Annotated in this window: 96 protein-coding genes and 1 riboswitch (2 of these 97 cut by a window edge); of the genes, 37 read left to right on the top strand and 59 right to left on the bottom strand. The window is 46.6% G+C overall.

Features of this window, described 5'->3' with window-relative positions:
- Positions 1-2,273, bottom strand: the beginning of a protein-coding gene (locus NOM90_RS15220; protein ID WP_255943155.1) for a non-ribosomal peptide synthetase. The gene continues 4,507 nt to the left of window position 1, outside the view; 2,273 of the gene's 6,780 nt are visible here — the first part of the coding sequence; the start codon lies at positions 2,271-2,273; its stop codon lies beyond the left edge, outside the window.
- Between the two features lie 33 nt (positions 2,274-2,306).
- Positions 2,307-3,206 (bottom strand): 4'-phosphopantetheinyl transferase family protein, encoded by a 900-nt coding sequence (locus NOM90_RS15225; protein ID WP_370866626.1) that lies wholly within the window; start codon positions 3,204-3,206, stop codon positions 2,307-2,309.
- Positions 3,207-3,331: 125 nt separating this feature from the next.
- Between NOM90_RS15225 and NOM90_RS15230 the strand changes: the two genes are divergently transcribed.
- From NOM90_RS15230 to NOM90_RS15275, 10 genes are all read left to right on the top strand, one after another.
- On the top strand, positions 3,332-4,270 hold the full coding sequence (locus tag NOM90_RS15230; protein ID WP_255943568.1) for a DNA-binding transcriptional repressor DeoR: 939 nt from the start codon (positions 3,332-3,334) through the stop codon (positions 4,268-4,270).
- Positions 4,271-4,366: 96 nt separating this feature from the next.
- Positions 4,367-4,458, top strand: a riboswitch (cyclic di-GMP riboswitch).
- A gap of 43 nt (positions 4,459-4,501) precedes the next feature.
- Entirely contained in the window at positions 4,502-5,497 is a 996-nt protein-coding gene (locus tag NOM90_RS15235) for a hypothetical protein (protein WP_255943157.1), read from the top strand.
- A gap of 202 nt (positions 5,498-5,699) precedes the next feature.
- Complete coding sequence (deoC, locus tag NOM90_RS15240; RefSeq protein WP_255943158.1) at positions 5,700-6,365, top strand: deoxyribose-phosphate aldolase; 666 nt, start codon at positions 5,700-5,702, stop codon at positions 6,363-6,365.
- A 24-nt stretch (positions 6,366-6,389) separates the two neighbouring features.
- Entirely contained in the window at positions 6,390-6,797 is a 408-nt protein-coding gene (locus tag NOM90_RS15245; protein WP_255943159.1) for a cytidine deaminase, read from the top strand.
- Positions 6,798-6,973: 176 nt separating this feature from the next.
- Complete coding sequence (locus NOM90_RS15250) at positions 6,974-8,164, top strand: NupC/NupG family nucleoside CNT transporter (protein ID WP_255943160.1); 1,191 nt, start codon at positions 6,974-6,976, stop codon at positions 8,162-8,164.
- A gap of 74 nt (positions 8,165-8,238) precedes the next feature.
- Positions 8,239-9,420 (top strand): phosphopentomutase, encoded by a 1,182-nt coding sequence (gene deoB / locus NOM90_RS15255; RefSeq protein WP_255943161.1) that lies wholly within the window; start codon positions 8,239-8,241, stop codon positions 9,418-9,420.
- A 241-nt stretch (positions 9,421-9,661) separates the two neighbouring features.
- Positions 9,662-10,369, top strand: a complete 708-nt coding sequence (deoD, locus tag NOM90_RS15260) for a purine-nucleoside phosphorylase (RefSeq protein WP_255943162.1) — start codon at positions 9,662-9,664, stop codon at positions 10,367-10,369.
- Positions 10,370-10,409: 40 nt separating this feature from the next.
- Positions 10,410-11,711 carry a pyrimidine-nucleoside phosphorylase gene (locus NOM90_RS15265; RefSeq protein WP_255943163.1) on the top strand — a complete coding sequence of 434 codons (1,302 nt, stop codon included), beginning with the start codon at positions 10,410-10,412 and terminating at the stop codon, positions 11,709-11,711.
- Positions 11,712-11,885: 174 nt separating this feature from the next.
- Complete coding sequence (locus NOM90_RS15270) at positions 11,886-13,712, top strand: HSP90 family protein (protein WP_255943164.1); 1,827 nt, start codon at positions 11,886-11,888, stop codon at positions 13,710-13,712.
- 6 nt (positions 13,713-13,718) lie between these two features.
- The gene (locus NOM90_RS15275; protein WP_255943165.1) at positions 13,719-14,792 is read left to right on the top strand and encodes a hypothetical protein; all 1,074 of its coding nucleotides are present in this window, start codon (positions 13,719-13,721) and stop codon (positions 14,790-14,792) included.
- Positions 14,793-15,191: 399 nt separating this feature from the next.
- Here NOM90_RS15275 and NOM90_RS15280 read toward each other — a convergent pair whose 3' ends face one another.
- Complete coding sequence (locus tag NOM90_RS15280; RefSeq protein WP_255943166.1) at positions 15,192-15,833, bottom strand: peptidylprolyl isomerase PrsA family protein; 642 nt, start codon at positions 15,831-15,833, stop codon at positions 15,192-15,194.
- Between the two features lie 84 nt (positions 15,834-15,917).
- Entirely contained in the window at positions 15,918-17,081 is a 1,164-nt protein-coding gene (locus tag NOM90_RS15285) for a hypothetical protein (protein WP_255943167.1), read from the bottom strand.
- Between the two features lie 944 nt (positions 17,082-18,025).
- On the opposite strand from NOM90_RS15285, the gene NOM90_RS15290 reads away from it, so the two are divergent.
- Positions 18,026-18,691 (top strand): S-layer homology domain-containing protein, encoded by a 666-nt coding sequence (locus tag NOM90_RS15290; protein WP_255943168.1) that lies wholly within the window; start codon positions 18,026-18,028, stop codon positions 18,689-18,691.
- A 295-nt stretch (positions 18,692-18,986) separates the two neighbouring features.
- On the opposite strand, the gene NOM90_RS15295 is transcribed toward NOM90_RS15290, so the two are convergent.
- From NOM90_RS15295 to NOM90_RS15315, 5 genes are all read right to left on the bottom strand, one after another.
- Positions 18,987-19,595 carry a PepSY domain-containing protein gene (locus tag NOM90_RS15295; RefSeq protein WP_255943169.1) on the bottom strand — a complete coding sequence of 203 codons (609 nt, stop codon included), beginning with the start codon at positions 19,593-19,595 and terminating at the stop codon, positions 18,987-18,989.
- 119 nt (positions 19,596-19,714) lie between these two features.
- Entirely contained in the window at positions 19,715-20,527 is an 813-nt protein-coding gene (locus tag NOM90_RS15300) for a PepSY domain-containing protein (RefSeq protein ID WP_255943170.1), read from the bottom strand.
- Positions 20,524-21,894 (bottom strand): sensor histidine kinase, encoded by a 1,371-nt coding sequence (locus tag NOM90_RS15305; RefSeq protein WP_255943171.1) that lies wholly within the window; start codon positions 21,892-21,894, stop codon positions 20,524-20,526. The genes NOM90_RS15300 and NOM90_RS15305 overlap by 4 nt, the downstream gene beginning before the upstream one ends.
- A gap of 1 nt (position 21,895) precedes the next feature.
- Positions 21,896-22,606 carry a response regulator transcription factor gene (locus NOM90_RS15310; protein ID WP_255943172.1) on the bottom strand — a complete coding sequence of 237 codons (711 nt, stop codon included), beginning with the start codon at positions 22,604-22,606 and terminating at the stop codon, positions 21,896-21,898.
- Positions 22,607-22,790: 184 nt separating this feature from the next.
- On the bottom strand, positions 22,791-23,222 hold the full coding sequence (locus NOM90_RS15315; RefSeq protein WP_255943173.1) for a DUF6526 family protein: 432 nt from the start codon (positions 23,220-23,222) through the stop codon (positions 22,791-22,793).
- Between the two features lie 169 nt (positions 23,223-23,391).
- Between NOM90_RS15315 and NOM90_RS15320 the strand changes: the two genes are divergently transcribed.
- The 3 genes from NOM90_RS15320 to NOM90_RS15330 all read left to right on the top strand — a co-directional run bounded on the left by NOM90_RS15320 (position 23,392) and on the right by NOM90_RS15330 (position 26,043).
- On the top strand, positions 23,392-24,393 hold the full coding sequence (locus NOM90_RS15320) for an ABC transporter substrate-binding protein (RefSeq protein WP_255943174.1): 1,002 nt from the start codon (positions 23,392-23,394) through the stop codon (positions 24,391-24,393).
- Between the two features lie 180 nt (positions 24,394-24,573).
- The gene (locus NOM90_RS15325) at positions 24,574-25,293 is read left to right on the top strand and encodes a DUF554 domain-containing protein (RefSeq protein ID WP_255943175.1); all 720 of its coding nucleotides are present in this window, start codon (positions 24,574-24,576) and stop codon (positions 25,291-25,293) included.
- 18 nt (positions 25,294-25,311) lie between these two features.
- A complete protein-coding gene (locus NOM90_RS15330; protein ID WP_255943176.1) occupies positions 25,312-26,043 on the top strand; it encodes a metallophosphoesterase family protein in 732 nt (243 codons plus the stop codon).
- Positions 26,044-26,119: 76 nt separating this feature from the next.
- Here NOM90_RS15330 and NOM90_RS15335 read toward each other — a convergent pair whose 3' ends face one another.
- The 3 genes from NOM90_RS15335 to NOM90_RS15345 all read right to left on the bottom strand — a co-directional run bounded on the left by NOM90_RS15335 (position 26,120) and on the right by NOM90_RS15345 (position 28,235).
- The gene (locus NOM90_RS15335) at positions 26,120-26,503 is read right to left on the bottom strand and encodes a hypothetical protein (RefSeq protein ID WP_255943177.1); all 384 of its coding nucleotides are present in this window, start codon (positions 26,501-26,503) and stop codon (positions 26,120-26,122) included.
- A gap of 113 nt (positions 26,504-26,616) precedes the next feature.
- A complete protein-coding gene (locus NOM90_RS15340) occupies positions 26,617-26,883 on the bottom strand; it encodes a hypothetical protein (RefSeq protein WP_255943186.1) in 267 nt (88 codons plus the stop codon).
- A gap of 26 nt (positions 26,884-26,909) precedes the next feature.
- A complete protein-coding gene (locus NOM90_RS15345; RefSeq protein ID WP_255943188.1) occupies positions 26,910-28,235 on the bottom strand; it encodes a VWA domain-containing protein in 1,326 nt (441 codons plus the stop codon).
- Between the two features lie 181 nt (positions 28,236-28,416).
- Here NOM90_RS15345 and NOM90_RS15350 point away from each other — a divergent pair, with 181 nt between their 5' ends.
- From NOM90_RS15350 to NOM90_RS15360, 3 genes are all read left to right on the top strand, one after another.
- Positions 28,417-29,169 carry a ZIP family metal transporter gene (locus NOM90_RS15350; RefSeq protein WP_255943190.1) on the top strand — a complete coding sequence of 251 codons (753 nt, stop codon included), beginning with the start codon at positions 28,417-28,419 and terminating at the stop codon, positions 29,167-29,169.
- Between the two features lie 198 nt (positions 29,170-29,367).
- Complete coding sequence (locus tag NOM90_RS15355; protein WP_255943192.1) at positions 29,368-29,874, top strand: winged helix-turn-helix domain-containing protein; 507 nt, start codon at positions 29,368-29,370, stop codon at positions 29,872-29,874.
- Positions 29,875-29,876: 2 nt separating this feature from the next.
- Entirely contained in the window at positions 29,877-31,184 is a 1,308-nt protein-coding gene (locus NOM90_RS15360; RefSeq protein ID WP_255943193.1) for an MFS transporter, read from the top strand.
- 59 nt (positions 31,185-31,243) lie between these two features.
- On the opposite strand, the gene NOM90_RS15365 is transcribed toward NOM90_RS15360, so the two are convergent.
- The 5 genes from NOM90_RS15365 to NOM90_RS15385 all read right to left on the bottom strand — a co-directional run bounded on the left by NOM90_RS15365 (position 31,244) and on the right by NOM90_RS15385 (position 35,970).
- Positions 31,244-32,005: an ABC transporter permease gene (locus tag NOM90_RS15365; protein WP_255943195.1), complete on the bottom strand. Its 762-nt coding sequence runs from the start codon at positions 32,003-32,005 to the stop codon at positions 31,244-31,246.
- The gene (locus tag NOM90_RS15370; RefSeq protein ID WP_255943196.1) at positions 32,002-32,727 is read right to left on the bottom strand and encodes an ABC transporter ATP-binding protein; all 726 of its coding nucleotides are present in this window, start codon (positions 32,725-32,727) and stop codon (positions 32,002-32,004) included. The genes NOM90_RS15365 and NOM90_RS15370 overlap by 4 nt, the downstream gene beginning before the upstream one ends.
- A gap of 22 nt (positions 32,728-32,749) precedes the next feature.
- Positions 32,750-33,649 carry a hypothetical protein gene (locus NOM90_RS15375; protein ID WP_255943198.1) on the bottom strand — a complete coding sequence of 300 codons (900 nt, stop codon included), beginning with the start codon at positions 33,647-33,649 and terminating at the stop codon, positions 32,750-32,752.
- Between the two features lie 122 nt (positions 33,650-33,771).
- On the bottom strand, positions 33,772-34,476 hold the full coding sequence (locus tag NOM90_RS15380) for a response regulator transcription factor (protein WP_255943200.1): 705 nt from the start codon (positions 34,474-34,476) through the stop codon (positions 33,772-33,774).
- A 3-nt stretch (positions 34,477-34,479) separates the two neighbouring features.
- On the bottom strand, positions 34,480-35,970 hold the full coding sequence (locus NOM90_RS15385) for a sensor histidine kinase (protein ID WP_255943202.1): 1,491 nt from the start codon (positions 35,968-35,970) through the stop codon (positions 34,480-34,482).
- Positions 35,971-36,177: 207 nt separating this feature from the next.
- On the opposite strand from NOM90_RS15385, the gene NOM90_RS15390 reads away from it, so the two are divergent.
- Positions 36,178-36,732 carry an SMI1/KNR4 family protein gene (locus NOM90_RS15390; protein ID WP_255943204.1) on the top strand — a complete coding sequence of 185 codons (555 nt, stop codon included), beginning with the start codon at positions 36,178-36,180 and terminating at the stop codon, positions 36,730-36,732.
- Positions 36,733-36,850: 118 nt separating this feature from the next.
- Here NOM90_RS15390 and NOM90_RS15395 read toward each other — a convergent pair whose 3' ends face one another.
- From NOM90_RS15395 to NOM90_RS15405, 3 genes are all read right to left on the bottom strand, one after another.
- On the bottom strand, positions 36,851-38,341 hold the full coding sequence (locus NOM90_RS15395) for an MFS transporter (RefSeq protein WP_255943206.1): 1,491 nt from the start codon (positions 38,339-38,341) through the stop codon (positions 36,851-36,853).
- 105 nt (positions 38,342-38,446) lie between these two features.
- Positions 38,447-39,655 (bottom strand): enoyl-ACP reductase FabV, encoded by a 1,209-nt coding sequence (fabV, locus tag NOM90_RS15400; protein ID WP_255943207.1) that lies wholly within the window; start codon positions 39,653-39,655, stop codon positions 38,447-38,449.
- 188 nt (positions 39,656-39,843) lie between these two features.
- On the bottom strand, positions 39,844-41,217 hold the full coding sequence (locus NOM90_RS15405) for a methyl-accepting chemotaxis protein (RefSeq protein WP_255943208.1): 1,374 nt from the start codon (positions 41,215-41,217) through the stop codon (positions 39,844-39,846).
- 299 nt (positions 41,218-41,516) lie between these two features.
- Between NOM90_RS15405 and NOM90_RS15410 the strand changes: the two genes are divergently transcribed.
- Positions 41,517-42,707 (top strand): M20 metallopeptidase family protein, encoded by a 1,191-nt coding sequence (locus NOM90_RS15410; protein ID WP_255943210.1) that lies wholly within the window; start codon positions 41,517-41,519, stop codon positions 42,705-42,707.
- 118 nt (positions 42,708-42,825) lie between these two features.
- Here the strand turns inward: NOM90_RS15410 and NOM90_RS15415 are convergent, their stop codons facing one another.
- Both NOM90_RS15415 and NOM90_RS15420 read right to left on the bottom strand, forming a co-directional pair.
- A complete protein-coding gene (locus tag NOM90_RS15415) occupies positions 42,826-44,445 on the bottom strand; it encodes an ORC-CDC6 family AAA ATPase (protein ID WP_255943211.1) in 1,620 nt (539 codons plus the stop codon).
- Positions 44,446-44,471: 26 nt separating this feature from the next.
- Positions 44,472-45,158, bottom strand: a complete 687-nt coding sequence (locus tag NOM90_RS15420; protein WP_255943212.1) for a hypothetical protein — start codon at positions 45,156-45,158, stop codon at positions 44,472-44,474.
- Positions 45,159-45,312: 154 nt separating this feature from the next.
- Here NOM90_RS15420 and NOM90_RS15425 point away from each other — a divergent pair, with 154 nt between their 5' ends.
- The gene (locus NOM90_RS15425) at positions 45,313-46,548 is read left to right on the top strand and encodes an MFS transporter (RefSeq protein WP_255943213.1); all 1,236 of its coding nucleotides are present in this window, start codon (positions 45,313-45,315) and stop codon (positions 46,546-46,548) included.
- Positions 46,549-46,566: 18 nt separating this feature from the next.
- Positions 46,567-47,451: a hypothetical protein gene (locus tag NOM90_RS15430; RefSeq protein ID WP_255943214.1), complete on the top strand. Its 885-nt coding sequence runs from the start codon at positions 46,567-46,569 to the stop codon at positions 47,449-47,451.
- 77 nt (positions 47,452-47,528) lie between these two features.
- Here the strand turns inward: NOM90_RS15430 and NOM90_RS15435 are convergent, their stop codons facing one another.
- The 14 genes from NOM90_RS15435 to NOM90_RS15500 form a co-directional block, all read right to left on the bottom strand.
- On the bottom strand, positions 47,529-48,836 hold the full coding sequence (locus NOM90_RS15435) for an amino acid permease (protein WP_255943569.1): 1,308 nt from the start codon (positions 48,834-48,836) through the stop codon (positions 47,529-47,531).
- A gap of 211 nt (positions 48,837-49,047) precedes the next feature.
- Positions 49,048-49,605 (bottom strand): SUKH-4 family immunity protein, encoded by a 558-nt coding sequence (locus NOM90_RS15440; RefSeq protein WP_255943215.1) that lies wholly within the window; start codon positions 49,603-49,605, stop codon positions 49,048-49,050.
- Between the two features lie 48 nt (positions 49,606-49,653).
- The gene (locus NOM90_RS15445; RefSeq protein ID WP_255943216.1) at positions 49,654-50,175 is read right to left on the bottom strand and encodes a hypothetical protein; all 522 of its coding nucleotides are present in this window, start codon (positions 50,173-50,175) and stop codon (positions 49,654-49,656) included.
- 129 nt (positions 50,176-50,304) lie between these two features.
- Positions 50,305-51,165 (bottom strand): prolipoprotein diacylglyceryl transferase, encoded by an 861-nt coding sequence (locus NOM90_RS15450; RefSeq protein WP_255943217.1) that lies wholly within the window; start codon positions 51,163-51,165, stop codon positions 50,305-50,307.
- 245 nt (positions 51,166-51,410) lie between these two features.
- Complete coding sequence (locus NOM90_RS15455) at positions 51,411-54,728, bottom strand: beta-galactosidase (RefSeq protein ID WP_255943218.1); 3,318 nt, start codon at positions 54,726-54,728, stop codon at positions 51,411-51,413.
- The gene (locus NOM90_RS15460) at positions 54,725-56,044 is read right to left on the bottom strand and encodes a glycoside hydrolase family 125 protein (RefSeq protein ID WP_255943219.1); all 1,320 of its coding nucleotides are present in this window, start codon (positions 56,042-56,044) and stop codon (positions 54,725-54,727) included. Before NOM90_RS15460 ends, NOM90_RS15455 begins: the two co-directional genes overlap by 4 nt.
- Before the next feature lie 25 nt (positions 56,045-56,069).
- Positions 56,070-59,180 carry an alpha-mannosidase gene (locus NOM90_RS15465; RefSeq protein ID WP_255943220.1) on the bottom strand — a complete coding sequence of 1,037 codons (3,111 nt, stop codon included), beginning with the start codon at positions 59,178-59,180 and terminating at the stop codon, positions 56,070-56,072.
- Positions 59,181-59,187: 7 nt separating this feature from the next.
- A complete protein-coding gene (locus NOM90_RS15470) occupies positions 59,188-61,491 on the bottom strand; it encodes a glycoside hydrolase family 3 N-terminal domain-containing protein (protein ID WP_370866633.1) in 2,304 nt (767 codons plus the stop codon).
- A 98-nt stretch (positions 61,492-61,589) separates the two neighbouring features.
- Positions 61,590-62,531, bottom strand: a complete 942-nt coding sequence (locus tag NOM90_RS15475) for a carbohydrate ABC transporter permease (RefSeq protein WP_255943221.1) — start codon at positions 62,529-62,531, stop codon at positions 61,590-61,592.
- A gap of 33 nt (positions 62,532-62,564) precedes the next feature.
- Positions 62,565-63,494, bottom strand: a complete 930-nt coding sequence (locus NOM90_RS15480) for an ABC transporter permease (protein WP_255943222.1) — start codon at positions 63,492-63,494, stop codon at positions 62,565-62,567.
- Positions 63,495-63,568: 74 nt separating this feature from the next.
- On the bottom strand, positions 63,569-65,050 hold the full coding sequence (locus tag NOM90_RS15485; protein WP_255943223.1) for an ABC transporter substrate-binding protein: 1,482 nt from the start codon (positions 65,048-65,050) through the stop codon (positions 63,569-63,571).
- Positions 65,051-65,251: 201 nt separating this feature from the next.
- Positions 65,252-66,772 (bottom strand): response regulator transcription factor, encoded by a 1,521-nt coding sequence (locus NOM90_RS15490; RefSeq protein ID WP_255943224.1) that lies wholly within the window; start codon positions 66,770-66,772, stop codon positions 65,252-65,254.
- Complete coding sequence (locus NOM90_RS15495) at positions 66,747-68,606, bottom strand: sensor histidine kinase (RefSeq protein ID WP_255943225.1); 1,860 nt, start codon at positions 68,604-68,606, stop codon at positions 66,747-66,749. Before NOM90_RS15495 ends, NOM90_RS15490 begins: the two co-directional genes overlap by 26 nt.
- Before the next feature lie 173 nt (positions 68,607-68,779).
- A complete protein-coding gene (locus NOM90_RS15500) occupies positions 68,780-69,538 on the bottom strand; it encodes an exodeoxyribonuclease III (protein WP_255943226.1) in 759 nt (252 codons plus the stop codon).
- A 239-nt stretch (positions 69,539-69,777) separates the two neighbouring features.
- On the opposite strand from NOM90_RS15500, the gene NOM90_RS15505 reads away from it, so the two are divergent.
- Positions 69,778-70,578, top strand: coding sequence for a hypothetical protein (locus NOM90_RS15505; protein WP_255943227.1), 801 nt, complete (start codon positions 69,778-69,780; stop codon positions 70,576-70,578).
- Positions 70,579-70,683: 105 nt separating this feature from the next.
- Here the strand turns inward: NOM90_RS15505 and NOM90_RS15510 are convergent, their stop codons facing one another.
- Positions 70,684-72,120: a glycoside hydrolase family 1 protein gene (locus NOM90_RS15510; RefSeq protein ID WP_255943228.1), complete on the bottom strand. Its 1,437-nt coding sequence runs from the start codon at positions 72,118-72,120 to the stop codon at positions 70,684-70,686.
- Between the two features lie 88 nt (positions 72,121-72,208).
- Between NOM90_RS15510 and NOM90_RS15515 the strand changes: the two genes are divergently transcribed.
- Together NOM90_RS15515 and NOM90_RS15520 are read left to right on the top strand one after the other, a co-directional pair.
- On the top strand, positions 72,209-73,150 hold the full coding sequence (locus NOM90_RS15515) for a helix-turn-helix transcriptional regulator (protein ID WP_255943229.1): 942 nt from the start codon (positions 72,209-72,211) through the stop codon (positions 73,148-73,150).
- Positions 73,151-73,225: 75 nt separating this feature from the next.
- Positions 73,226-74,002 (top strand): isocitrate lyase/PEP mutase family protein, encoded by a 777-nt coding sequence (locus tag NOM90_RS15520; RefSeq protein WP_255943230.1) that lies wholly within the window; start codon positions 73,226-73,228, stop codon positions 74,000-74,002.
- 69 nt (positions 74,003-74,071) lie between these two features.
- Here NOM90_RS15520 and NOM90_RS15525 read toward each other — a convergent pair whose 3' ends face one another.
- Positions 74,072-74,812: a copper amine oxidase N-terminal domain-containing protein gene (locus NOM90_RS15525; protein WP_255943231.1), complete on the bottom strand. Its 741-nt coding sequence runs from the start codon at positions 74,810-74,812 to the stop codon at positions 74,072-74,074.
- Positions 74,813-75,121: 309 nt separating this feature from the next.
- Between NOM90_RS15525 and NOM90_RS15530 the strand changes: the two genes are divergently transcribed.
- From NOM90_RS15530 to NOM90_RS15540, 3 genes are all read left to right on the top strand, one after another.
- Complete coding sequence (locus tag NOM90_RS15530; protein ID WP_255943232.1) at positions 75,122-76,537, top strand: N-acetylmuramoyl-L-alanine amidase family protein; 1,416 nt, start codon at positions 75,122-75,124, stop codon at positions 76,535-76,537.
- Positions 76,538-76,895: 358 nt separating this feature from the next.
- The gene (locus NOM90_RS15535; RefSeq protein WP_255943234.1) at positions 76,896-77,516 is read left to right on the top strand and encodes a bifunctional transcriptional activator/DNA repair enzyme AdaA; all 621 of its coding nucleotides are present in this window, start codon (positions 76,896-76,898) and stop codon (positions 77,514-77,516) included.
- Entirely contained in the window at positions 77,513-78,052 is a 540-nt protein-coding gene (locus NOM90_RS15540; RefSeq protein ID WP_255943236.1) for a methylated-DNA--[protein]-cysteine S-methyltransferase, read from the top strand. Before NOM90_RS15535 ends, NOM90_RS15540 begins: the two co-directional genes overlap by 4 nt.
- A 25-nt stretch (positions 78,053-78,077) precedes the next feature.
- Here NOM90_RS15540 and NOM90_RS15545 read toward each other — a convergent pair whose 3' ends face one another.
- Together NOM90_RS15545 and NOM90_RS15550 are read right to left on the bottom strand one after the other, a co-directional pair.
- The gene (locus NOM90_RS15545) at positions 78,078-79,349 is read right to left on the bottom strand and encodes a M20/M25/M40 family metallo-hydrolase (protein WP_370866628.1); all 1,272 of its coding nucleotides are present in this window, start codon (positions 79,347-79,349) and stop codon (positions 78,078-78,080) included.
- Between the two features lie 103 nt (positions 79,350-79,452).
- Positions 79,453-79,896, bottom strand: coding sequence for a hypothetical protein (locus NOM90_RS15550; RefSeq protein WP_255943238.1), 444 nt, complete (start codon positions 79,894-79,896; stop codon positions 79,453-79,455).
- 159 nt (positions 79,897-80,055) lie between these two features.
- On the opposite strand from NOM90_RS15550, the gene NOM90_RS15555 reads away from it, so the two are divergent.
- A complete protein-coding gene (locus tag NOM90_RS15555) occupies positions 80,056-80,793 on the top strand; it encodes a cyclase family protein (RefSeq protein WP_255943240.1) in 738 nt (245 codons plus the stop codon).
- 92 nt (positions 80,794-80,885) lie between these two features.
- Here NOM90_RS15555 and NOM90_RS15560 read toward each other — a convergent pair whose 3' ends face one another.
- Positions 80,886-81,578 carry an O-methyltransferase gene (locus NOM90_RS15560; RefSeq protein ID WP_255943242.1) on the bottom strand — a complete coding sequence of 231 codons (693 nt, stop codon included), beginning with the start codon at positions 81,576-81,578 and terminating at the stop codon, positions 80,886-80,888.
- 151 nt (positions 81,579-81,729) lie between these two features.
- Between NOM90_RS15560 and NOM90_RS15565 the strand changes: the two genes are divergently transcribed.
- From NOM90_RS15565 to NOM90_RS15575, 3 genes are all read left to right on the top strand, one after another.
- A complete protein-coding gene (locus tag NOM90_RS15565) occupies positions 81,730-82,632 on the top strand; it encodes a LysR family transcriptional regulator (RefSeq protein WP_255943244.1) in 903 nt (300 codons plus the stop codon).
- 168 nt (positions 82,633-82,800) lie between these two features.
- A complete protein-coding gene (locus NOM90_RS15570) occupies positions 82,801-83,769 on the top strand; it encodes an AAA family ATPase (protein WP_255943246.1) in 969 nt (322 codons plus the stop codon).
- 37 nt (positions 83,770-83,806) lie between these two features.
- Positions 83,807-84,439 carry an RNA ligase family protein gene (locus tag NOM90_RS15575; protein ID WP_255943249.1) on the top strand — a complete coding sequence of 211 codons (633 nt, stop codon included), beginning with the start codon at positions 83,807-83,809 and terminating at the stop codon, positions 84,437-84,439.
- Between the two features lie 90 nt (positions 84,440-84,529).
- Here the strand turns inward: NOM90_RS15575 and NOM90_RS15580 are convergent, their stop codons facing one another.
- The 8 genes from NOM90_RS15580 to NOM90_RS15615 all read right to left on the bottom strand — a co-directional run bounded on the left by NOM90_RS15580 (position 84,530) and on the right by NOM90_RS15615 (position 95,417).
- Positions 84,530-84,907, bottom strand: a complete 378-nt coding sequence (locus NOM90_RS15580) for a PilZ domain-containing protein (protein WP_255943250.1) — start codon at positions 84,905-84,907, stop codon at positions 84,530-84,532.
- Positions 84,908-85,083: 176 nt separating this feature from the next.
- Complete coding sequence (locus NOM90_RS15585) at positions 85,084-85,563, bottom strand: hypothetical protein (RefSeq protein WP_255943252.1); 480 nt, start codon at positions 85,561-85,563, stop codon at positions 85,084-85,086.
- A 156-nt stretch (positions 85,564-85,719) separates the two neighbouring features.
- On the bottom strand, positions 85,720-89,028 hold the full coding sequence (locus NOM90_RS15590; RefSeq protein WP_255943254.1) for a cadherin-like beta sandwich domain-containing protein: 3,309 nt from the start codon (positions 89,026-89,028) through the stop codon (positions 85,720-85,722).
- A gap of 138 nt (positions 89,029-89,166) precedes the next feature.
- Positions 89,167-90,336 (bottom strand): response regulator transcription factor, encoded by a 1,170-nt coding sequence (locus NOM90_RS15595; protein ID WP_255943256.1) that lies wholly within the window; start codon positions 90,334-90,336, stop codon positions 89,167-89,169.
- On the bottom strand, positions 90,333-92,135 hold the full coding sequence (locus NOM90_RS15600) for a cache domain-containing sensor histidine kinase (RefSeq protein ID WP_255943258.1): 1,803 nt from the start codon (positions 92,133-92,135) through the stop codon (positions 90,333-90,335). Before NOM90_RS15600 ends, NOM90_RS15595 begins: the two co-directional genes overlap by 4 nt.
- A gap of 9 nt (positions 92,136-92,144) precedes the next feature.
- Positions 92,145-93,026 carry a carbohydrate ABC transporter permease gene (locus NOM90_RS15605; protein WP_255943260.1) on the bottom strand — a complete coding sequence of 294 codons (882 nt, stop codon included), beginning with the start codon at positions 93,024-93,026 and terminating at the stop codon, positions 92,145-92,147.
- Between the two features lie 54 nt (positions 93,027-93,080).
- Positions 93,081-93,974 carry a carbohydrate ABC transporter permease gene (locus NOM90_RS15610; RefSeq protein WP_255943261.1) on the bottom strand — a complete coding sequence of 298 codons (894 nt, stop codon included), beginning with the start codon at positions 93,972-93,974 and terminating at the stop codon, positions 93,081-93,083.
- Positions 93,975-94,061: 87 nt separating this feature from the next.
- Complete coding sequence (locus NOM90_RS15615) at positions 94,062-95,417, bottom strand: extracellular solute-binding protein (RefSeq protein ID WP_255943262.1); 1,356 nt, start codon at positions 95,415-95,417, stop codon at positions 94,062-94,064.
- Positions 95,418-95,656: 239 nt separating this feature from the next.
- Between NOM90_RS15615 and NOM90_RS15620 the strand changes: the two genes are divergently transcribed.
- A complete protein-coding gene (locus NOM90_RS15620) occupies positions 95,657-96,286 on the top strand; it encodes a YfbR-like 5'-deoxynucleotidase (protein WP_255943263.1) in 630 nt (209 codons plus the stop codon).
- A gap of 61 nt (positions 96,287-96,347) precedes the next feature.
- Here NOM90_RS15620 and NOM90_RS15625 read toward each other — a convergent pair whose 3' ends face one another.
- Together NOM90_RS15625 and NOM90_RS15630 are read right to left on the bottom strand one after the other, a co-directional pair.
- Positions 96,348-97,079, bottom strand: a complete 732-nt coding sequence (locus NOM90_RS15625; RefSeq protein WP_255943264.1) for an MORN repeat-containing protein — start codon at positions 97,077-97,079, stop codon at positions 96,348-96,350.
- A gap of 66 nt (positions 97,080-97,145) precedes the next feature.
- Entirely contained in the window at positions 97,146-97,958 is an 813-nt protein-coding gene (locus tag NOM90_RS15630; RefSeq protein ID WP_255943265.1) for an alpha/beta fold hydrolase, read from the bottom strand.
- Between the two features lie 228 nt (positions 97,959-98,186).
- On the opposite strand from NOM90_RS15630, the gene NOM90_RS15635 reads away from it, so the two are divergent.
- A complete protein-coding gene (locus NOM90_RS15635) occupies positions 98,187-98,939 on the top strand; it encodes a TerC family protein (protein ID WP_255943267.1) in 753 nt (250 codons plus the stop codon).
- A gap of 89 nt (positions 98,940-99,028) precedes the next feature.
- On the opposite strand, the gene NOM90_RS15640 is transcribed toward NOM90_RS15635, so the two are convergent.
- The 3 genes from NOM90_RS15640 to NOM90_RS15650 form a co-directional block, all read right to left on the bottom strand.
- Positions 99,029-99,583, bottom strand: coding sequence for an NADPH-dependent FMN reductase (locus tag NOM90_RS15640; protein ID WP_255943268.1), 555 nt, complete (start codon positions 99,581-99,583; stop codon positions 99,029-99,031).
- 219 nt (positions 99,584-99,802) lie between these two features.
- Positions 99,803-101,470, bottom strand: coding sequence for a methyl-accepting chemotaxis protein (locus NOM90_RS15645; RefSeq protein WP_255943269.1), 1,668 nt, complete (start codon positions 101,468-101,470; stop codon positions 99,803-99,805).
- 20 nt (positions 101,471-101,490) lie between these two features.
- Positions 101,491-102,492, bottom strand: a complete 1,002-nt coding sequence (locus NOM90_RS15650) for a BMP family lipoprotein (protein ID WP_255943270.1) — start codon at positions 102,490-102,492, stop codon at positions 101,491-101,493.
- Between the two features lie 402 nt (positions 102,493-102,894).
- Between NOM90_RS15650 and NOM90_RS15655 the strand changes: the two genes are divergently transcribed.
- The 3 genes from NOM90_RS15655 to NOM90_RS15665 all read left to right on the top strand — a co-directional run bounded on the left by NOM90_RS15655 (position 102,895) and on the right by NOM90_RS15665 (position 110,103).
- Positions 102,895-103,701: an alpha/beta fold hydrolase gene (locus NOM90_RS15655; protein ID WP_255943574.1), complete on the top strand. Its 807-nt coding sequence runs from the start codon at positions 102,895-102,897 to the stop codon at positions 103,699-103,701.
- A gap of 29 nt (positions 103,702-103,730) precedes the next feature.
- On the top strand, positions 103,731-104,717 hold the full coding sequence (locus NOM90_RS15660; RefSeq protein WP_255943271.1) for a sensor domain-containing diguanylate cyclase: 987 nt from the start codon (positions 103,731-103,733) through the stop codon (positions 104,715-104,717).
- 322 nt (positions 104,718-105,039) lie between these two features.
- Positions 105,040-110,103, top strand: a complete 5,064-nt coding sequence (locus NOM90_RS15665) for a discoidin domain-containing protein (RefSeq protein ID WP_255943273.1) — start codon at positions 105,040-105,042, stop codon at positions 110,101-110,103.
- Positions 110,104-110,182: 79 nt separating this feature from the next.
- Here NOM90_RS15665 and NOM90_RS15670 read toward each other — a convergent pair whose 3' ends face one another.
- On the bottom strand, positions 110,183-111,010 hold the full coding sequence (locus NOM90_RS15670; protein ID WP_255943274.1) for an alpha/beta fold hydrolase: 828 nt from the start codon (positions 111,008-111,010) through the stop codon (positions 110,183-110,185).
- A 186-nt stretch (positions 111,011-111,196) separates the two neighbouring features.
- Between NOM90_RS15670 and NOM90_RS15675 the strand changes: the two genes are divergently transcribed.
- On the top strand, positions 111,197-112,156 hold the full coding sequence (locus NOM90_RS15675; RefSeq protein WP_255943276.1) for a hypothetical protein: 960 nt from the start codon (positions 111,197-111,199) through the stop codon (positions 112,154-112,156).
- Between the two features lie 84 nt (positions 112,157-112,240).
- Here the strand turns inward: NOM90_RS15675 and NOM90_RS15680 are convergent, their stop codons facing one another.
- The 4 genes from NOM90_RS15680 to NOM90_RS15695 all read right to left on the bottom strand — a co-directional run.
- A complete protein-coding gene (locus NOM90_RS15680; RefSeq protein WP_255943278.1) occupies positions 112,241-112,498 on the bottom strand; it encodes a hypothetical protein in 258 nt (85 codons plus the stop codon).
- Positions 112,499-112,726: 228 nt separating this feature from the next.
- Positions 112,727-113,269 (bottom strand): DUF1697 domain-containing protein, encoded by a 543-nt coding sequence (locus NOM90_RS15685; protein WP_255943279.1) that lies wholly within the window; start codon positions 113,267-113,269, stop codon positions 112,727-112,729.
- A gap of 171 nt (positions 113,270-113,440) precedes the next feature.
- Positions 113,441-114,373, bottom strand: a complete 933-nt coding sequence (rbsB, locus tag NOM90_RS15690; RefSeq protein ID WP_255943280.1) for a ribose ABC transporter substrate-binding protein RbsB — start codon at positions 114,371-114,373, stop codon at positions 113,441-113,443.
- Positions 114,374-114,394: 21 nt separating this feature from the next.
- Positions 114,395-115,343, bottom strand: the 3' portion of a protein-coding gene (locus tag NOM90_RS15695) for an ABC transporter permease (RefSeq protein WP_255943281.1). Its footprint extends 23 nt past the window's final position; the window shows 949 of its 972 coding nt (coding positions 24-972); its start codon lies off the right edge, out of view — the gene reads right to left on this strand; the stop codon is at positions 114,395-114,397.

Consider the following 115,343-nt stretch of genomic DNA (forward strand, 5'->3'; position numbering starts at 1 on the left):
GAATGACCTCCAATATCGAAAAACCGATCCGATACGCCAAATCGATCATGTCCCAGAACTTCGCTCCAGATCGTATAGAGTCGTTGCTGCCTATCATTTGACGGTTCTTCAACTTGCGTTGCGACTTGAACTTGCGGCTTGGGCAATGCGCGGCGATCAATCTTCCCATTCGCGTTAACCGGAAGTTGATCTAAGGTAACCCAGTAAGCGGGAATCATATAATCGGGCAGTGTAACCGAAAGTTCGTCTGTCCATTCGGCATAATCGCGAGAAATCGCAGACTGGATATAAGCGGTCAAAAACGCATCGCCGGATTCATCGTGAGACGCAACAACTACGCAGTCTTGAACATGTTCGTTTTCCAAAATACGCTGCTCGATCTCGCCGATCTCGATACGAAATCCTCGAATTTTCACTTGGTGGTCAAGACGACCGAGAAATTCAATCGTGCCGTCACGTTTCCAGCGTGCCAAATCGCCTGTACGATACATCCGAGCACCTTCTACGTAAGGATGCACGGTAAACTTTTCTTCGGTTAATTCCGGTCGATTGAGATAACCGCGAGCCAGACCGTCTCCAGCGACGCAGAGTTCACCTGCAACACCAATCGGCTGAAGATGTCCAAAAGTATCCAAGATCATAATTTGCGAACCGCGAATCGGTTTGCCAATCGGGATATTGTCTTCCATCTGCGTCACCAAATGAAAACTCGTTACAATCGTATTTTCGGTAGGGCCATAGCAATTGTACAAATCGTAAGAACGGGGAGTGAATGTTTTTAATTTATCTCCACCTGTTAACAAAATCCGCAGCGAATGGTTGTCGTATTCAAAAAATTGCTCGCACAATTGAGTCGGCAAAAAAGCAATCGTGATTTCGTTGACGTCAAAATACGTATTCAAGCCTTCCGGATCCAAGCGCAATTCTTCTGGAATCATATAGATCGCAGATCCAGACATCAAATACGGAAAGATCTCCCAGACTGACGCGTCAAATCCAAAGCCCGCATACTTGATACTTCGATCTTGAGGAGTAATCTCAAATTGCTGAATATGCCACTTCGCAAAATTCATCAGCGATCGGTGCTCGACTACGACGCCTTTTGGCTTTCCTGTAGACCCTGAAGTGTAGATCACATAAGCGGCTTCGTTCATATCACCAGGCATATATCGTTCAACCTGCTCGTCCCATTGACGATCGTTATCGATTCTGATCGAATGCCCTGTGTAATGACTAGGTGGTTCGATGTGCGGAGTCAACAGCAATAGCGGGGCTTGGCTATCTTCTAACATAAAACGGATACGCTCAGCTGGATATTCGGGATCAATAGGTAAATAAGCAGCCCCCGTCTTCAACACCGCCAAGATCGACAAGATCATTTCGGCGGATGGACGTGCAAGAATACCTACAACCTGCCCACTTCCTAGATTCATGCTGCGCAGCTCACTCGCCAAAATATCTGAACGACGATCCAATTCACCGTAACTCAGTGTACCCCCTTCATACACAACAGCATCTTGATCCGGTGCCAATGCGGCACGTTCTGAAATCCAGTGATGAACAGGCTTATTCATTTCAAAAGGTTTTCGTGCGCCGCTCCAGGCATGCAGCAATAGTTGCCGTTCCGATTCGCTCAATAAATCTTCTTCGCTGATTGACGAATCTGGCGCAGCCATCATCCGAATACAAATACTTTGCAAATGATTCAATACGGATTGGACAAATTCTTCGCTGAAGCTTGATTTACGGAAATACGCACACGCTTGAATCTGATCCGAACCGGAAAATTCGATAAACAAATCGCAAGACGAAGATTCCAAGATTTGCGCATCGACAGCCGATATATTCAAGCCGATTCCCGTATTATATGGACGTTCTACCTTGCCTGACGTATAGAGTCGAGCAAATTGTTCAGCTGTTGCTTGCATTTTTCTAGATTGCTTCAAGTTCTGAGTGATCGTTTGGATTCGAGTTCGGAATGTATCATGATGTTTGCCTTTGATTAAAACCGGAAACATTTGGACAGAATCAGACGTGTAAAAGACAAAAGCTTGTTCTTCGCTTCGCAAATAACGTTGCAACAAAACGGACCAAGCGGCAGATAAAATTTCACTGCGTAGATAAGTGGGATCGAGTAACGAGAATGGCTGATTCACTTGTCCGATTTCATTTGAAGGCGGCAAACTTTCTCCAGATAGATACGTTTTTTCCTCTACTGCTCGTAATGACTCTAACCATACAGAATTTGAAGTGTCTGTTAATTCAACATTCATCGTTTATCTTGTTCCCCTTCCCAATCTTGTCTATCAGGATACCCACATACGAAATTGCCGCATCAACTCGTGTAGATCGAGGATTGCGACTTGATTATTCCAATATTGTTCAGGTCTTCGGCAAAAAGAAAACGCATAGTGCTCGGATAAAGAACGCTGAAGTATATAGGATTCGACGATCCACGGTTTTAGATGGGATTGCCGAGCTTCAACCTCGAATTTCTGAGCCTCATCATCGATCTGCCTAGGACTAAAGGAAGATAACGGATATTGAGAATGCAGCCCGGTTCCTTCAGCCTTAAGCCAGCTCTCCAACATCGTCCATCGTTTATAAAAGCTCTCCATCTCTAGAGGCGCCAAGTCCGTCTTCACTCCAGAATGTTCATTCGATTCGATCCCTAGCAACAATTTGATCGTTGAAGCTTCCAGCGGCAAAATATGCTCGACATCAATCCCTACATCGGTAGGCGCTACCGCGCATACGACACAAGCTCCTGAACCGGATACGTTGAACTTCGGGGCTTCATCATGCGCCAGATAAGGCTTACCGTAAGCACTGCGCTGAAAAACAAGCTCGGAATAGTTCATTCCTGTATGTTCTCCAAGCACTACGGATGATAATAAATGGGCTACGGCTTTACGCTGACGATCTTCTTTTCGAACCAAACGAGAAATTCCAACTTGCGCCTCGGAAGAAAACAATGAAATCAGACTGAACCACTCTTTTTCTTCTATACATGTCGGCAAAAAAACAGCAGAAATGTCTATTGCTCCATCTCCTTTCTTGTCATACAGATGAACTAAAAACGCTATACTTTGCCACTTCCTTAAATATCCAAATCGTTCTTTGTCCCTATGATACCAAAAAAGCATGCCTACACAATATCGGCACATAAATCCGTAAATCGAATACTTTAAAGAAAATAGTATCATTATCCCCTTTAAATCCAAAATTTTGTTTATGAACCTTTGGATGGATACGTTTTCTCCGTGCAAAGCTTTGTTTAGACACGTATAATGAACCTTAAAAAATCAAGGGGACGACCATGACCGACAAAATTGATCTGGACAAACAACGCCTGAGCATCGAAGCCGCGCGGCTGTATTATTTGTCCGACTATAGTCAACAAGATATTGCGACTCGGCTCGGCGTATCACGTCCAACCGTGTCAAGACTGCTTCAATATGCGAAAGAAAACGGATTTGTACGGATCACGATCGCCGATCCGTTGGAAGACCTCGATGCGCTCGGCATCGCGTTGACACAAAAATTTGGTCTCCAAACGGCTCGGGTCTGTTATTCGCCACAAAATGAGTATCGAGAGATTCGCACAAGAGTAGCGACAGCCGCTGCCGAGTATTTGGAAGAAAATGTTCAAGACGGCGATATTATCGGCATTACATGGGGAACGACGATGTACGCGCTCGCTCTTGAGCTTCGGCATAAACCATTACGTGGGGTCGAGATTGTCCAACTCAAAGGTGGAGTCAGTCATTCGCAAGTTCCTACTTATGCGGCGGAAACTGCGAATTTATTCGCGGAAGCTTTCGGAACCGTTGCCAGGTATTTGCCGCTTCCTGTTATTTTCGACCGGATTGAACTGAAAAAGATGGTCGAAGAAGATCGGCATATTCAGCGAATTATCGAACTCGGTCGCCAAGCGAATATCGCGGTGTTTACGGTCGGAACCGTTGAGGAAGACGCGTTGTTATTCCGATTGGGGTATTTTGACGAGCAACAAAGACAACAACTTCAAGCCGTCGGTGCAGGCGATATTTGCTCGCGATTTTTTGACGATCGTGGACAGATTTGTAGCGAAGAAATCAACGACCGCACGGTAGGGATCGACTTATCCGAATTACGCCGCAAAGAACGATCAATTTTGGTCGCTGGAGGTCCTCGTAAGATTCGCGCAATTCGTGCAGCTTTGACCGGTCGATACGCCAATATTTTGATTACGGATCAATTTACTGCACTTTCCTTACTTGCTGATTAAATTTCACCGCCAAGCTGCCGATAAAAATATCGTGCAGCTTTTTTTATGGCGCTGCATCTTCCAAACAAACGATCTTATTCGTTTGTCTATTTCTTATCCTATACAGGGCAAATTCGTTGAAAAGCGAAGACGCAAAGCTACGGGCCTAACACCGTTCTCCGGACGGTCACGGTAGCCGGGTTGCCGATTTCGGACCTGATTTGCGGATGAATCGAAAGGTGAAGAAACATCATGAATACACGCCATACGTTTTCCCGCTGCCTTGTTTTCTGCTTACTTCTGGCTTGGACAACAAGTTCTTTCGGAACTTCTCATGCTCAAGCGCGTGAACAAGATCAGTTTTCGACTTGGGTATGGAATCCTTGGTCATTGCGGGCTTCATCCGACGATTTGCTCACTTTCGCGGTATCCAATAAAATTTCGACTTTATATCTACAGATTGATGCTGAGATGGAGATTTCCGATTACACTACGTTTATTCGCAAAGCTTCGGCAAAACAGATTCAAGTCTACGCGCTAGACGGCGCGCCGGCTTGGGCAACAGACCGCAGCTTGCCACAAGCTTTTGTAAATTGGTTATCGGCTTATCAAGCTTCAGCAAAAAAAGACGAAAAATTTGCGGGTATCCATATCGATGTCGAACCTTATCTGCTTCCTCAATGGGAAAGTGATCGAGAAGCTTTGCTGAGAAGTTGGAAAAGTTCGACTCAAATTATTCTTCAAGGTGCAAAAAGTCTGAGTTTGCGCGCAGAAGCGGATATTCCTTTTTGGTTCCATGAACATCAGATGCCTGATGAAAATCGAACACTCAGTTCATGGATGATCGATCGCTTCGACGGCGTTACGATCATGGCTTATCGCGATTCCGGTGCGCAAATTATTGAAGTTGCCAAAACGCAATTGGCGGAAGCGGAAAAGCTCGGCAAGCCTTTGCGGATTGCAGTCGAGACGAACCCTTCCAGCGAGACCCCTCAAGTTACCTTTTACGAAGAAGGTGCGCCTTTTTTGAACAGTCAACTTGAAACCGTTCGTCAAGCTCTTGGGAGCAGCCCGAGCTTTGCAGGTTTTGCGGTGCATGATTACGAGGGCTGGAAAAAATTGCAGAAAGCAAGCGTGGCAAAGTCTGTACAACCTTCGAAAAACCAAGCCTCTCAGACTGGCGCAGCTGTGAAATCGTCCAAAAAGATACGGACATCCCTTCCTAAAGCGACAGCTCGCAAAAAGTAAATTCAATAGCCTGAATTCTATGTTGACCGGAGCGACATAGAAATCAGGCTTTTTTCATGTGTTTTTTTACTTTTTGAGCTTTAAGTTATTGGGTTTGCAGCATGTGTGCGGTACACATGAACAAAATTTCAACATACATTTTGCATTTGTTCATACACATGTTATGATAGCAGTAATTCTACACTTGAAGGAGAGATTTACGATGAATCTTGCATCCATGATTGACCATACTTTATTGAAAGCTGACGCGACACAAGTCGAAGTCGAAAAGCTGATTGAAGAAGCCAAAATGTATACGTTCGCTTCGGTATGCGTGAACCCGACTTGGGTTGCTTTTGCTGCTGAACGACTGACAGGTACACCTGTAAAAGTCTGCACGGTAATCGGGTTCCCTCTTGGAGCATCCACTTCCGAAACCAAAGCGTTCGAGACTCGCGACGCGATTCAAAAAGGAGCTCACGAAATCGATATGGTTCTCAATATCGGCGCACTGAAAAGCGGCAACGTTGAGCAAGTTGAACGCGATGTACGCGCAGTTGTTGAAGCAGCGGCAGGCGAAGCTCTGGTTAAGGTGATCATCGAGACTTGTTTGCTGACTGACGAAGAAAAAGTATTGGCTTCCGAATTGTCGGTTCGCGCAGGTGCAGACTTCGTCAAAACTTCGACTGGATTCTCCACAGGCGGAGCTACAGTGGAAGACATCGCATTGATGCGTAAAACAGTAGGACCAACGGTTGGTGTTAAAGCTTCCGGCGGCGTGCGCAGCCGTGAAGATATGGAAAAGATGATTCAAGCAGGCGCTACGCGAATCGGAGCAAGCTCCGGCGTAAAAATTATGCAAGGCGAAAAATCGGATTCTTCATACTAATCTGGATGACCGGGAGGGCTTACAATGAGCCACGCTAAAAAGGAAGAATTGATCGCAGCCGCAATTGCAGCTCGCAACAGTGCTTACGTTCCGTATTCTCATTTTGAAGTCGGAGCTGCCTTATTCGCAGAAGGTAAAGTCTACTCTGGTTGCAATATTGAAAACGCGTCTTTTGGCTTAACGAATTGCGCAGAGCGCACAGCCATTTTCAAAGCGGCTTCCGAAGGGATTCGCCGGATTGAAGCGATCGCGGTCGTTGCCGATACCGAAGGCCCTGTCTCTCCATGCGGAGCTTGCCGTCAAGTGATCGCGGAGTTCGCGGACGAGCATACCGTCATTTATCTCACGAATCTTCACGGCAACACTGAAGAGTGGACGATGTCGACGCTGCTTCCGGGTTATTTCCAAGCCAAAGACATGGACAAAGCGTAATCGGCATTCCAATTTTTATCACGATATGAGCTTAATGGATATCCGAATAGTGGGAAGTCGTTTTTATACTAGCTTCTCCTCTATTCGATCCTTTTTGTTTGTTTTCTCCTTTTCAAACTATTTTTGTAAACGCTTCATCTTTCATCAAAAAATTATCGGTCAGGAGAGTTTTCTGTATGCACATTGTTATCGCTCTAATCGGTTTGGTCGTCGTCTTCGGGCTTGCTTTTCTTGCAAGCAACGGTCGCACCAAAATTCGTTATCGCCCGCTGATTGTCATGGTCGTTTTGCAAGCCGTACTTGCCTTTTTACTGCTTAATACCGTACTGGGTACTACATTGATTCGTATCTTTGCGACCACGTTCGAAACGCTGCTGGAATATGCAACCGAAGGTATCGGTTTTGTGTTCGGAGGCATCTTGCTGGAAAATAAAGCTTCGATCTTTTTCTTAAACGTATTGATGCCTATCGTGTTCATCTCCGCATTGATCGGGATCTTGCAGTATATCCGCGTATTGCCTTTTATCATCCGCTATATCGGGTTGGTACTGAGCAAAATCAACGGAATGGGCAAGCTGGAATCTTACAACGCAGTCGCTTCGGCGGTATTGGGTCAATCGGAAGTCTTTATTTCTGTCAAAAAACAAATCGGATTGCTGCCGGCTAACCGCCTGTACACGCTGTGCGCTTCGGCAATGTCTACCGTATCGATGTCGATCGTCGGCGCTTATATGGGACTGATTCCGCCAAAGTTTGTCGTTACAGCACTTGTCCTCAACTTGTTTGGCGGATTCATTATCGCTTCGATCATCAATCCGTACAAAGTCGAACCAAACGAAGATATTTTGGAAGTTCAAGAAGAAGAAAAACAATCGTTTTTCGAAATGCTCGGCGAATACATCATGGACGGATTTAAAGTCGCGATTATCGTGGCTGCGATGTTGATCGGTTTTGTCGCTTTGATTGCGATGTTGAACGGAATTTTCGCCGCGATCTTCGGGATTTCGTTCCAAGAGATGCTCGGCTACGTCTTCTCGCCTTTTGCTTTCATTATGGGTATTCCGTGGAACGAAGCGGTGACAGCAGGCGGCATTATGGCAACCAAGCTGATGACGAACGAATTCGCAGCGATGGTCAATCTGCAAACGTTGATCAACGCAGGTACGTTGAGCGATCGCACAATCGGGATTGTGTCTGTGTTCTTGGTCTCGTTTGCGAACTTCTCTTCGATTGGCATTATTGCCGGAGCAGTAAAAGGTTTGCATGAAAAACAAGGGAATGTCGTAGCTCGTTTTGGCTTAAAATTACTGTATGGCGCAACTCTAGTCAGTATGTTGTCCGCAATTATTGCAGGCTTATTTATTTAAACGCTATCTGAGTCGTGAAAAAGCGTTTAAAAAGGTGTAGAATAAGATTTTCTGATCTGAAAGGAGTTTCTACTATGTCTACATTTAAACGGATTCACTTGATCGTAATGGACTCGGTCGGAATCGGCGAAGCGCCGGATGCCGCAGAGTTCGATGATTTCGACGTCGATACGTTCGGTCATATCGCTCGCGAAATGGGCGGTCTGAACATGCCGAATATGGCGAAACTGGGATTATCCCATATCGAAGAAGTCCAAGGGGTCGCTAAAGTCGATCAACCTCTCGCTTACTACACTAAAATGCAAGAAGCTTCGCGCGGTAAAGACACGATGACCGGGCACTGGGAAATCATGGGGCTTTATATCGATACGCCGTTCCGCGTATTCCCAGACGGATTCCCCGATGAATTGATCCAGCGTATCGAAGAAAAAACGGGACGCAAAGTGATTGGCAACAAACCGGCAAGCGGTACGGAAATTCTGGATGAGCTAGGCGAAGAGCATATGAAGACCGGCGCACTGATTGTCTACACATCGGCTGACTCCGTGCTTCAAGTTGCCGCTCACGAAGATATCGTCCCGCTGAAAGAACTCTATGAAATTTGCGAGTTTTGCCGTGAGATCACGCTTGAAGATCCGTACATGCTCGGTCGCATCATCGCACGTCCATTCGTTGGCGAGCCGGGAGCGTTTAAGCGTACCGCAGGTCGCCATGACTATGCCCTTAAGCCTTTCGGTCGTACGACGATGAACGAACTGCAAGACGGCGGGCTTGATGTGATCGCGCTTGGCAAAATCGCGGATATCTACGACGGCGAAGGCGTAACCAAGTCCGTGCGTACCGTCTCGAATATGGACGGCATGGATAAATTGGTCGAAGAAATGAAGCAACCTTTCCACGGTCTTAGCTTCTTGAATCTGGTCGATTTCGATGCCCTGTTCGGACACCGCCGCGATCCGCAAGGTTACGGTCAAGCACTGGAAGAGTACGACGCTCGTTTGCCGGAAGTCTTTGAACAAATGACGGATGAAGATCTGCTGATCATCACCGCCGACCACGGTAACGACCCAACGTATCGCGGCACCGACCATACCCGTGAATACGTACCGCTGCTGATGTACTCGCCAAGCTTCAAAAACGGCGGCACTAAGCTTCCTGTGCGCAGCACATTCGCCGATATCGCAGCGACCGTCGCCGAAAACTTCGGCGTCAAAGCTCCGGAATACGGCACCAGTTTCTTGAGCGACCTTAAATAAGCAATTCGATCTTTGGATTTTAAGTTTTATCTTTTGATTTTTTCACACCCAAAAAACCAAAACACGAATAGTTTCTTCTATCTCCGCTCCGCCCAGTTCTAGCCCAGCGAAGAATAGGATGGAGTCGGAGAAACGAAGTGTTCGCATTTGAAAAATAACGGCGATCGCAGACCCATCCTATTCGCAGCGCCACCTATAACACCAACTTAACTCAACTCACCATAACGGAGGTTTTCAAACAATGAGTGTACACATCGAAGCTAAAGTCGGCGACATCGCCGAAACGATCCTGCTCCCAGGCGACCCGCTCCGCGCGAAATTCATCGCCGACACCTATCTCGAAGACGTGGTTCAATACAACCAAGTTCGCGGCATGCTCGGTTTCACAGGAACTTACAAAGGTCAACGCATCTCGGTTCAAGGTTCCGGTATGGGTATCCCTTCGTTCGCAATCTATGCCAACGAACTGATCAGCCAATACGGCGTGAAAAACTTGATCCGCGTCGGTACTTGCGGCGGTATGCAAGAAAGCGTTCGTGTCCGCGACGTCATCTTGGCACAAGCCGCTTGCACAGATTCCAGTATGAACCGTAACACGTTCCCTGGTTTCGACTTCGCTCCGATCGCAAGCTTCGGTCTGTTGAAAGAAGCTTACGAGCGCGCTGTCGAAAAAGGGCTGAACGTGCATGTCGGCAACATTTTAAGTTCCGATATCTTCTATCGCGACGACAAGACTGTTACGACGAAGCTGATGGAATACGGCGTACTCGGCGTTGAAATGGAAACAACGGCTTTGTATTCGCTTGCCGCGAAATTCGGCGTGAACGCACTGACTATTTTGACCGTTAGCGATCACTTGATCACTGGCGAAGAAACGACATCCGAAGAACGTCAATCGACCTTCAACGATATGATGGAAATCGCTTTGGAGACCGCTATTACCTTGTAATTTTTCAACATCATTGATAATGAAAGCGAGGCGGATCAGGATGAGAATGGTAGACTTGATCGAGAAAAAACGGGACGGCAAAGAACTGAGCACCGAAGAAATCAACTTTATTGTAGAAGGTTATACCAAAGGCGAAATTCCGGATTATCAAGTCAGCGCTTTTTCGATGGCGGTCTTTTTCCAAGATATGAACGACCGCGAACGTGCGGATCTGACGATGGCGATGGTTCATTCCGGTGATACGATTGATCTGTCCGCGATCGAAGGCGTCAAAGTCGACAAACACTCCACAGGCGGTGTAGGCGACACGACGACGCTCGTTCTCGCTCCTCTCGTTGCGGCGCTGGACGTACCCGTGGCAAAAATGTCGGGTCGCGGACTTGGTCATACAGGCGGTACCGTCGATAAGCTTGAAGCGGTAAAAGGGTTCCACGTTGAAATCACGAACGAAGAATTCGTAAAACTCGTGAACGAACATAAAATCGCGGTTATCGGTCAAAGCGGCAACTTGACTCCAGCCGACAAAAAGCTATACGCACTCCGCGACGTTACGGCGACAGTCAATTCGATTCCGATGATCGCAAGCTCGATTATGAGCAAAAAGATCGCAGCCGGAGCCGACGCGATTGTACTGGACGTGAAAACGGGCGCTGGCGCATTTATGAAAACGATCGAAGGCTCCAAAGACCTCGCTCATGCGATGGTATCGATCGGTAACAATGTCGGCCGCCGTACAATGGCTGTTATTTCCGATATGAGCCAACCGCTGGGCGCTGCAATCGGTAATGCTTTGGAAGTGCAAGAAGCAATCGATACGCTCCGAGGTCAAGGCCCTAAAGATCTGGAAGACCTGTGTATGGCACTGGGCAGCCAGATGGTCTTCCTCGCAGGCAAAGCTTCTTCGCTCGAAGATGCCGAAAGCAAACTGCGCGAAGTGATTGCCAACGGCAAAGCGCTGGATAAATTCCGCGATTTCCTTGCCAATCAAGGCGGCGACGCTTCGGTGGTCGATCATCCAGAGCGCTTGCCGCAAGCGGCTTACAAGATCGAAGTTCCGGCTCCGCGCAGCGGCGTTGTCTCGCAGATCGTAGCGGATGAGATCGGCGTCGCTGCAATGTGGCTTGGCGCAGGTCGCGCGACTAAAGAATCGGAAATCGATCTTGCTGTCGGTCTGATGCTGAATAAAAAAGTCGGCGAAGCGGTTCAAGAAGGCGAATCGTTAGTGACGATCCACGCGAACAGCGAAGATGTCGATAACGTACGCGAGAAGATTCTGGCTGCAATCTCGATTGCGGACAGCGCTGAAGCTCCTACACTCATTTACGGTACCGTAACGGAATAACTTTTTCGAAAAAGGTTGCATCAAGCTTACAGGGCGTTTTTCCTAGATCATCTGGGAAAAACGTCTTTTTGTTGTAACGAAAGTCGCAATCTTGTTCTCAAATTTGGAAATTCATAAACAGCGAGCTAAAATAAAAGTAGAAGTTTGAGATCGAAATTTCAAGGAGGAATACATATGTCTGATTCGCAGGAATATCGCTTTCAGGTGAATTTGAGCGGAATGATCGATATTTTATCGAATCATTTGTACAGCAGCCCGCGTGTGTTTTTGCGTGAATTGCTACAAAATGCGACCGATGCGATCACCGCAAGAATGGATGTCGATCCTTCGCATCGCGGCGAAGTGTTTGTTGAACTCGCTGGCGAAGGCGCACAATCTACCTTAGTCATTCAAGACAACGGAATCGGTTTGACCGAAGAAAATGTACACGAGTTTCTCGCGATGATCGGTCATTCTTCCAAACGAAACGGAACCGAATTGCTCGGCGAAACTTCGTTTATCGGGCGATTCGGAATCGGTCTGCTGTCTTGCTTTATGGTAAGCGATGAGATCGTGATGTTGACGCAATCGGCTTCTGGCGGCCCTTCGATCGAATGGCGCGGTAAGCCGGACGGAACGTACAGTATCCGCAAATTGGAGACTTCGCTCACGACAGGAACCAAGGTTTATTTGCGCTGCAAACCGGATACGGATTTTTATTTTGAAAAAGAATCGGTAGAACTTGATCTGCTGCATTACGGCGCGCTTCTTCCTTATCCGATTATTTTGTCGGCAAACGGAGTCGAACAACAGATCAACCCGGATGTACCGGCTTGGATTTTGAACCCGGAACTGGCAAATTCGTATTCCGATGACGTGCTGAGTTTTGGAGAACGGATGCTAGGTGAAAAATTCCGCGATTTTATTCCACTGCGCACATCCAATGGACGTACAGGCGGGATTGCTTATATTTTGCCGCACGCGGTGAATCTGAATGCCAAACGTTCGCACAAAGTGTATCTTAAGCGGATGCTGATCTCCGAAGCCGCGGACAATATTTTGCCGGATTGGGCATTTTTCGTAAAATGCTTGATTTGGACCGATGAACTGCAACCGACAGCTTCGCGTGAACATTTTTACGAAAATGAGTTATTGGAACAAGTACGCGGCGAATTAGGGCAATGTATCCGCAACGAATTGATTACAATTAGCGAGCAGTCGCCTAACCGATTGCAGCGTATTGTCGATCTTCATGCGTTATCGATGAAAAACTTGGCGGTGCAAGACGATCAGTTTTATTTGATGATTCATCGCTGGTTGCCTTTCGAAAGTACATACGGGCACAAAACGCTAGGTGAGCTTATTGACGAAAAACGTACGCTGTATTATACGGTAGCGCTCGATCATTATCGTCAGCTTCGCCATGTGGCTTCGGCGCAATCGATGTTGGTCATTAACGGCGGTTATATTTATGAAGCCGAACTGCTGCAATCACTTGCTATTCTTCTTCCGCAAGTCGATCTACGCCGCTTATTGCCTGAAGACGTATCGCTTTCTTTTGCGGACCTGAATGCCGAAGAACGTTCCGCCACGCTGCAAACATTGCGTAGTGCCGATCTCACCTTGCAACGCTTCCGCTGCCGTGTGATGCTCAAGCGTTTCAACCCCGAAGAACTGCCGGCTTTGTTCACGTTACCGGAAGAAGCCGCAACGCTGCGTTCGATCGAACGTGCGAGCGAGCAAAGCACGCAAGCTTTTTCTTCCGTACTCGGTAGTCTCAGTCAGTCATTACAAGACGGAGCAAGCTCGTATTCGATTTTGTATCTCAACTTGAATAATCCTGTCGTGGAACGGTTGTTTACCGGAGAACCGACAAGCCGTTTGCAGACTTTGATTGAAATGTTATACGCCAATGCCCTCATGATGGGTCATTATCCGATGAGTCGCCCCGAGCTTGCTCTACTGAACCAAGGCATTTTGTCTTTGATCGATTGGAGCATGGGATCTGAGAAAGGAGAATAATCAGCTATGGAACATAACGATATGGACTTTGAACAGTTAATGGATGAATCTTATTTTTTGCCTAACGGTGCAGCGAAAGTGGCATTGCTTGAAAAAGCGGCGGAACTTGCCGACTTGGAGGGAGATGTCGAAGCCGGTTATGAAGCACGCGAAGCTCTTGTAGAAGCCGCAAGCTTCGGTGGATTCCCGCTTAAAGCTATCGTGGCTTATTCGTGGCAGCTGGGTCAATACGACCGTAACCCGGAAGCTTTTGATTCGCAAACGCTGATGTGGAATTACAAATGGATTATCGACGATGTGCCGTCTTTCGCGGAAGTGCCTACTGAACAGATTTTTTCGCTGCTGGAAGACTTGCGTCGGCGTTATCTTGAATACGGGGTTAGCGATCGCACGTATTGGTATTACTATTTCCGTTTGGCGATGGGCATGGGCGATATGGAAAAAGCCGGCGAATGCTTAAAACAGTTCCGTACGCTCAAAAGAGACAGTATGAGCGACTGCACGGCTTGCGAGCTGGATGAAGAAGTTCACTATTTGAACCTGCTGCAAGAAGATGAGAAAGCTCTAAAAAAAGCAAAACCGATTATCGAAGGTCGCAAAGCTTGCGCGGAAGTTCCCGAGATGACGCTGCCTGGATTGTTGATGCCGTTGCATCGTCTGGGTCGCTCCGAAGAAGCGGAAGAAATGCAGCGTCGAAGTTATTCGATGCTTGGCAATCATGCGAAGTTTGTCCGTCAGTACGGCGATCATATCGGCTACTTGTCGGTTGTCGATCCGCAGCGCGCTTTGCCGCTGCTGGAGCGTCATCTGCCGCAAGCGGAATCGGCGGAAGATCCGGTTGCTCGGATGCTGTTTTTCTGGAATGCGGCAGCGCTACTTAGCAAGCTGCAAAAAACGGATGAATCGGTAGCGCTGAGTCTACCGCCTTCTTCTTCTTTCTATCCGTTAATCGACCGTGTGGCTGATCTGCAAGGTCAATTGGAAGAACAAGCTTTTGCTATCGCGAGTGCGCTCGATAAACGGAACGGGAACGACTTCCATACTCAACATGGACAACGTATCCTGGCTGAGCGAGGGTGACACGGGAAGCGAAAAGACTCCGGGAGAGATTGGTTTCGGTCGCGTGTTAAACTATAGCATAAGCTTCCGAAGTGCATTTCTTATCTAATTAAAAAAGAAGCAACTATAATAAGCTTGCTTCTACAATAAAAATATTCAGATAACCTTATAAATTTTTAGTTAATGTTATATGAGATGATCAAGTCATATTGCTCTCTCTTATTTGGAGGATCGGCAAGAACGCTATTATTCGCTTAGTCATCTGCTTAAAACTATAAACAATCCATTTGCTTTTAATGATTATTGCTTTTCACTTTTTCCGAAAAAAATATTCATTAATTCATGAGTATAATTAGGTTGGATTGAGATTAAATTCCCACCGGTAATTTTTGTTATATATGTTTGCGTAAAATTTTAACTTTACTCTTCTTTTAAAATGACTTTACCTTTCTCATCTTGAAGTTGAACATCTAGAACTTCTTGTGGAATCAAATTATAATCCATGTAAACCTTTTGATTTTGTCCTATTTGAATAACAGAAATTTTTCCACCTTTATAACGAACTATGACTCTTTTAATATCTTTATTGTTAAGATATCCATAGATCATTTGATAAGATTGTTTTCTTTTATTTTGATTTGGCAACATTGCCTCACCTGAAAATTTAATAATGCTAGCAGGTTGATCTTCAAAATTTTTGTAAACATTCATGCTCAATTTAAACCATTTGCTATCATTTTCCCAAGCAGAGGTAACGCCATAATATATGATATCGTGGTGGGAAAAAGTAAAACTTGAGAAGGTTATATCATCTTCTTTTACTCTTTCTTGAATTTTCAAACTATCTCTAATGGAAACAGAATATATATTATTTAATGATTGTGCTATCATTTCCTCTAAAGAAGCCGTTCCTTCTATTGGCTCTCGAACGCTAACGCTTTTAGGTGTAAGAGTTATATTTTCGTTAGAGGATGTAGCAGCAACTGAAGAATCATTTTCTTGCACACATGCAGTCAAAAGAAGAAAAAAAACTAAAATATAGGTGGTAATTTTTCCTTTCAATTCTCTCATCCCTTTCCAATTACAAATAATAATTATAACAGGGCTAGCTTGAAGGAAACAAGCTAACCCTGTTTTGGTTTTAAATCAATTTGTTACTCCTACAAAATTAGCAATAAATCCTGTACCATCTACTTCTTGAATTGCATACTGACTAAACAACTGACCAGCAGCAAACTCTGTCCCTAAAGCTTGAGCATCCGCTTTGAATTTAGCTTTACTTTCAAAACGTGCTTGTGTGTAACCTTGTAAAACTTGATTTGGACCAAATACTACTTTTCCAGAGGTATTCGTAGAGTATGTGGATACTGGCGCTCTAGTTTCAGCAATAATTCCATTTCCACCTGCATCTCCGGTAGAACTCATGAAAGTTGTAGACCAGTGTTGTCGAGCAGTAGCATATCCATTATTTTTAATCTGAAATTTAAGTACATTTATTACCGTTGAATTCGAGGATCCTTGTGACCAACGCGATTCGTAACTTTTTGACTGTATTCCTGAGTAAAGCATTTCGATTAAGTTATAAGAAGAAGCATCTGACCAAGGACCTGCGATTCGAGGCGTCATGGAATAACCCGTTGATGAAGCCGTAATACTTTGTGTTGATAATGAATCATTAGACTCTAATTCAGCTGGATCGATAGGAGCTTCTCTTTCAAGCTTTTCTGTAGTCGTAAGCCGGCTACCGTTGGGATATTTAATAGTTATGGTCGAACCTTCTCCTGCGATAGAGCTTTTTGCAAGAAATTCTTTGTTTTGATTTTGTATTCGAATGGTATCTTGCTCACCCTGAGCCCTTGCTTTGTAATCATATACTAATGTTGTCTTCCAAACATCTGGGTTTAACTCAAATATGCCCTTTTTCATTTCTTCTGGATGGCTACGCACATATTCTTCGCTTAGAATTTTTGCTTTCGCATAATCAAATGTTAAATCAGATGCCTCAAACTGATTTACCAAGATATCAAGTTTAGCGTAGTATTCTGCATCTTGTGGGTTCATTCCATCTTCTAAATTTTGTTTCACAATTTGTTCTTTGTTTAAACCATCAGCGCGAACTGCATTTTTATAATCAATTGATTGGCTAAACAATTTAAGTTGCTGTTCAGTTGCGCTACTATCTTTGTTAGAGGCTGTAGCTTGCTGATCATATTGCACAGATAGTTTATTTTCTGTTGCTGCGGCTTGTGTGGAAAATGGAAGAGATAAACTAATAGCTCCTGCAACAAAAAACAATCCAAATTTTCTCATAAAAGAACCTCCCAAATATACTTTAGATATGAAATTAAGAATCTTAAATTGAAGTTTTTAAAATTTTTTTCTTTTTGTATGAATATGAATCTGTTAAAGATATCTAACTCATTACAAAATTCAATTAATTTTTTTTCCAAATAAAATTAAGTTATTATTATATTCTCCAGCGCCGGATCAAATATTCAACTTAGTAAAAATCTTAACACACAATTTTTTTAGTATCTACCAAATTAAGAAAATATGTATCTTTATAATTATATTTAACTAAAAAATGTGTGAAAATAGTATTATTTACCTATTTGTAGGCATTATGTATTGGAAGATAAATCTATATAAAAATAATCCCCTCTTTAATATTGATTAATGAATTTTGTAGTGGGAAATACATAATATTAAATTTAACGAATACTTTATTCTCATTAAATGCTTTATCTTTGATAACTAATATTCTTCCTCTTTTTTAATATAAATAATTTAGAAAATCAAAAAAAAGAATGGTTCAAAAATTACTTTAAGTGTGCTTACTCTCTTATCTAGAAGCAATGTTAGGTATAACGAAATAAAAATACCTCTTCACCAATTTTTTCAATTTAAGAATATTAATTATAAAGTAAGTTTTATGATTATGACGATAGAAAGTGTGCACTTTTGATTCTTATTTATATTGTTAAAATAATAATTAATAAATATGCTACCCTTCTGCTTTAATCAATTCATTCATTATTCTTAGAAGCATAAACGCATTTACAAAGTATTCATTTGTCACTACACTCGATCATACTAAAAAACAATGTTTCAATGAAGAAATTAAAGCTTTTAAATTAATGTCTTCTCACCTGTAGAATTTTGGATATGCCTCGTTCTTTTTTTGTTTTCGCAACCTTTTGACAACGGGTATCGTCTGGGAGGTATCTAAGAACATTAAAGGAGTGTGGATCACTATGAGAAATTCGTGGAATAAACGTCTGATTACGTTGCCGACGGCAGCTGTGATTTTGCTTTCGAGTTTTGCCGGAGGTTCGGCTTATGCGGCTTCTTCGTTTAGCGATTTGCAAAAAGTTCCGCAAGCGCAGCAAATTATCGCGCTTCAAGAAGCAGGTATTGTAAAAGGTGCAAAAGACGGTAAATTCAATCCGCAAAGCATCTTGACGAATGCACAAGCGATTCAATTAACCGTTGATACGTTTGGCTTGAATATCGATCATCTGAACTTTTTCAAAAAGCCGGAAGCTTCCGATTCGTTCCCAAAAGCGTCTAACGACGCTTGGTATTCCGATGCACTGGTCATCGCTGCGTACAGCAATTTGAACTTGCCTCGCGACCTTGATCCGAACGCACCGGCGACTCGTTCTTCGCTTGCGTCCTTGCTCATTCTTGCCGGACAACAACAAGGCGATTTGCCGGTGTTCCGTTTGATCCCGGTCAAAATCGCAGACGAATCTTCCATTCCCGATGGACGAAGCGGTCTGATGCAAGAAGCTCTAGCCTTCGATCTTTTGGAACTCGATGCCAAGCAAAATATTAACCCCAATGAGTCTTTAACCCGCGCACAAGCAGCGGAGATGGTCTACACCATCGCTCTTAAAGGACATATCCTCCAAAAATAAAGAAATCCATCAAAAAGAAGATGCCAACCAGCATCTTCTTTTTGATGATGTCGAGAAACCCCAACCTACCTAGAAGCGAGGAGACGGAGAGATGAATTTAGTGAAGGAATGAAATGTTCGCCTTTGAACTCGGGAAATTCCTTATAAAATTCCAATCCATTTTCCCGAATTCAACAAGCGACCGAAACAAATTCATCTCGCAGTCTCCTGGCTTCCCCCTCCACACGTAACTTTCTCCACACATAAAAAAGAAGATGCCTTTGGGCATCTTCTTTCAACAAAAGTTTATTTAAACTCAGTCGTCGTCACCATCATCTTCATAATCGTCATCGAAGTCTACATCGTAAGACAACACTTTGCCGGTGTTCGCATCGATTTCAATCTTGGCTTCGCCTTGAGTCGTTTGAACTTCGATTTCATAGATGAAACGCCCATGTTCTTTTTCCAAATCAATATCGGTCACCGTACCGCCACCGCTTTGTTTCAAAGCGATTTCCTCAGCTTGAGCCGATGTTACTTTTACCGAAGCCGCTGCGGCAGATTTCTTTTTATCGGACTTGCTTGAAGATTTTTTATCATCGTCTTGAACGACTTTCAGTACCGAACCGGTATTCGCATCGATCCATACATCTACGTCGGTTCCATTGGTACGATCAATATCGACTTCATAATATGTTTTGCCGTTTTTCGTTTCGAGATCCACATCATCTACCGTACCCGCTTGTGCTTTCAGAGCAATTTCTTTCGCACGCTCCGGGGAAATGATCGATGCTGTAGAAGAATTCGATGATTTCACGGCGCTAGGTGCGACATTTCCGGTTCCCGTACCACTTGCCAGTGCTGCCGTTCCTCCGAGTGTCAACGCTGCTGCAACCGCTCCGATCATGACTTTACGTTTTACCATATTGAATCTCCTCCTCATATTCGGTGTAAGTTATGCAAGGTATGCTTCCCTGCTGCACTATTAGATTAACCCCCTTGTCTGAGAAGGCAAAAAGAGCTTCATTAGAAATTGATGAGAAATCAGCTATCGTCGTCTCCATCCCATGTCGTGGATTGAACCGCTCCCGAGACCGCATTGACTTGAACTGAAGCTTCTCGATCATCTTCTAATTCGACTTCGACCAAATAATACGCTTGCCCATCGTCTTCAGTGCGAAAATCGGCATCAATGTCTTTGATCGGAGAACCTGCATTGGCAAGCGATCGTCTAGCAACTTCTTCGGCTTCTTTTTCATTCAGCAATCGTACCGGTTTATTGTCTTTCGGATCATCGGGTTCATCAGTTGGCTTTGAATCGGTAGGATTGGAAGACGGCGGTTTATTTGGCTTCGGAGCCGGAGCAAGTTCTGTTTCGGCTAACGTATCGCCGCTATAAGCATCCACCGTAAGCTGAAGCGTACGTCCTGCCGGATCGGTCAACACTGCCACATAAGTGGGCGTTTTGCCTTCTACTTCATTTTGTAACTCCAGTTGCTTCAATTCCCCGCCGTTTGTCTGCTGTTCGACTAATTTTTTGACTTCTTTATGTCCAAGCACTTCCGGTCGGGTCTGCTCTGTAGCTTCTAATCGTTGAATCGATTGTACATCTCCGCTTGACGCCGACAGCGCTACTGCGTATAAGCCGGTATCGGTACGTAGTCGCATTTCGTACTGATCATCGGTGGCACTTGCTGACTCAATCTTGCCGCTGTAGTGGGTGAGCAGCTTCTGCTGCGCTTGTTCCAAACTCAATGTCGGTTCTGCCGAACTCCACGGACTCCATAAGATGAGCGCGACGATCCCGACGATAACGGCAATTGTCGATAGCCATACTTTGCTTGAAAGGCGTCTCATAGGCGATTCTCCTTTCTTCCGATCGGGAATGTTAACGTTACGACTGTTCCTTCACCAAGCGTACTGTCCATTTTGATGCCTACATCCAATACTTCGGCAAGATCGCGAGCAAGAGATAGACCTAACCCGGAACCGCCCGTTTGGCGGGTACGCGAGGAATCGACGCGGTAAAAGCGATCAAAGACTTTTGGCAATTCTTCTGCTGGAATCCCGACGCCATAATCAATCACTTTTACGATCGCTTGAATCCCATTTCCGCTTAACACTTTCACTTCGATCTGATCTTCGCTGTATTTGCGTGCATTGTCCAGTAGGATAAATAGCATTTGACGGACTTTAGCACTGTCTGTCGTGACAATAACAGATGCGGGAGCATGAACGTCAACCTCTCGTCCGTAAGCACCAGAGAACGCCGTTACTGATTCGTTCACCGTCTTGGTCAGATTCACTTCGGATAAATCCAGACTATCTGCTTCGGGGCGGCGTGCAGATTGAAGTAGATTTTCAGTCAGCTCACGCATACGAATCGATTCCGACAAGATGGCGTCTACCGCTTCGTCAAACACTTCAGGACGTTCTTTGCCTCGGCGCCGCAGTAGATTCGCGTAACTCTCGATAATCGTCAGCGGTGTCTTTAGTTCATGCGAAGCATCGGATACAAATCGTTCTTGGCGCGCAAAGTTGCTTTCGAGAAGCGTAATCATTTCGTTAAACGTATTCTCCATCTCGGCAAGTTCATCGCCCGGCTTTTGCCCGCTTTCGATATGACGAAACTTGCCGCTTTGCCGAATCTCGCTCATCGTGCCGGTAAGCGCGGAGATCGGCTTCACGATTCGATTGGCAAGTACGCGGCTTGCCACGATCGCCGGAAGCAACGCTAACAAACAGACTAGCACCAAAACGGTTCGTAACACAGCCAAACGATCTTCCGTATCAGCAATACTGCGACTGATCTGTACGCTGCGAACTTCGCCGTCTGACCAAATAACAGGCACAGATACGCGGATATACCCTTCGTCTTTTACGTGCAGTCGTTCATTGGTTAAGGAAAAATGGTACACATACGCATCTGCAATAAACGCATCTCCTTCGCCATTGGTCACCGCAGACGAACTGCTTCCGTCCGGACGCACAATACGCAGCATCCCGTCTGCCGGAACGTAAGCTCGAAGCAAATCATCTGGTGCGATCTGAGCTGCTGAACCTGCTACTCGTTCCGCAATTAAAAAAGCTTCCGATTGAATCCGCTTCGTCTCGTCTTGAATCGACATTCGCTCGAACAATAGATAGACCGATACCCCGACCACTGCCAACAAAACAGCAAAAAGCACCGATGTATAGGAATAGATCTTGCTTTTGAGCCGCATGTTACGAAGACTCCTTCAGCACATACCCGACACCGCGAACGGTATGAATCAGATCAGGCAGACCGGCTTCGTCGATCTTTTTGCGTACGTAACGGATATAGACATCGACCACGTTCGTATCTCCAGCGTAATCGTAACCCCATACTTCGCGGATCATTTGTTCCCGACTTAACACTTGCCGCTGATTACGGAGTAAAAAGACGAGTAGATCGAATTCGCGCGGCGTCAGATCGATCCGTCGTTCTCCCCGGTACACTTCGCGTGTCTGTTCGTTCAGACGTAAATCGCTGATTGCGAGAAACTCTTGCTGCTCTTCTTGCTGAACTTCCCGTTTGGCGGATCGCGCTGCGCTGACTCGTAATGCCGAACGAATCCTCGCCAATAATTCTTCGATCTCAAAAGGCTTCGTCACGTAGTCGCTTGCACCCAAGTCGAGTCCCGATACTTTATCTTCTACCGAGTCTTTTGCTGTTAACAAAATCACAGGCGTTGACGGATCATTGACTCGAATACGGCGCAATACTTCAATGCCGCTAAGCCCCGGAAGCATGACATCCAGCAAGATCAGATCCCATTTTTGTTCCCGATATAATTCCAGACCTTCTGTGCCGGAACCGGCTCGACCTGTCTGATAACCTTCGTATCCCAATTCAATTTCTAGCAACCGGGCGATTTTTTCTTCATCTTCGATAATCAAAATCGTTCCGCTCATCGCCTTTCCTCCTTCGTCGAACTCTAAGCTCTTTCGATACTTCCCACATTCTAAGCGAAAGCCGTGCAGGAAGCCAGAATTACAAGACTTTACGATAGCTTCGTCTACAAAAAAAAGCACAGAACCGACAAAAACCGGCGCTGTACTTGTCTGCTAAATCTGATTTCTAAGTGTATAAAAACTCTTAAATTCGCATCGTGTCTGGACGAAAATGTTTGATTTCTTCGCGAATTTTTTTGACGTCCCAATTTTGTTCGGCAGCGCGTGCGCACAGTCCCGGAAATTCGGTATCTCCAGCGTTACGCAGTGCAATGATCTGTTCTACACGCAGACGCCGATCCGGTTCGCGTCCGGTCAACCGATAATATCGGAAATTTTCTTCGACACGTACAATTCGATCTTGCGTTTTGGTTGCATAGACGCGAATGCGTGTCAGTGCCAGCAGCAAAACAAACGGTAGTCCAAATAAGATCCAATCGACGAGCGAAGCTTCCCCTGCTCTCAGCTGCCCGACCAGATGTACGATTGACGCAATCCATACAATCAGAGCCAGCGGAAGTGCCAGAAAATGATATTGCCAGTCGAAGCGAATACTAAACTTTTTCGGTTGTTCCATTATAATTCCTCTTTTCTTCATACTTCTACAGTACATGGCGATCGTAAGCTATTTATCACAGACTACTATGTTCTATTACACCGCTGATTTGATTTGCAACCATTTCCCATTTGACGCTTGCTGCACTTTTTTATATGATAATGATTATCAATGAAAAAGGAGCTTGTCCATGCCTTCGAATATCCGCAAAAACCTGTATCTTTATGCTTCTGTTTGCGTATGTATCTCTTTACTTTTACTAACAGGTTGCGGCAGCGCAACTACAGCTTCTTCGGCAAGTCAACCTACGTCTGCCGCTGCTTCGGATACCGAAGCTACTACTCGCACCGTACAGCATCTAAAAGGAGAAACCAAAATCCCCGCTGACCCGCAAAAAATCGCTTCACTCGATTATCGCCTGACCGATTTCTTGCTGGCACTTGGGCTAAAACCTTCGGCTTCAGGCACCTATCCGGGTGGTGTGATGCCTCCTTACATCGAAGCTTCTAAATTACAAGACGTACAGCCGCTTGGAGACGAAGCCAATCTGGAAGCGATCTTGAATGCTTCGCCGGATGTCATTTTGGGTCGCAAAACGCATGCTGATCTGTATGATCAATTAACCGCGATTGCACCGACAATCATTTCGGATTCGCCTTCGAAAGATTGGAAAAAAGAACTTCTTTCTTACGGCACTATGTTCGGTCGTGAGCAACAAGCGGAAGACTGGCTGAGCAACTACGAAGCCGAGTTAACCGAGGCGAAAAGCAAAATCGCAGCTTCGATTCCAGAAGGTTCGACGTTTTTGTACCTACGCATTTTGCCTAAAGAAGTTCGTGTACACGGACCTAACCAAGCCTTATCCGATGTGCTTTACCGTGATTTGGGTCTGACTCCGGCTAAAGGCGTGAAGCAGCTTGACGATGTCGTACCGATCTCGCTCGAAGTGTTGCCCGATTACGATCCCGATTATATTTTCGTCGAAGTCGGTGCTCCAAATATCGATGGCGATCAAGACGCGGAAAAAAACCGGAGCCAAGTACAGCAGACCTCGATCTGGAAAAACCTAAAAGCAGTCAAAGCCGGTCATGTGTACGAGATGCCGCAATGGATCATTAGCGAAGCTCCTTATATCAAAGAAAAGTCGGTTCAATTGGTCGAAGAAGCTTTAACACAGCCTGCAAAACAATAAAAGGATAAGCAATGCAGTTAAAGAGCGGCGTAGTTCCAGTCCGCTCTTTTTTCAATGAAAAGCTTTACCCTTCGATTCGGATTTGGCTTATCGTCTTGCTGACTGGTACGTCCACGCTTAAAATAAAAAGAATGAGATCGCTTCGGCAATCTTGATTTCATGTAAAGGTGGAGATTGAATATGCCGATAGGTCCTCTGGTCAATGCGCTCGCCGTTCTGCTTGGCGGTGTGTTAGGCGCTCTGCTCGGGAACCGAATTCCTGAACGACTGCGTATCAATCTGCCGATGACGTTCGGTGCAGCTTCGATGGGGATGGGCATTGCATTAATCGTTAAAGTTCATGCGTTCCCGCCTGTCGTGTTGGCACTGCTACTTGGTAGCATAATCGGCGAGTTGGTCCGTCTGGAAAAAGGAATCGAATGGATGGCGAGCAAAGTACGTGGCCCTGTAGATCGCTTTTTTTCTGTCCAATCGACAGGACCTGATCCCGATACGTTTATCCAACAATTTGTTGGTATCCTCGTGTTATTTTGTGCCAGCGGAACCGGAATATTCGGCGCATTAAACGAAGGGATGACCGGAGATTCGACCGTGTTGTTAACGAAGTCTTTGCTCGATTTTTGCACGGCGATGATTTTTGCGACTTCGCTTGGGTATATTGTTCCTACGATTGCTTTGCCGCAAGCTGTGATTTTATTGTCTTTGTTTTTCGGCGCAGGATTGATTTTGCCGCTGACCACACCGGAAATGATTGCCGATTTTTCGGCTGTAGGCGGAATTATTATGTTGATGACCGGTCTTCGAATTTGCGGGATTAAAGCTTTCCCCGTCGCGAATATGTTACCTGCGTTACTATTCGTCATGCCGCTCTCCCATCTATGGACGATATGGCTTGGCTAACTTCGAAAGGAGATTTGTATGCCTACACGCACACTAGCAATCAGCGATATTCATGGTGAATTGGATCTGCTGGAACAGTTACTTGCGAAAAGTCATTACGATGCGGCTACCGATCAATTGGTGCTACTTGGCGATTATATTGATCGGGGTCCAAAATCGATGCAGACGCTGGAGTACGTCATGAAACTTCATGCGGAAGGCGCAATCGTCCTCAAAGGCAACCATGAAGATCTGATGCTGCGCGCTCTGGATGGCGGTAGCGAAGAAGATTGGACGCGTTGGATCGTACGAAACGGAGGGTACACTACCCTTCAAAGTTACGGCTTTACAAAGCAGCAACTTCGGATCGAGACCGGCGAAGCTTTTCGACAACCGAAGCTGGATTCGGAAGTGCTGGACCGTCATCTGAAATTCGTTCGAAGTCTGCGTCATTATTACGAGACTGAAGAGTTTATCTGCGTCCATGCCGGGATTCCGCCAGGCAAAACGCCTGAGCAATCCGATCCTTTTGAGCTGCTCTGGATTCGCGAAGAATTCCACCGTGGGTATCACGGAAGCAAAAAAGTCATTTTCGGTCATACGCCAACGCGGGGTCTGCACAATGATGAAGATAACGATAACCTCTACTATGGCGACAATAGGATCATCGGCATTGATGGCGGCGCGGTATTTGGCGGCCAGCTGAATGCACTCGTTATCGAAAGCGGAGAAACATTCGCTGTGAAAAACGAGAAATCGATTTTGGACTAAAAAAAGCCTGCTACGTCGCATCTTTATGCGATATAGCGGGCTTTTGCATGTTGACTAATCAAAGGTCTAACATCGGTTAAAATTCACGCGGAGATGTAGGCTCTACATCCGGTGGATTCATAGGTTCAATCTCCGGCGGGCTTGTAGGCTGGATATCCGGCGGATCGACCGGCTGAATCTCGGGTTGCCGAACCGGTTCTACGCCCGGAGGTTCTTGCGGCTCGATCTCTGGCGACTTTGGACGTACGCCCGGCAAATCGTCAGGTTCGAACTCCGGTGGAGACTTGGGCTGTACACCAGGTGGATCAGATGGGATAATCTCCGGTTGCTGCTCCGGCTGAATATCTGGCGGAGTATTAGGCGTGACTTCCGGCGGTTGCTCCGGTTGTGTTTCTGATCCTGGAGCATCCGAAACTCGGATCATATAATAATCGTTTTGATCGCCAAGATGTTGTCTCATGATGAAGCGCCTCCTCTAAAGCGAAATGGCGTTCTTAAATCTGCGACTTCAAAATAACGGGAACAACATGTATTACCCTTTTTGCGTAGACGGGAAGCTTTTTACGATTTTTTTCACCATTCGTGCCATACGTCATTTCCGTCCACTTGCACAATCGACTTTTTTTGCGTTTTTCCATTATTGAAGCTCATCGTTCTTAATTCGTAACCTGGAGCATCAAGCGGAAGCATTTTTTTCCACTTCGATACCGGCAAAGTAGGTTTACCCGGACGCGTCATGTTGACGAGCACAAGGTCTTTATGCAGCAAATTCAGGCATTCTCCGAGCGTCATTGCTGAAGAATCGGCAAGACTTGAGAAAGATTCTGGATGTAAATTCATGAAGAAACTCCTTCCAATGTTCTAACTTAAGATTTAAGAATACCGCGTGTACGAACTTCTTTTAGCCAACTCGGAAACTCGTTCAGCAATCGGTCATACAACTCGGCATCGCTGACTTTATCCAAATCGTCCAAAGCGAAAAAGTCGGCGTTATCGACGATTCTGCCTTTTAGATCATCTAATTGTTCCAGCACCCCGTAATTGGCATTACCCAATCCGACGAACTGCCAAAAGATCGGTTTATCCGCGTGTTTGATCAGCAGTTTGGAAATCTTTTTCTTTTCGTAAATGCCGCCGTCGCTAAAAAAGACAATATACGTTGGAGTGAGATCGTCGGGATCTTCTTGCGTATATTTTTTGATGATATCTTCCATGACGACAGGTTCGTTGTTCCCAAACCCCAGCTTGCTTTTCATACTCGGGCCTTTGTACGTTTTTTTGACATAATCTTCGTAATCCCGCTCGCTAACGCTAGGCGCACGCATCATTTTCGTTGCGAAAAACCAGACATCCAAAATTCCGTCGTCGTCCATTTGCGCGGATACCGCAAGGATTCGTTCGAAAGCGCTTTGCACGGTTCCTCTTTTATACAAATGACTCATTGAACCCGAAGCATCGAATACCACGGCGACGCGCGCTTTTTCGTGGGCAATTTTCTTTTTCTCCAACGAAATCGCGACTTGACGCTTGAGCAGATCGATTTTGCCCAGTGGAACCGAAGGTTCCGGGCTTTTTGCAGCAGGTTCAGGCGTCGGCGAAGGTGAAGATGCCGGAACAGATGGCGTAGTCGCCTGAATCGGCGCCGAAGACTGCGGAGAATCTTGGACTTCGTCTTCGATCTCAACGCCGTGCGCTTCGGCGAGCGGCTTAAGACCTCCGTTAAATCCTCTACCGACTGCGCGTAATTTCCAACCGGAAGTATGACGATACAATTCTATAAAAACAAGCGAACGCTCCTGCGTCGCTTCTGTGATTTCATACACGATTTGACCCGAAGCGCTGTCCGCTACCACTCGGCATCCTGTCACATCGGCAAATGTTCCGGTTCCGTCTAAAGTCGCGGAAAATACGCATTTAGCGATTGGCGACGATTCTAACTCGTTCACTTGAATGATAAACACGACATGGTGGTCGTCGATTCGTTCATAACGCACATGCCCGTTCGGGCTTGCGTCTTGATTGTAAAAAATAAAATAATCGTCCGAAGGGACTTTGCCATTGTCGCCGACCATAAAACAGCTAACGTCCAAATCTGCCGGTGCGCTGCTCCATTCTACATGCACTTTAAGTTCTGACGTTTGTCCAATCGGTGCATTAGCGCCTGTCGTTAAATGGTTTTGCGATGTCGTCATAAGGTTTCCTCCCAAAATGGATAGAATGCCGGATGAATCTGAACACCTTGCGCGCCTAGTATACCATTTTGATCCATCTTTTGCGAAAATGCAGGAACGTCTATTCCCTTTTTGAAACCGTTTGGTTTGCCTCTCTACGCGGTTAAATAACGATGAAAGCAGTAGCGAAGGAGGAAGCAAAATGTGGAGTGCCTTGATGTGGGGCGGAATTTCCGCTTCGGCAGTCGTGCTAGGCGCATTGGCGGCTTTATTTTTGCGTATTGGCAAACGAACGATCGGCTGGATTATGGCATTCGGCGTCGGGACTTTGATCGGCGCGGCGGCATTTGAATTGCTCGGCGATGCCCTTGAAGACGGCGGACTGCTTGCAACAGGAATCGGCTTCACTGCCGGGGCACTGGTGTATACCGTGTTCGATGTGATCGTATCGCGGCGCGGCGGATCGAATCGCAAACGTTCGGGTAGCGACGATTCCGGTTCCAAAGCAGCCGGCGAAGCGGATCAGAGCGGGCTAGGTATTTTCGCGGGAACCGTAATGGACGCGATTCCCGAATCGATCATGCTTGGCGCAAGCCTGTTGGCAGGTAAAGGGATCAGTATTGTATTGCTCGTCTCGATTTTTGTCAGCAATATCCCGGAAGGTCTATCGAGTACAGTCGGGCTTCAAAAAAACGGCTACTCTCGCCAAAAAATCTTTGTGATGTGGGCAGCCGTGTTGGTCGTATCGGCACTCGCTTCGATGGGCGGTTATTTGTTCCTCGAACAGCTATCACCGGAATTTAAAGCGGCAATCGGTGCTTTTGCAGGTGGCGGGATTATCGCGATGTTATGCTCTACGATGATGCCGGAAGCTTTCGAAGAAGGCGGCCCGATGGTTGGATTTATCGCTTCTATGGGATTGCTCACGGCTATACTGCTAGATACCTTTTCGTAAAAAAAAGCAACGCAAACACCGACGCAATGTGCTCACATTGATCGACGGTGCTGCGTTGCTTTTTTTATTTACAATGCCTGATGTCCGTGATAAAGTGGTGTACATGATCTGGAATCCAGATTGAACTATTTCCAGATCAGTCTAAGTTCCAGATTGACGAGCACGTAATCTTTGAATCTATGAAACGGAGTGATTGTTATGAACCCAGACCAGCGTCGTTCGTCACCTTTGATCATCGACGAGAAACAAAATAAATTATTGCAAAATGCACTTCGGATCAAAATTATGCACATATTATCGCAAGAAGACATGACGTCTAAGCAAGTTGCTGATCGTCTTCGCAAAACACCCGGCAATGTTCATTATCATATTCAAAGGCTGTATGAAGGCGGATTGCTTGAATTGACCGATACGCGCAGCGTCGCCGGAATCGTGGAAAAATATTATACCGCCAAAGCTTCGCAGTTTCATTTCCCCGGACGCGCCGAGGGAGACGATTGGCAAGCGGACGACGATGCGTGGACAGGCGGTAGCCCTTTTTCCGAATACCATGCGACGCGTCTGGATTTGTCCGATCAAGAAGCGATTCAATTCTCCGAAGAACTCAAAGCTCTTTTTGAAAAATGGGAAAAAAACACCGACGGCGGCAACGAATACGGCGTTACCGTTCGGCTCGGGAAAATTCATGAAAACGAAGGAGATTAGCGATGTTATCTGATGTTGATAAAAGCCCGTCTAGCGAATCTCGATTGGCGGCGTTTCTTTCTCCGATTCGCCGTTCGAAAGCTTTTACTTATCTGTGGCTGGGACAATGGATTGCGATGCTTGGCAGTTCGGTGTCCGTACTTATTTTGCCGATCGTCGTCTATTCGCTTACGGACTCGTCGACTGCGCTCGGTCTTGCAATGACCTGTTATATGCTTCCGAATATATTGGCGCTGCCTTTTGCCGGATTGATTGTAGATAAGACCGACCGGTTGCGGCTTGTGATGATCAGCAACAGTGCGCGCTTGCTCATTATGCTGCTTGCGGCGGTAGCGATTTTTAGCGGAACGCTCACGCTAGAACGACTCTATATCGGGCTCATTTTCTACGGCATGATGGAAGGCATATTCAACCCGGCATATTCGGCACTACGCGCCGAAGTATTTACGCCCGATATTCGCAACGCCGCCAATGCGCTGAGTCAAATGAGTATTCAAGGCGTCCGGCTGCTGGGCCCGGCACTTGGCGGGATGTTGGTAAACGCCGCGTCGCCGGGAGCGGGATTTGCCCTGGATTCATTAACGTATCTGATTTCGCTCATTTGCTTTGCGATGTTGGGTCGTGTTCTGATGAAGCAAAAAAAAGCAAAAACCGAGCTTGCTCCTGCTTCTCCTATAGATCAAAACGTCAAAGTCAAAGTATTATCCGGATTCGGGACGGAGTTTATGGAAGGCGTACGTGTACTCAGCAAATTGCCATGGTTATGGATTACGATTGTAGCTTTTTCGCTCCTCAATATTTGCTTTACCGGCATCATTGCCGTACTCGTTCCGTGGTTATTTAAAGTCCATCATGGGCTGGATACGTCGGTATACGGTATCGCGATGGCGGGAACAGCGGTCGGTGCGATTGCCGCCGCCGTCTTATTCGGAGCCAAAAAAGATTGGAAACGCCGAGGGCTGGTCGCTTACGGCGGAGCGCTACTTGGCGGCGTTGCTCTACTCCTGCTCTCTGTCATCACCTGGGTTCCGGGGCTTGTGATGGCGATGATGCTGGAAGGCTTCGGGATGATGATGTTTATGATTATTTGGGAGATCAGTCTGCAAGAGTTAGTGCCTACGGAAAGCTTTGGTCGCGTGGCAAGTCTCGACCTGCTCGGTTCGTTCGCTTTGCTTCCTGTCGGCTATTTGTTGGTCGGGTATCTTGCTGATACGATCGGCGGTATTCCGACGATTGCGATCTTCGCAAGCCTGGGCATCGTGATCTTGCTGACCGCATTGTGCTCCCCGCATATCCGCAAGTTTAATTAAATAAAAGCCGCAAGTCGGAAGTTCTCCGCTTGCGGCTTTTGCTGTTACAGTACTTGGATCTACACTTCTTTTGCGTCGAATACTAAAAGCTGAGTGGTCGTGAGTACGGTCATACTGCCAAGCAGCAATCCTACACCGATCAAAAGAGGAGTCCAAGATACTTCTGCTCCGACGATATTTTTGTATAATCCCGCATATTCTGTGAAAAAGACCGATGATATCGAAGGAAAAGCCAACGCCAATCCGTTAAGTACGACCAACAGCACAATGCCAAGCACAAAACCGGATGTTGCGCTGCGTGCAAGTGTCGAAGCCAAAGCCGCGGCTGCGCTAACTGCTGCAAGAGGAAGCAGGGTCAGCAGATAAGCGCCTACAATATGCAGTCCGTTTAGCTGTCCAATGGCTACGCCCGACACTATAGTCACGACTAGAGACAAAACCATCAAGATGACAAGCAGCCCGGCTAAGTACGTCAGAATCGCTGTGATTTTACCGATCGCTAATGCCGTGCGGCTGACTGGGCGCGTCAACGAAATCTTCAATTCGCCGCGTTCGCGTTCTCCGGCGAATAGATCCGCGGCTAACATACAAGCGACCAGCGGAAGCAAGATTGTCGCCGCAATCGAAAGCAACGTATACGGTAGGTTTTCCGGAGAAAAGCGAATCAAGCTATTCGATCTTTGATTCAATAGCAACAGGATGATCGGAACCAAAGCCATTCCGAATGGAATCAAGCGGTACTTGAATTGAGCGAAAATTTTGTACAGTTCTGCGGCTGTCACTCGCTTGATCATACCGCTTAGCGGCACCTGGCGACTCATATGACTTCCCTCCGATCCATCTTCGTCACGTTCAAATAATAGCTTTCGATACTGCCGTATTGGTGCAGCACTTGAGGTACGGCTGCGGTATCTGCCAGTATCCCTTCGCGAAGTACCGCTACATGCGTACAAAGCTGCTCCATCTCATGCGCCAAATGACTGGATAAGACGACCGCGCACCCGCGCTCCCGTTCTTGCATTAACAATTCGCGGAACATCGCGGTTCCTTCGATATCCATTCCATTCGTCGGCTCATCCAAAATCAGCAAGCCCGGTTTGGGCAGCAAAGCGATAGCGAGTGCAAGACGTTGCTTCATGCCGACCGAAAACTTACGGACTTTTTCTTTGCGATACGCAAGAAGCCCGACTTGCTGCAAGACCACATCGACGATTGCCGGATCAAACTTACGATAGAAGCTGCCTGTCAGCCGTAGATTTTGCTCTGCCGTAAGATATGGATATAGACCCGGCATTTCGATCATGCAGCCTGTCTGCTCCAAGATCGCAGGCAGGTCTTCAGAGGGATTCATGCCAAACAATGAAATCTGTCCTTCGTCCGGCGTTAGCAGACCCGTCATCGCTTTCATCGCCGTTGTTTTGCCGCTCCCGTTGGGACCAAGCAGCCCCAAGACTTGCCCGGCTTCCACTTCAACCGATAATTGTTCGATGCCCCGCCGATTGGCATACTTCTTCGTCAAATTTTCAATCTCGACAATCGTCATTGTTATCCTCCTCTCTTACCTTTTAGAAGCGGTCTTTGCCGTGGAAATCCCCACCGAATTCTTCATGGTCAAACGTCTCGACTTTTTTGCCTTTAACATCCATTGTTTTCGGTTTCGTGTTACCGATATTGCTCAAGGTACTGTCGATCGAAGCTTCGACTTTGATATTTTTGCCGCTTTCGTCCAGACCGGATACCGTGATTTTCGTTTGGATTGCCGTAATCGTACCGTCTGCGACTTTAGCTTCAAGTTGAACGCTCTCGACGCGGCCGTTCGAGACAATCGGGAACAACGCTTTTTTATCGATATCAAATCCTGCCGCTGAATCGTCGTTCTCGTCATAACCAAACTGCTTTTCATGTTGGGCGCTAGCTTCCAGTACCGCATTCAGCGCAAGATTAGCAAGCTCCGGAATTTGCGCGTCGGTCAAACTGAGCTTGATCGTATCGCCATTTTCGGTAAAGCGGTTTTTCACATCGCCGATCAGCAGATCGCTTGCCGCTTCCGCAAGTCTAATTGCGCTTGGCGAACTTTCGAACGAATCATGCGAATCTTCCATCATGCCGAACTCTGAATGATCGATCGAATAATATTGATCGCCTTCACGCAATACCGTCTGATCGCCGCTTGTCGATTGCTCGGTATCTACCGTTTTGCCGCCGACCGTGAACTGACCTGACGAATACTGATTTTCGCCCGCCGATTGCCATTCTACTTTGCCGCTTGCCGTTACTTTGCCATTTTGCGTAACCTGAATATTCGAGTTCAGTGTCGAGTTTTCGATCTTCGACGTTTTGACGACTGCGGCTTTAAAATCGTCGTACGCGTTACCTTTGGCATAAGCTGCCGCGCCTACGCTTGCGGTTAACACCAGACCTGCCGCCATAACGCCGATCGTTTTTTTACGTAAGTTTTTGTTCATGTTATTTTCTCCTCCGATGATAAAGTTGTGTTTTTCTTTGGCACACTCTCATCTTAAAGCGAAGAAATAAACGAACGTTTCACCATTTCTAAACAAAAGTTAAACGATCTCTAAATAGTTTGTTAGGCTTTTAACCGATACCCGGCTCCCCACACAGTCTGAATGACTTTGGGATCACCCGGATTTTCTTCGATTTTATCGCGCAATCGATTGATATGTACGGCTACGGTCGCGCTGTCGCCGATCGCGTCGTAACCCCAGATTCGCTCATACAGCGTTTCTTTGCTCAAGACCATATCCACATGCTCCACTAGAAATAGCAGCAGTTCGTATTCTTTATTTTTGAGCGTCAATTCTTCGCCTCGGACATACACGCGCCGCGACTGCGGAGAGATCGAAATCTGCCCGACTTTCACTTCGCCGCCATTGATGGTAGAATTCCCTCGATTACGCAGTCGTTCGTATTGGGCTAGATTAGACTTCACACGCGCCACCAATTCTCCTGGCGAGAAAGGCTTGACGATATAATCGTCCGCACCCAATCCCAGCCCGCGGATTTTATCAATATCTTCTCGCCGCGCCGTCACCATCAAGATCGGAACGTCGATCGTCTCGCGTAATTTGCGGCATACCGCAAAACCATCGGCTCCCGGCAGCATTACGTCCAGCAAAATCAGATGAAATTCGCCGCTGCTGCCGCGCGTTATCCCGTCTACCCCGTTATCCACGATCTCGACTTGGAATCCGTCAATCTCCAAATAATCGCGTTCGATTTCCGCAATCGCGCTATCGTCTTCAATGATCAATACCTTTTTCCCGTTAGACATTGGTTACTCCCCTTCCGGCTTGCTATCTTCAATCGGCAGTTCGATCACGACTCTCAGCCCGCCGCTTGGTGCATGCTGCGCGTAAATCTGCCCGTTCATAAACGTAATCGCTTTTTCCGCAATCGCCAGACCTAGACCGCTTCCGCGGTTCGGGCTGTTGCGCGACGCATCGCTTCGGTAAAAGACATCGAACAACTTCGGCAACGCTTCGTCGGTAACACCAGGGCCATCGTCTTCGATGATCAAGCGAATCTTATTTTGAACTTGAAGCGCTTCGACCAACACGATCACTTTATCGCGTTCTTTGTATTTCAGGCTATTTTCCACGATATTCGCCAGCACACGCCGGAACTGCATCGGGTCTGCATAAATCGCAAGATCAGTCGCAAGCGGCGCGATGATGACTTGCAATCCTTCATGCTGATGTTCTTCGGCTGTGGCTTGGAAAAAGCTTTCGACTTCTTGCTTCAAATTAAGATGCTCGGGATAGTTCGGGTAATCGCCCAAATCCATTTTCGAGAACAGGAACAATCGCGACACCATATGATCGATATCTTCGGCTTTGGTCTTGATCATGCTCGCATACCGCTTCCGGGAATCGGACGTTGTCGCGACCCCGTCCAGCAGCCCTTCCGCATACGCTTGGATCGAAGTCAGCGGCGACCGCAGATCGTGCGAGATTCCGGCAAGCAATTCTTTGCGATTCATTTCTTGCTTTTGCACCGCCCAGACCGATTCTTTGAGCCGTCCAGCCATTTCGTTAAAAGCTTCGCAGACCGGTCTGAATTCGTCTTTGCGTGTATAGTCGATTCGGTAATCGAGATTGCCGTCGCGAATTTGCGTTACGCCGTCGGCTAAGATTTCGAGCGGCTCGCGGATTTTACGGAATACGAAACGCGTCAAAAATTGACTGGTGAAAAAGAAGACAGCCAGCATACCGAGTACGATACCGAGCGGAATCCAGCCATCATGTTCGCCGTGCACACTTTCTTCCGTCGGCGCTGCATAATTACTGTACAATTCGATTCGATAATTGCGGTAAGTCCCTGTCGTATCGGATACATAAAGTTCTCGGTCGCCTTTTCCAACGAGCCCGGTTCCCCCCATTGCGGATAACGCTTGCTCAAGCTTCGGATCGTCAAAAGGCTCAATGCCAAACGAATAGCGCAGCGTTCCGGTTCCGAGTTTGTTGGCATCGGCTTCATCATTGATTTCGTAGATACGCAGCGCCATATTGTTATTGAACAGAAGCTCGTCGGCGCGTTCGATCATGAAGGACAATCTGCCCTTATCGAGATCCGGGTTGGCAACAAAAGACTTCGCCGCTTCCATCGCGGAATCGCGTGCATTGTAATAGTCTTCGTCGCTGCTAAATTCAAAATCGAATTCACGCCAGACCAATAGTGCCAGTAACACCGACAACATAATCGCCAGCACAATCGGAATTACAATCATCAAAATATTCGATATAAAAAGTCTTCGCTTGATCGTCATAGGCAATCTCCCGTTCTGAAATAGGCTTCGTGGAGCTTTCATGAATAGAATGGTGCTTCGTCACCTAGCATCATAGCATGTGGAAATAACGAAGGGCTAAACGGAAGTTTAACAAAAGTTAAACTGGGGAAATTGCGTCTTTTTAAAATTTTATATAAAGGTCATAATGTGAGGAATAAGAAGATTAAGTGTTAGGAGGAAGAGCCATTGAACAAAGACAGATCAGCAGTACATGTAATACAAGCTTATCGTCATTTTATAGAAGCGGGAAGAAGAACGAAGGTGATATGGACATCACAAAACCAATTCGAAGAACATGAAATAAGTGCGATATGGAACGAGCCACTTCCTGCTAATAAAATCGATCATTTTTTCGCATCTCATGATTGGCATTTACCTTCCGATTATAGAGGGTTCATTGAAAAATATAATGGTTGCCAGTTATTTGCCGATTCGCAATACGGAGGAGGAATTCGTATACTCGATATACAAGAAGTTGAACATATACATACAGAAACTAATCTTCCACCGCACTGGATACCCATCGTTTGGACGGAAGGAGTGAGCGGAAGCATTTGTATCGATTCGAAACGTATAGAAATCGGTAGCTTTCCTTATCTGTATTTTCTAGATGCTATGGATGCCCCTGAAGAATGTATTCCCATTCATTGTGATTTTACCACTTGGTTAAAGCGATTGATCGAATCGCAAGGGCATGAGTTTTGGCTATGGGAAAAATATGACCGACTAAAGTTCCAATAGTTTTTGCTTAGAAGAAGGTAATCAAATCGTCTCAAACTCAAAAAAACAAAAGCCTGCTGTTCTGCATATATCGTAGAAGGCAGGCTTTTTTACGAAAATTCGATGTCATTTCTACAAGTTAAGCTTTTGCTTCTTTAGTAACCTTTTGCCCATGATGGTCTTCGCCGTCTTTACTACGCTTGCGCTTCAACAACCGCCATCCCGTCAACAGCACCCCAACCACACAGATCGAAGCCGAGACGGTGAACACCACATTCATCCCAGCCAGAAAAATATCGGGACGATCAGGGATCAGACCGGTTACTCGGGTTCCGGCTTTTTGGCTCATGACTCCAAACAACGTCGTCGTCGCCAAAGCAATCCCGACCACCATCCCGAAATTACGAATCAATGAATTGACGCTTCCGGCTACACCCAGACGCGGACGAGGTACAGTGGACATCACGAGCGAATTGTTTGGAGATTGGAATAATCCGCCGCCCAGACCGAGTAGTGCAATAAAGCTGCCGACTCCGATCAATGTGCTGTGTTCATTCAGCGAAGCGAGTCCGGCTTGCGCACCAACCATCAATAGCAACCCGGTAAACGTCAACCATTCGCCGCCGATCTTATCCGACAATGCGCCGCTAATCGGTGCAATCACGACCATCACTAGCGGATATAGCATCATCATCCAACCCGCACTGCTCGGTGAAAGCCCGACAATCGATTGCAGGTAAAACGGCGCGATAATGTTGTAACAAAACATACTGACAAAGACGAGAAAGCCGCACAAAATACTTAGCGAGAACAATGGATTGCGGAACAGATCCAAATCAAGCATCGGCTCCTTGATCCGCGATTCCAAGCGTAGGAAAACCATAAAAGCAACTGCGGCAAAAACAAGCAAAGCGATAATTCGCCAATCGCTATATCCCACTTCTTGACCGAGTAAGATCGCAGCAATCAATGACACGATAAATCCGGCAAAAAGCAAACTCCCCGCGCCATCAACCTTTTTCTTTGCGGTTTGAATATCTTTGGGCAACAACTTTGCACCCAGCAAAATGGCGATCAAGCCAAGCGGAACATTAATCCAAAAAATCGATTCCCAGCCAAGCGACGAGACCATGATTCCGCCTATACCGGGCCCGGCGATACTCCCGAGCGACACGAAAGTCCCGACGAAACCTAGTGCTTTGCCACGTTCGTTATCAGGAAAAATATCGGTTACGATGCCTTGGCTGTTCGCCATCGTCATCGAAGCTCCAATCGCTTGAATCACTCTTGCCGCGATCAATGTAGTGAGCGATCCGCTCAGACCGCATAATAGCGAGCCAACAACAAATATCACGGTACCGATCCTAAAAATACGAATCTTACCGAAAATATCGCCGAAGCGTCCGAACAGCAAAATAAAAGAACAGATCGCCATCAGATAAATGCTGGATACCCATTGTGCATGTCCAAGCTCTAAGCCGAGTTCACGGGTGATCGTAGGCAAAGCAACATTAATAATACTGCCATCAAGCGTCGCCATAAACGTAAACAGATTCAAAATAATCAAAATTCGCCAGCGTCGCTGCTGTACATGAGGATCGTCTTTGTACGAAGAAACGGTTGAGTTCACGTTTTGCCTACACCTCTTTTCTATTCAAAAAAACGGACAATCGCCGAAGCGAAATGTCCGTTTCATCCCATATTTAAACGCATTGCTCAAAAAATAATCGCTAACCTAGTCTTGTACGGTACGTAAATGCCCTTCCGGCATTGTCACCATCGGGCTAGTATCTGCTTCGTAATCAACGCCGTCCATTCCAAAGCCGAACAATTGGAAAAATTCTTTGCGGTAGCCGGAAAGATCGCTTAATTGTTCGATATTGTCGGACGAGATTTGGTTCCAGATGTCCGCAACTTCTTGCTGTACATCTTCACGCATCTCCCAATCGTCGATACGGATACGACCTGTTTCGTCTGTCGGTACGCTTCCATCTGCATACAGACGTTCTGCGAACAAGCGGTAAGTCTGCTCGATGCAGCCTTCATGCAGCCCTTTTTCTTTCATAATCTTATACAGTACCGAGACATACAGCGGTACGACCGGGATCGCCGAGCTAGATTGCGTCACCAAAGCTTTGCTAACCGATACGAAAGCACGGCCGCCGCCACTTGCCAGTTGCTCGCTCAGACGATGAGCGGTTGCTTCCAAATGATCTTTCGCTTGTCCGATCGAACCTTCGCGGTAGATCGGTTGCGTCAGATCCGGTCCGATATACGAATACGCGATAGTCGTTGCGCCTTCGGCAAGTACGCCGCCTTCTTGGAGCGCATCGATCCAAAGCTGCCAATCGTCGCCGCCCATGACTTCAACGGTTGCGGCGATTTCTTCTTCGCTAGCCGGATCCAGCGTGATTTCGCTCACTTCGCCTGTATGGAAATTGACGGTCTTATTCGTGTAAGAAGCGCCAATAGGCTTCAATACCGAATTTACGGTCTCTCCTGTCTTGGGATTAGTACGACGCGCCGACGCGACGCTGTAGACAACCAAGTCCACTTGACCGAGTTCGGCTTTGATCGTTTCAACCGTTGCAGCTTTGGTCGCATCGGAGAACGCATCGCCTGTAACGCTGAACGAACGCAGTCCAGCTTCCGCCGCTTTTTGTTCAAACGCTGCCGAATTGTACCAACCCGCCGAAGCCGTGCGCGTCTCGGTGCTTTTACTAGGACGATATACGCCTACAGTCGCCGCTCCCGCTCCGAAAGCCGCCGCGATACGCGCCGCAAGACCGTAGCCTGTCGAAGCTCCGATGACTAATACATTTTTAGGTCCTTCCAGACGCGGCTTCGCCGCAATATAGTCGATTTGCTCTTGGACTTGCGCGCTGCATCCATCTGGATGTGCTGTCGTACAAATAAATCCACGTGTTCTTGGTTTGATGATCATCGTTAAAGTCCCTCGCTTTGTCTATAGTCGATGTGTTGTCGAAATATCGATTCATTCACAACCTGTCCGTCATATTGTAACAAGGATTTTGAATTTAGGCACATTTCTATATAAGCAAAAAATAAAGCGAAGCCGATAACGGCTTCGCTTCAAACGAATTTCTTTCGCAGTCTTCTCGCTTCTTGCTCCTAAACCAGACTTGGCTGAGCAAGAACTTGAACAGGAAGTTGTTCCGAGTTTTTTGCAGCATTTTCTTGCGCCGACGAATTTGCGAATTTGAAACGTCCAGCAATGCCGTCCAGACGCTCCGAACTTTCGCTGGTACGTTTGGCTTGCACCGAAACTTCTTCAGACATTGCCAGTACGTCGGAAGCTTGATCGAAAATCGTTTGCGTGCCCGATGCCGCTTCGCCATTTGCATTTGCGATTTCAGTGATTGCTTTTGCTAAATTTTGTACCGAAGCGCTAAGCTGTTCGCTCGTTGCGCTGAAATCCGATACCATATTTTCGATATATAACGCGTCTTGCAAATACGAATCGGTATTTTCTTGCATCATTTTATAATCTCGCGCAATATCCGTCGTCATAAATTGGAGAAGCCGACCGGTCTGGTGCTGCAAATTATCGACAGAACCGACTACTTTTTCAGTGACCGTATGGATCTGTTCGACCGATTTTTTCGAAGCGTCGGCAAGCTTGCGGATCTCATCGGCAACGACTGCAAATCCTCTGCCTGCTTCGCCGGCTCTTGCCGCTTCGATCGAAGCATTCAGCGCAAGCAAATTCGTTTGCTGCGCAATTTGAAGAATCGAATCGGCAAGTTCGCGAATCATACTTACGGAATGTGAATCTTCAAGCGCCAAATCCAATTTTTCTTTGACATCTTGATACACTTTCGTCGTCACTTCAAGCGACTCCGACAAGTTTTCTTGGGCTTCCATCGCACGTGCGCTCACTTGCCCTGCTTGCTCCGCTCCATCCTCGGCACGCTTCGCAATCGACTCGATTGCGCGTTCGAATTCTTGCGTCGAAGCATCGATTTCTTCGGCGGAAGCAGCCGTCTGCTGCATGCCTGCCGACATCGCTTCAGTCGTCTCCGACACATGGCTCAGCGATTGCGCCATTTTGGTGAACCGATCGTTCGCGATCGATGTCGCTTCTTTCAATTCGTTCGCTTCGCGGCCCACGCCTGCCAAAATCAAAGACGCCGATAAGTGCATCCGATCTACCGCACGAGTCAATGTTCCGATCTCGTCGTTACGTTGCAAATGTTTTTCGGACACTTTTTGCGTAAAGTCTCCGTCTGCCATTTGATCCAAAGATTTAGTTGCGGCTTGAATCGGACGCACAATCCCTTTTACGATAAAGAACAGCAATACAAAAGATACAACAAACCCAAATAACGATATGACCCACGGCGGTGCATGAAGTACGTTCGCTTCTTGCATCATGTCACTCATTAAGAAAAGATTCAGTAAAGTCGGAAGCAGCATAGCTAACACAGCAGCAGCCAATACTCGAGCGAATAAACTTCCTGTTAGTCTTTGAAATGTAGTCTGCATATATTTTTAGCACCTCTCTAGTTGTGATTGAAAGTAAAAAGGGACTTTGGACATTCAACATTTAAAAATAAGGTCTTAAGTCATAGTTCTTACTATCTATATTTATATATCCGAGTTAGCAACGTTTTAAACACGTTTTCGAAAATATTTCTTCACATTGTATTGATAGCAATTTAATATCCATATTTTATGTAGAGTCAGACATCATTATGTAGGATTTTGTTCGATGATCTTGCCATTTCCTGTATAATCAACATGAGGTTCTTTCCGAAATGAAAGCGAGAAAAAGGAGCGATAAGATGAAGACGCATACCCAAGAACAATGGATCGAGAAGCTGCAACAAGAGTATCAACAGATTGTCCAATGGCGTCGTCATATGCACGCCCATCCCGAACTATCGTTTCAAGAAAAAAACACGGCGATCTTTATCGCAGAAACATTGCGGAGCTTTGGTTACGAAGTGCGTACTAATGTAGGCGGCAATGGTATTTTAGCCGATTTGCAAGGTGCGCATCCGGGACCGGCAATCGCTTTCCGCGCGGATTTCGACGCCCTTCCGATTGAAGAAGAAAATGATGTTCTGTATAAATCGACAAATCCCGGCGTGATGCACGCTTGCGGTCATGACGGGCATACTTCAACCCTGCTTGGCGTCGCCAAAGTTCTTGCAAAGCAACAGCATGAGCTAAAAGGCAAACTGCGGTTTATTTTCCAACATGCCGAAGAACAATTACCGGGCGGTGCGATCGCGATGATCGAAGACGGCGCACTCGAAGGAATCGACGAAGTATACGGCGCCCACCTGGCAAGCTATATGCCGCTCGGTCAGCTCTCGGTATCTTCGGGACCTTCGATGGCGGCGGTCGATTCGTTCTCGATCGTGGTACAAGGTAAAGGCGGGCACGGCGCCAAGCCCCATCAGACGGTAGATGCGATCGTAGTCGGCAGCCAGCTTGTGACTTCGCTTCAACATATTGTCGCGCGCCATATTAATCCTCTGCATTCCGCTGTAGTCACGGTAGGCGTATTCAAAGCAGGTTCGGCGTTCAATGTTATTGCTGACAAAGCCATCATCGAAGGCACCGTGCGGAGTTTCGATCCCGAAGTCCGCAAGCAGCTAGAACGCGATATTCGCGATATGATTCACGGTATTACTTTGGCGGAACACGCTACATACACATTGGATTACGTAAACGGGTATCCGGCACTTGTGAATCCGCCCAAGCAAGCCGAAGAAGTCAGAACGGCGTTCACCAAGCAATTCGGCGCAGAAGCTCTTTTTGGCTCCGATGCTTCGATGGGTGCCGAAGACTTCGCGTATTATCTACAGCATCGCCCAGGCAACTTTTTTAATGTGGGTTCGCAAAATGAACACGAAGATACGGCATTCCCGCATCATCACCCGCGCTTTGATATCGATGAACGTTCTCTGCTTATCGCAGCGCAAGCTTTTTTGGCGATTGCGGCAGATAAGCTTCTAAGCGAATAACAATTAAAAAGACAGAGATTTGATTTCTCAAAACTCTGTCTTTTTAATTTTATATTAAGATTTGAAGCTTACTGAAATCTAACTTTATAAATTAGTTTCTACACATAGAATTTCACTATTATCCAGATAAATATTCATAAACTGCACTCATTGCGGCATTTTTCATTCTCCTTGCTCTAACATTACCTACTTGATAAGCTTCTAGTAACTTAGTTTCAGGAGCCCTTAAAATATCTCCTATAGTTAGTAGATTCAAAGAAATTAAAGTTTGTTTTTGCCAATCTGTTAGATCTAAGAACCATACAGATTTACTTAATTGGTGAATAAGCATATCTGACATCTTGGGCTCTTCAAAACTAGGAAGCTCAGAAATCAAGGAGCTATATTCTTTATGATTTTCTCCATATTCAGTCATTTTACCTAAAGCTAAAGACTTCACAACTAATAATGCGACTGTAGATGGAGAAGATTCTAAAGATAATAGGTTTCCTATATTTACTGAATATCTAGTTCCAATTTGTGAACGAGTCGCTTTAATGCCAGAAGAATTTTCTTTTACAACCCCTGTATATTCTAATAATCTCAAAGCTTCTTTAATAGATTGAGGTGCGTTTCGATGTATCCAAAAAAAACAAGAAGTTTCTTTAGAGCTTTCTTCTAAACTATGCGAATTTTTACTCTGAATCTCTGGTAAAACAGCACTCTCCAAAAACTTTCTTCCCCAATCAATAAGTGGTTGATGACCTTGAAACTTCTCTGCAAGTTTTGAATGCTCTGACCATATTTCTGTTCTATAGTATTCTCTTATTACTTTATTGATAGAGTTACTATCAAAATTATTTGACATAGAAACTGTTTTAAGCAGGTGCCTAGGATTTCCACTAGCAGCATAAGCTAGAATCGAAAAATTCTCTCCCCTTTTACTGATAGTACTTACTATGTTACTATCGGAAATTTGTTTGAGAACCATTTCTTTCATATTACCTACATAATCGTCATCCATAATGTCTCGATGCAAATTTATTATGCTGGCATCATGCATGGGCTGAAAAGTGTCTCCATAAACTGTAACTCCTGGATAAACAGCTGCGTTACAGGAAATATAAGGACTCCTCAAATCTCTAAATAAAGTAAAAAACTGTCTTTGTTGTTCAGGAACAAAGACATGGGCTGCTTCATCAATAAAAACTACAATCCTACTAATATCTAAATCGTTACATAAGTCTTCTATAGCATCAAGAAATTCATCAGTTGTAGGTAGTTTTCGAGTATCTATATCTTTATCCGGATTTTTCCAGGATTCTTCAAAAGACTTAGCAATACTTTCTATGTTACTTTTTTCGGGACTGTCCAGTTCATACACGCCTCCAGCTAATACACTCAAACTGCTTGGTACGATTGTTAATAACCCACTTTTGGAAAGAGCTCTAACTAACTCATTACAGATTCTAGACATCATCCAATTATGGAACTGCATAGGATCATTAGTATGTATAAGAGAACTAGCTCTGAATGTAAGATAAACTGGAAAAACTTTTTTATCTTTGAAGTTTTTACTCATTCCGATATTAGCCATTTTAAAAAGAAAAGACTTTCCTACACCTCTACTTCCAACCAAAATTACAGGGCTTCTCGAATGAAGTTTCTCTATAATTTCTCTATCTCTTTTTGTTTCCACAAAAAAATTCTCAATTTCTTCTGGTTTTATTTCTTCTGTTCTATAAATAAATTCAGTCAAGTTATTTAGCTCCTTTTCCTCAAAAATTAGTCTAACACTTTAATATGACCAATCCTATCTAGAATACTGCTTTCTAATTCACTTTTTTGTTTATCATTTAACACATTTAAGTAACGCGAAGTTAAAGAAAATGTAATCAAATTTATTGAAGAATTTACTTTTTTAGAAAATGTTTTGAATGTATTTTCATCATAATATAGTGTATTCGGAACAGCTGAATACGTTGAGTAGTTACCATGGATAAATTCAGAACATTCTCTATATAGTAGTTTAGCTAAGGTTTTGTAAGAAGAAAGCTCTTCAATAAAATCAGGAGCAAATACTTTAAAAAAATCCGTTGAAAAGAATCCTGTATTCTCATCCAAAATATTATTCCAATATATATCTCTTTTACCATCAATCCATTGCCTTAGCTCAAGCTCACGTACAGAAAAATAGAGTCCTGCATGAGTATGTTCTATGAAAAACCTTAAAGAATTGTAAGCTTGCCTATAATAACCTTGAAGAGCAAAAATGAGACAATATTGATACTCTTTGAAGGCAGTTTTATAAATCTCATTCTCTAAACGTCCTTCTAGTATATCCGCCCATTTTGAAAGATCGTTTAAAAATGAATGATTATCTCCTTGAATACTAGAATTTTTTGTATCGGATAAAGTAAGTTGCATTATTTCTAAGTTTTTTTTAGCAATATCGTTATAATAATTTGACATAAATCACCTCATTGAGAATAATGAAAACTCTAAGCATATATAGATTTTTTTATCATATACCCTTTAAATGTGCAAATACATTTTAAATGTATATTGTATTCAGATTATAATCATGTTTAGATATAAATTAATTTGGATTAAAAGGAGACCCTGCATGGCAAGAACGCTTTTCCCAAGACTTCGCGGCAACAGTCGGGGCTGCCTCGCTTTTGAACCGTTTTTCTTGATTCCGTACAGTATGATGGCGACGTACGCCACGCTGTATATGTATGAACTTGGCGTCAGCGAAACGAATATCGGATGGATTACGACGCTTGGACTGATGGTTCAAGTCTTGTCCTCTTTTATGAGCGGTTATCTAACGGATCGGATGGGTCGCAAACGGGCGATTCTCACTTTCGATGTACTCAGTTGGAGCGTCGCGATGCTGATCTTCGCTTTTTCGCAAAATATTTGGTTTTTTGTAATCGCTACCGCGATCAATGGCCTTCAACGGGTTCCGCACGTCGCCTTCTATTGTCTGATCGTGGAAGATACACCAAAAAAAGACCGGACGTACGTGTTCACGTTGCTGCAAATTATCGGGGTGGTGGGTGGTCTATTCGCTCCGCTCGGCGGTCTGCTCGTCGATCATTATGGATTGGTGAACGGTACACGAATCATGTATGTGCTGTGTTCCGTACTCATGTCGATGCAATTTATCGGACGCCATCTTACGACGACGGAAACCGAAATGGGTTATCGCAAAATGAAAGAAACGAAAGAACAAGGCCTGCGCAAAAGTCTGATCGATTATAGCGGCGCAATCCGCGATCTGTTTGCAAGCCGCAGTCTGATGCTAATTTTCGTCGTTTATATTTTGTTCAATTTTCAAATGACGCTCAAAGCAACGTATCTCTCGCTGTATCTTGCCGATTTTTTGAAAGTCGATAGTGGATTGATCTCGCTTGTCCCGGCAGTTTCTTCGATTATCATGCTGCTTGCGCTGTGGTTTATTATGCCGAAAATCCCTGCCGAAAGCGAAACGCGTTCGATGATGGTCGGTTTTGCTTTGTCCGTACTTTCGAATGTCATGCTGGTTCTTTTTCCGACTTCAAACTTGATTTGGATCGGTCTCAGCACCGTACTTGCGGCAGTCGGCTTAATGATCAGCTCGCCTTACTTGGAAGCGGCGGTACAAAATGCGATCGATGATGAAAAAAGAGCCAAAGTATTTTCGATGCTATCGGTCGTGATTTTGCTGCTGACTTCTCCTGCGGGCATTGTCGGCGGCTGGGCGTATACGCTTGATCCCCGGATTCCGATCTGGATCATTACCGCTTCGTTTGCTGCTGCTTTTGTCTTTTTGCTCATCTATCTGAACCGAACCCGGACGATCAAAACGGCGTAATCCAAAGGAGTGAACTTCGTGATCGATCTTATCGCGACGTATAAAAAGCGGATGACGTTACTTAAAAAACTATATACGTACACTAACGGAGACTACGACCCTAATCTCGGAACGCAAGTCTATGACGAGAAAATATTGTCTGCGGCAGACATCGATTTCATGAATGACTTGAACTGGAAAGCAAATGACATCGTAAAGATCGATCACGATCAAGTTCTTCCGGCGATCAAAAAGTTAATCCAAGATGATCGATTGTCGCAAAAAAGGTTGGTTGGCGAATTTGTCGCAGCGGTCGGTGATCGGTATCGCCGAGGCACTAATGGGCTAAAAGCGCTGCGCTTCGCGACGCTCGCTCCTATGCACCCTTATACTCCGGCAAAAAAATTGATGTCATGCGGCGTATGCGGTTTTTCCGAACTGGATACCCGCACTTCCGAAAACCTGTCGATGATTCGCTACTCCATGTGGATCGGACATCATTGGGGAAGCCCGATCGGAATCTACACCGATCTAAGCGAACGTATCCTATTGCCGGAAATTCAACCGACCCAAGAAGATGCCGCCGCGCTAAAAAGATTATTGGAAGCGGTAGATGAAGCTCCTTCAGATGAAAAGCCCGGACGGTTGGAAAAGCGAATTAGCGCAGACAGAGTGTTAAAAGGAAATGCCGGCACGCGTAGAGCGATTTTGGATTCATTATCCGAGATCGGGGTTCTGCCAAATGCGGCTATGCCGATCGATGCAAATCAGTGGATCGACCATGAAGACATGGTCGAAGCCGGTCTGAATCTGGATACCACGCAAGGTCGTTCTGATCTAGAGATGCCGTATGCCGCTTGGCGAGGAAGCTTAGGGGTAGATTGGGATCAGGCAAACAAGTGGTTTGGCGATTATTTATCGTAATAAGTAAAAAGCCGTTTTGCAGAAGGTCTGCAAAACGGCTTTTTTGGGCTATTCTAGCTATGATCAATATTTCTTTTTCACTTTTGAATCGAATCCGCTTTTTTGAACTTCAAAATCGACCAAATGATCAGCATAATCAATACCCCGATACAAATCCCGATACTGAACCGGTTTTGAGGATCAATCAGAAATCCGGCTGCGATCACCGCAAGAACGAGTGCTGTCGCGCCTGTGATATAGGGATAGCCCCAAATGCGGAATGTCGGCGTTGTCTTATATTGCGGTCTTAGTTTGATTTGAGCCAAACAGATCGACAACCAGACGACCAATACGACAAATCCCGGTACTGCGAGCAAAATCGCAAACAAATTATCTTGAGCGAAAAAGGCAATAACCGCGCCCAGTACAAGGACAATCGCGCAAAGCGCCAAACTTCCGACCGGAACGCCTTTTGTATTCGTTTTGCCCAAAATTTTCGGTGCTTCGCCTGCGGCTGCCATCGAATGAAGCATCCGAGTCGCGCCGTAAATGCTGGAATTCGCTGCCGAGATCACGGCTGTCACCAAAATAAAGTTGATGATATGTGCGGCTCCGCTTAAGCCTGTCGCTTCCAGTACTTGTACGAACGGGCTGCTTTGCCCTTCGAGTTGATTCCACGGAATCAGACCGCAAATAATCAAAATCGGCAATGTATAAAATAAGACGACTCGCAGAATAAAACTTTTGACGACTTTGGGCATTACTTTCTCAGCGTCTTTAGCTTCTGTTAACGTCAGACCAATCAATTCCGATCCGCCGTATGAGAACATAACGACCAATAACGCGGAAAAGATCGACAGCCAGCCATTTGGCATAAAGCCGCCATGCGCGGAATAATTGCTTAACCCCGGCGCTTCACCCGATGTACCCGGAATCAGACCAAATAACAATCCGGCTCCCAATACAATAAAGATAATGATCATCGCAATCTTGATTCCGGCAAGCCAAAACTCCGTTTCTCCGAAAGCTTCGACACTCATCCGGTTAATCCCGAGAATCAATGCCGCACTTCCTAGACTCAGCACCCAAAGGGGAACATCCGGCAACCAATATTGCAAAAAGGACCCGGCTGCCGTGACTTCGATTACGCAGACGCTCAGCATAAGAAATGCGTACAACCATCCTACGATAAATGCCGGACGCGGACCAAACGCCAGACGGATAAAGTCTTTCATATTGCGGTTCGGATAAACACTCGCAAGCTCGGCGATCGCTCCCATCACAACCAGCAGCAAAATCCCGCCAAACAAATAAGTCAACACGACTGCCGGACCCGCAAGCCCGATCGTTTCGGCGCTTCCTTTAAAAATACCGGTGCCGATCACACCGCCCATTGCCATAAACATGATATGCCGAGGTAACAGCTTTTTCTGAAGCTTATCGTTACCCGGTTGATTTTCGCTTTCCACTACATCTTCCTCCGATTCTTTTGTACACTAATGCGAACCCGCGTTTGCGAGGCGCAAAGTCTATCCTACAATAAAACACAAAGTTTCGCTAGATCATAAAGTGGACGATCCTCAGGCAGCTGGTATCCAGCGATCTTCCAACCTGATCTTATCGTTGAAGTCGTTCTTCCACTTCTTCTCGCCAAAATCCTCCGCGTGCAAACCCAGCCGGATCGATCCGTCCAAATTCGCGCACCAGCCATTTGAGCGTATCTTGCGGAATCTGGTTTTCCAAAAAAGCATCCGGTCCATTTTGCTCAATCGTACGCTGCACCATCTCGGCATAGACTAGCAAAAACTCTGCGAATTGCGGAACAGATGAATTAATAAACCATTCTGTGCCGCCGTCATCCATCCGAATACAGACGACTTCCGATCCTCCGGCTTTTAGACAAACAGGATCACCGTATCCCGTCGTTCCAAGTAACCAATACGCAGAGTATTCTTTGGGCATCCCAAAAGCGGTTTTGAGATCCGACAAAGAACCTTCGCCGGAACGAAACTCCAAGTAAGGTGCCGAATCGCTGGGTAACCCAGCTTCACACAAAAATCGTTTGGCTTCGCCCGAAATCGGTACCGCTGCTAACGCTTCTTCATCAAAACGCAGCAGCGAACCGTCGATCGACGTATTCCACATCGTGGTAAATTGTTCGGGCGTGATCGTCACTTTTTTCACCTCCATAGTTAAAGCACTGAATCGCAAGCAGACTCACTATCAATAAGGCGCAGATTGGTCTTCTCCCGTTTCTTCGCTTCGAGCCAACGAGTCTTTGAACCGATCTACTTTTCCTGTATATAAAGTCGGTTGCATCCGCTTGATCTCCAATATGGTATTGATAATGCGGCGTGCAGCGCGAGCAGGAAGGGCTTGCAGTGCAAAGCTATACGCTTGGATATAAGGATGACCCGGTCGGTCGGCATTCAGCAGCATCCGGTGCAGACGTACTGCCCAACCTTCTGCTTTCGGAAATAATCCCGGAACGCCCAAAGCCAAATAACGCATACTTTCATCAATGCCGCAGCGATCCGAAATATAAAAGATTGTTTCCAACAAATCCCCTGCCGCGCTTGGTTCGATCACATCGTCTTCCAACATGCGGCACAGATCGGGAATCACATCGGCAGAAGCTTTTTCACCCAGTTCGTTTAAAATATCGATAAAACGCTGTAAATCGTCTTCGTTACCGGCGAGGTCGCGCATTTGATACAGTTCATCCAGTAGTTTTCGGTCCGGCAATCCCATCGCCTCCGCTTCTTTCCGAATTGTTTGACGTACCTTTAAATACCCGATCTAACGATAAGCAAAAACCGCGCCTTGCGGCACGGCTTAGGTATTCAAAAAACTCAATAAGACTTAATTGAATATTTAGTCGGCAATCGTCGACAATGACGCGTAAGCAAGCGGAGCGAATTTGTCGGCATCTGCACCCTCGGGGATACGAATCTTCAATTCATAAGCTTTGTATGGCGTTTCCCACAAAGCGTATTGACCCATTCCCATGTCGCCTTCAGCGGACATAAACATCCGTGAACGCTGCAAAGCTTCAGGAATCTTCGTGCCTTTCAGTTCTGCTGGCGAACCGAACACTTCCAGATCTTTTTTGCCCGATGTGCGCAGACTTGCGAGCGAATACCCTTTTTCAAGAGGGGTAATGATCGCATAATAATCGGGATTCGATGCCATCGACAACCGGTTACGTTCCGCATCGAATTTCAAGCCTTCAGTTACATAGAGCGAATAGCCGTACCCTTCTTCTAGCTTACCGCCGAATGTATCGCTCGATAATTGAATCTTTTCGGTTTTCGGGCGATCGGTACCGGCGCCTTTTTCACCTTGTTTTTCAACATTAGCCGGATCTTTATCTTGCGCGGCTGCCGGATTGGCAGCACTCTCGCTTGCATCTTGATCAGACGAATCCGCATCTGTTGATTGGCTGCCACCAGAAGTCGCTTTGTCCGAATCCGTAGCTTTATCGTCCGATTTGTCATCCGTAGTAGCGGTATCGGAATCGGTTCCTTTGTCGTCTGCGTTAGCTTTTTCATCTGTACTTGCTTTGTCGTCGGACGACGCAGTAGCCGGTTCTTTCACACCAGCATCATTGGATACAGCCGCAGAGTCAGCCGGCTCATTTGTAGCGGCGGTGTTCGACTCGTTGCCGCAAGCTGCTAAAGCTCCGCTTAGCAGAAGTACGCCAAGCAAGCTTGCCGTGCGGGTATAAGTTTTCATGTAAAAGCACCTCCTGTTTAAATAGACGAACTTTTTGTCCCAAAAGTTTCGACAAAAAGCTCTGATCTTTGCACTTTCTCCTTTTAACCCTGACACGGTCATGTGACTCAGAAAGCAGGCAAAAGGTAGAGAAATCTATCTATATATAGGCGATTATTTGGACAACTATAAAAGAATAAACGAAAAAAGACGTAAAAGAAAAATCCTTTTACGTCTTCGCCTTGTAGATCGATAGATAAATACAATTAAGTACTGACTTCGATCTTGACTTGCTCCGGTCGGTACGTCGCGATTAGATTGCCTTCTTCATCGGCGGCAAATAATGCAGAGCGCTCGCTCTCCAACACAAAGCTATAGCTTTTCCCTGTATAGCGATCACGAATGTGTACCTGCTCGTCCCATGCGTACTCCGAGACAAATACGTACAGACTACCGCTCGCAAATTTCAATTTACGACCGTAAATGCCGGGCAGATCTCCTGCTGTCAGCCATTCCAGATCATCCACGACTCCGGCTTGATCGGCAGCATACCGATACAATTCAGCAATCGGTGCGTCATCATCTCCAAGTTCGATCGGCAGCGGGCTCCAGATCAGATGCCCTTTGCCATTCGGAACCTCCAGTACACGGTCTGCGCGACCTTCCTGATCGGCTGGAACTTCTTTGAGCGTCTGCGCGATGCGGCGTCCGCCGAAGGATACCGGGAAGCGTTTCTCCCCGATCTGCAACATTTCTTCGCGGCGTACATTGCTCAGTGTACGAATCCCAAGCAGCTTATCCGCACGGTCGGACTCATGCCAATACGCATCCAGACCGACGGGGCCTGTAATGACCAGAGTTGCCTGCGTGGACTTGGCGATACGAAGCAATGTCTTCATTGCGTCATCGTCCATGTTATGCGGGCTTGGCAGCACAATCAGCTTCGCCGGATTGGACTTCAACGTATCCAAGCGATATTCCGAGACCGCTCGGAACGGAAGCTTCAAATCGTAAGTGAGCACGCGAGTCGCACGATTCGTCGTCTCGACCGCGAACGAACGATTGGAGAAATCGTTCGAATACGGGTACACCACAGCGACGTCTTCCAATTGACGTTCGGTGAACAGATCGCGGATTTCGGACATGAATGTTCCGAAATCGTACGATACATCTGCCTCCGGCTTTTCCGTGCCGTCTGCGCGCAATGCCCCGATATGCGATTCATTCGCATTATCCATATAGAAGTTCGTATTCCAGATCCACTGAATCGCGCCTGCTCCACCGGTAGAGAACGCATACGCATACTTGCGTTCCAAGAAGTTGCGCAGTTCGAACTCGCTGCGCTTCGCTCTGCCGTCCGGCGTCTCGACATACATGATGCCGGTCTCTTGAATGACGTTCGGCTTGTCCGGCGTCTTCGCAAATACGCCGTCCCAGACCAGACTGTCATTGAGCCACCACGAATGTACCGTCGTATAGTCGACTGCGTCTTCATAGAACAGCGGCGATGGACGCTGCGCGCCCAGACCTTCATCTTGCCCGACAGTCACCAGATGATGCGGAACCAGTTGCTTGATACATGCTGTCAATTCAGCTGCCCAAGCGCTGTGCATCTCGACCGAGAACAGGCTGTAATCGAGCCAGCGCGTGCCTTTTTTGCCTTGGTGCATATCTTGCACGTCGAAGTTGATCTGTTCCGGTTCAGGAATGATCGCCGCTTCGAACGAAGGCAATTCGTCCGGCGTCATATTCCAATGTTCACGCAGTTCGTGAATCGAATCGTGACGTTTTTGAAGCCAAGTGACGAAAGCGGCACGTTCGTATTCATCGCGCATCGAACGAGGTCCATTGGAGAAAATTTTCGCCGGGTCGAACATCGACGGTTCGTTAATCAGATCCCAATCGACATGCGTAGTCTGTGTATGACGACTTACAATCGAACGAATAAATCGTTTTTGCGCTTCGACGCTTTGCGGATCAAGATACGGATTTTTCCCTTCCCATAACTCAGGAGTGAAAGAGAAAAAGGTAAAGGTCACTTGAAGCCTATGCTTGGCTGCCGTCAAGAAGAAGGCATCGATCGCACGCAGCACTTCTTCCGAAGCATGTCCGTCTACCTGCATAATATTGCGGTAAGCCGTCCAAATACCGGTACGAATCCAGTTAATTCCGGCTTTCTTCATCGCCGCCATATCGGCATCCCATACCGCCGTATTCGGTAAAAACAAAAATTTACGCGCAACGTCCGACGTCATATAGGTCATGCCGACAATCGGCATCGGGCGTCCGTCTTGAACAAAATAATCGCGATTCGCCGACACCTGCGAACCGGATCGCAGCAATTCTCCATCTTGTCCCCAGAAGCCTTGCCTCAGTATACGGATTTCGCCGTCCGGCGATAGCACGCGGCAACGAACCGTGTATAATCCCGGCGCAATCTCAACAGGAAGCGCGATATTCGTCACGTTCCAATCGTACGTCATTTCTTTTCGAAGACTTTGCGTATACACTTCCGATCCATCCGGTGCGGTAACCGTCAGTTCGAATGTCCATTCTGCTCCCGTCAGCTGATTGCCTTCGGCTTGAACACCGCCATCACGGAGTCCATTCTGATTCCCTCCACTGCCGCTTTTGGCGATGCGGGCAATTTTACCGCCGGAAATCAGCGAGCCCAGATCCGACTGCCCGACAAATGCAGGTAAATGAGCAGGCGCTCCGGCGCGGCGAATCCGCTGCGCACGCAGCTTCAACCTTGCACGCTCTCCCGGTTCATAGACTGCGCTATCGGGAGACAGCGATAATTGAACAACTTCGCGAGCGCAAAATGCTGCCCAATCGGCTAAGGCTTGAAGCCCTGCTTCGCTGCTTAAAGCTGCTGTGAGCGGACGATTTACGAAGACCCAACGCGATCCCGCAAACACGCCGCGAACTTGTTCCCACAATACAACCGGTGCCGCAATCGCCCGCTCCGAAGCATCGAAAGCTCGAACAAGAGGCGTAATAATCGTACTCATCGTGCCTGCCGAACCCATCTGCTCCGGCAAATCCGCATCGCGAGTCGTATGCGGCACCAAGTTCCATGTCGCTCCGAAGTTCACCGGCGCTGATTCTTCATCGCTGAGCAGCAAACTTTCTTTTCCTTCGAATAAAGGAAGTTCAGGTGAAGCTTGCAACTTGATTGCTTGAGGCGCTTCTACAGGCAGCGTCTCGTGAATCAACAATTGCTGATGATATCCGGTCTGCTCCGGCCCGATCCGCCAACGTCCGCTTTCTTGACGTACAGGGCGCTTGAACGGCGCGCCGCCGACACTCAGCAATCCGCCGCCTTTTTTCAAAAAGCTTAAGATTGACGTCCATGCGCTTTCCGGAAAATACGGAGCATGTAGATTGACCAACACCCCGTCTCCGTCGCTAAATAAATCATGCAGCACATCGCCTAGATCCGCCGCGCTCGTCACTAGACCGTATGGGCTTAATTCTTTAAGCCCCGGCAGTGGACCCGAAGCCGGAAAGCTCGGATCGCGGAAAAAAACAATCTTTTTATTGGTCGGCTCTGCGGCTTTTTTCAAATACGTCTCGCTCACAAAATGTCCTCCTTCATCGCTTTCAGCACAAGTTGCGAGAATAGGCTGTTCGACCAGGCAAACCATTTCCGCGTAAAGATCGCGGGATCGTCCGCATGGAAGCCTTCGTGCATATATCCGGTGTCCGCATCCGTATTCTCCAACATTTGTATCAACTCCAGCTTCTCGTCTTTCGACGAAGCCGTCAACCCCTGCATCGATAACGCCATATGCCAAATATAATGCGGCGGCGTATGCGGGCTACCGATTCCTTTTGCAGCTATGCCTTCGTAATAAAAAGGATTTTGCGAACTGAGCGCGAATTTTCGCGTATTTTGATAAATGAGGTCGTTTGCATCTACATAACCCAAGTACGGAATCGACATGAGTCCCGGCGTTCCTGCATCGTCCATCAGGCAGTGGTTGCCGAAACCATCGGTTTCATACGCATAGATCGGGCCAAAATCCGGATGCCGATAAATACCGTATAGCCGTATCCCGCGATCGATTTCTTGCTCTAACTTTTTCAGTTCACGCACGACGTCTTGATCGCGGAAAATCCATTCGTAAAATTCTTGCATCTGGCGCAGTGCCACGACCGCGAACATATTGCCCGGAATATTGTAATGGAAATCGCACGCATCGTCGCTGGAACGAAAACCTGACCAGACCATTCCCGTATAGTTGACCGGCATGCCCATGCCTTTGTTTTGCAGCGAATCGTGTTGTATTCCGTTGTCGCGAGTAAATCGATACGGCGATTGTTCAAAATGGTATTGCTCCGTGCGGAACAGGTTTGCGATGGTATCCATGGCTTGACGGAAACTTTCATCGAAAATATCGGTACGCTCGGTTTCTTTCCAATACAGGTAAGCAAGGCGCACCACGAAGCAGAGAGAATCGATCTCGAATTTGCGTTCCCATACCCAAGGAGACATTTCCGTTCCGTCGCTTTTGTTCCAATGCCAATCATTTGCACTTTCGTTAAACGCATTCGCATAAGGATCGATAAGCACATACTTCACATGACGCTTGATCAAGCCGCCGATAATCCGCTGCAAATCTTCGTCATGTTTGGCAAAAGGAATATAATGAATGACTTGCTCGACGGAATCGCGCAGCCAACTTGCCGGAATATCGCCTGTAATCACGAAAGTCGTGCCATCGTCCATTAATTTCGTCGTTGTTTCTAGCGTATTCGGAAAACAGTTTTTGAACAGCTGCAGAAGCTTCGGACGATGCGCAAGCTTCACTTCGGCTTCATCCAGCACGTCTTGCACTGCTTGCGGAAGAGGGAAAGTCGGCATCGGAATTTTGGGCAGTCGGAATTGTTCCAAAAAAATCGCTCCTTCAACTACTATATTAGGTAAAAATCAACTTGACCGTTTTGATCTCGTACGGTTTGAACGTCAAAGATATAGAGGTACCATCGATCGTTTCTAAAACTTCTCCGTTTTCTTCCAAAGCCCCAGAGATTACCGCTTGCTTGAAACCGTCTTTCCAGTTCAGCGTAACCGATTCCCGTCCTCCTGCTGATTCATACAGACGCAGGACGACTCCGCTTCCGTCTTCCGCAGGTTTTACCGTATCCAAAATTACATGCTCGCCGGTATACTCGATCATCGAAGCCGACGAAGGTCGCTCTCCCGCATGAATATCGCTGCGAATAACCGGAATCTCTTGATTCAGCGCCGCTGCTGCTCGCACCGTATGCGCCTCGATCCAGTCGCCTTCATGCGGGTACAGCGAATACGTGAAATCATGTTCGCCCAGATCGGCTTGCGTATCCGGCCATTTCGGCGCCCGAAGTAACGATAAGCGCATGGTGCTGCCTTGAATATCGTAGCCGTATTTGCAGTCGTTCAGCAGACTAATTCCGTAACCCCGCTCGGATACGTCGGCAAATCGATGCCCGCAGACCTCGAATTGCGCTTGTTCCCAGCTTGTATTGCGATGCGTCGGACGTTCCAGCGAACCAAACGGAATTTCATACGTCGCTTTCTCCGTCAAAATATCGACAGGGAATGCTACTTTCAGCAGTTTGTGCGCTTCATGCCACGACACATGCGTTTTGAAATCGATCCGACGATCATATTTATAAAAGATGACATCTTGCTCGATCGTCGATTCATTCAATTTCCAGCAGAAACGTAGAATATCGCGTACCCCGCCGGACGCTATCACCGTTTTGCTCAGCAATTCCACTTGACCGGCAGGTTGTTGTTCGAAACGAGGATCGATATCCCACGCATCCCATTCGGTCGGACGGTCATGGAAAAATTGGAACTGATTAACCGCGGCGCCGGATTGCACGATCTCGCGCTTGGCTTGTTTGTCGAATAGCGATAAGATTTCGCCAAGTTCTCCGAATTTCACGGTATAATGCGGTGTCTCCCATATATCAGAGAACGTTTTTGGCGCTGCATTTGCTACTTGCTCAGCTTCGCGCGACCAGATCGTCGTATAGCCCAGTGCCGGAATAGTCGGAATATAGACGCTCCATGTCCCGCTTGCTTCGTCATAATCGGATTCCAATAAATTGCCTGCTGCATCATAAATGCTTCGGTTCGCATGATCTTCGATCTGCACTGTCGCGCTGATATTCCAGCCTTGACTGTTGAAAATCAGGTAAGGCGTTCCTTCGCCTTGTGTATCGATACTTTGCACCAGCGCATCCGTCCCGATCTCTAATCCTCGGCGTCCTTCGGTAAAGACTTCGTCATATTCCGCATCCGAGGTCTGATACGTTTCGGTAATCGCCGAACCCGGGATAATATCGTGGAACTGATTCAATAAAATCAATTTCCAACCTTGATGCAAGCTTTCTAATGCTTCTTGATAACGATCATGTGTATCATGATTGTCCGACTTACCGAATTCCCTATTAGCCAGCACATTCCACAGTTCGGCTTCGCGGTACAAAATTTCCGCTTTGCGATTGGCGCGTTTGTTATACGCATGGGTCGTATACGTTCCGCGATGCAGCTCCAAATACAGATCGCCGCGCCAAAGCGGAAGATCCGGCGATGCCTGCGTAATCCCTTCGAAAAATTCAGAAGCGGTTCCGTATCGGCTGCTTGGCTGACCGATCATCAGATCGCTGCGGTCGATATACTCCAACATTTCGCGTGTAACCCCGCCGCCCCCGTCACCATGCCCATACAGCAGCATTTGCTGCGTATGTTTGTCTTTTTGACGGTAAGATTGCCAATGTTCGTGTATGTCTTTAGGATGCGTATGTTCGTTTACGCCATGATTCAAATACGACAAGATCGGCGTTCCGTCGATCCCTACCCAGTGGAATAGATCGTAAGGAAACACATTCGTATCGTTCCAGTTCAGCTTGGTCGTCATGAAATATTCTACGCCGCCATGCTTCAAAATTTGCGGCAGCGACGCGCAATATCCGAACGTATCGGGCAACCATTCGATGTGCGAGATTTTGCCGAATTCTTCTTGGTAAAAACGCTGCCCGTACAGCATTTGGCGCATCAGCGATTCGCCGCTTGGGATATTCAGATCCGGCTCGACCCACATGCCGCCTACCAGTTCCCAGCGTCCTTCTTGAATCCGTGCTTTGACCCGCTCATATAGTTCAGGATCGTTTTGCTTCAAAAAGTCGAAAAGAATCGGCTGGCTTTGCGTATACAAATAACCCGGATATTCATCCATCAGCGTATCGACGCTAGAGAAGGTTCGGCTTGTTTTGCGTACCGTCTCGCGTACCGGCCATAGCCACGCAATATCGATATGCGATTGACCGACCATAATCTCTTCGCCTTCTGCGTTGTTGCCGCCGATCTCGCGTACTTGGTTTCGAAGTGTGTCTTCAATAACCGTAACCGCCGAACCTTCGAGTACTTGTTCTTCACGAAGATTCGTGAATTGATCCATTGCGCTATGTAATTTTTGAAGCAATCGAACACGGCGGAAATCCGTCTCCGCCAATAATACCAGTGAATCGCGGATGACCGTCACGGTGTACATGAGACTGCGTACCGGCTCATTCGGCAATACGACCAGACTTCGTACCGCGGTAATCGGCGGCTTGATCGTCGCTTGTTCATTAAGCGGATCGTAAGGTTCAGGAATAATATCGAACATCTCGATCTCAAGCTCAGGCCGATGTCCGACTTTATTTAGATCAAGCGTTGCGTAAGTATGATTGTCGTCGATACCTTGATACGACTTGCCGTTCACGCGCAGCAATCCTTCGCCGCCGGAATCGAATATCAGACCGACGTAGTTCGTATTCCAATCTCCCGGAAGCTCCAAAATGGAACGGAAAAAGTACGTTATGCCGTTCTTGCTTGGAAAAGGATTCAGTTCTTTCCCCTGCGGATAAGGTTCGATCTCGGTATACTGACCGGGAAGCCCATAAGTCGAACGGGTAATCTCCCAATTTTTCCACTCTATTTGTTTGAGCCACTGACGTTGGGATAATTCTCGGATAAAACGTTTCACACGCTGCATCGTCGCTTCATTCCTTTCCGACTGTAAAATGAATAGATTGTGTATCTTGTACGTGACGTCCGACTTTGATGATGAAAGATCCCGGTTCGATCACCGGAATGTAATCGACGCCGATATAACGCAGTTGCTCTGCGCCGATCTCAAAAGTAACGGTCTGACTTTCCCCCGGTTCCAACCACACTTTTTGGAATCCTTTTAATTCATTTGCCGGACGGGTGATCTGGCTCACCACATCGGAGATATACCACTGCACGGTCTCGGCTCCTGCTTGCTGCCCGGTATTGGTAATATTCACGGTCGCCGTAACGTTCTTATTGGCTTCAAGCTGCTGAATCGACAATTGATCCGACGAAATTTGAAGGTCTGAATAGTCAAAAGACGTATAGCTCAGCCCATAGCCGAACGGATATTGCGGCTTGGAATCACTCTCTAAATATCTTTTGCCGCGCGAGCGCTTGCCCAGATAATGGACCGGAAGTTGACCGACATGTTTCGGAATCGAAATGGTAAGTCGTCCCGAAGGATTCACATCGCCGAACAGAATGTCTGCGATGGCATGACCGCCTTCTTGACCCGGATACCAGGCTTGCAGCAGCGCAGCAATATGTTCTTCCACCCACGGTTCGGCTACTGGACGTCCGCCGATATAGATCACAACCATCGGCTTGCCTTGCGCGGCGGCGTGGACTTCGCGAATCAGATCCAGTTGTACCCCTGACAATTCCAAGGTCATGCGGTCAATGCCTTCGCCGCAGTCCATCTCGCTGACGTCTTCATCCGTCACTTTCGAAGCCCCGGTACGCAGATCGATTGTGCCTTCCCCAAAGTCACGGGCGCTGGAACCGCCCATTACCAACACAACAGCGTCCGCTTGCGAAGCAATCTGCGTCGCGGATTCGAATCCTTCGCGTGATTCGCCGCGAATCCGGCAGCCCGGCGCGTATAACACGCGCTCCTCGCCCAAGCGAGCTTTTAGACCGCGCAGCACGGTCGTCACGCTGCCTTCGGGCTGCGGCGATGTATAATCGCCGAGCTGGTTGTACCCTCGGTCCGCATTGGGACCGATGACCGCTACTTTGCCGATATTTTTCGGCAAAGGCAGTACCGCTCCGTCGTTCTTGAGCAGAACGACGCTTTCCGCAGCCAGCTGACGAGCAAGCTGTACATGCTCGTCGCAGCCGATGATATCGGCTGCCCGCTGGCTATCCGCGTACGGGCGTTCGAACAGCCCGAGCCGGAATTTGAGCTGGAGTACGCGCAATACCGCGCGATCCAGCACTTCCGCCTCTAGCTCTCCGCTTTCATACGCCGACAGAAGATGTCGGCTGAACATCTCCCCCGACATCTCCATATCGATGCCGGCACGCAGCGCTTGCAGCGCGGCGTCTTGACCGTCTTCGGCGGTATCGTGACCGCTTGCCAACATATCGATTGCGCCGCAATCGGTGATGACCAGCCCATCGAAGCCCCATTCCTCACGCAAAATGCCATCGAGCAGACGCTGGCTCGTCGTGCAAGGGACGCCGTCGATTTCGTTATACGCCGGCATCACGGAAGCCGCTCCGGCTTTGATCGCTTGTTGGAACGGATACAAATCCATCTCGATCAATTCGCGCCAGCCCATCGAGACAGGCCCGGCATTACGACCGCCTTCGGAACTTCCGTATCCGACGAAATGCTTGAGCGTCGCCGCTACTGCGTCGCCTTTGCTTAAATCTTCGCCTTGCAGCCCTTGCACCGAAGCGACTGCCATTTCGCCAATCAGAAAAGGATCTTCGCCGAAACATTCTTCGGTCCTGCCCCAACGCGGGTCGCGTACCACGTCAAGCACTGGCGAATACGTCACTGCTCCGCCTTGCGCCCGCGTCTCCGCCGCTACCGCCCGGCACATTTGGCGGTACAATTCCACGTTCCAGGTGCTGCCGATCGCAAGCGGCACGGGATATACCGTCGCGCCGATTGCCATATGACCGTGCGAACATTCTTCGCCGATCAGCAGCGGAATGCCTAGACGCGAATGTTCGACGGCATAACGCTGAATCTCATTCACGGCTTCCGCGCCTTCGGCTGACGATAACCCTGTTGCAAGCGTTACGCCTGTCCACGGATCGGCGCGAAGCGTTCCGTAAAGCGAACCGATATCGCCTTGTTTCACTTGTTCTTTGAACGTTTCGGTTAATACGGCTTTGCCTTGCTCATTGGAGTAGGTCGTCCAACCGAACGGCTGAATCAATTGACCGACTTTTTCACGCGGCGTCATCGCGGCAAGCAACTGATGTGCACGCTCTTTCGCGCTAAGCTCGGCGTTCATCCAAGATGCGGCTTTGGCGCTTTCTGTCATTGTCCGCTTCGTCATGCTGGGCAGACCTCCTTATGATTACATCGTTTTTTTAAAGCAAAGGGATTGCCTTACTCTTTCACCGCGCCAAGCGTCAAACCCTGCACGAAATACCGTTGGAAAAACGGATAAGCGAAAATGATTGGCAACGTCGCCAGTACGACCATCGCCATACGCGCCGTATCTTGCGGCAACGATTGCATCGCCGCCATGCTGATATTCGCGTTAGACGAATTTTGCTGGATAAACTGCATACTCGATTCGATCCGCATCAGCATCGATTGGAGCGGAACCAGATTCGGATTATCGATATAGAGCAACGCATTAAACCAATCGTTCCAGTATCCCAATGTACTGAACAATCCGATCGTCGCAAGACCCGGAAGGGATAGCGGTACAATGATTTTGAAGAAAATACGGAACTCGCCTGCTCCGTCGATTTTGCCCGATTCGATCAAAGCATCCGGTACGCTTGTACTGTAAAATGTCCGCAAGATCATGACGTAGAAGGCGTTCATCGCCAGCGGTAAGATAAGTGCCCAGATACTATTTTTGAGTCCAAGCAATTGCGCGACGATCATGTAAGTCGGAATCATCCCGCCATTGAACAACATAGTCAAAATCGCGAAGATCGAGAAAAACCGACGGTACCGGAAACTTTTTCTTGATACGGCATACGCGTATAACGCAATCATGATCAGACTGATTGCGGTTCCGATCAATGTGACCAGAATCGTGACGCCATAAGCGCGAAGCAGCGTATCCCCGCTTTCAAAAATGTACCGGTACGCTTCCAAGCTCCATTGGGACGGAATCAATCGATACCCTTCGCTTGCGAGCACGCTCTCGTCAGTCAACGAGATGATGACGACAAATACGAACGGGAAAACACAAGCTAATGCGAAAATCCCGGCGATTAGATTAAATATAAGGTTCCAGCCCGGCGTGATCCGGTGAAAATCGCGAGGTTTTCGCGTTTTTTTGGCTTTATTGGTGTCTCTAGTCATTTGCATCGTAAGGTCCTCCTTTTTCAAAAAACTATAGTTCTAGAACAACGCGCTGTCTTTGTCGACTCGGCGTACGACATAGTTGGAGATTATAACCAAAACAAAGCCGACGATCGATTGATATAGCCCTGCCGCCGCGCTCATGCCAATCTCGCCTGTCGTCATCAGACCGCGATAGACATACGTATCGATAACGTTCGTAACCGAATACAACGTCCCGGAGTCCCTAGGCACTTGATAAAACAATCCGAAATCCGCATAAAAGATTTTGCCGACCGCAAGCAGCGTCATAATCGTCATGATCGGTGCCAGCATCGGAATCGTAATCCGGCGAATCTGTTGCCATTTGCTCGCTCCGTCGATCATTGCCGCTTCGTATAACGATTTGTCGATCCCTAAGATTGCCGCCAAATAAACGACACTGCTATATCCGATCGTTTTCCATAGATTGACGATAATCAGAATGTACGGCCAATACTGCGCTTCCGAATACCATTGAATCGGATTGACGCCGAACCATCCAAGAATTTGATTGAGCAAGCCGCGATCCATACTCAGGAAGCTAAATACGAAGTACCCGACAATAACCCAAGACAAGAAATACGGTAAAAACATCCCGGTCTGATACAATTTCGATAACCTGCGGTTGACCAGCTCGGACAAAATAATCGCCAGCAATACCGAGAAAACTAAGCCCAAAATGATAAACGCGAGATTGTAAAGGAGCGTGTTTCGCGTAATCGTAAAAGCATCATCGGTACTGAACAGAAATTTGAAGTTGTCCCAGCCGACCCATTCGCTCCGGAAAATACTCGCCCAGAATCCGTCACGGCTAAATCGATATTCTTTGAACGCTACGACCGTTCCCGCAAGCGGCAAATACGAAAAGAAGAAAAACCAGATCGTACCCGGCAGCACCATAAACAGCAACGCTTTGTTGCGATTGATATTTTTGAAAAAGTTTCGCATACTCAGCCTTCCTCCTTCTTAAAAAAGATCGGGCGACCCTGCTTCGCCCGATCCTGCCTTTTATTCCTTACGTCTTACTTGCCGTTTTCTGCTTTCCACGCGTCAAGTTGCGTCTGCGCTTCTGCCATGACTTTATCGAGACCGGCTTGATTGAACTTTTCAATCGCTTGCGGCAAGTACGTCTCTGGATCGACTGTACCGGTCATCAGCGAAGACCAGAATTGTTCTTTGACGTTTTGCACCGCAGCCAGTTCACTGGACACGCTTTTCGGATCAAAGTTGAAGCTCAAAATCGGTGAATTGACACCGGATTCGTTAAAGGTTTTGAACTCGTCCCATTTGTTATCCGGGTCATTCGGGTTCAGATAAAGCAGCATGTTGTTACCGAGCGAATACGAAGGCATATCATAGTTTTTCGACTCTGGCAGATTTTCTAACCGATTGTCGGCAGTCTTGTTGTAATGCGTACCTTCGATACCCGAATCGACCATATTACGTAGAGCCGGATCGGTATTCAGCAAGTTCAAGAACTCCATCGCTTTTTCAGGATATTCAGAGTTTGCCGAGATTGCCATCATCGAACCTTGTACCGAGTTGTTCGTGATAATCGGATCACTTGCTGGCGTCGAAGTGATCGGATAGCCGCTGCTTGCCGACCAGACGTTATCTGCGAACGGCTGCGTTTGCGCACGGTCGAGTAACCATTTGCCCGAAGTACCCAGATCGGATGTCGAACCCGTTGTCGCTGCTTCCGGCGCGATATAACCCGCTTGGTAATACTTACGCATCGTCGTTAAAGCTTCTTTCATTTCCGGCGTTTCGAGTACGTTCACGATCTTGTAATCGGTCGTATCCAGCTTTACTGCCATTGGCAAGTTCTGAATGACATAATCGTAAGGCACATAAGGGATATAGTTTTTGTCCATCGCGAACGGCGTAATATCCGGTGCTTTTTCTTTGATTGTTTTGAGCAATGGCTCCAAACTATCGAGCGTACGAACATCACTTGTATCCATTTTGTATTCGTCGATCAAATTCTGATTGAAGCGCCATACTTCTTGTTGCGGCAATTCTTTGTTCGCTGGAATCGCGTAATTATGCCCGTCTACTTTTGATCCTTCGAGGAAAGCGGGATCAATCGTATTTTTCAGGTCTTTACCGTATTCATCGATCAGCGAATCCAATTCCAGGAACGCGCCTTTGCGGGCATTTTGTACATAATCGAATCCACCTGACGAGGTGAACATGATATCCATCGGCTCGCCGGAAGCGACCATCACTTGCATTTTTTGCTGATAATCGCCCCAATCAATCATCTTCATCGTGACCGTGGCACCGATTTTTTCAGTGGTATATTTGCTGACTTCGCTCATGACTGTATTCACATCTTTTTGCGGGGTTCCGATGGTGTACCAAATTAACTCAACCGGTTTCTCCGGCGTGCCTTCGCCGCCCGAAGCCGCATTGCCGCCTCCGCCGCCACACCCCGAAAGTACGACACTTAACGCGGTTAAAGCCGTGATTGCAAGCGAAAATCTTTTTTTGCTTTTTCCCATAAAATAGACCCTCCTCTGATGAAATGATTATTTGTTTATCCTCACTCTAAATCATGTAAGCACTTTCAAAAAGAAGTGAAAATCAAGAAGTATAGGTACAAAATAAAGAAAAGACCGCTAAAAAAGCGATCTCTTCCATGAAAAAGAAAACTAAGTTTACATGAAAATAACGTAAATCTAACAAAATATTTTCATCTTATTTTATTGGAGCGTTTTGTATTCGGTAGGAGAAATCCCGACATATTTTCGAAATTGTTTGTAAAAATAACCGGTTTCCCAATAGCCTACGCTACGTGAAATATCTTGTACTTTTTCACTGGTTGTCCGTAATTTTTCTTTGGCACGTTCGATCCGGTATTTGTTCAAATAATCGGTGAACGTCTCGCCAATTTCTTTATGGAAAAGTTGCCCCAGGTAAACGGGATGGATATGGTACTGCGCGCCTAGCATTTTCAGCGACAATTCTTCGCCGTAATGTGCCGCTACATGCCCCAGAACTTGCTGCACAACGGGGCTTCGTGTATCTCGGCTGAGTAGCGCGATCGTTTCTTCGGCAGCGTATTGGATCGCTTCGAGTAACTCTTCGCGATACGAAGCGCTGCGGATACGTTCAATCATCTGCAAAAACAAATCGCCGTCTTCTTCGCGCTTCACTTCTCTAAGCACCACGCGAAAATCGGAACAAATCCCCAGAGCAATATTTTGCAATTCGCTTGGGGTCATTCCTTCGGCTTGACTTAACTCAGCAAAGTCTTTGTTAATCTGCTCTTTTAACTGCTGTTGATCCCGAGCTAAGATCAGCCGCGCATATTCGCGGTTCAGACTTGCTTTTAACGTGCCAACGGTCTCTGTTTCGGCAGAAGTCGCAGCCGGCGTATATTCAAATACTTTACGGTGAGGGTCGACAAGCGCATATTCCAGAGCTTTTTTGGCTTCGGAACGGCTTGTTGAACCATGCTGCGCCTTGCAGCCGATTGTACCGATCCCGATTCGCAGCTCTTCATCTTGGAACGTATGCACGACATGGTTTGCGATATGTAGCAATCGTTGAGGATGTTCATGTTCATGCAAAGATACAATGATCGCGACATCGCCGTCGAGATCTCGAAAAACAGTGCAGAATCTTTCATCACGCAGACTTTGCTCGACTTGTTGCGCCAAAGTAAAGTTATCTTCAACTGTCCGCACCATCAACACGCCAAGCTTGGGCAAATCGATCGAAATACCCAGCAACTGCGTACGTTCCGCGAATTCGGTTTGCGAGATGTCTCCCGTTAACCAACGATGCAAAATATTATCTCGAATAATCTGGGCTCCTAGCGCATCGAATTTTTCTTCGCGCTCGGCTCGGTTCAGTTTTTCCGTTACATTGTTCAATGTCGACTCCAGTTCTTCGATATTGATCGGCTTGAGCAAATAATTTTCGATCCCAAGCTGCATGCCTTCTTTGAGATAATCGAATTCGTTGAAGCCGCTCAAAATGATTACTTTCAAGCCCGGCTGAAATTGTCTGACGCGGCGAATCAATTGCAATCCGGTCATGACCGGCATCGAAATATCGGTGACTAACAAATGAACGTCCATACGCTGCAACATTTGCAAAGCTTCTTCGCCGTCTTGCGCGCTGCCTACAACTTGCAAATCAAAAGATGCCCAGTCTAAAATATCGACCAAGCCTTCCGTAATAAACGGTTCGTCATCGACCAACAATACGTTGTACATGCTGTGCCTCCTTTTCCGAATGGGGATACCGCACCTCGACCAAAGTTCCTTGATCGGCTCCGGCACTATGTACGGTGATCCCGTAGTTTCCTCCATACAGCAACCGTAACCGTTCGTGTACGCTGCGCAGCCCAAACCCTTTTTCGCCGCCTGTTTCTTGTGCGCTATCACTTAGTCGTTCGTTAAGCTTCTGAAGCGATTCTGCCGTGATGCCTCGTCCATTGTCACGAACACGTACCACAATATCGTCATCTTCCCCATCTACGAAAATCACAATTAGATTATCTTCATCACGGCTACGTATGCCATGCACGATATAGTTTTCAACAATCGGCTGTACGGATAATCGCGGCACTTCCATATGGGTCAGTGCAGGGTCGATTTGAATATCGTACGCAAGGCGGTCTTTGTACCGGATTCGAAATAGCTCCAGATATAGACGACAAGCTTCCAGTTCGTCGTGTAACGTATGTTTTTCTTTTTGCTGCACAAAGCTTTTGAACAACATCGACAAACTATAGATCATTTCTCCGACGTCTTTGGCGCCTTGAGACACGGCACGCATACGGATCACTTCCAGCGTATTATACAAAAAATGCGGATTCACTCTTGCTTGCAGAGCAGCAAGTTCAGTCCGTTTTTGCTTAATATCCGCTTTGTATACACGGTCGATATATACGTTCAATTCGTCTAACATATCGTCGAAGCCACTCGAAATCTGTCCCAGTTCATCGTCTTTGCGATCGTTCAGACGGCTTTTCAGATCACCCCGCTTTACTCGCTGAGTTAATCGAATAATCCGCTTCGTGCGCTTCGCAAAACTGAAAATGAATAAAGACGGAACAAGGATCGCAAATACGATACAAAGCGCTCCGATTGTGATAATCGTTCGTTGCAGACTTCGATAGGATTGCGCGGCAGTCTCACGGCTCATCGTGCCAGCTACCGTGTAACCGCCAGACGTGGAAGCCAATTTATTGAGATATACGCCGTCTACCGTAGAAGGTCCGGAAGAATTTACATCGTAAATTTCATTTAATTGCTCTGTATAAGGAAACCGCTTGCCCGTATATCGGTTGGCTGTATCGAATAACACTTCGCCATCCGCAGAAAGTACCGAGATTTCGCCTTTGAACTCTTTTTCGTAAGCCGTAAGTGCATTCCACAATCGCTCGGAGTCGAACCAGACGGTCATTTGCCCTAAATTTTTAAGCGTCTGTTTATCGTTAACCGGCATCGTCACCGAATATAGATTTTCTCCAGAAACGCCAACGGCACGACTGACCCATTCATTCGGCTCCGCTACATTCGTGTTTTCGATCGCCATAGCATCCGGCACATACGATTCAGACGCATTGACGGTAATCGCGCGGAACTCTCCGCTATTGCTATACGCATACAATACTTGCTGCTCACTGCTGTATAAAATAAGCGCTTCGATATCTCCGCGACTCGCGAGTACATTTTCGATATAGCTTTTGGCATTCGCCGAATCGATTCCCGTTTCTGCATACCGATCAAGCCGATAACGTACATATTCAGGATAAGGCTGAAGCATAAACGCAGAGAGATCGATCGATAACGCATCGTCTCGGTACAGATCGGGTAAGATCGAATGTGCTTCGTCGATTCGCAAATTGATATACCGCTCAATCGCGGACATAGCGGCGCGTTGGTTATCCAATTCTCCGCGCACTGCCGATTGCGACATCGATTTAAACATCAAATAAGCAAATGCGATAATCGTAATGATCGTAATCAAAGAGAACAGCAGCACAATCTTCGTGAACAAATTGTTTTTGATCGTGCGGCGATACATGTTCAACAGATCCATAGACTGCTCCTCTCTTCGTTTTTCGATATTTTCGCATTGTGGTCCTATTCTGTCCACCTTATCCAATGAAACCCCTTTCATAAAGAGGTAGAATTAAAGAAACAATGTTCATATTAAAGAAGCGATGTATTCTCCATACCCGGAAAAGACACCGTCTTCTTTTAATCTTCTTTTTACACGTCTTCCATCTCTAAAATGACCGGGCAATGATCGCTTCCGAGAACGGAATGATGAATTTGGGCATCTTTCAGTTTGGGAGCTAATATTTCCGAGGCAAGGAAATAATCGATCCGCCATCCGATATTTTTCGCCCGCACGTTTGCCATATACGACCACCAGCTATAGCTATCGCCCTGTTCGGGGTAAAAGTAACGGAACGTATCGATCCATCCGGATTCCAGCAGCGTCGTCATTTTACCGCGCTCTTCGTCCGTGAAACCGGAGTTACCGATATTCGAACGGGCATTTTTCAAATCGATTTCTTGATGCGCGACATTCAGATCCCCACATACGATGACGGGTTTTAAAGTATCTAGTTGCATCAGGTAGGCACGAAAACGATCTTCCCATTCTAACCGATACGGCAGTCGCGTCAAATCACGCTTCGCATTCGGCGTATATACGTTGACGAGGTAAAACGATTCATATTCCAACGTTAAAATCCGACCTTCGTCTTCATGATCTTCTTCCAATCCATATCGCACCGTAAGCGGACGTACTTTCGTAAATACCGCTGTGCCTGAGTACCCTTTTTTCAGGGCATAATTCCAATATTGATAGTACTCGCGAGTAAACTCCATCTCGATCTGACCTTCTTGCAGCTTCGTTTCTTGCACGCAAAAAATATCGGCGTTTTCTCGTTCGAAATATTCGTTAAAGCCTTTTTTCACCGCAGCGCGTAGACCGTTCACATTCCATGAAATTAGTTTCAATCTGTATGCTCCTTTATTTCTTTTTCACGTAAAAAACATTGCACCTGACAGTGTACCATAACATTGACATCTTTTTTGAACGCGTGCTATATTGATGGCAATCTTATATGAACGATGCGAGGAAGCACCTTGCGGATCGGTTGAACAACCGTTTCCGTCAGGTGCTTTTTTTTGCGTGCCGACGTTCCTCGGATTTGAGCGTTAGACCCAGATTCTACTTATCAAAAGGAGCTGAAAACATGTTCAATTTATCCAAACGCAAACGTTTACCGTTTTTCCGCTTGATCCCGCTGCTTCTGGTTGCCGTATTTACGTTATCTGTCGTTCCTTCCGCGCATGCAGAAGTCCCCGATTACAAATGGACCGCAGCGCTATCAGGAATCGATACGTTGTATGACGGGTATACCGCGCTTGAGACGACCAACAAGTTAGAAAAACAGCGGATTCAATCTCTGCGTAAAGACAATACGACGCGTCTACAAACCGTCAATGCCGCTATAAAAAATATCGACAAATCCAAAATCGATACGTTGGCGGCAACCGTAAAAAATCTCAAAGACCGTCATGCTCCGCTGCTGGATCAATATCGCAATCTCGGCAAACAAATCAGCGAAGCTCGCAAACGCAAAGACAAAAAGAATGCCGATCTGCTGGATCTAACGCGTAATAAACTGAAGCCATCGGTCGAAGCGGCAAAACTTGCGATTAAACAAGCCGAAACCCAATTATCGACCGCCAAATCACAAGCGAAAAATAAAGTTCAGATCGTTAAAGATACGTTGATGCCAGTCTCCAATCTCAAAAAACAGATTACTGCCGAAAACAAATCGATTACGTCGTTCAACAAAACACGCAGTGCTTCATACAAACGTTATCGTTCGGCAGTCAAATCAGGCAATGCGATTACCGCTGTCGCGGAAATTACGATGATGATTACCCAGCTTCGTAATGTCCATAAGTCTCAACAAATCATCTATAGTTGGGAACAGCAAATTTCTTCGGCGATTCAATCCGCAACGAATAAGCTCCCTGCCAAATAATCGACTCTCACAAAAATGGCGGTACACAACAAAACAACGCATCCCGCTTTTAGCACCGGATGCGTTTTTTGTCATTTTATAGTCAAGCTATGATCAAGTCTTCGATTACAGATTTTCGCCGTTCGAAGCGATAACGTCTTTATACCAATAGAAACTCTTTTTCGGAGTACGGCTTAAGTCGCCATTCCCGTCATTGTCTTTATTGACATGGACAAAGCCGTAACGTTTTTTCATTTCGCCTGTTGAAGCACTCACCAAGTCGATACATCCCCACATGGTATACGCGATCAGATCAACGCCGTCCGCTACTGCTTCTTGCATCTGCACAATATGATCACGCAGATAGTTGATCCGGTAATCGTCGTTGATCGAACCGTCTTCTTCGACGACGTCTACAGCGCCCAGACCGTTTTCAACGACCATCAACGGAATTTGGTAACGGTCATACAAGTTGTTCAGCGTATAACGCAGACCTTCCGGGTCAATTTGCCAACCCCAATCGGAAGCTTCTAAGTAAGGGTTTTTCACGCCACCGAGCAAGTTGCCGCCGACTTTTTCAACATTTGGATCGGCACTTTCTACAATCGACATATAGTAGCTGAACGAGTAAAAGTCTACGCAGCCGTTTTTGAGCGTTTCTGCATCGTCAGGATGCTGCTCGATTTTGATGCCTTGTTCTTCAAAGAAGCGATGAGCGAATCCTGGATATGCGCCGCGAACTTGAACGTCACCGCAGATCATATTGGAAAGCTGGTCTTTCTTTTGCGCCAGCAAAATATCTTTTGGATTCGGCGTATTCGGATAAGTCGTCATATACGCGATCATACAACCGATTTTGAAATCAGGGTTGATCGAATGACCGAGTTGCACGGCTTTGGCACTCGCTACGAATTGGTGATGCAGCGCTTGGAAACGTACTTGCGGATCGTCAGACGAATTATTGCCAAGTTCAGTCGTTCCTTCGAACAAGATCCCCGCAGCCAAGTAACCGCCCATCGGCATCGTCAAACAGTTGATTTCATTGAACGTCAACCAGTATTTAACTTGGTTTTTGTAACGGTTAAAGATGGTATCGCAATACCGCAAATAATGGTCAATCACATCGCGCGATGCCCAGCCGTTATATTTTTCAGTCAAACCAAAAGGAGTCTCATAGTGAGAGATCGTAACCAACGGTTCAATATCGTACTTCTCCAATTCGGAAAAGACATTTTCATAAAATTTCAGACCTTCTTCGTTCGGTTCTGTATCGTAACCCGTTGGATAAATACGCGACCAGTTAATCGACATACGGAACATTTTGAAGCCCATTTTCGCCATTAACGCAATGTCTTCTTTGTAGTGACCGTAGAAATCGACGGCTTCATGACTTGGGTAATACGTGCCTTCTTCGAGTTCGCGCGTGATGCGGCGCGGAACCGTATGCGTACCGCCTGTCATCATATCCGATGTGCTCGGCCCTTTGCCGCCTTGATTCCAACCACCTTCGTATTGGTTCGCAGCTGTAGCGCCGCCCCAGAAAAATCCGTCTTTCATCTTCATGATTTTTTCCTCCTTCGAATTAGGTCCAGTCTTTATATGCAGTCTAGCACCCATACCCTGACAAGGAGTGTCATGATATACTTGAATTATGGAAAACAATCGATTATTCAAAATCTTATTGTTGCTACTCGAAAAAAAGAAAACGACGGCGCCGGAGCTTGCGGAATTATTCGAAGTCTCGGTACGTACCGTATATCGCGATATCGATCGTCTTAGCGCCGCAGGGATTCCTGTGTATACGACGACCGGAAAATACGGTGGTGTTCATCTAATGGATCATTATGTAATGGACAAATCTTTACTAAGCGAAGACGAACAAAACGAAATTTTACTTGGGTTATATAGCGTTAGTTCCATCCCGCATCTGAGCGGAAACCGAATGTTGAATCGACTTACCGCTTTATTTGATTCCAAGCTGGATTGGATCGAGTTTGAACATTCGCCGTTTGAACATATTCCTGAAGAAGAGATGGAACGGTTCAACCAGGTCAAACAAGCCATTTTCGCGCGGCATCCGCTGTCTTTTCATTATGTGAATTCCAACGGTGAAGCCAGTACCGAAATCACGTATCCGATCAAATTAATTTTCAAAAATCATACGTGGTATTTCAAAGGCTGGCAGCAAAACGAACCGAAAAATAACGGCTTCAAAACGTTCAAGATCAAACGGATTTCCAAGCTCAATTTCGCAGCCGGGTATTACGATCAGAGTCTGTTACATCCGCCTACCGATGAAAGCCAAGAACCACCTGCCAAGCTTCCGATCACACAAGTCTTATTTTCACCGACAATTGCTTATCGCGTACATGATTTTGCTGACCCTGCGCTGGTTGAACCTCAAGCGGACGGAAGCCTACGCGTGACTTTGCATGTCGAAGTCGATGAGCGATTGTATTCGTTTTTGATGTCGTTCGGTGGCGATGTAGTTGTATTAGAGCCGGGTTATATTCAAGAAGAATTGATCAAAAGGCATCGCCGCGCTCTGGAACATCTGCTAGATTATCAGCCTTCGGAGCAAGCTAGACACTAAGTGCAAGAATCAGGACGCTTCATACGGTAGTCTCCCTGTACACTAAGTTTAAATTGAACAGGAGGCGTTTTGAATATGAAAAACAATCGTAGGGTATTTAAGGAACTGCATCAAGGAGAATCATTATTATTTCTCGGAAATGCGTGGGATACGGCTTCGGCTATCGCTCTGGAAAAAGCAGGTTTTGCCGCAATCGGTACGACAAGTTACGGGATTTCGCAGTCTTTGGGACTGCAAGACGGTGAGCAGATGGATATTCATCAATTGATTAGCATCGTCCAAAATATGATAAAACATGTCAGCATCCCGGTGACCGTAGATATGGAAGCCGGGTACGCATCGAATACCGAAGAAATTATTGATCATGTCCTGCGCGTTGCTCATCTTGGAGTCGCAGGTATCAATATCGAAGATTCTCCCAAACATCAATCCCAGTTGAGAAGCGTAAGTGAACAAGCCGCTCTGCTCGCTACACTGCGAACTTCGCTTGATACCCATGGTTTTGCGGATTTATTTATCAACGCACGTACCGATACGTATTTGTCGCACGGCATTGACGATCCGCTAAACGAAACGTTGATACGCGCACAAGCTTATAGCGAAAGTGGAGCAAACGGAATTTTCGTACCCGGTTTATCGGCAAAAGACGAGATTATCGCCGTTGTAAGCTCTTGCTCTCTCCCGCTTAATCTCATGTCATTGCCCGGACTCACTTCGGTATCTGAGTTGGAAGCCTTGGGAGTTAAACGATTTAGTTTCGGTAATGCTTTATCCGATTCCATTTTGGCTATGCTTCAACGATCGTCAGAGCAGTTGTACCGAAGCCGCGATACTTCGTTCTTATATTCATAATGGAAAGCAAAAAAAGAGGAAGATCAGCTGAACACGCAGCCGATCTTCCTCTTTTTACTTTTTCAGTTTTTAGAATGAAGCTTTTTCGACATGTACCGCTACCGCTTCGATTTGCGTTTTAGTCAAGCTACCGTTGTCCGACCAGATCGTGACGAAACGATCGCCGACCGGGAAGGTCAGCATATTTTGATCGCCCGGTTTATACCAGTTGCCTTTCACTCCGTTCGACAACGTTACCGGAGTCAGATCGTAACCGAAGGAATCGTCGCGCGGCGCGATAGCAACCTTCATATTATTGAATACATACGTTACCGAATCCCCGCCTGCGGCTACGCTACGGAATTGATCGTTTGTCGTCATTTGCATCGGCGCATAAGCGGCTTCGAATCCTTGGAATTGAGCAAAGGCTTGTTTTGCCGCTGCTTTTTGCGCTGCCGTATACGTGATAGTTGTCAGACCTGTTTGTTGACCGCCCGGCGTACCCGGATTGTTTGTGTTGTTTTTTGTGCCTACGATTACTTTTTGACCCGCTGCATCGTAAGTCACGGGTACGTCCAAAGCTTCACCCAAAGCACGAACGGGCAGATAGGTTGTATTTTTGTAGACGATTGGGTCCAGGCTTTTGCCTGCCGCATCTTTTGGCGTATACGCTTGACCGTTTACCACGAAGCCTAATCCATGATTCAATTGGGCTTTGATAGTTTCTACGTTCGAAGCGGCGTACGCTCCGACAGAAGCGGAAAGTGCCATACCGGCTACCATTGTTGCTGCGAACCATTTTTTCGATTTCATCATTTTTGTTGTTTTCATTGTAAGTTCCTCCTTGGGTTAAATGCCTGATTGGCATCCGTTGCATATTTGAATGGACGTCGTGTGCGTTGTTTTCTTTCTTGTCTTCAATATACTTGGGGAATATCTCAAAAAAGCCACTGAATTGTATCCAAGACGTAAACATTTGTGTTCAAAAAAGCAGGAGACTAATAAAGATGTAGCGAATTCCAATTTGTATTGTTTGTGCGTAAGTGAAACTTTAAGTCATTTCAAGACGTCCAAGTTATATAAGAAGAAAAAGGTTTTCGCTCACAAGATTTTTTCTATTACACCAAAGGAGAAGTGCACATGAAATTCGGGAATTCCGCTTGGCAAAAAACGCTAGGGTTATGTGTGATTTTGATGCTTGCTGCTTTATTTTTATTGCCTAACGCAATAAAGCCAGCTTCAGCCGCCGCTCAATCGAGTATTGTATTAGACGGCCAAATGATTGACGGCGCCGAACCTTTAGTTGTTAAACAAACGACGATGGTTCCGATCCGCGTCGTGTCTCAACAGCTTGGGTATTTGGTGAATTGGAATCAGACTTCAGGTCAGATCACGATCGGTGATTCTTCTTCGCCGCTTGTATTAACGATTGGGAGCACAACGGCGAACTCTGCTTCCGGCAGCGTTCAATTGGAACAACCTCCTTTTGTACGTGCCAATACTACATATGTGCCGCTCAGATTTGTCGGATCGCAAATGGGTCTTGGCGTGAAATGGGAACAAGCTTCGAGTACGGTGTATTTGCAATCTCCGGCTCCAGAACCGCAACCATCCGTACCGCCAACACCCGCACCTTCGGACAATGTCAATAATGCTTCGATCGACTCGATCAGCTTTAGCGATAATCGGTTAACGATATCCGCCAATCAAGCCGTTACACCGAAAAGTTCGACGTTGACAGCACCTGACCGAATCGTAGTCGATTTGCCAAGCAGTGCTTTTGGTCCTGCGATGTTGGTCAACAGCAATCTAAGTCTTGGACAAGTCAGTACATTAACGGTTGAAAATTCTCCGCTGGTGAAACAAGTACGGTATTCGTTGTTTAGCGAAAGCCCTTCGACGGTTCGTGTCGTGATCGATCTGAAGCAAGCGGTCGGTTACAATATCTATAACGAAGGCAATCTGATTTTTGTCGATCTCAATCAACAAGGAACAGCTCCACCTATCGGCTCTAATGGCAAAAAAATCGTCGTGATTGATCCAGGTCACGGTTATCAAGATCCGGGCGGTATTGGCTTCACCGGCGTCAAAGAAAAAGATATGGTGCTGCAAGTCGGTCTGAAAGTCGCAGCTCTGCTCAAGCAAGAACCGAATATCGATTTGATCATGACGCGAAGCGGCGATACGTATCCAACATTGGATGATCGTGCAAAAATCGCGAACGATGCCAATGCGGACGTATTCTTATCGATTCACGGCAATAAAGCGGCTGCTACAAGCGCAGCCGGAACCGAAACCTATTACGCGGATGCCAAACGCAGCAAAAAGTTGTCCGATACGATTCAGAAGCATGTTCAAGCGGCTACAGGGTTCCGCGATCGCGGCTCCAAGCAAGCCAACTTCGTCGTTATTCGTAAAACGACCATGCCGGGCGCTTTGGTGGAAATCGGATTTTTGAGCAATCAAGCCGAAGAAGCGATGATGATGCAGGATGATTTCCAGCAAAGAGTGGCGCTGGCGATTGTAGCGGGATTGAAAGAATATCTCGGCGTTTAGAAGTTACGTTTGTGGTGGGGAAGCAAGGAGACTGCGAGGGGTTTGTTTCAGTCGCTTGTTGAAATTGAGAAAATTGGATTGGATTTTTAATAGGAGTTTTCTCAATTTCAAAGGCGAACGCTAACGCTCCTACACAAATCCCCTCTCCGTCTCCTTGCTTCCCAGTTACGTTGGAATTTTAAACATTTTAGAAACCTGCTGTTGCGGGTTTCTTTTTTTATTCTTTCAATTTTGAGGGAATGGTAGTAAGGGCTAGGCTAGGACTCTAAGCGCAATAATGAGGAGTGTTTTAGACTTTTTAGCTGGTAGAATGAATGTAGGGATTGTGAAGCAAATCGATAAGAAAGGAGCGGGTGGTATGTATAACAGCGAAGCGGCGGGATTGTCTTTTGAAGAAATGTGGGCGAGGATCATCGCTTGTGACGCTCGGTATGACGGGTTGTTTTTTACGGCGGTCAAAACGACTCGAATCTATTGTCGACCTTCTTGTCGGTCGCGGAAGCCGAAAAAGCAAAATGTGACTTTTTATATGCAATTGGATCAGGCTGAGACTGCGGGTTATCGTCCTTGCAAAAGATGCCAACCGGAAGTTCAACATTCGCCGTGGAATACGTTTATCGAGCAAGCTCGCTCCTTTATCGTCGCTCATTATCGGGAGCCGTTATTGCTCCAAGATATTGCGGATCATGTTAAATTAAGCGCATATTATTTGGAACGGTTATTCAAACAAGAAACGAATGAGACGCCGCGTATGTTTTTGGAAAAAGTTCGTGTAGATCGTGCGGCGCATTTACTTCGATGCAGCGATAAAACGAATTTGGAAGTCTGTTACGAAGCTGGGTTTCAGACGCCTTCTAACTTTTACAAAGCATTCAAGCGCCATCATCACTGCTCGCCGGGCGAATATCGGAATCAAGGCACGCCGATTGTTCGCGAAGCTTTACCCGCATCTCGAAAACCATTAGGAGGAATGTTATGAAGACGTTGATGCTTCATCGCTTGCTATATAAATCGCCGCTTGGCGAACTTACGATCGAAGGTACATCAGATCATATTTATTCGATCTTATTTAATGAATTGGAACTGCCTGTCGAACTTTCGACTATTGAACATCAACATGAAGGTCAGGATGAAACTTCTGATTTTCCGGAAGTTATGCTTCGGTGCCGAGATCAGCTGGACGAATATTTTCGCGGGGAACGTTTTGTTTTCGATTTTCCGATTTATTATACGGGTACGCCGTTTCAACAAGCGGTTTGGACAGAACTAGCAACCGTACCGTATGCGTCTAGTCGTTCGTATAAAGATCTAGCGATTGCGGTCGGTAGCGAAAAAGCGGTACGAGCCGTCGGTTCGGCAAACGGTCGGAACAAGCTCAGCATTGTATTGCCTTGTCATCGCATTGTTGGCTCAAACGGTAAGCTTACCGGATATGCCGGCGGTCTATGGCGTAAAGAATGGTTGTTGCAACATGAAGCTTTGTTCGCACCAAAAAGCCCGAACGTACAAGTCTAACTTGTACATTCGGGCTTTTCTTATTTTATTTAATTGAAGGCAATAACGGTGAAGTGGTGTCGGCAAGACCGACTAGCCCCAAGATCGTTAGCAAAATCTTTTGGACGCCTAGATGAGCATTAGTCGGATCGTAATATTCATTCAGCGTATGCGCACCGCCGAATTCACCGCCGCCGCCAAGCGTAACTGCCGGAATACCCAGATGAATCGGAATATTGGAATCGGTACTGCTGGCGCCTTCCAAAATTGGACGGAACCCCATCGCAAGCCCGGCTGCCGCTGCGGATTGTACAATCTCGCTATCCGGCGATTGCGAACCTGCGGGACGGTCACCTACTCGCTCCAGACGCACGGTAATTGCATCTGCTTTTTTCCAACGGCGATTTTCGGCTTCTGCCGCTTCTCGGATCAGTCCAAGCACTTTCGTTTCTAACTTTTCCAGTTCCGCTTGTGACGTCGAACGCATATCGATAACGGTCTCCGCAGTCTCAGCGATCGTATTGACGGATGTTCCGCCATTGATCAACCCCACGTTGAATGTCGTTTTCGGATGTAGAGGAACGTCCAAATCTGCAATCTTGGAAATCGCTCGACCTAGCGCATGAATTGGGCTAGGTGTACCAAAATTACCGAAACTATGTCCGCCTGGCCCTTCAAACGTCACTTTGTACCGTTTGCTTCCAGCTCCCAAATAAGTAATGCGATCCGGCGGTCCCGGTTCGATTGAGATAAAGCCGTCAATATCGCTGCGATTCGCAAACAAGGTTTTGACCCCAATCAGATCTCCAAGCCCTTCTTCGCCGACGGTTGCTCCGATAACAAGATCGCCTACCGTATGTAAATTTGCTTCGTTTAATGCGCGTACAATTGTCAGCACAGAGGCTAGTCCGCGTCCATCGTCCGATATTCCCGGTGCATAGACCCGAGTTCCTTCACGTCGTGCTTTTACATCTGTTCCTCTAGGAAACACCGTATCCAAATGCGCACAGATCACAAGTTTAGGTCCGTTGCCACTTCCGCGTCTGATTCCGAATACGTTGCCGACTTTGTCGGTCTGTACATCTTCGATTCCAAGTTCGATCAGCTTGCGGGCGAATAACTTGCCTTTTTCGGTTTCTTCAAAAGTCGGGGCTTCCACTTCGGTTAATTCGATCTGTTCTTCGGTCGTACGATCATTGTCGGCTTCCAGAAAATCAAACGCGTGCCGAACAGAATCTTGCTTTTTCAGCACGTCGAACGCTTGGACAATTTCTTCGGATAAGGCTGTTTTTGGAGTTCCAAAAGATTCGGTCATCATCAAAATCCTCCTCATAAGGCGCTACATTTGTCTTTTATCATACAAGTGACTTTGCTATAACGCAAAACAAAAAGCGTACAGCATCATTCTGCACGCTTTACAATTAAGAACGTAAACGTTCGTATAACCGATTTTTTTCAAACAAACTCACGATACCGAAAATCAGACTGAACGCGATCATCATCGTCCAAAGCAACAATGGAAGCCAAAAAGATTGATCGGAAGGATAAAACAATATTCTCAGTTCTCTACCATCAATAATCACTTGGGCAAAAATAATCAAAAACCCTATCCAAACCAACGATTTTACGGCTTCAATCAATATCACTGCTACTTTCGGCAACTGGCGTTTGCGTTCCCATTTTCGGACAAATCGTTCTTCTCTTTTTGTATCGAACCATAAAAAATGAATGATACGTATACAGAAAAATCCCATAACAATGTAATACATAGTCGAATGTGCAATTTCTATTCGTAGAGGCAATAAACAAAGCACCAGTAATGCACCAAAAGCTATTACGGCTCGCGTCACTTTATTAAATTCCATCTTTTCACCTACCTTATTTTCCTACTTAAACTTTAATTCCCATTTTAACATAAGTATCAACATCAAAAAACCCCTATGATATTCTGAACTTACGCCTTGTTTTCCCGAAAGATTTTCCTCTATAATGAATGATTAAAAAGGAAAAAGAGGTGGGTACTCATGACAAACGAACTTCTCGATGCGCTCAAGTTACTCAAACAAAAACAATGGATCGATCTGACCCATACTTTTGGACCGAATTCTCCTCGCTTCGCCGCGTTCGCGCCTGCTGAATTCGAGACGCTTTTTACTCATGACGACGGCTTTTTCGCTCAGCGCTTCAGCTTTGCCGGACAATACGGAACACATCTGGATGCTCCGATCCATTTTGTGCGAGATACGCGTTACCTCGATGAACTGGAATTAAAAGAACTTGTACTCCCCCTTGTCGTGATCGACAAATCTCGAGAAGCTGCCGCTAATGCCGATTACTCGCTGACCGTAGAAGATATCGAAGCGTTCGAAGATCAGCATGGACAGATTGAAGCCGGAAGCTTCGTCGCGCTACGTACCGATTGGAGCAACCGTTGGCCGAGTCAGGAAGCCTTCGAAAACAAAGACGCCGAAGGGAACAATCACGCTCCCGGTTGGTCACTACAGGCATTGGAATTTTTGTTCCGTCAACGTCAGATCGCAGCGATCGGTCACGAGACATTCGATACCGATTCGGCGGCGGATTATACCAAAAACGGTTCGTTAATCAGCGAATATTATGTACTGGAACAGAATACATACCAGGTAGAGCTACTGAAAAACCTGCATCTTCTTCCGCCAAAAGGCGCCGTCATTTTCAATATCGTACCGAAAGCCGAAAAAGCATCGGGGTTTCCGGTACGTTCATTCGCCATACTGCCTTAAAATCTAGATCATGATCATCGAAAAAGCAGCTGCATTCCATAAACGGAGCAGCTGCTTTTTTATATATCTTATTCAAAAATCCAATGTTCACGTCAATTCACAATCCCAATCATGAAGCCGTCATAGCCTTTGATCCCCACAGTTTGCAAAGCTGTCGATTCGATTTTTTGCTCTTTTTGCAGCTTTTCGAAAAACTCGCGGATTCCTTTGACTCTCGCATCTTCACTTGTCTCGTCGATCACTTCTCCATTTCGCACGACATTGTCTGCCAAAATGACGGTTCCCGGCTTTGACAATCGAAGTGCTGCTTCCAAGTATGCCGGATTGCTTGGCTTATCCGCGTCGATGAAAATAAAATCGAAAGCTTCTGCACCTTCTTCTACCAGCTGTGTTAGTTGTACACGCGCATCTCCTACGCGAATCTGAACCTGCCCGTCTGGAACATTAGCATGACGCAGATTGTTTCTTGCCACTTCGGCATACCGAGGGTCGAGTTCAAGTGTCGTGAGATTTCCATCTTGTGGTAAAGCTCTTGCGATCCAAATCGCACTGTAACCACCCAATGTACCGATTTCCAATACTCTTTTCGCACCACGCATCCGAATAAGGAGATTTAACAACTTTCCTTGAAGCGGAGAAACATCGTAACTCGGCAATCCAGCAACTTCATTAGCGTCCAAAGCATTTTCCAACGTAGAATCTTGTTTGATAAGTTTCTGTTCCAGATACTGATCGACTTTAGCCCAAGTGTTCGAAAGGTCTTGCGGTTGAATGTTCGTATTCATCAAAATCACTTTCCTTTCAGATATGTTTTTCTTTATGTCTTTATTCTAGACGGAGCAAAGAAATAAATATAATATATCTTTATCGATATTCTATATATAAAATGTATGAATAAACTTTGATCGATTGAAGCAAATAGAGAAAGGCGGTTCTATGAATTTACATGCGCTGCGTTTGTTTTATGAAACAGCTTCCTTAGGAAGCGTCACTAGGGCTTCGGAAAAATTAAGTATCAGTCAACCTGCAATCACTGCACAGATCAAAAAGTTCGAACAAGAATTATCGCTGATTTTGCTCCGACGCGAAGGCAGAGGTATCGCATTAACCGAAGCCGGACAAGAAGTGTATCGGCTCGCCAACCGGCTATTTGCCGCAGAGTACCGAATCGAACAATTCGCTGAAAACTATGGTCGCGGCGAGATCGGCAGTGTAGCAATCGCGGCAACCTACCTCCCTGCTCATTTTCTACTTCCGGGCTGGATCGCGGCTTTCAAGCAGCAGTACGAGCAGGTAGAGTTGTCGATTACGACGACGCATTCAGGCGGTGCACTGCGGCGACTGCTTGATCTGCAAGCAGATATCGCGATCTACGGAGGATCGCCTGAACAACATTCGGACGACATCGAAGCTGAGGAATTATTTCGCGACGAGTTATGGTTTGTCGTAGCACCCGATCACCCTTATGCAAATCGCAGCGTTTCTTTAGCCGATATGATGCGCGAACCATTCGTTATGCGGGCAGAAGGTAGTTCTACCCGCGAGCGGTTATTCTCGCTATGCCGTACCCATAATCTTCCGGCTCCTACAGTCGCTTTGCAATTCAGCGGTTTGTATGAAGCGACGCGTGCCGTCATTGCGGGTTACGGAGCCAACTTCGTGTCTTCTCTTGTCGTTCGCGAAGATGTGAAGCGAGGCGTATTATGCCGCGTTCAAGTCGAAGACTTCTCGCTAGAAAACGTAATCATGATCTGTACGCGAAGCGGAGAACATTTATCGCCGGCAGCCGCGAATCTACTTCAAGTTATCCATGAAGCGAATAGATTCAAGCGCGACTAATTCTTCGATCCACTGTTCAATATCAGACTTGTTATTCTTGTTCTACGTTGGCGATTCCAATTCAGCACAAATGCCGCGAAAGTCCCGGGACTATCGTGGTATTCGCAAAGATACGCATTACGGGTATACTATATTGTGGAACCACCACCGAAAGGAGGTGAATTCCTTATGAATACGATTCATATGTTAGTCGGCATTCCAGGCAGCGGAAAAAGCGTCTACGCACGTCAGTTGGAAAAGTCTACACGCGGCGTGATCGTCTCGACAGACGGCATCCGGCAACGTTTGTTCGGCGGCGAATCCAAGCAAAAAAACACGTACGTCATTTTTGACCAAGCTTTTCGAGACATCTCCGAAGCTTTGGCAGATGGTCGCGATGTGATTTTCGACGCAACGAATATTGATCGAAGTCGGCGTGCAAAGTTTTTGAAGCGGTTCTCCGAATATTCGGTACACGCTCATGTGCTAGTGACGTCTTTTGAAACGGCGCAACAACGCATTTCTACTCGCAAACGCAAATTAGACGATAAGATTTTGACCAAGTACGCCAAAAATTTTCAATTCCCTCTTCAAGGCGAAGGCTTTGCAGACGTACATCTTGTGCATGAACCTACGGCATCTATCGAGACTACGTTACAACGAGCGAAGATTGAACAGTTGCTGGATGATCAAGTCGATCACGACGAGTTGTTCGCTTATTTGTCCCGTGAAGAATCATTTGCACAGATGGTCGATTATCATCAAGGCAATCCGTACCATAGTCGCACATTGTCGGAGCATACGTATGCGGTATTAGAGTATATCCATACGCTATACGAAGAACAAGATCGCCTTGTGATGCAATGGACGGCTTTACTGCACGATATCGGGAAACCTTTTTGCAAAGTGTGGAAAGAAAATCGAGGGTATTATTCGTATTTCGGTCATGAACACGTGTCTGCTATGATGTCTTGCTCTTTTTTAAAAAGCTTGGGTTATGAAGACGACTTCATACTCGATGTGGCAAACAAAGTGGAGCTGCACATGGACATTATGCACGGCGGCGATGCAGGCGCATCTACAATTTATCATCTAATGGGCGGAGAACACTTATCGAAGATGTACTTTTTTGCGGAAGCCGACAGGTATGGAAAATGAACGGATCGATTCATGAAAGGATTCAAGAGGTGATTCTATGAAAATTAAATATCCGAAAACGATGCACCTGCCGTGGTCAAGAAGTTACACCGACGACGACAAAATTTTGCGTAACACGGAGCATTTTATCGGAAAAGAAGTCGTGGTAACGGAGAAAATGGATGGAGAAAATACGACGATGTATCCAGACTTCATTCATGCCAGATCTCTTGACAGCAAAGACCATCTTTCTCGGCATTATGTCAAAACATTGCATGGTGCGATCCGGTATTTGATCCCGAAAGGCTATCGATTATGCGGAGAAAATATGTACGCCAAACATTCGATCAAGTACGAAAGTTTGCCGGGGTATTTCATGTTATTTTCGGTCTGGAACGAGCACAACATCTGCTTATCTTGGGACGATACCGAACAAGTTGCAAAAGGGCTTCATCTTCCTACCGTTCCCGTGCTGTATCGAGGAATTTGGGACGAACGCGCGATCCAAAACTGCTACACCCGCATCTCGAAAAGCGGCGGCGAGCAAGAAGGTTATGTGGTTCGACTAGCCGAAAGTTTTGCTTATGAAGATTTTAAAATCAGCTTGGCGAAATTCGTGCGTCGCAACCATGTTCAAACGGACGACCACTGGCTCAGTCAACCTGTAGAACCGAACGAATTGATGCGATAAACGAATTTCATAAAAAGGAGAGAGTATCATGTAATCCGCAATTTTTATCTATATTTCTGACCTATAAGCTTGAATGATCTTTAACTACATCTACATCACGCGAATACGATTCGCTCCGGCAAGCCCTCGCAGTTCCAATTGCAGACGATCTTTCTGATCTTCCGGCACTTCCATCTCAACGCCATAATAATGGCGACCTGCCTCTTCTTTCGCCCAGCGAAGATACCCTTCAAAATGCAGCTCATCTTCATTTAATACAAAATCCAAAGCAACCCGAATCCGATTTTGCCCTACCGGGATTTCCACAGGCAAAGACACTAAGCAGCCTGAACGACTAATATCGTGCATTTGAGCCGAGATCGGTTTACGCGGAGCTGCGGTAAAATTCAGACTTACCAAATACAATTCGAATTCGATCGGGTTTTCCAATACATAACGAAACGGCGATTTTCTTCGATTTGGCGACATGTCATAACCTCCATTTTATTCCAAGTGTTTTCCTTGTTCATCGGCTGATTTTTTGCAAAATTGAAGAGAATTCAACAGAATTTACAAAAGATTCGACCAAAGCCCTAGAGGTTCTGCGACTTCTTGCATAAAAAAGAGCGCTCGGCGGATATACCGAAACGCTCCTGTTCATTTGCTTAGGATTGGGTATCTTGATGTTTGCGTAACCCTTCGTATTTTTGATCTTGATTTGCGTAAACAGCTATGCTGAACAGAAAAACGCCCGAAGCCATTACAAAAGCAAACAGGCTCAATGTACGCCAGGACTGTGCCAGCAACATCGAAACGAGATTGACGCCTTCTGTCACATACATAAAAGCCGTCATGATCGCACCCGCCACGATTAGATATTGAAGAACTTTGATACTTTGGCGCCCGATCATTTGCCAAAATCCTAGCCGATTTTTCTGCTGTTCGTAATCTTCTACAAATTTCGTATCTCTCGCTTGCTGACCCGGAATTCGTAACAACCCGATCAATAAAGCTACTGCATACAATACGATATAAAAGATCGACATCCCCGGATTTGATTGCTGCACCGCAAGTAAAACCAAGGCTAATCCGGCTACATAAGTTCCAATTGTCCAAACAGCCATTCTAGTCTTGTTATACTGCATGTTCTCGCCTCCTTCTTTTTCCATTTTATCATTATACGAAAATACAGATCAAATCGTTTCGTTCCAAGGGTTTGCATAAAAAAGAACCACAACCAAAATTACGGCTGTGATTCTTTAGATAAACACGAGACAGTATTGGACTGATCTTAAACGGGATTAATCAATCAGATTGCTCTGCTGAAGCAGACGCTGCGCTACAGCTGCCGATTCCGCACGGGACAGCGTGGCTTCTGGACGCAACCAACCGCTATTGCCTTCGGCTAAACCTGCTGCCAGAATCGCTTGTGTAGACGTTCTTGCCCAGCTTGCTACATTCGCTTGATCTCGGTAGCTGCTCAGTTCAGTTGCGTTATCACTGGATTGCAACGGTACAATTTGCGTCGCACGATCCAAAATTGCGAATGCTTCTTGACGCGTAATCGTAGCGTTCGGACGGAATGTTCCATCCGGATATCCCGTAATCAGACCATAAGCATTAGCTGTCGAAGCCGCTCCTGCATACCAGTCGGAAGACGATACATCACTAAAGGTATTACTTTGCGTAGAAGTCGGCAGACCGAGTGCACGAACAAGAATTGCCGAGAATTCGGCGCGAGTCACTGCACCTTCGGGATTATAACGATCCCCGCCTACACCGTTCACAATCAATCTCGAAGCCATATCGTTGACCGAAGCTTGTGACCATTTTCCAGCCACATCAGAGAACTGCTTTGGATTCCAAATCAGCGCATAGCTACTGTTGGTCAAGCTGTTTACACGTGCATAATCGTTATCTCCAGAACGAGTGACCTCGGTTGGTACATGGCGTAGTGTACCATTTTGTTCAATCACGACAGCTGTCGTGACTTGGTTTGAATTTGTACCTGTTGGCAATGGAATTTCACGTTCTACATATTGTGTGAAGCTGTTGACTTCCACTGTACGATCCCCAACGGAAGCTGTAATCATGAAGTCGATTGGCTGTGAAGCGATAGTGAAACCACCGTTTGCTACAGCTTGATTTAACGCATTTTGAACTTGAGTGTTACTCTTTTCAATCACAACATTCAAATTCAGACTTGCTGAACCTGGAGCCACGCCCAACGTGTTCGCAACTGTGCCTAATCGAATTTGCGAAGACGGAAGCGTGTAGTTACCCAGTGGAGATTCAACGCGTAGTGTCGCATTACGCGAAATCAATAGTGCTGCTGCTTCAGCGGTCATGTTTGCCAAGATACGATCGGACTCTACTCTAACCGGAATTGTAACCGTTGGGTTACCTTGCGTGCTTGCTAAGAATGTGGTTAAACGCGTTGTATCGATTGTCGCGTTAAATACCGTTTGTCCGTTAACCTGCGACGGTCCACCTGTTGCGACAACTGTTGTAGGCTGTCCATTGACCAACACTTCAAGCCCATTAGCAGGCGTGGTTGGTGTCGTTGGAGCAGGTGTTACGGGTGCAGGCGTTGTAGGTACTGGATTAGAAGGTGTCGGTGTCGGGTTAGAAGTTTCTGTACCCGCGCGGTTTACAATCACCGTATACACTTTCTCTGTTTTTGGTAAAGCTTGGGTCGAGATCACATTTTCAATCGAAGTCGGATTGAATGTCTGATTCGTAACAACGATTTTGACTTCATTCCGACCTTCTTGAAGAGGCATATTATAGACTTCGCCGCTTACCGTCTCTCGACCGTTTACCATGATCGCTGCGGACTTGCTTTTAGCAGTTGGCGTGACGGCAATCGTAGAAACTGAATTCGCTACACTCACTGTATAATCGGTACGCTTCGGATCAAATGCAGGTACAAGTGTACCCGGATTGACCGTCAGATTCGAAAGATCCGCGCTATAAAATCTCGTGACCGAAACCGTGTACGTTTTTGTATCCGTTGGTGAAGTCACTACGATTTGGAAGCCATTCCATCCTTCTTGCAGTGCCAAGCTAATCGGAGTATCCGAAGTTAAAGGTTGCGGAGTGCCACCGTTGCTTGCGATGGTCATCGTTGCGTTGACGTCTCGCTTGATCGCGGTCAGATTCAACTTATCGATATCACTTTCAACTTGTGCATAATAACTAAATACCGTTGAGCTAAATTGCGGTTCAAGGATTCCCTGGCTTATCGCTAAGCTGGTCAATTGTGCGGTACGATCCGCTGCAATCGAGATTTTATATGTTTTGGTAACACCACCGTACTGAGGAGTCACCACAATCTCCACATTACCGATTTGCCCGGGATTCGTTAAAGGAACAGGAACGCTAACTCCGTTTTCGGCAGGTACTCCATTGATCGTAAACGTAGCGTACTTGCTGACGTTGACTTCTACGCCAACCGAAGTTGCATTTGCAATTGGCGTTGCATGATAAGTGATGATATTCGAATCGAATTCCGGTTCTAATGTGGCATTGGTAAGGGTGAGAGAAGTCACATCATTTTCTTCGGAAGGAAAAACTCCTCTGACAAAGATTGCGCCATTTACACCGACGGCGACTGCAATCGAATTATGAGCCGCTGCTGCTTTTAGCTTTGTTCCCGTTTTATTTGTAATCACTTCTTCATAGAAGTAACCGTCATCATAAGCGACTAAAGTCGAAGGGGTTTCAGTAGAAGCTCCCTCAAGATTTTGACGAAGCATAAGGACTTCTGAACTGAAAGTATTGTACGTGATGTCTACAAACTGATAATCGCCTAAAAAGTCAGGATTGAAAGGCTTCGGTGTCCAAGTCGTGCCGTCGGGGGAAGTATAGATTTCGTTCGCCGTACTACTTGCACTTATGAATTCGCCAGGGAGACTATTAGGCTGATATATGACCCCGGCAGAGCTATGATTGAGAGGAAGCGAACTCCACTCCAAATCATAAGTAGCTGTAGATACCGTCGATGGATTTGGAGCTCCACCTTGAGACACGACTACAAATTTGTTGTCCGCGTAAGTGATATCTAGCTCGCTATTGCCTGCGTCTGTCACAGTGAGCGGTGTCCAGGTCACGGTATCGCTAGAACGATATCCTTTTCCATTGTCACCTACTGCCACATAGAGAGGATTATTAGAGTTATCCATACCTAAAGTCACAGAAGTAAGAGTAGGTTGAGTAGGATTGGCATTTTGCCTTGTACTCCACTCATCCGCATCTGAAGAAGTATAAATCACGCCATACTCTCCAACTGCAATCCAAGTATTGTTCAAATACTCAATATCGTATACACCCAAAAGTTCGTTGTTCGATAAAGAAGACCGCGTCCATTTCATTCCGTCTGTCGAAGTCACAACCGAACCTTCTTGCCCTACAGCTACCCACATGCCATTTCCGTAAGCGACGTCTTCCAAATTCCCATAATTACTTGAAGAGAAATCGTACCAGGGCAAACTTTCTGCCGACGCACGATTAGCCCCGCTCGGCAAAATTGCCGACGAGGCTACTAATACGACACCTAATGCAACCATAAAAACCCGACGAAGCAGCGAAGTTGTCACTTTGTTCTTCACCCGTTCACTTCCCCTTCCAATATACAGTTTAGGTTAAGCATTAACGTATTCGATTTCGAAAATAGTGTAACATAAATTTCCAGCTTGCATACCAAAAATATGACAAGTTTGAAAATTTTTAAATACTAGATTTTGAACTTAACACCTGCTTTTAATCTGCTCCCGATACTCCGACGGCGTACAGCCGATTTTTTTACGGAACACTTGAGAAAAATGACGGACATCCGGGTAGCCGACGCGCTCCGCAATATCGCCTACTTTCAGCTCCGATTCGCTCAACATTTCCATCGCATGATCCAATCGAAGCTGCGTAATATATTCTTTGAAGCCTTGCCCGGTTTTTTGCTTGAATAATTGACTGAAATAAGCCGGATTCAAATAAACGACCGAAGCGACTTTTTCCAACGATAATTCAGCGCCGTAACGAGCTTTAATATATTGTAGAGCGATTTCGACCGCTTGCTCGCCTCCGCTTGCGTAATGATCGTAGACCTGATATTCCGACGACTCACGCATACGCTGCACCTCGCTTGGTACTTGGGATGGGTCTTCGATCTGGCTGGAGACAAACAGTTGGAACGGTTTTTTCAGATACCGCTTGAGACAACTTCTAAGTTCCTCGTTCAGATCGGCTAGACTTCCGCGTTCCAGCTTCACAAGCCCGAGCAAATTTTTGGCATCGATGCTTGCAACGAACCCTTTTCCAAATGACGTAATAAGCTCGCTCATCACGTTTTCAACGATAAAATGCTCAAGTTTCGTATCGGTATCGCTTTCCACATGCACCATCAATAGATGAAAATTCGGATACGATTCCGTGAAGGAAGGCAGATCGATTCCGCCCAGATCCAGACCTGAAGCCCACCTTGCAAACACCGCTTCACGCAAAAACCGCAAATTGTGTTTGAGCAGCAGACTTTCTTTGGCGCGGATATGACGCTCGGCGATTTCTTCGCCCATTTTTTTGATCAGCTCAAGTAAAATATCTTTGCCGATCGGCTTGAGCAGATAATCGACGGCTCCGAGTCGAACGGCTTTTTTGGCATATTCAAATTCGGAATACGCCGAAATGACAACCCATTTGGCATCGGGATGCAGCGTTCGAGACACTTCCATCAGTTCCAGCCCATTCATACCCGGCATCAACACATCGGTTAACACCAGATCGATCAACTCGCTTTTCAAACATTGGGTCGCCTCGACGGGGCCTGAAGCAAGAACAACTCGATGCTGCGGAAAAGCCCGTTCGATTGTACGCTGAATCCCATTACGGATAATCGGTTCATCGTCCACTACGAGTATATTCACGCAAAGTCCTCCTCTTCGGGTAACGGAAACGTGACTTTAACCGAAGTTCCGCTTCCCGGTGTGCTATGAATCGTAAGTCCGTAAGTTTCGCCATAGGTCAGACGAATCCGGCGCTGTACATTAAGCAGCCCGATTCCGATTCGTCCGCTTTCGATATGCTGCGTTGCCGCTGGCGGATTTTGAAGCCACTTTTCCAAACGTTGCAACGTCAAAGGATCGATTCCGGCTCCGTTATCTTCCACGACGATATGTAGATTGTGCTCGTCGACTTCTGAATAAATCCGAAGCGTACCTCCTTCTTGCAGAGGTTCCAATCCGTATTTGACTGCATTTTCGACAATCGGCTGCAAAATCATTTTCGGAACAGGCGCGTCCAACCAGCGTTCTTCCACATCGATCTGCGTTAATACCCGTCTGCCGAGCCGGGTCTCGATGATCGTCAGATACGATTTCAGTTGCTCCAACTCTAGTCGTAACCGTACTTTCGCGCCTTCTTCCCAATCGCTGCTGTAGCGGAACATTTTGGATAACGCCAAAATGACCTCTTCCAACCGATCGTCTTCGCGTTCGTCCAACATCCAATAGATCATATCCAGCGTATTAAAAAGAAAATGCGGATTGATTTGCGATTGTAGCGCTTGTAATTGAGCGTTTTTTTCGCTGATCGAAGCTTGTTTGATCCCTTCAACCAATCCATCCATCTCGCGTACCATTCGGTTAAACGAACCGACCAACACATTGATTTCGTGATACGACTGAATATGGACTTGCCCTTTGAAATTACCGGTCTCGACCTGTTTCATCTGTTGAACCAGCCGCTTGAACGGCAAAGAGAAAGAACGCGAAACGATAGTCGACAATAAAGTCGCGGCTATGATCAACGCTACGATAACGGTCAGCAGGAATTGCTGCGTTTCCCGCAGTTCCAGCTTGAGATCGCTTTGCGGCGAAGCACGCAAAATCGTCCAACCATTTCGCTCGACCTGCGCGGCAGTCAACAACCAATCGCCGCCTTCGTATGAACGAATCTGTCCCGTCTGTACAAAACCGGGCCAACCCGGCGGGATCGATTGCCAAGCTTCCGATTCGCTGCCGGTTCGAATAATGTCATTACTCGCTCCGTCTTGAATCGCCACTTGCGTATTTTGCCCTAGACTTGCGTTGGACACAGCGGACGTAATGGCATCCGCTTCGACTTCGATTAACACGTACCCGACCGATTTTAGATTTTCCAGTTCGAAAATTTGACGACCGAAAGCAAAAACAGGCCGGTTCGTCCAGCCGCTCATCAGCGATTCAGGGTATACACCGAGCCACCGAATATCTCCTTTGGAACGCCGGAGTTCGGATAGCCACGGCTTGCTTGGATAGATTTGCGTCGAAGCTCCTGTCGAACGTACGAAGCTATACACTTTCCCTTGATCGGATAACACATGAATCCCGACAATATCGCTCCGCGAATAAAAAAGAGCGCCTAAAATATCCGTGATCCGCCGTTCGGATTGAATTTGGGCACTGGAAGCAGATTCTGGATACGGCTGACGCAGCAAACGCATCAGTTCACCGTTACTGCCAAGTGTTTTGGTAACGCTATCATAACCGTCGAGCAACTGTTCAAATAATGCGACCGTCTGCGACATATTTTTTTCGGCGAGTGTACCCACTTGATCCCGGACTTGCTCGGTCGCCCGTTGATAATAGACTAGGCTCACAATCAACAGCAGACCGAGCAAACTGAACAAAAATACCGGAAACAAACGACCGTAGATCGTATTCATTCTTTTCGTTAAGCGTCTCATAAACCCATCTTAACCTTTAACGGCACCTGCTACCATGCCTTTGGTAATTTTTTCTGCCAACAAGAAGTACACCACGATAACCGGCAATGCGGCAAGCACGAGGAATGCTCCGATTGCGCCGTAGTTGACCGAATATTGACTGACAAAGCTATACACGCCGAATGGCAAAGTCTTCAACTGTTCCGAAGAAATAAACGTCGCCGCGAGAATGTATTCGTTCCATACATTGATAAAAGTCAAAATACAGACCGTCATCATCGGCGGAATCGAGACCGGCAAAATCACGCTACGGAAAATGCGGAAAGCTCCTGCTCCGTCCATGATTGCCGACTCTTCGATCTCATGCGGAATACTACGTAAAAACCCGCTTAAGATAAACACGGCGATCGGCATTTGGAACGCCATATACGGCAAGATCAACGCCAGATGCGTATTCAAAATATGAATATTTTTGAAGATGATCATCAGCGGGAGCAACGTTCCTTGCATCGGAATCATCATACCGAGCAAAAATAGCAACATCACGATTTGACCGTATTTCCAGCGGAAACGAGCAATCGCAAATGCGGCTAAAGAAGATAAGAAAATAACACCCGCCATTGTCGTTACGGTTACGAATAGACTGTTCCCGAGATAACGCAGGTAGTTGCCGCCTTCGATAGCCCCTTGATAGTTGCTCCATTGCCACTGCGCAGGCAGAGAGAAAAAGCTGCCCGACAAAATTTCTTCGTTCGTTTTGAGCGAGTAGATCAGGAGCCAGACCAGCGGATACAATTGCGTCAAAAGAAGTAATCCAAACAATGCGAACGCAATCAACGATTTGATTGAAAATCGGCGAGTCCGAACTTTCAACGCGGGCTTCGAACCGGCAGAACTTGCATATTGACTCATGGGCAAAGCCCCCCTTTCTTGGCTAGATTAAAAAATATGCAGTGTCTTCCATGATTACGAATAACGTTTTTCCATACGGGTGAACAGCAGATTGATCAGTACCGTTGCAACCAGACACATCACAATCAGGACATTGGCAATTGCGCTTCCGTATCCATATTGCATCGTCAGGAATGACATATTGTACATATGGCTGGCAAGCACTTCGGTTGCGTGTGCAGGGCCGCCGCCGGTCATGACCATAATCAGGTCGAACGATTGCAGCGATCCGATAAACGACAATACGATCGAAATTTTCAAGATTGGCAACACCATTGGCAACGTGATATAACGATCGGCTTTGAATCCGTCCGCACCGTCGATTTTTGCCGCTTCATAAATTTCGCTCGGGATATTTTGAATGCCCGTGAATTGAATCAAAATATGATAACCCAAATACTGCCATAACGAGACGAGAATAATCGCATAGATCGCGATCTTTGGCTCCGTGAGCCAAGAATGCGTCCACGATTCAAGACCTACACTCGTTAAAATTTGGTTAATCATGCCGCCCATCGAAGCGGGATTGTAGATCGTTTTCCACAACTGCCCAATGATTGCGACTGACAAAATAACCGGCAAAAAGTAACTGGAAACCAAGAAATTCGGTCGACGTACAAACCGCGTAATCAAGATTGCTACGGTAAGTGCGACTGGAACTTGCACCAACATCGAGAATCCGGCAAGCGTAAAGGTTCGGCGAACCGCCGGCCAGAATACCGCATCCCGCGTAAACATTTTGACGTAGTTTTCAAGCCCGATAAATGTAGATTGACCAATCCCGTTCCAATCTAACAAACCGCTGTACAGCGAAACCAAAATCGGAACGAATACGAGACCCACATACACGATCAGACACGGCAAGATAAAAGCGGCGATCGTCCAACGAGATACTTTTAATACGTTCATGAATCCACCTCCTGCATCATCATGCTACTGACGAAGAGAAGGGGACTCTGGGGTCCCCTTCTGCATCTCCATCCAGCTTGTCTTTCTTTATTTGTTTTCTTCGTAAGCCGCTTGCAGTTCTTTCGCTACTGCCGCAGGATCTTTCTTCTCTACGAACAGACTTTGCGTACCCGACAAATGCACTTGCGTCGTCGCTGGATTCATCGTGTTATCGAACGCCAAGTCTCCACCTTTTACTTTTTTGAACAGATCCAGTACATTCATTGCCATTTCCGAATAGCCTGCCGCTTTGAAGTCGCCGTCGACGTTCTGAGCGATACCGACTGCACCTTTCACGTCGAAAGCTTCTTTCGGGAAGTTCAGCATGAAGTAGTTCAGGAAGTCTTTGGTTTCTTCCAGGTGTTTGCTGTCTTTCGAGATTGCGAATGCGCTACCTGGTGCCAACATGAACTCATCCGGGTTGCCTTTGCCGCCTACAGTCGGGAACTGGAATACGCCGACATTGCCGTCTTTGCTCACTTCTGCGGTTTCGATACCGCCTGTTGCCCAGCTACCCATGAAGTACATCGCTGCTGTGCCTGTTTTGAACAAGTTTTCGCCTGCATTGTAATCGAACGACGTTGCGCCGTCTTGGAACGCGCCTGCGTCAACCAACTGTTGGAAAGCTGTGATTGCTTCCACGTAAGCCGGATCTTCGAAGGTCTTTTTGCCATCCAATACTTCTTGCAAGAAGCCTGGACCGCCATTGGTTCTGAGCAAGATATTCATGAACAAGAACGAGCCTGTCCAGCTATCTTTTTCACCGATAACCATCGGTTGAATGCCTTTTTCTTTCAACGTTTTTACCGCAGCGACCATTTCTTCGAATGTTGTCGGAACTTCTACGCCGCCTTCTTGCATCAACTTTTTGTTATAGTACACGACGCCGATATTGTTACCGTCCGGCAGTGCATACAGATTGTTATCGAATGTGTAGTAGTCCAAAATTCCGGATTGGAACGTATCTTTCAGACCGTTTTCTTCAACCATATCGTTCAGCGGTGCGAACAGATCCGCGTCAACGAAAGGCTGCATTTGTGCTGCCGGGTTCACCACTGTGATATCCGGAACTTCTTTCGAAGCCGCTTGCGTTTTGAGTTTGAGTTTTTGTTGGTCGGTATTCAGCGAATCCAATTCAATCGTGACGTTCGGATTGTCTTTTTGGTATTGATCGACGATCTTTTTCATCATTTTGTTTTTTGGATCGCTTGCGTCTGGATAAATGTTTTGGAACGTAATCGTCACTTTTTCTCCAGAAGCAGAATCGCCGCCGCTTGCTGCTGGGTCGGAACCTGAGCCACCCGCTGCATTATTGGTCGTTCCACCGCCGCCGCATGCGCTAAGACTCAGTGCCAAAACGCCTGTCATTGCCATGCCGAAAATTTTCATTTTTCTCTTTGTCATTGTATTGCCTCCCCTTGATTCGTGGTTTGGTTACTCTTGCTAGCGTTATTATGGTCTTTTTTGTAAACGCATACAATGGAAATTATTCAGAGATGATGTTTGTTTTTTCGAGGTCGATTTTTCGACATTTTAATCTATACTTCATACTGCCTTGATCTTCTCCGAATAGAGAGCCGCTATACTAAACATGTCTTACTTCAAAATTTAGAACTTCAAATCTACGGAAAGAAGGAACCATTATGGGAATTCATCGTTATTTCAGTTCATTGACCGGGCTGGAGCGAATCATCCGTTGCCCCGGCAAATTCAAGTTCGAAGAACATAGCGTCGCGGCTCATTCCTGGAAAGTCGTGCAGTATGCCAAAACCTTGGCCAATATCGAAGAACAACATGGCGCTACGATTGATTGGAAAAAACTTTACGAAATCACGAGCAGTCATGATTACGGGGAAATTTTTATCGGAGATATCAAAACGCCTGTGAAACATTCTTCGCCGGAACTCAGACATCTGATCCAGCAAGTCGAAGAAGGGATGATCGCACACTTTATTGAAGAAAATATTCCGGATGAATTCAAATCGACATTCCGTAGACAACTGCGCGAAGGCAAAGACGATTCGATCGAAGGATTGATTTTGGAAGTCGCGGATAAAATGGATCAAGTGTACGAAGCGTTCTCTGAACTGCAAAAAGGCAACACGGAAAAAGAATTCATCGTCATGTACCGCAATGCACTGGTGAAGATCAAAAAAATCAAACTGGCTTGCGTCGATTACTTTTTAGCGCATATTTTACCGGAAATGGTCAATGAAGAAACGCTCTCGTCCGTCGATATCAAACGCATTACCGAAGAAGCTTTGGCACAATAAAAGTTCCCCAGGCAACCTCTGCCTCGGGAACTTTTTTGTTGCGTATAGAGCTGGTAGCCTTTTATTTTAACGTCAAGCGATTCGATATTTTTTTGAACTGCCATAAGATCGGAGTGACTTCGCTTGTTTTGCTTTGCAGATATTTCAGAGACGTCAGGCGCGCTTTTTCTTCGGCTGCTGTATTTCCTTGAAATAGCGAATAACTTTTGCTGATCTTGTTTTTGCGATATTTCACATCGAATAACGTTCCGGTTTTCCAATCCTCCACCAAGCTCATATTATTTCCCAAAATATCTAGTCGATACGATGCTCCACGGTACGAAAAGCTATAATCCGGGTCTGTTTTTGCGTGAACAACGTCATATCCTCGGCTTAGCTGATTGCTTGCAAAAGCTCCGACTTGAATACCATGTGAAAAAGGCTGCCCGTCTATTTCTGTGACTTTCTCGATCTTCGTCCCGCTTCCACTCATAGTATCGCCGCTCCAATTTCCCGTATAGACAACCGTATGTTGTCTACCTGTCTGCGGATCGATATAAATGTTGGTGTATTTGCCGCTTCCGCTTCGTTTTCCGTTTACGAATGTACCGGAGTAGATTTTATCGCTTCCCCATTTGATTGTGCCTTTGCCGTGCGGTTTGCCGTTTGCCACTTCTCCGTAATAGGTGGTTCTCGGTGAAATCTGTAGCCACTGTTTGGGCGTTGCCGCTTGCGCGGAAGTCACTCCAACACTTGTAAAAGCGGAAAAAGTCAGCGAAAAACAGGCGATGATCGTTAGGAGTTTCTTTCTCATATCTAAGCCCCCTTCGTTACTCTATGTATATAAGTTTTATCGTCTGAATTTCATTAAATTGAAGAATTAAAATCGGCGCGATGTCGAACTTTTCAACGCACTCATCACGATTCCCGCAAATTCGAGCGGTTGTTCAAGCTGCGGATAATGACCGCAACCTTCCATTCTAATGAGCGAAGACTGCAAAATTTCTTCTTTTATGTAACGACCGACTTTTCGGTTAAATAGCAAATCCCATTCTCCTTCTACAATGAAAACGGGGCATTGAATCTGTTGCAGACGTCTGCGAGCTAGCGGCATCAGCGGACGCTGCATACTCAGACGCGATTCGTAATGTACGCCGTTTGCCAAATACATCTCTTTTAACCGGGCACGCGCCCTGCGTTCTCTCGGCACGATATACCGCCAATACCGGCTACGCATAAAACGCGCCGCCGCGCGCTCGATTCCTTCGCTTTGCACGCGCCGATGATCCAGTAATCGCTCCCAGATCAGTCGTAGCGGCGGCGGCGTTCCGTTCAGCGAAGGAGCTACCAAGATCAACTGCTCCACATATTCGGGATAAGCCAAAGCAAAATCAAGCGCGATTGCCCCTCCGGTACACGAACCGACGATAGAAACGCGCGGCAGATCGAGCGTATCCAGAATTTGTTTGAGATCGATATGATGAGAAAAAGTGCTGTTGATGACATCGCTGCGTCCGCTTCCTCGCTGATCGTAACGAATCACGGTAAAACTACGCGCTAGCAGCTCGACATGTTCGTCCCATACATCGAGATTGCAGAAAGCTCCGTGCAGCAAAACAAGCGGGCTCCCCGTACCTTGCACCGATACATAAAATTTAGATTTGCCGATCGTATAATAGGCTGTTCGATTCATGACGCGTCCGCCGCCTTTCTTTGCCTGTTCAATCTCTTTCTACCCGTTACCCCTACGGACTACCTGACGAATCGAACAACTAAAATATGCACACAAAGAAAACGTTTAAAAAAGATTGACTTAGGTTAAAATTTTTCTAAAAATGTTTGAAACGTATCGGATTAAGTTTCGTATAACAAAGGTACTACTGTAACTACACACATATGAACAGGAAAGGGTTGTAAGAGAATGGAAATGGGATATAGCCATTTGTTTGAAATGAGTACCTTCCTTGAGGCGTTTGCTACACCTGCAGGATGGGGATTCATTTTGTCGCTGATTGTGATCGAAGGACTGTTGTCGGCGGACAACGCATTGGTTCTTGCCGCAATCGTCAACAAGCTTCCAGAAAAGCAACGCAAAAAAGCTTTGCTTTACGGATTATGGGGAGCTTATATTTTCCGTATCATCGCAATCGGCATCGGTATTTATCTCGTTCAAATCGCATGGGTCAAGTATATCGGCGCTGCGTACCTTCTTTGGATCGCAATCAAGCACTTCTGGGATAAAGCCAGAAAAGGCGATGGCGACGATGAAGAAGAAGAAGATTCGGCACTTTCCAAATTGCTTGCCAAAACAGGTCTTAGCCTGTTCGTTCGCACCATTATCACGGTTGAGATGATGGATATCGCATTCTCGATCGACTCAATCCTCGCTGCGTTCGCGATCTCGCCGAACCCTTGGATTCTGATTACTGGCGGTCTGCTCGGCATCTTGATGATGCGTCTTGTCGCTACGCTGATCTTGAAGCTGATGGATAAAATTCCAGAGCTTGAAAACGCGGCATTCGTACTGATCTTTATTATCGGGATGAAAATGATCCTCGATACAGCGGGTATTTATCATATGAGTCACGGTACGTTCTTCGGCGTTCTGATTGCGGTCTTCGCGATTACGTTCATCATTAACCGTATTCGTGTTCGTAAAAATGCAGCGCAATAAGTTTTTCACCTAAGCAAAAGGCGGATTTCCCAATCGGGAAATCCGCCTTCTTTTCTATATAAACGGTATGTGAACAGAGGGACTGCTACTTACACGCTAGCGGGTACGCGAAGCGTTTTAAGAGCACCGCTCCAAGCCAATACTTGATCAAGCATCCCATTCACATTCACCAGGTGAATATCGGATGGTTTGAATGTTGCGAAATCTTCAAAATCAGTGAACAACGACAATGCCGGATGTACGCGAACGTCAGCGATCGACAGTTCGCCCATGATGCCGCGAAGATGTTCGGCTGCACGTGCTCCGCCTACCGAACCGTAGCTGACAATACCTGCTGCTTTGTTGTTCCAAGCTTCGCGAGCGTAGTCCAATGCGTTTTTGAGCGAAGCCGAAATGCTGTGATTGTATTCTTGGACGATAAATACAAAGCCATCCAGTTCAGCAAGTTTCGTATTCCAAGCTGTTGCTTGCTCTGTCGCATCAGCTTCACCAAGCAGTGGCAATTTATAATCCGCGATATCCACGATTTGATAATTCGCATCGCCACGTTCATTTGCGATTTTTTGAACCCATTCGCCAACTTGTGGGCTCAGACGACCTTCGCGTGTACTTCCCAGAATGATACCGATGTTTAATTTTTCCATGATTAATTCCTCCAATTAAGTTTAAGTAGGTTGAGTATCTGTTTTGTCTTTTGTGTAATTTTTAACGTTACTAACTTTTTGTTATGAATAAATCATAGCACGTCTTTTTTTGAGATGCAACATTTTTTACTTACTTTTTTATAGAAAGTTTTTTGAGTATAAAAAAGTTCCGATTCTACTCGTCAGAGAATAGAACCGGAACTTTTTATTTGTATTCTTTTAAGCGTCTAACTTGAATCGTGCTAACTCGCGCTGCATCTCTTCACGCACATGGAGCAGCTCTTTGACTTTGCCGCCAATTTCTTGGAACGAACGTTTCTGCTCATCGGTAGAAGCCGTAATTTCTTCGCTTCCTGCCGCAGATTGTTCCGTCACCGCGCTGATATTTTCAATAGCTTGCTGAACCTGTTCGCTGAGACGGCGAGACTGCTGCATGTCTTCCGATAATTTATTGACGCTACCGGAAATCCGGCGAACTTGTGAACTGATCTCGGCAAATGATTGTTCAGTTGTGTTCGAAGCTTCTTCTTGACGTTGGAACAACGTCAGACTTTGCTCAACCGAACCTTTTACCCGAGTCATTGCGCCAGCAATTTCTTCGACAGTCGTAAAAATCTCGCGTGCCGCCGAATCCGATTGTTCCGCCAATTTATTGACTTCGCCCGCTACGACTGCAAAGCCTTTTCCTGCTTCTCCAGCGCGTGCCGCTTCAATAGAAGCGTTCAGAGAGAGCAATGTGGTCTGCTTCGCGATTTGCGCAACATGCTGCGTCATCGTCGTAATCCGCTCCGCGCTGGATTCCAATTCCAATACCGTCTTTTCGAGTTCGGACATCGCAGCGCGGTTTTGAGTCGTAATCTGTAATTGCTCGCGCATCACGGATTCGCCATGCTCCACAAACCGCAACGCTTCTTCGGTTGCCGAAGACGATTGCTGCGTTTCGGACAAATTCACTTCGAAATTACGCTGCATGCCGTCCACCGTCTCGACCGTATGTCCAAGGTCTTCCGCAATACGCTGGCTACCGATCGCCAATTCTTCGGTCGATGTCGCCACTTGCGATACGATCTCTTGCATTTTATCGTTTTGCCCGTCTAGTTCACTGGCTACGCGATCCAGCACTCCGCCGCTATTTTCAATCGAACGAACGATGCCGCGTAGATTATCGGTCATCAGGATAAAGGCTCCGTTCAACTCATCCAGTTCGTCTTTCCCTTTTGCTTTTTCCAAACTCACACTCAAGTCGCCGTCTGCGATACGTACCGCTGCATCTTTGAGCGTACGTGTACGCCGAGCAAGCCGACGGGCGAAGATGACGTTGAATACACCGAATCCAACCAGCAATACGACAGCTCCAACTAATGCGATCTCCCACGTCAACTCGATATCCGCGGTCAAATTCGATGTGTAAAGATCGTAGCGTTCTTTCGTCAACAAATCGAGTCGGTACGCATCGTTTTGAATGCCTTGGATTCTTGTTGCTTGGCGCTTCGCTTCTGTGCTGTCTTGCTCATTTAACGCTTTTAGCGATGCGTCAGACAAATCTTTGAATTTATCCGACAAAGACGCTAACCATTTCATTTGTTCTTCGGTATCCAAACTTGTTTCTTCTGGATTATTGAGCTGCGTAATCTTTGCGTTTACCGCTTCGATCTGACCTGTGACTTCGGCTTTGTTGCTTTCGGTCATCGAGAACGAGTAGTTGTCGAGCGATTGACTCAAAGCTCCCATATCCGCATTCAACTGCTGCACATTAAGCATGTCCGGTACAAGCGTCTGATTTTGTGAATTCATTTGTAACAACTGAACAATGATATAACCGACCAATGCTAACGACGCGATCAACGAAACCATCGCATTTAACAGCAGTTTACCTTGTAATTTCATTAGAACTCCTCCGTCCGGTTTTAAGGAAGCTGAATAGTGACGCTGCCCGAGATCAATTTTTGCGTCAGATCATCGATCTGAGCTTGTTGCTCCGGTGTTAACTCAATAATGCGAATCGGAGCTACACCGACACCTTCTTCTTTAAGACCGAACACCATATCTTTTTGAGGGAATTTGCCGCCGTTCTCGTTAAATGTACGAACAACCGAAAGAATCGAATTGTCGATATGCTTCACCATCGAAGTGATGACTGCTTTTTCTGCAATAAAAAATTGGTCGGTATCGACGCCGATTGCATATTTTCCTTCTTTTTGTGCTTCTTGCAAAGCTCCAACGCCTGTCAGACCCGCTGCTGCATAAATGACGTCAACTCCATCGTCTTTCATCATCGAAGCCGCAATCTTTGTGCCTAGATCAGGAGCACCGAAATCTCCTGCGTATACGGTTTTGACATCCGCTTGCGGATTTGCGGCTTTTACCCCTTGTTCGTAACCCGCTTGGAATTTGGCGAGCAAGTCAGATTCAACCCCTCCCAAAAATCCGACATGATTGCTTTTGGTGGTCATGCCCGCTACGACACCTGCCAAGTAACTGCCTTCTTCTTCTTTAAAAGTAATCGAAGCGACATTTGGCAAATCGGATTTATCATCGACGATCAAATACTGCTGATCCGGATTTTCTTTCGCGCTTTTTTCCAAACTTTCTTTGACCATGAATCCAAGCCCAATAATCAAATCGCTTTTGGCTTCAACCAACTGCTTGAACGCTTCGTCGTAAGTGCCCGTTTTTTCGATTTCTCTATAATCAAACAGTACGCCGTCCTCATCGCGGACTTTCACTAATCCACGAAAAGCCGCATCGCTGTAAGACTGATCCCCAAGACCTACTTCCGATAAAACGACCCCGATTTCAGGACGCTCTGCTGCACTTGCCGTGTTTGCTTGATCCGATGAGCAAGCGGTTAGAGAGACTGTCACAGCCAAAGCCAGCATAGCCGTTAAACTTTTGATTTTTTTATTCATTAACATGTAGACACCCCAATTCATTCATCATAAACGTCTACTCTTTTATCGCCACTTTCTCGCCAACTTGTTAGAGCAAAAGCACCGTTTTACCGTTTAATTAAATAAATGAGTGTCGAAAAATGACAAAAAAAGTTAAACACTTACTCCTCTTATCTAAAGCTCCCTATGATAGCGGTAATCTAGTAAACAATTGGTTAAAAAAGAAAAGAGAAAGATGTGCAAAGAAACACCAAGGTTCTCCAAATCCTTTTTGATGTTCAATAAAACATAAAAGCCATCTACCAAGATCCGACATTTTTCGTTATCATAATGAGTAAAAAGACACTTTAAGCTTTTATGTAAATATGGGACACTTTGATAATGTGAATTTAGATGTCGGGATACCGCAAAAGGAGATCGATACAAGTGGATATTTTGAAACGCAATCATGTGACTATACTCGGAGAAGGCCCTCGGACGCTTGTATTCGGACACGGATTCGGTTGCGATCAAGAGATGTGGAGACTGGTCGCCCCTCGTTTTTCTGATCGTTATCGGGTTGTTCTTTTCGATTACGTAGGTTCAGGATTGTCGGACATCGATCAGTATGATCCGGCAAAATATGCAAGTTTAAAAGGTTATGCTCGCGACCTGCTCGATGTAGTGGATGCGCTTGAGCTTAAAAATGTCGTATTTGTTGGTCATTCGGTAAGCAGCATGATTGGCGCTGTAGCTTCGACGATGCAGCCTGAAGCTTTTAGCCGATTGATTATGGTTGGGCCTTCGCCCCGCTATTTGAACGATCTTCCGAATTATTACGGCGGATTTGACCGGGAAGATATTGATGAATTACTCGAAATGATGCAGCTGAACTTTAGCGGCTGGGCGAGCTATATGGCACCTGTCGCGATGCAAAATGCAGATCGAAGCAATCTTGCAGATGAGCTAGAACGCCAATTCGCTTCGCGTGACCCGAGAATCGCTCGACAATTTGCGGAAGTTACTTTTTATTGCGACTGTCGCGATCTGTTGTCCAGCGTTCAGACTCCTACGCTTATTATGCAATGTTCCGACGATAGTATCGCACCGCCTGAAGTAGGAGAATATCTGCATGAACATCTTCGTCAAAGTACGCTGAACCGTATGTCGGCAAAAGGGCACTATCCGCAGCTTAGTCAACCGGACGAGACTTATCGCACGATCGATGCTTATTTGGACAGTCTTTAAATTTATTGAAAGAAAGGCAGTATAACGTTATGGATAATCAATTGGACTACGCGCCTGGCGGATATTTCTCGATTTCCGAAGCCGGGTTTGTACAATCCGTGAACCGTACTTTTTTGGATATGCTGAGTATTGCTAATGCCGAAGACTTGATTGGTAAACATATCGAGACTGTGATGTCGCCAACGAATAAAATGTTTTTCCATACGTATTTTTATCCGCATATTCAGCTGTATGAACGTGTCGATGAAATGTACTTTTCTTTTCGATCTACAGACAAGCAGAGCGTTCCGGTACTGATCAACGGTATACGGCAAAAGCGCGGCGGCGAAATGCTCATCGATTGCGTCGCGCTTCTTATGCGTAAACGACTAGAGTATGAAAAAGATACGCTACGCAGTAAGCAACAACTCGAAGAATTGTATCAAGCGACGAGCGCGCTCAATTCGCGTCTTGAATCGTTGCATGAAGAATACGAGCGCAAACAACAAGCATTGCTTGAAATTAACCGGAATTTAGAAACGTTGGCTTCGACCGATCCATTAACGGGTTTGCATAATCGTCGTTTTTTCCAAGATTGTCTACGCGGCGAATTACTCGCAGCGAAAGATCACAAAGCGCCTTTATCGCTACTGATCATCGACATCGATCATTTCAAAAACATCAATGATACTTACGGACATCCGGTAGGTGACTTCGTACTCATCGAGCTTGCTCGGTTGCTGCGCAAAACTGCGGGTTCTCGAAGTATTTGTGCTCGCTTTGGCGGCGAAGAATTCGTCGTATTGCTTCCGACTCTTCATTCAGCCGAAGCATTAAAGGTCGCGGAGCAAATCCGATCTGCGATCGAGCAGACGCCTCTCGGCTTGCATCAAGTGACCGTCAGTATCGGTGCCGAGACGTCTTTATCGGATTCAACAGAAGAAACATTGATTGAACGTGCCGACCTTGCGCTATATCATGCCAAATCTAGCGGACGTAACCGCGTTGTTCACGCTGAGCAGTTGGCGCACAGCTAATCATATATTTTTTGTTCGCATTTTCCCTTTCCCATACCGTCTTCCTGTCTTTATGCAGGAGACGGTTTTTTCGTATTTTATGAAGGTTCGTTTGTTTCAAACGTTTTTGTATACCGATCGTCTTTTCTATATGAACATTCTGATTTTGCTTGTTCGCTTAGTTCTACAGAACCGCTACCTTAAGACTATTTTTACGTTTTCAGTAGGTTTCTCACATTTTTTTGAAAAAAACTAGAGGAAATCGTCAAACATGTCCGAATATAAGGGTGTGCGATTGCAGTCGATCTGTAGTCGAATCACGAATATAGGGGGAGTTGGACAGGTGGAGAACAACAAAAAAGGAAAGGTTCGTGCTTTGCAGCCAAGCGGCAAAAAAACACGTTGGATCAACGTGGCGCTCGCTTTTACGCTGTTGACTGGAGGGGTCGGCAGCGTGTGGCAAGCAGCACCTACAATCAGTTACGCGGCTGAAACGAATAATGGCATCTCGCTATTATCTGCAAATCGCCCGGTCTATGCTTCGTCGTCGCTTGGAGGAAGCACGCCGAATCTAGTCACTGATGGTCAATCCAGCACGCGTTGGGAAAGTGTCTGGAAAAAAGATCCGCAGTGGATTTATTTGGACTTAGGCAAAACAGCCGAGATTTCTGATGTGGAGATCGATTGGGAAGGCGCGTATTCCACGGCTTACAAACTTCAAGTGTCGAATGATGAGCTGAATTGGCGCGATATTCACACCGTAACGAACGGACGCGGTGGTCAAGAAAAGATCAAGCTTGCCACGCCGGAACAAGGTCGCTATATTCGGCTGTTTAGTACAGCTCGTTCACAATCCGCTTACGGGATCTCAATCTGGGAATTCCGTGTATACGGAACGGGCGGCGTAGTTAGCGATACTCGCCCTGCTCCGATCAATCTGGCATTGAATAAGCCAGTCACGGCATCGTCGCTTGAAATCGATGAACACCTGAACCGACCGGAAAACGAACGACCGACGCCGAACAATTATTTGGCTGAAAATGCGACTGACGGTAAACCGAATACACGCTGGGCTTCGAAATATTTGCCGGACGGTTGGATTTATGTCGATCTTGGCAAAGTGGAGACCATCGGCGGAGTGCGTTTCGATTGGGAAAATTCGTACGCCCGTGCTTATGACATTCAAGTCTCCGACGATGCGAAAAATTGGAAAACGATTTATCGACAATTAGATGGCTCCGGTAAAAAAGAGCAAATCGATCTGTATACCGAAGCTCGCTACGTCAAAATGCAGGGTCTAGCCCGTGGCAACGACTTCGGTTATTCATTATTTGAATTCGAAGTATTGGAATACCGTGAAGGCGACGACAAGCCAGTTTATGATATTCCAGACATGCCGCAAATCGAAAAAGTTCAAGTCGGCGCAGGCAGCTACGAGATTGGCGACCTGTCGCAGCTGGAACCGCGCAGCCCTAAGTTCGTCTCCGAAGAACTGAAAGCTCCGTTTCCTTCTAACGACTGGTGGCAATCGCTATTGATCTTCAACCTAGGCGAAAGCAACGGCGTGATCACTCTTCCTTTTAAAAATAAATATACGCCTATGGGTCTTGCTGTTCTGACACCGGGCGCGGGATACGCTTCTTCCGATGGCGGTTCGGTCAACGCCGACGGTGAACCGGATCTGTACATTAACGAAACGTCGATCGATCCGTCTAAAGTCAAAACGACGGTAACAGGATATGGTGATTATTCGGTCGATGTCATGATGAGTGACGACAAGACGCCGAAAATGAAAACCACGTTTGTCAAAGGTTCGCCTTATCTGTACAACACGTTCGAAACATCGGATTCGGTCGTGCTTCGTACAGCTAATCTGACGCGTCTCTACGATGAGTCTGGAAGTACGATTGAACTACAAGATGGTGAAGCGATTACCGCAGACCATCTCGGTCTGACCATTACGAATACCGACCGTGCGCCGCAGCAGCAGACGTTTGAACGCAACTACGGCGTGTTCGTGCCTCCCGGCACAACGATGATGAAGCTTGGGGATACGATCAAAATTAAATTCCCGGAAGAAGCTTATCTCTCGCTTGCCGCGCTGCCTTCGGCAGATGATCTCGCGTTATATCGCTCGCACGGCTATGCGTTCGTGACCGATACTCGCGTGGATTACGATTATGATGCCAAGTCTGCTGGAGTGACGACGCAATTTACAGCGACAACGGAAAGCAAACGCTCGGATATGCCCAACGAAACGTTAGCGACATTGCTTCCGCACCAATGGAAGATTACAACATCGCCTTTGACCGATTTATCGTATCCGTCTGTGCGCGGCACGCTAAAAGTTCATGAAGGCAATACGTTCACGACGCAAGACCAGTTTACGGGATTATTGCCACAGTTCGCAGAACCAAACGGTTCCAGCGGTTATTCCCGCGTAGAGCTTAGCGCGTATCTGGATATGTTGGATGCGGATATTGCGGGCGGGCTGATGAGCCGCGATCCGTATTGGCAAGGCAAAAAGCTGCATCCGTTAGCGATGGGCGTACTCGTCAGCGATCAGATCGGAGATCTTGATCGCCGAGATATGTATCTCAAAACGCTTCGTAACATTCTAAGCGATTGGTATACGTATTCCGAAGACGAACCGCAACATTCGCATTACTTCCATTACTCACCGGCTTGGGGATCGATCTTCCCGTATGCCAGCGGATTTGGACTGAATACGGGCTTAACCGATCACCACTTCACGTATGGCTATTACGCGTTCGCTTCGGCGGTACTCGGTCAGTACGACGAAAGTTTTGTGCGCGATTACGGCGAAATGGTCGAGCATTTGATTCGCGACTATGCGAATCCTTCTCGTACTGATTCCATGTATCCGTGGATGCGTAACTTCGATCCGTACGAAGGTCACTCGTGGGCAGGCGGCTTTGCCGATAATGCCAGCGGCAACAACCAAGAAGCGGCAGGCGAAGCGCTGTTCGGTTGGGTCGGACAATTTATGTGGGGCGAAATGACAGGCAACGATTCGTATCGCGACGCCGCGATCTGGGGCTTCACGACCGAACTGAAAGCTGCCGAGCAGTATTGGTTCGATTACGACGGCGATAACTTCTTGCCCGGATATACGCACGAAACTGCCGGTCACGTCTATGGCAGCGCCTACGCGTATACAACGTTCTTCTCCGGCGACGCCGAGCATATTTACGGAATTCATTGGTTGCCACTTGGCGAATGGATGTCCGCTTACGGACGCGATCCGCAAAAAGCGGCAACATTGTATGACGGTCTGCTGAAAGATATTCGCAAGCAAAGCGGCAATGATGAAAGCAACGAACGCAGTTGGCAACATATCATCTGGCCGTTCCAAGCGTTGAGCGATCCACAGGCGGTTATCGACAAATGGGACCCAAGCGTGATGCAGCAAAATGAAATTTTCAACGCGTATTGGTTTACGCATTCGATGAAAGCTTTGGGTAGCCGTACTGCGGAGATCTGGAGTGACGATCCAGCCGTATCGGTATACAAAAATGCGGACGGCAAATACGCGGCTCAAATCTGGAATCCTTCTGCGACGTCCAAAACAGTCGGCTTCTATAACGCAAGCGGTAAAGTCGGCTCGGCAGTCGTCTATCCAAAAGGATTGGTTCAAGTCGATCCAACCCAAGATTCGATCACAGAGCCAAAAGAAAACGCAGGGATCCGTTATTTGGATCGTAGCGATTGGACATTAACGGCTTCGGCAGATCTCGGCAGCGATCCAGTCACCAATATGATCGACGGTAGTTTGAGCACGCGCTGGACATCAGGCGCCGCTCAAAATCCTTCGCAATGGATCGAACTGGATCTGGGTTCGAAACAAACGTTCGATACGTTGTTTATGAACTCGGGGACGAGCGGCGGCGACTACGCGCGCGGTTATCAAGTCTTCGTCTCGGACAATGGCGAAGATTGGTCGGAACCCGTTGCTTCGGGTGACGGAAAATCCGCAGGCGTAGCTGTAGAGCTCGGTCAACAGCAAGCTCGGTATATCCGTATCGAATCGACGAAAAGCGCGGATAGCTGGTGGTCGATTGCCGAACTTCGCGTAGCTTTATTCAACGGCGAAGCAGACAACGAAGAACCCGAAGAACCTACAACGCCGCTTCCGGGCAATGGCCCGGGTAGCCGTGAAGAGTGGCAAATTACGACCTTTGCCAATAACAGCGAAGAACCAGGAAGCTTAATGTTAGACGGCAATGCTTCGACCCGTTGGTCGTCGGGACGTCCGCAAACGAATGGACAATGGATTACCGTCGATCTGGGCAGCGTAGCCGCGGTTGATACCGTCGTCTTGAATGCAGGCGGATCCATTGCCGACAGCGCAGAAAGCTTCCGAGTGTTGCTATCTACAGATGGTTCCTCGTGGAGTGCGCCTGTCGCGATCGGCAAACGTGATGCCAAAGCGATCAATCGTGTCACGTTCCCTGAGCAAGCGGCACGTTATATCAAAATCGTTCAAACCGGAGAAGCGTCCAATTGGTGGTCGATTGCCGAATTGGATGTGCAATATAACGGTACAGGTAAATTAAAAGCTTTAACGCCTGCCAACTGGACGCTGACCGCTTCTTCTTCGGTTGCCGGGCAAGAACCGGCTGCTTTGCTTGACGGAGATCACGCGACGCGTTGGTCAACAGGTACCGAGCAACGTGAAGGTCAATGGCTGACCCTTGATCTGGGACAAGAAACGACATTTAGCCAAATGCTGATGGATAGCAGCGGCAGCCCGGATGATTTCGCCCGCGGCTATAATGTCTATGTTTCGAATGACGGCGAAGATTGGGGTCAAGCGATTACGAAGCGTCAAGGATTTACAGACGACCTTGTGGCATCTTTCGCTCCGCAATCGGCGCGATATATCAAAATCGAATTGAACGAAAGTCATTCCCGTTGGTGGTCGATGTCGGAATTGATCCTTTTTGCTCCCGATTCCGAGAACACGCCAATCGACGATGGAATACCGACGCTACTGGATCGCAGCAACTGGGCAGTCACGACTTCGATGCCCGAGCAAGCCGGATATCCGATTGCAGCGATGCTTGACGGCGATTCGGCAAGCCGCTGGTCTTCTGGCGAAGTGCAATCGCCGGGACAATGGATTACCGTTGATCTGGGCACAGATACAGATTTCTCTCGTGTTCAATTAACCTCACAATCTGCACCTGATGATTATGCACGTAACTATACCATCGAGATTTCTGCTGACGGTGTAGAATGGTCGCAAGTAACGTCAGGCGAAGGTAACCCGCAAGGGATCGACGCTACGCTTAGCGATTCCCAAACCGCGCGTTATGTACGAATCACGCAGACCGGTTCGTCCGATTATTGGTGGTCGGTTAGCGAATTGAATCTGTATCGTTAAGTTACACTCGAATTAACCGAAATAAAAAAAGCCCGTTCCGGTCTGCCGAATCATTCGGCAAACTGGGACGGCTTTTTTGTTACATTTGCAAAAATTCATCTAAATAAGTATAAAAAAGTTCAGGATGACTTAAATGTACGTTATGATCGGTACCCGGCATTTCGCGTGCGATCCCATTGGGCAGCAGACTTTTCGCCTTTTCCCATACGTCATCCGGCATATTATCGCCGTCCTTCGCTCGAATTAACAATGCAGGGCAATAGATTTCAGTTAAACGATCATACCAATCGATATTGTATGCGATATTTGCCGCCATTGCTTGCGGGCTGAACATCATCGTATAACCTTCTTCGGTTTCGGTCAGACTATTCATAAAATAATCAACGGCAAGCTGACTATCCAGTTCTTGACTCATCAACTTGGAAGCTTGAGCACGATCTGAAAAAGGTAACTGCCAATCGGCAGTTAGCGGGTCAATCGCCGTTATTTCTTCAGGCGGAGTCTGTAATCGAACTTTAGGTCCTTCCGGCGTCTTATCCAAAATCGCGACTTTCGAGACATAAGACGGATACATCGCCGCAACATGCGCCGCATTTTGCCCACCCATCGAATGACCGATCAAGATGCACGAAGATAGACCAAGCGTATCCAACAATTTAATGACGTCTTCTGCCATTTCTTCGGCGGTATAGCGAGAAATCGGTTTGCTGCTCAGTCCGTGTCCGCGTTGGTCGGGAGCAATCACGCGATAACGATCTCCGTACCGGCGCATCAGATCTGCCCACGTTTCTCCTCGTCCCCAACGCCCATGCAGACATACGATTACTGGACCTTCGGTTTGAGTATCCAGTATAAACAATTCGATATGTTTCAACTTTAATTTTTTACGATATAGATGAACGTCCATAACTACCTCCCTAACTTATTCCTATTTATTTTAACAGGTTAGAACCTCTTGTTTACACAAATAGTTTTGAGACAGTAAATTGCTCATACATAGATAACGCTTTATTGCGTCGTCTCGTTGAATCCTGAGAGTAAGCTAGATACAATGGATAACAGATCATGAATTGAGCGAAAAAGGAGAGTTTGGATGATGCAGCCGTGGGATCGTAGTACGTGGGAGACTTTAATTTCGTCGGAGAAAAAAGAACGTCTGACTGAGCTGTTACCGCTTTTGCCGGTTCCTTTTGAAAACTTACATATGCAGATTTTCGAACAATTTGGACGCCGTTTAGAAACAGGTGTGGTGAGCTATGAAGGCCGCGAGTTTGTATTCGTTCCGGGAGAGAGTGTCGAAGTTGGCTGGGAATATCCAAAAGAAAAGAACTCGGATAAGACGGATATCCTTTCGCGCTTGGAGAAAAGTCTACAGGAAGATCTTCTATTTTCGCCTCAAGAAGCAAAGATTGAGTTACAGCAACACATGTCTCCGGTTCGCCAAATCCAACGTCTGCCTATGTTCATAGAGCGTGAACCTTTTTCGGTAGGTTGGATTCCTTATGAGATCGAGGATCTGCATCCCGAAGATGATAAAGACCTGATTGACGAGATCGAAAAATTCAGTCAATCGACCGATCAAAGTCTGGAAGTCGATCAATCGTTTAAATTAGAACGTAACGACGATGGGATCCGACTATTTATTTTTGACGATAGCGAGACGTTCGAAGAATGGCAATCGATTCATATGGAAGAAGGCTTTTCGTTGTTAAACGAAGAAGAATGGGAAAGCGTGTATAGCGCAGGCGCAGATGCCCTTTTTCCGTGGGGAAATGACATCGAACACTTTTTACCGCAACGTCCGCCTATCATTCAAAATGGCTTAGGGCTTATCTTTTCCGTCGATCCGTATCTTAAAGAACTGACTTCCACAGCGGAAGAATTTACGGGAAAAGGCGGAGACGGCGGAGCTTATCTGCATGGAGGATTTGCGAAAGAACTGGCTTACCTGTCTACGGCTACGGCGTTTCGAGACCGGGAGGAACACGAACTCGATTGGTGCGAATGGATCGGCGCGTTCCTATATCGGCGAGTGGTCAGAATTCCGGTATAGTCCAAACAAACATCAAAAACCGTCCGACTTCGCTAGATGCGAAACTCGGACGGTTTATTTGTCGTTGCTCGAGTTAACGTTAGTTTAACGTCCTGCACCTAAGGCAGTCCGTTCTTGTCTAACCGATGTTTGATCTTCTGTCGTCGATTCTGATTCTTTAGCTACTTCTTCACCGCGTACCGTATTTAACTCTTGTTCGTTCTGATGAAGCTCTTTGAGCATATTGCGGTAAATATGTGCTTCTTGACGGTTCAGTCCATCGCGGTTCTCTTTCAAAATCCAATTCTCCATCGTCTTTTTCAGAATTTCGCTTTTCCGTTGCAGCACATCCGTATTACCCAATTGATTTCATCCTTTCGCGTATCTTGATTTCCGACGTCGAATGATCGGTAAAGATCTTATCCGGCGTAACGTTTTCCATTATACGGGAAAGGAATCCATGACCCAATGCGCGTCAGACCGGCTTAGCTAGAATCATCTGTACTGAGTCCGTAATGAGCCAACTCAGCAGACACATTCATAAAAGTACAGCTATATGCTCCCAAATACGGATTGATTCATTCTGAATAACTATCTCAGTTCTTGCATCAGTTGCATGATTTTCCGCGTTGTATTTACATTTCGAACGGTCATCTGTTTATATAACTTCGATCCAACGAGCTTATCCATTCCGCTGCTTGCCGCATCTTCCCGGCTGACTGAATACAAGATCGCACGCGGCGCCGTCAGCAACGTTCCGATTCCCGGTTTTAACGGAAGAAGTGCCGGTACACTGGGTTCATCGACCTCGTCCCATAAGAAAAACACATCGCTTTTCATCCCGTTATCGTTACTCCAATGTTCAGGTAACACTTCGAATACCGCTTGCATCTCGTCCAAGCTTCGGATCAATACACGGATCTGCAACCCAAAATGTTTAGCAATCGCGGCTTCTAATCTAGGAGCAAGTTCGGCTTGTGGCAAGGTATCTTCGTTAAATACAATGTTGCCCGAGTTTATATAGGTTTTAACTTGCTTCATTCCGGCTTCTTCGAACGCTACCTTTAGCTCTTTCATATCGATCTTATTATTCCCGCCTACATTGATGCCTCGCAAAAGTGCGGTATAGATCATAAATAGTGCTCCTTTTCGTCTGGTATAAGATCGATGATCTGGCGTTGTATCTTTTCGCTGATCGATGGTTATACTCCTGCTTGAACAACAAAAACCCGAACTCGCTTTTCGCGAATCCGGGTTGATTTAGGTTAAATGATGGCGTTTAGCCGTTAAGTTGATGCGTTGAACTTACGAACCTTGATCGTCTTTCGTAACCAGCTTAAGCGGTGCGGGAATCGAAGCTTCAACCGCTTTGCCTTGCAGCACATCGCGCGCAGCGTTTACCGCCAATTGCCCGATTAATTCCGGTTGTTGCGCGACGGTCGCGTTCATTTTGCCGTTTTTGATCGAAGTCAGCGCATCGTCGTTACCGTCGAAGCCGACGACCGGAATATCTTTGCCTGAACTTTCGATGGCTTCGATTGCTCCGAGCGCCATTTCGTCATTATGCGCGAATACCGCTTGTACGTCCGGGTTACCTTGAAGCAAGTTTTCCATGACGGTTAAGCCTTTGGTCCGATCGAAATCCGCGGCTTGGCTTGCGATCACGTCTAATTGCTTGTCCGCGATTTCGTGGAAACCTTTTCCGCGTTCGCGTGTAGCCGATGCACCCGGTACGCCTTGAAGTTCGATGACTTTCGCGCCTTCGCCCAGTTGCTTCACCAAATATTCGGCTGCCATTTCTCCGCCTTTGGCGTTATCCGATGCGACCAGAGCTTTGACATCGCCTTGGTCGGCGGAACGGTCGAGCGCGATAACCGGAATGTCTAATCCGTTTGCCGCTTGTACCGCCGAAGAGATCGCTGCAGAATCTGTCGGGTTCACCAAAAGCGCATTGACGCCTTGTTGCAGCAAATCGTCTACGTCGTTGCTTTGCTTCGCGGAATCGTTTTGAGCATCGACGACAATGACTTCGATCCCTTGTTTTTGCGCTTCTTTCACTACGCCGTCTTTGAGCGATACGAAGAACGGATTGTTTAACGTCGAGATCGATAAGCCGATCTTGATTTTACCCGACTCTGATGCGTTATTCGGTCTAGCCCAGCCCGGCGGCTGCATCGAGCATCCTGCTATCATCAACACCACTAGTAATGCGGCACCTAACGTCATTAACTTTTTCATCTCGTCACCTTCTTTCTGATATTAAGCCGAACGCTTGCGGTCGATCAGTACGGCAATCACAATCACGACACCTTTAACGACCATCTGATAAAACGAAGATACGCCGAGTAAGTTCAAGCCATTGTTGAGCGTTGCGATAATAAGCGCGCCAATCAGCGTACCGACGATCCAACCGCGTCCGCCTGTCAAGCTGGTTCCGCCCAGTACGACTGCGGCAATCGCATCCAGTTCGTAAGACTGACCCGCTGTAGGTTGTGCCGAGTTCAGACGCGACGTTAAGATCGCTCCTGCGAGTGCAGCGAGCAGACCTGCAAGGCTGTAAATCATAATTTTGACACGGTGCACTTTGATACCCGATACGATCGAAGCTTTTTCGTTACCGCCGATTGCGTACGTTTTACGTCCGAACGATGTTTTATGCAAAATGACCCATAAGATTGCGAATACGATCAAGGTTGTGACAGCCGGAACCGGAATCCCGAAGAAATAACCGCGACCGAACAATTGGAACGAAAGATCGTCGCCAAGTCCCGTGATCGGATTACCATTCGTATAGACCAGGGTTAAGCCGCGGAATACCGTCATCGTCGCAAGCGTTGCGATAAACGGAGCCATTTTACCTTTTGTGATCATCAAGCCGTTAATCATACCCATCACCGCACCGGCTACACAGCCGACTAAAATTGCCAAGATCGGATCAAGCCCGGCAATCATCAGATTAGCGACAAACGCGCTGGATAATGCCAAAATCGAACCGACCGACAAGTCGATTCCGCCTGTCAAAATAACAAACGTCATTCCGAATGCGATCAGAGCATTAATGGCTACCTGGCGAGACAAGTTGAGTAGGTTAAGCGGTTCCAAAAAAGCTGGATTTAAGATCGACACGATCACCACAAGAATAATAAAACCAAGTAACGGCCCAAGCTTTTGCGTGACCTCTGATAATTTGAATTTTTTGCCCGTATCG

The organism is Saccharibacillus sp. JS10 (assembly GCF_024436065.1).
Taxonomy (GTDB): domain Bacteria; phylum Bacillota; class Bacilli; order Paenibacillales; family Paenibacillaceae; genus Saccharibacillus.

Bases quoted from the DNA above. Each gene is read 5' to 3' on its own strand.
- NOM90_RS15225 (WP_370866626.1), bottom strand. From the start codon at position 3,206: ATGATACTATTTTCTTTAAAGTATTCGATTTACGGATTTATGTGCCGA.
- NOM90_RS15235 (WP_255943157.1), top strand. From the start codon at position 4,502: ATGAATACACGCCATACGTTTTCCCGCTGCCTTGTTTTCTGCTTACTT.
- deoC (WP_255943158.1), top strand. From the start codon at position 5,700: ATGAATCTTGCATCCATGATTGACCATACTTTATTGAAAGCTGACGCG.
- NOM90_RS15245 (WP_255943159.1), top strand. From the start codon at position 6,390: ATGAGCCACGCTAAAAAGGAAGAATTGATCGCAGCCGCAATTGCAGCT.
- NOM90_RS15250 (WP_255943160.1), top strand. From the start codon at position 6,974: ATGCACATTGTTATCGCTCTAATCGGTTTGGTCGTCGTCTTCGGGCTT.
- deoB (WP_255943161.1), top strand. From the start codon at position 8,239: ATGTCTACATTTAAACGGATTCACTTGATCGTAATGGACTCGGTCGGA.
- deoD (WP_255943162.1), top strand. From the start codon at position 9,662: ATGAGTGTACACATCGAAGCTAAAGTCGGCGACATCGCCGAAACGATC.
- NOM90_RS15265 (WP_255943163.1), top strand. From the start codon at position 10,410: ATGAGAATGGTAGACTTGATCGAGAAAAAACGGGACGGCAAAGAACTG.
- NOM90_RS15270 (WP_255943164.1), top strand. From the start codon at position 11,886: ATGTCTGATTCGCAGGAATATCGCTTTCAGGTGAATTTGAGCGGAATG.
- NOM90_RS15275 (WP_255943165.1), top strand. From the start codon at position 13,719: ATGGAACATAACGATATGGACTTTGAACAGTTAATGGATGAATCTTAT.
- NOM90_RS15285 (WP_255943167.1), bottom strand. From the start codon at position 17,081: ATGAGAAAATTTGGATTGTTTTTTGTTGCAGGAGCTATTAGTTTATCT.
- NOM90_RS15290 (WP_255943168.1), top strand. From the start codon at position 18,026: ATGAGAAATTCGTGGAATAAACGTCTGATTACGTTGCCGACGGCAGCT.
- NOM90_RS15295 (WP_255943169.1), bottom strand. From the start codon at position 19,595: ATGGTAAAACGTAAAGTCATGATCGGAGCGGTTGCAGCAGCGTTGACA.
- NOM90_RS15300 (WP_255943170.1), bottom strand. From the start codon at position 20,527: ATGAGACGCCTTTCAAGCAAAGTATGGCTATCGACAATTGCCGTTATC.
- NOM90_RS15305 (WP_255943171.1), bottom strand. From the start codon at position 21,894: ATGCGGCTCAAAAGCAAGATCTATTCCTATACATCGGTGCTTTTTGCT.
- NOM90_RS15310 (WP_255943172.1), bottom strand. From the start codon at position 22,606: ATGAGCGGAACGATTTTGATTATCGAAGATGAAGAAAAAATCGCCCGG.
- NOM90_RS15315 (WP_255943173.1), bottom strand. From the start codon at position 23,222: ATGGAACAACCGAAAAAGTTTAGTATTCGCTTCGACTGGCAATATCAT.
- NOM90_RS15320 (WP_255943174.1), top strand. From the start codon at position 23,392: ATGCCTTCGAATATCCGCAAAAACCTGTATCTTTATGCTTCTGTTTGC.
- NOM90_RS15325 (WP_255943175.1), top strand. From the start codon at position 24,574: ATGCCGATAGGTCCTCTGGTCAATGCGCTCGCCGTTCTGCTTGGCGGT.
- NOM90_RS15330 (WP_255943176.1), top strand. From the start codon at position 25,312: ATGCCTACACGCACACTAGCAATCAGCGATATTCATGGTGAATTGGAT.
- NOM90_RS15335 (WP_255943177.1), bottom strand. From the start codon at position 26,503: ATGAGACAACATCTTGGCGATCAAAACGATTATTATATGATCCGAGTT.
- NOM90_RS15340 (WP_255943186.1), bottom strand. From the start codon at position 26,883: ATGAATTTACATCCAGAATCTTTCTCAAGTCTTGCCGATTCTTCAGCA.
- NOM90_RS15345 (WP_255943188.1), bottom strand. From the start codon at position 28,235: ATGACGACATCGCAAAACCATTTAACGACAGGCGCTAATGCACCGATT.
- NOM90_RS15350 (WP_255943190.1), top strand. From the start codon at position 28,417: ATGTGGAGTGCCTTGATGTGGGGCGGAATTTCCGCTTCGGCAGTCGTG.
- NOM90_RS15355 (WP_255943192.1), top strand. From the start codon at position 29,368: ATGAACCCAGACCAGCGTCGTTCGTCACCTTTGATCATCGACGAGAAA.
- NOM90_RS15360 (WP_255943193.1), top strand. From the start codon at position 29,877: ATGTTATCTGATGTTGATAAAAGCCCGTCTAGCGAATCTCGATTGGCG.
- NOM90_RS15365 (WP_255943195.1), bottom strand. From the start codon at position 32,005: ATGAGTCGCCAGGTGCCGCTAAGCGGTATGATCAAGCGAGTGACAGCC.
- NOM90_RS15370 (WP_255943196.1), bottom strand. From the start codon at position 32,727: ATGACGATTGTCGAGATTGAAAATTTGACGAAGAAGTATGCCAATCGG.
- NOM90_RS15375 (WP_255943198.1), bottom strand. From the start codon at position 33,649: ATGAACAAAAACTTACGTAAAAAAACGATCGGCGTTATGGCGGCAGGT.
- NOM90_RS15380 (WP_255943200.1), bottom strand. From the start codon at position 34,476: ATGTCTAACGGGAAAAAGGTATTGATCATTGAAGACGATAGCGCGATT.
- NOM90_RS15385 (WP_255943202.1), bottom strand. From the start codon at position 35,970: ATGACGATCAAGCGAAGACTTTTTATATCGAATATTTTGATGATTGTA.
- fabV (WP_255943207.1), bottom strand. From the start codon at position 39,655: ATGATCATCAAACCAAGAACACGTGGATTTATTTGTACGACAGCACAT.
- NOM90_RS15405 (WP_255943208.1), bottom strand. From the start codon at position 41,217: ATGCAGACTACATTTCAAAGACTAACAGGAAGTTTATTCGCTCGAGTA.
- NOM90_RS15410 (WP_255943210.1), top strand. From the start codon at position 41,517: ATGAAGACGCATACCCAAGAACAATGGATCGAGAAGCTGCAACAAGAG.
- NOM90_RS15420 (WP_255943212.1), bottom strand. From the start codon at position 45,158: ATGTCAAATTATTATAACGATATTGCTAAAAAAAACTTAGAAATAATG.
- NOM90_RS15425 (WP_255943213.1), top strand. From the start codon at position 45,313: ATGGCAAGAACGCTTTTCCCAAGACTTCGCGGCAACAGTCGGGGCTGC.
- NOM90_RS15435 (WP_255943569.1), bottom strand. From the start codon at position 48,836: ATGTTTATGGCAATGGGCGGTGTGATCGGCACCGGTATTTTTAAAGGA.
- NOM90_RS15450 (WP_255943217.1), bottom strand. From the start codon at position 51,165: ATGAAAACTTATACCCGCACGGCAAGCTTGCTTGGCGTACTTCTGCTA.
- NOM90_RS15465 (WP_255943220.1), bottom strand. From the start codon at position 59,180: ATGCAGCGTGTGAAACGTTTTATCCGAGAATTATCCCAACGTCAGTGG.
- NOM90_RS15470 (WP_370866633.1), bottom strand. From the start codon at position 61,491: ATGAACGCCGAGCTTAGCGCGAAAGAGCGTGCACATCAGTTGCTTGCC.
- NOM90_RS15475 (WP_255943221.1), bottom strand. From the start codon at position 62,531: ATGCAAATGACTAGAGACACCAATAAAGCCAAAAAAACGCGAAAACCT.
- NOM90_RS15480 (WP_255943222.1), bottom strand. From the start codon at position 63,494: ATGCGAAACTTTTTCAAAAATATCAATCGCAACAAAGCGTTGCTGTTT.
- NOM90_RS15485 (WP_255943223.1), bottom strand. From the start codon at position 65,050: ATGGGAAAAAGCAAAAAAAGATTTTCGCTTGCAATCACGGCTTTAACC.
- NOM90_RS15490 (WP_255943224.1), bottom strand. From the start codon at position 66,772: ATGTACAACGTATTGTTGGTCGATGACGAACCGTTTATTACGGAAGGC.
- NOM90_RS15495 (WP_255943225.1), bottom strand. From the start codon at position 68,606: ATGGATCTGTTGAACATGTATCGCCGCACGATCAAAAACAATTTGTTC.
- NOM90_RS15505 (WP_255943227.1), top strand. From the start codon at position 69,778: ATGTTCAATTTATCCAAACGCAAACGTTTACCGTTTTTCCGCTTGATC.
- NOM90_RS15510 (WP_255943228.1), bottom strand. From the start codon at position 72,120: ATGAAGATGAAAGACGGATTTTTCTGGGGCGGCGCTACAGCTGCGAAC.
- NOM90_RS15515 (WP_255943229.1), top strand. From the start codon at position 72,209: ATGGAAAACAATCGATTATTCAAAATCTTATTGTTGCTACTCGAAAAA.
- NOM90_RS15520 (WP_255943230.1), top strand. From the start codon at position 73,226: ATGAAAAACAATCGTAGGGTATTTAAGGAACTGCATCAAGGAGAATCA.
- NOM90_RS15525 (WP_255943231.1), bottom strand. From the start codon at position 74,812: ATGAAAACAACAAAAATGATGAAATCGAAAAAATGGTTCGCAGCAACA.
- NOM90_RS15530 (WP_255943232.1), top strand. From the start codon at position 75,122: ATGAAATTCGGGAATTCCGCTTGGCAAAAAACGCTAGGGTTATGTGTG.
- NOM90_RS15535 (WP_255943234.1), top strand. From the start codon at position 76,896: ATGTATAACAGCGAAGCGGCGGGATTGTCTTTTGAAGAAATGTGGGCG.
- NOM90_RS15540 (WP_255943236.1), top strand. From the start codon at position 77,513: ATGAAGACGTTGATGCTTCATCGCTTGCTATATAAATCGCCGCTTGGC.
- NOM90_RS15545 (WP_370866628.1), bottom strand. From the start codon at position 79,349: ATGATGACCGAATCTTTTGGAACTCCAAAAACAGCCTTATCCGAAGAA.
- NOM90_RS15550 (WP_255943238.1), bottom strand. From the start codon at position 79,896: ATGGAATTTAATAAAGTGACGCGAGCCGTAATAGCTTTTGGTGCATTA.
- NOM90_RS15555 (WP_255943240.1), top strand. From the start codon at position 80,056: ATGACAAACGAACTTCTCGATGCGCTCAAGTTACTCAAACAAAAACAA.
- NOM90_RS15560 (WP_255943242.1), bottom strand. From the start codon at position 81,578: ATGAATACGAACATTCAACCGCAAGACCTTTCGAACACTTGGGCTAAA.
- NOM90_RS15565 (WP_255943244.1), top strand. From the start codon at position 81,730: ATGAATTTACATGCGCTGCGTTTGTTTTATGAAACAGCTTCCTTAGGA.
- NOM90_RS15570 (WP_255943246.1), top strand. From the start codon at position 82,801: ATGAATACGATTCATATGTTAGTCGGCATTCCAGGCAGCGGAAAAAGC.
- NOM90_RS15575 (WP_255943249.1), top strand. From the start codon at position 83,807: ATGAAAATTAAATATCCGAAAACGATGCACCTGCCGTGGTCAAGAAGT.
- NOM90_RS15580 (WP_255943250.1), bottom strand. From the start codon at position 84,907: ATGTCGCCAAATCGAAGAAAATCGCCGTTTCGTTATGTATTGGAAAAC.
- NOM90_RS15585 (WP_255943252.1), bottom strand. From the start codon at position 85,563: ATGCAGTATAACAAGACTAGAATGGCTGTTTGGACAATTGGAACTTAT.
- NOM90_RS15600 (WP_255943258.1), bottom strand. From the start codon at position 92,135: ATGAGACGCTTAACGAAAAGAATGAATACGATCTACGGTCGTTTGTTT.
- NOM90_RS15605 (WP_255943260.1), bottom strand. From the start codon at position 93,026: ATGAGTCAATATGCAAGTTCTGCCGGTTCGAAGCCCGCGTTGAAAGTT.
- NOM90_RS15610 (WP_255943261.1), bottom strand. From the start codon at position 93,974: ATGAACGTATTAAAAGTATCTCGTTGGACGATCGCCGCTTTTATCTTG.
- NOM90_RS15615 (WP_255943262.1), bottom strand. From the start codon at position 95,417: ATGACAAAGAGAAAAATGAAAATTTTCGGCATGGCAATGACAGGCGTT.
- NOM90_RS15620 (WP_255943263.1), top strand. From the start codon at position 95,657: ATGGGAATTCATCGTTATTTCAGTTCATTGACCGGGCTGGAGCGAATC.
- NOM90_RS15625 (WP_255943264.1), bottom strand. From the start codon at position 97,079: ATGAGAAAGAAACTCCTAACGATCATCGCCTGTTTTTCGCTGACTTTT.
- NOM90_RS15630 (WP_255943265.1), bottom strand. From the start codon at position 97,958: ATGAATCGAACAGCCTATTATACGATCGGCAAATCTAAATTTTATGTA.
- NOM90_RS15635 (WP_255943267.1), top strand. From the start codon at position 98,187: ATGGAAATGGGATATAGCCATTTGTTTGAAATGAGTACCTTCCTTGAG.
- NOM90_RS15640 (WP_255943268.1), bottom strand. From the start codon at position 99,583: ATGGAAAAATTAAACATCGGTATCATTCTGGGAAGTACACGCGAAGGT.
- NOM90_RS15645 (WP_255943269.1), bottom strand. From the start codon at position 101,470: ATGAAATTACAAGGTAAACTGCTGTTAAATGCGATGGTTTCGTTGATC.
- NOM90_RS15650 (WP_255943270.1), bottom strand. From the start codon at position 102,492: ATGAATAAAAAAATCAAAAGTTTAACGGCTATGCTGGCTTTGGCTGTG.
- NOM90_RS15660 (WP_255943271.1), top strand. From the start codon at position 103,731: ATGGATAATCAATTGGACTACGCGCCTGGCGGATATTTCTCGATTTCC.
- NOM90_RS15670 (WP_255943274.1), bottom strand. From the start codon at position 111,010: ATGGACGTTCATCTATATCGTAAAAAATTAAAGTTGAAACATATCGAA.
- NOM90_RS15675 (WP_255943276.1), top strand. From the start codon at position 111,197: ATGATGCAGCCGTGGGATCGTAGTACGTGGGAGACTTTAATTTCGTCG.
- NOM90_RS15685 (WP_255943279.1), bottom strand. From the start codon at position 113,269: ATGATCTATACCGCACTTTTGCGAGGCATCAATGTAGGCGGGAATAAT.
- rbsB (WP_255943280.1), bottom strand. From the start codon at position 114,373: ATGAAAAAGTTAATGACGTTAGGTGCCGCATTACTAGTGGTGTTGATG.